Source organism: Ralstonia sp. NFACC01 (genome assembly GCF_900115545.1).
GTDB lineage: Bacteria > Pseudomonadota > Gammaproteobacteria > Burkholderiales > Burkholderiaceae > Ralstonia > Ralstonia mojiangensis.
The window spans coordinates 1-114678 of sequence record NZ_FOWV01000002.1; the positions used below are offsets into that span (position 1 = coordinate 1).

A 114678-nucleotide genomic window follows, 5' to 3' on the forward strand; every position below is an offset into this window, starting at 1 on the left:
CGCCCGCACCAGCAGGTTCTGATTCACTCCGATCAGGGGTGCCAGTTCACCGGCCACACCTGGCAAAGCTTCCTGCGCGAGCACAACCTGCTGTGCAGCATGAGCCGGCGCGGCAACTGCCACGACAACGCAGTGGCGGAGAGCTTCTTCCAGTTGCTCAAACGCGAGCGGGTGCGCCGGCAGATCTATGCCACCCGGCAGGAGGCCAAGTCCGATGTCTTCAACTACATCGAGATGTTTTACAACCCAACACGGCGACATTCGAGCGCCAACGGTCTATCACCGGTAGAGTTCGAACAACGCCATTCCCAACAGCTCGCGGGTGTCTAGGAAAGTCGGGGCGATTCACGGAGGTGGAAAACTGACACCCAAGGAAGCCAGCCAGCCCGTAGGCTGCTCCGCCCGGCCCGCCATAAAACAGGCGTGCGTAAGCGTCTCGGACAAAATGCTGTCCGCCTTGGGTCAATGTCGGGTTTCCACGCCCGGCTGCCGTTGGTCCGGCAGCGGAGGGATTATAGCGACGGGCCCGGCAGCCGAGGTCTGATTTGTCTTTGTCGGGGCCCGGCGCCACACAGCCCACCCCCAAACCCTCGCGCCTCACTCCCAGACACCCAAGCTCGCCCCTCAGACACCCAAGCGCCAACCCCAAAGCCCCACGCTCGACCCTCAAACACTCGATCTCGCCCCCCCGAGCGTCGAGCCTCACCGTCAAACAGTCGCTCTCCACAGTCCGCACCTCGCGCTCGGCTCTTCGAGCTTCAAATTTTCGACTTCGGAGAGCCGCGTTCCAGCCTCAAACAGTCGATCGCCACGGTTGAAGGCTCGTGCTCGACAGTTTGATCCTGGCGCACGACTCTCGGAGGTCGAAATTTTTGAGCGAAAACCGTGGCGTTCCACTGTTTGAGTACCGTGGGTAGACCTCCGACTGTGGAACACGAGTCTTTGAGGCCCAAACGCCGCGCTCAAACGTCCACGCTCGGTTATGTATCGGTTGTCATCCGCTCCTGCGCCATCATCGATTGCAGTGCGTGCTGCAATTGATCGAGCGTGTAAGGCTTGCGAAGTGCCGTCCACTTGAAGGCAAAGGTGTCGTGGTTCGGAATGGGGTTTCCAGAAGCGAAGACCACCCGTAGCTGCCGATCCAATTCAGACGCCCGCTGCGCGAGTTCAATGCCGGACATGTCAGGCATGACGATGTCCGTAAACAGAATGTCGACGGAGCCTGCGCGCAGGGCCGCGAGCGCCTGCGCGCCGCTGGCCGCCTGCTGGGGCGTGATCCCGATCAGCGTCAACAGCTCGCATACCGCGCCACGCAATGAAGCGTCGTCCTCCACCACGAGAATGCGCAAGCGCGCCGGCTCCCATACCGCGCCCGCTTCGAGGTCGAGCCGCTTGACGTCTTCCTCGGCTGCCGTCGCGTCCAACCCATCATTTCCGAGCACCTGGCAAATCTTGAATGCAAGCTGCTGGCGGCTGTAAGGCTTGCTCAGTAACTCGACACCCGGATCGAGCCGCCCGCCATGGACGATGGCGTTCTGCGTGTAGCCAGACGTGTACAACACCTTCAGCGTGGGCAGCATCTGAACCGCCCTGCGCACCATCTCTGGACTGCGCAGTGCCCCTGGCATGACCACGTCGGTAAAGAGCATGTCGATGTGCACGCCACTCTCGACCACGGCCAATGCCTGCTCTGCGTTGTTGGCCTTGAGCACGGCATAGCCGAGGCCGCCCAACAGATCGACCACGGTTTCGCGAACTTTTGCATCGTCTTCCACGACGAGGATCGTCTCATTGCCGTGCTTGAGCCCGCTGGCCTTGGAGCGTGCAGGCTCGACCGCCGTGCCGGTGGAGCGGGGCAGATAGACCCGCACGGTCGTGCCCTCCTCAACTTCGCTGTAGAGCCGGATATGGCCGCCGCTCTGCTTGACGAAACCGTATGCCATGCTGAGCCCGAGCCCCGTGCCCTCACCCTCGCGCTTGGTGCTGAAGAACGGGTCGAACGCCTGCTCCATCACGTCGGGGCTCATGCCCGTGCCCGTATCCGTGACGGCGAGCATGACGTACTGCCCGGCCGACACGTCGGGGACCGACATCACATATTCGTCGTCGAGCGTGGCATTGGACAGTTCCAGGGTGAGCTTGCCGCCCTCCGGCATCGCATCCCGGCCGTTGATCGCCAGATTCAGGATGACGTTTTCCAGCTGATGCGGATCGACCGCGATATTCCAGAGGCCGCCCGCAACCACAGATTCGATCTCGACCGCTTCGCCCAGTGCCCGCCGCAGCAAGTCGTCCATGGCGCGCAGTTGCCGGGCAGGGTTGATCACGACAGGCGCGAGCGGTTGCTGACGGCCGAAGGCAAGCAACTGGGCGGCGAGCTTGGCGCCACGATCAACGGCATCGATGGCGTTACTGAGCCGCTCGGCGCTCCAGCCATCACGGCCATGCCGGCTCTCGAGCAGTTCGAGATTGCCCCGCAGGACTTGCAGCACGTTGTTGAAGTCATGGGCAACGCCGCCCGTGAGTTTGCCCAGCGCTTCCATCTTTTGGGCCTGGAACAGCGCCCTTTGCGTTTGCTCGAGCTGCTCGTTGGTGTGCCGCCGTTCCGTGATGTCGCGGGTGACCTTCGCAAACCCGACCAGCTCGCCATCTTCGTAGATGGCATCGATGATGACGTGCGCGAAGAAGCGGCTTCCGTCACGCCGCACGCGCCAGCCTTCTGCCTCGAAGCGCCCGTCGCGCCGGGCGGTCTCCAGGCCGCGGAACGGTACGCCCGCCGCGACATCCTCTGGCGTATAAAAGCGCGAAAAGTGCGAACCGATGATCTCGGCCTCGGTATAGCCCTTGATGCGCCGCGCCCCCGCATTCCAGCTTGTGATGTGCCCGTCGGTCGACAGCATGAAGATGGCGTAGTCCGTTACGCCCTGAACAAGTAGGCGGAAGTTGCGTTCGCTCTTCAGCACCGCGTCGTGAGCGGCCTTCTTGTCGCTGACGTCCCTGATCACGGTCCCGAACCCGATCAATGCGTTGTGGCTGTCACGCAGTGCCGTCATGGCGACATTCGCCCAGAACGGCGCACCGTCCTTGCGCATGCGCCATCCCTCCTCGACATGCCGCCCTGTCTCGGCGGCGGCATGCAGCGCGGCCTCGGGCGCACCGGAGGCTCGGCCCTCGGGCGGATACAAAAGTGCGAGTGGCTGGCCAATAATTTCGTCAGCCCGATAACCCTGCATGAATTCGCCGCCCGGATTCCACGTCGAGACAATGCCCTCGATCGATAGTGCAAAGATGGAGTAATCCAAGGTCGATTTGGCCCACAGCTGAAGCCATGCAGAGCCAAATTCTGAGGACGAAGAGGCGGCGGCGTTCATTCAGGTACCAGGTAAGCGGACAGCGCCGCAAGGAGCGCCAGGCGCAGCAATGTGCCCAGGGCTGCCCCTCACGCACCGGCGCGGTCAGCGGTTGCGGGGCGGAGAGCATCTCCACACCCGGCTAGCAACTGGAACGCAGTTTGCATACCTTGTAGCGGTAAAACGGGCAACGACCCTTCCCACCATGTGGGCAATGGCCTCATTGCACCCAATCGCCCGTCTCAACATGGCTTTCGCAACCATTGAGGAAAACCATGACGCTATCCGACTTTATCCAGGCAAACCTCGCCGGCATCGTCGACGACTGGACGGAATACGCGCGCACGGTCAGCAGCGGCCGCGCCGGTCTTTCCGAATCTCAGTTGCGCAATTCGATCCGTGACCTTCTCGGCCGGATTGCCGCAGACATGCGCGAACGGCAGACGCCCGAGCAGCAGCTGGCCAGATCGCGAGGCGAGCGGGCGCCTTCGAACTCCGGCTTCAATGAGGCGGCCCACGAACATGCCGACGACCGCCTCTCGCACGGTTTCGACATCAACGATGTGGTGGCGGAATACCGCGCCCTGCGCGCCAGCGTGCTGCATCGGTGGCAGCAGTTTGCACAATCGGACCCTTCGGCGTTCCAGGAGATGATCCGCTTCAACGAAGCCATCGACCAGATGCTCGCAGAGTCGGTGCGACAGCACGCGCAGCGCACGGAGCGCACGCGCGACCTGTTTGCCGGCGTGCTGGCGCATGACCTGCGCTCCCCCCTCGGCGCGATCCTGGCCTCTGCCGAAACGCTGCTGCATGACGACGGGCTGTCGTCGCGCAGCGTACGCGCGGTCGCATTCATACAGCGAGGTGCGATGCGCGTGCAACAGATGATCGACGATCTGCTCGTCTTCACCCGCACGCGGCTTGGCGACTTTCTGCCGACGACGTTCAGCCCCCAGGATATGGGGCGGCTGTGCAGCGATGCCATTGACGAAGTGTGCGCGTCTTACCCCGAAGCGCAGATCGATCTGCGCCTTGCGGGCGAACTTCGTGGCACCTGGGACGGCAGCCGCATCGGCCAGTTGCTGGTCAATCTATTGGCCAACGCGGTGCGATACGGGTCGGGGCGGGTCACCCTGGAAGCAGCCGGACGCGACGGGCAGATGACGATTGCCGTTTCCAACGAGGGCAACCCCATTCCGCCCTCCGCTTTCCCAACACTGTTCGATCCGCTCACCCGCGCCAAACAGCCCGACCACAGCGGGAGCGCCGCCGGCATTGGGCTTGGCCTGTATATCTGCCGCTGCATTGTGCAGGCGCATCACGGGACGATTGATGTGCAATCGTCGGAACACGGCACGACGTTCACTGTGCGGATTCCTCTTTCGGCGACGGCTTGACTGTTGCCGCTCGCCCAGCATGAAAAAAAAGGGCCGGCACCCTGAGGTACCGGCCACTTCTCTTCTTTCTTCCTTCTTGCGAATCGCAGCGTCGATCAGCCCGCCTGACGCAGCGCAGCGGCTTCCTCCCCACGCTTGCCCATCAGCAACTGCACCACCACCGCAACGATGATGTTGAAGGCCAGTGCCGCCAGGCCCGTGTAGATGGTGTACTTGTCACCGCCAATCACAAAGGTGTGCACGGGCTTGATGCCGTCGGAGAACGCCAGCCAGCTGCCGGCAATCATGCCCGCTGCCCAACCGGCCAGCAGCGCGGGTGCGCGGAAGCGGTTCGAGATGTTGAACAACCCGAACACGACCGACGGGAACGTCTGCACGATCCACACGCCGCCCAGCAGCTGCAGGTCCAGCGCGAACTTGGTCGGCAGGAACAGGATGAACACCAGAGCGCCCGCCTTGACGATGAGCGAAATCACCTTGGCGACCTTTTCCTCACCGGCATGCGTGAGGTCCGGGGCCACGTAAGGCTTCCAGAAGTTGCGCGTGAACAGGTTGGCCGCGCCAATCGACATGACGGCCGCCGGCACCAGTGCACCAATAGCGATGGCCGAGAACGCAAAGCCCGTGAACCAGCTCGGGAACAGTGCGTTGAACAGCGCGGGCACGACGTCGTTGTTGTTCGTGACCTTGATGCCTGCCGCATAAGCCATGAAACCCAGCAGCGCAATCAAGCCCAGCAGCACCGTATAGGCGGGCAGGAAGACAGCGTTCTTGCGGATAGTGTCTGCACTGCGCGCGGCAAAGATGCCCGTGAGCGTGTGCGGATACATGAACGCCGCCAGTGCCGAGCCAATTGCCAGCGTGGCGAACGGCAGGAACTGCGCAGGCTTGAGCGTGAGGCCCGTGGCGCCGCCCTTCAGGGCAAACGCATCATGCGCGGTGGCAAACACCGCACCGTAGCCGCCCAGCTTGGCCGGCACCAGCACCACCGCCACCAGCACCACGATGTAGATCATGATGTCTTTGACGAAGGCGATGAGCGCAGGCGCCCGCAAGCCGGCGGAATACGTGTACAGCGCCAGGATGACGAACGCGGCCGCCAGCGGCAGCTCGCCCGTCAAACCCAGCGCCTTGATCACGACTTCCATGCCGATGAGCTGCAGGGCGATGTAGGGCATTGTCGCCACCACGCCCGTGAGCGCCACCGCAAACTCCAGGGAGCGCGAGCCGTAGCGGCCATACACGGCATCGGCCGCCGTGACGTGACCGTTGGCATGCGCCACCTTCCACAGCTTGGGCATGATCAGGAAGACGATCGGGTACACCAGGATCGTGTACGGCAGCGCGAAGAAGCCATACGCGCCCACGGCATACACGAGTGCCGGCACGGCGATCACGGTGTAGGCGGTGTAGAAATCGCCACCCACCAGGAACCACGTGATCCAGGTGCCGAAGTTGCGGCCGCCCAGGCCCCACTCTTCAATGTGGGCGCCCTTGTCGGAGTTGCCCCGCTGCCAGCGCGAGGCGATGAAACCCAGCACCGTGACAAGCGCGAAGAAGAAGATGAAGACCGCCAGCGCAGTCCAGTTGATTTGTCCGCCCATCATTCTTCTCCTTTGCTCTGACCGTTCTTGAAGACGATCCAGATCAGCAGCGAGGTGATCGGCACCCACAGGAACTGGTACCAGTAGAAGAACGGAAAGCCGAAGAGCGCAGGCATTTCCTGGTTGTAGAACGGCACCCACAGCAGGCCGATGAAAGGCAGCGCGAGCAAGAACTTCATGGGTTGTCTCCTAGTTCGGGGACTTCGGATGTTGTTTTGAACAGGTGAGGTGCCACGCCCGATGCGCGGCCAGACGGATGTCTGAGGGAATGCTTTCCGCCTTTGTTGTTATCCGGCGCACTCTGATCGCGCGCCCCCGGGAAAGCCATCCGCACCTGTACGCAGCAGCCACACGTAGTACTACGTAGTAAGCGTAGGCTTTTCGCATGAAATAACCAATCGCTAAGGTGGGTGCGGGTTTCCTAGGGTTTTCACGAATTCCTGTCATGACAGACAAACGAAAAACGCGTGAGCAAAACTCGCAAGCCACCACGGTGCCGCATGGCACCAAGCACAACGGGGAGCCGCAGTGGCTCCCCGTTGATTGTTGTGACGCAGCATAAGCCCTGGCGTGCCCAGGGTTTCTGCACGGTGCAGCGCTGCCGCGTTGCGGCCGGCTTACCAGTTCCAGCGCATGCCGAGCTTGCCGTCGTAGCCGTGCCGGCGGCGGCCGTCCGAGTACTTCAAGCTGAAACCCTCGGCGCTGAACCGACACATAAAGCCCCGAATTCTTGCCGGCCGACGCGCCCCGAAATTCGATCAATGCAAATGCCTGCTCATGCAGTGGTGCGCGTGCCGATGGGCTCCTGGCGGCGAACATATCCGGTCAGATCGACAATTAAAAACGGAATTTGATTGAATCAACTTCCCAATTCAGTTCAATCCAACAAAGTCTTTTTCATTTGGTTTTTTAGCTTCTTTTTTTACTTGAAAGGCACCGCCATTGAAATTCCTCTTTCAAGAGGAAATCGTTTGCCATCAACCCGAAAATGGCGCAGCCATCAGGAAAAACCCGCACACCGGTTGATACTCAAGCACCCGTTTCTTTAGAGCAAATCCTCAAAAACGTGTTGTGTTTTAAATTTGTTTTCAATCTGATCAAAGAAAATCTTGTAAGGTGATTCTGTCTTATGCATTCACATCCCACTTAGCCCGGCAATCCCCTCGCCGGGTATTTTTTTGCGATGCGTCAGATGGCCTTGCCTGTTCCAATCCGGCGTAAAAGCGGCAGGGCATTGCAGCGCGCTCAGTGGCGCTCAGCGCCATGCCGCCACGCCACGGCGGCGCATGCGAGCTGTACCGCGCCACCGCACAACATGGCCACGCGCAACCCCGATGCGCCGCTGCCGCACACGGCATACACCGCCCCCAGAATTGCCACGCCCAACGTCGCCCCGGTCATGCGCGCCACGTTGACAAGCGCCGATGCCGTGCCGGAACGCTCCGGCCCCACGGCGCCTACCGCCGCGCCCATCAGCGGGCCGGTGGCAAAGCCCATGCCGAGCCCCGTGAGCGCCAGCCCGATGGCTGCCGGCACCACCGATGCGACACCTGCAAACGCCCCCACCGTGAGCAGCCCCAGCGCGATGATGCCCACCCCGCCCGCCGTGGCCAGCCGCACGCCGTGGCGGCGCGCCACCGTGCCCGACAGGGGCGACACCGCCATGAAGACCAGCGCCATCGGCATCAGCGCAATGCCTGCACCAATGACGTTGAAGCGCCCGGTGCTTTGCCACATGAGCGGCAGCAAAAAGAGTGCGCCGTACATGCCGAACGTCATGCCCGCCGTGGCGACAATGGCGCCGCGAAACTCCCGCACGCGAAAGAGGTCCAGCGGCACCAGCGCCTCCCCGCCGTGGCGCGCCTCAACGCGGATGAACCACGCCAGCGCGAAGATCGCCACGGCCAGCACGGTTGCCGCCACAACGGGCGCCTGATGCGCTTCGATAGCGGCAAAGGCCAGGCCACCCAGCGTGATGGCGCCCAATACCTGGGCCAGCGCATCGAAACGGCGATGCGCGGCGTCGGACGATTCCGGTACCACGCGCACGGCCAACGCCATGATGGCCACGCTCACCGGCACCACCACCCAGAACACGGCGCGCCAGCCGAAGTGCGTAACCAGCACGCCGCCCGCCGTCGGCCCAATCGCCATGGCCAAGCCGTTGCATGCGGCCCAGACGCCCAGTGCATGCGCACGTTCGCCCGGGTCGCGCCACACCACCCGCAGGATCGCCAGCGATGCCGGCAGCAGCAACGACGCACCTACACCTGCCATCGCACGCGCCCCGATCAGCCATCCGATCGACGGCGCCAGCGCGCACAGCACCGATGCCACCGAGAAGACCGCCGCACCCGACACAAATGCCCGCCGCCGGCCATACAAGTCGGCCAGCAGGCCGCCGCTGAGCAGCAATGCGGCATAGGCGAGGTTGTAAGCGTCGATCACCCACTGCAGCGGGCCAACCTCCGCGTGGAAGAACTGACCAATCGGGCGCACCGCCAGGTTGACAACGGCGGTGTCGATCTGTGCGACCAACACAGCCATCGACAGCACGCACAGCACCAGGCGCTTATGTGTCGCGGTGTTGGCATGCGCGTGTTGCATCGTGATTCCATCCATCTTGGAGCCTCTGGTTTTTGGCTTTAGCAAGCGATGGCCCCAGCGTAGTGCCGGCACCCTTGGCAACGCTTCGATGCGTGTCGAAGCATCGCGGCGCGCAGCTCCCTAGAATGGCCACATGACAAGGAGTCGGACATGTCGCATCCGAACAGCTTTTCCGGCACGGCCTTCCTGATTGCAGACCCGGCACGGGCGGCCATGCTGACGGCGTTGCTTGATGGGCGCGCGCTGCCCGCGGGGGAGTTGGCGCATGCCGCGGGCGTCACCGCGCAGACGGCCAGCACGCATCTGGCCAAGTTGCTCGACGGTGGCTTGGTGGTGGTGGAAACCGAGGGACGGCACAAGTACTTTCGGCTGGCCGGGGCACATGTAGCGCAAGCGCTGGAACACCTGGCGGCCATCACGCCCGCAGCGGCCGTGCGACGCGCCACACCCAGCCCGAAGGCGCGAGAGCTTGGCTTCTGCCGCTGCTGCTATGACCACCTTGCCGGGCAGGTGGGCGTGGCCGTCACGCACGCGCTGCAATCACGCGGCTATCTGCTGCCGATGCCAGACAAGCAATACGAGATCACGCCCGCCGGCATCACCTGGTTTGGCGACGTGGGGCTTGATGTGTGCGCCATTCGCCCGACGCGACGCGGGCTGGCGCGGCAATGCCTGGATTGGACGGAGCGCACGCATCACTTGGCGGGGCCGCTGGGGGTGCAGTTCCTGCGTCGCCTATGCGATGTCGGCTGGATGCTGCGCGCACGCGATTCGCGCGCCGTGCTGGTCACGCCCAAGGGCTGGCAGGAATTGCATCAGCGCCTGGGCGTGGATGAAGCGACGGTGCGCAGCGAGGCCGAACACCGTCACGCATAACGCCGTCGATCAGTGCCCTGCAAAGGCGAGCACTTCCGGCAGGCGGGCAAGCAGCGCATCGCGCGAGCGGATGCCGCCCGAGGTCGGCTCCACCTTGTCGTCCTGGATCAGGTTGGCAAATACGTAAGTCTTGTCGCCCTTCTTGGCCCAGCCGACAAACCAGCCATAAGCGTGCGCCTGATCCCACGTGCCATCAGGTGATGTATTGCCCGGCGCCGGGCCGGCCGTGCCCGTCTTGCCCTGCACGGCCCAGCCGCCCGGCACCTGCCAGGTCTGCACGGTACGGTCGACCATCTCGTAGGTGCGCGCCGACACCGGCAACTGCCGGTTGACGATCCTGCGCATAAAGCCGACCTGCTCCTCTGGCGAGATCTTCAGCGACGAGGTGATCCACGAGCGATCCATGCCGTTGTTCTTGCCCGGGTCACCGCTCACGTCCATGTTGCCGTAGCCCAGCTTGCGCACGTATGCCTGGAAGGTCTGCGCGCCCATCGCATGCGTAATGCGCTGCGAATACCAGACCACCGAATATTTGAGCCACAGCGCCGGGTCGATGGGCTGGTGCCAGGCTTCGCCGCCCCAGTCGGGGTCACCACGCTTGAAGTGCTCGACCGGGGTGTGCTCGTCTTTGAGGAAGCCGTGGTCAAAACCCATGACCGCGAGTGCGAGCTTGAAGGTGGAGGCGGGAGTCACGCGCTCGTTGCACTTGCCTTCGTGCAAGACGGCCTTGCCGGTGGCGGCGTCGGCCACGATCGTGCAGATCGGGTGCTCGGCGTGGGCAAAGGTGGCAAGCGCGGCCAGCAGGGCGCCGGTGGCGGCGTGGCGGAGTTTCATCATCGATCAACCTCAGTTTGGGGGGAATGCAAATAGCTGCGTGGCAGCGTAGCAGCGAGGTTGCCGTCCTGCTGACCACCACACGCGTAACAGCTGTAACGCTGGCGGAACTGGCAATCAGAAAAGAAGGGCTTGCAAATTTTTTGGCGGTCGGTAAAATGCGCCGCTCACCTAGCCCAGGTGGCGGAATTGGTAGACGCACTAGTTTCAGGTACTAGCGGGTAACTCCGTGGAGGTTCGAGTCCTCTCCTGGGCACCAAGACACAGTCCCAAGCAGTTCAGGGGCGACAAAAAACCCGCGTGGCGATGAGCCTCGCGGGTTTTTTGTTGTCCGGGCCGAGACGAGATTCAAACCGTCCTGGATCGCCTCACATTGCTCTGGTGACGTCCGGCGCCGCCGATTCCATGCAAGGCAGAGCACACGGCTCGGATCGTTGCCGGCTCCTGGAAGGGGTACGAACGCGCCGTATCGGAATCTGGCGGTCGAATGCGCCCGCTGCATCAACGGCTTTGCAGCGGCAAGACGAGCCGAAAACACGTGCCACGGCCAACTTCGCTGCGCACGTCGATCTGGCCACCATGCTTGCGCACGATGCCGTAAGAGACGGACAGGCCGAGCCCCGTCCCTAGGCCAACGGGCTTGGTGGTGAAGAACGGGTCGAAGATGCGGCTGAGATGCTCGGGCCGGATACCGCCCCCGGTATCTTCCACCTCCACCCAGACGTTGTCCGCGTCGTAGCCAGTTCGCAGCGTGATGCGTCCGTGGTCCTGAATGGCTTGTCCGGCATTGACCAGCAGGTTCATGAACACCTGGCTCAGTTGGGCGGGCCTGCACTCGATGTCTGGGATTCCGCCATATTCGCGCACCAGCTCCACCTTGTACTTCAGCTCATTCCAGACGATCTTGATTGTTGTTTCCAGACACGTTTCAAGATTGGCGGGTTGCGGCTGCGCTTCTTCTACATGGGAGAAATCCTTGAGACCCTGCACGATTGTCTTGACCCGCTGCAGCCCCTCCTGGGATTCCGCCAACAGCCCCGGCACATCTTCGCGCACGTACTCGAGATCAGCCGCCAGCTTGACCTGCGCAAGCGCAGCCCGCGTGGCGGGCGCCAACTCTGCCTCGTGGGATTCGTAGGCTGACAGCGCGTCGAGCAATCCTCCAACGTATCGCTGCAAGCTGCCCAGATTGGCTTTGACAAACGAGACGGGATTGTTGATCTCATGGGCCACGCCGGCAGCGAGCTGGCCGATCGACGCCATCTTTTCCGATTGCAGCAGCTGCCCCTGCGTCTGGGCCAGTTCGTGCAGCAGCTGCTCCTGGCGCGCACGCTCGGCCTGCAGTGCCTCGTGGGCCAGGGCAAGCTGCCATCGGTCACGCTGGAATTGTTCGACCGCGCGCGCCATCTGACCGATCTCATCGTCGCCATCGACGGGTACCGCACTGGGCGCCCCGTCCGAACGTCCTTCGCGCAAGCTGCGGCTGACCTGCAGCAAGCGCTGAAGCACATGGCGCCCGAGCAACCCGTAAGCCGCCAGGCAGGCAAACACCACGCTGGTGGCGAGCAGCGCTGTCACCCAGCGCTGATTGCGCTCGGAAACCACCGCCAACGCCTGCATCGCCTGCTGAAACGCCCGCGTGTGCTGCTCCGACACCTGCTGTGCCGAAACCACCATGGCGCCGGCTTGCATGTAAAGCGCATCCAAGGACCGGCGCCCGGCAAGGTTGCGTTCAGATGCCGGCGCCTGTGCAGCCGCGCCGGCAGTTCCGGCATGCTGCAGCTCGCTTTCCCACCACTGCGCGACGATATTGACGACGTTGCGAAACAGCTGAGTTGACTGATGCAGATCGAGCACTTCAATATCGTCGTCGGTTGCAGCAAGCCGTTCGGACAACTGCTCGAACGCCTCAAGGTTGCGCAAGATCTCGGCATAGTGCCGGCGCAGGGCTTCCACCGACGAGGTCTTTTCCAACTGCGCCGATTCGCGCTCAATCAACAACGTGCGCTGAACGAGTTCCTGCGCCTCGCGCAATTGCATGAGCTGCTCGCTGGCGAGCCTGCGGGTAGCTTCCGCCGAGGTGCGCAGCGCATAGACCGCCGTGATGCCGCCTGCCGAGATCAGCAGCGCCAGCATGGCGACGACCAACATGAATTGACGCCCGAGCGATCTGGGCCACAGACCGTACCGCGGCGTGCGCGCACAGCGAATAGCAGCGGCTGCGCTGAGCATTCAACGGCCCCATATCCGGCGATACACGGCCCGGTAGCCGTTGTCCGGGTCGTATTGCCCGAATGGTCCACCATCGAAAGCGACGTTCTTGACCGTCACAAGGTGCACGGGGGCCACATACCCGGTGACCACATGATGGGCCAGCAGCCGATTCACCTCGTCCACCAGTTGCCAGCCTTGCAGGTTCAACGGCTCGGCCACCGTACTCGTCTGAAACGCTCCAGCCTGGATGCGCAGGAACGCCGCGGCGCTGCCGTCGCCGGCAGACAGCATGTGGATGCCGTCGGGCTTGCCGGCGCGGGTCAGCTCGGCGGCGGCGTAATCGAAGTAGATGTCGTTGATGGCCAGCGCATGCGTCCACACGCGGCCATACCGCTCCAGCAGACGTCGCATGACGGCGGGCATGGCCTGCCCACTGCCCGAGATAGGTACGTCCTCGACGGCCAGCAAGCGGCAGCCCTTGCATGCGCTGATCACCTCAGCCATCGCCGCAGCCTTTGCGCTGGCGATCTGGAAATTGGAGTCGGTAAAGATGACCACGTTGGCGTGGCCCGCCGATTCCACTACAGCCGCCATGGCCGTGAGCCGGGCAACTGCCATCGGGTCGGTGGAAACATTGATGGCGATCGGGCTGTCCGTGATGGCGCCGGCCGTTGCGGCAACGTGCCAGCCGACCACGGGCCTGCCCTGCCGCACGAAGGGCACCAGTTCTGACTGCATCTCATGCGCGTCACCCCCGACGAGCACGACGCCGTCCGGTTGCAGCGCCCAGGCCGATGCCATCGCACGCTTGCGGCCCTCCGGCGTCCCGCCGGCGTCATAGACGCGGATCTTCCAGCCGATGGCCCCAGCGGCCTCCTTGATGCCTTTCGCAACACCAAGAATGCCGCCGTTGCGCAAGTCTTCACTCACGACGGCCAGCGTGATGCCGACCTGCGCACGAGGACCTGCCTGGGGCCCATCCCAAGGGGCCCCGTGTTCGCTGGCGCGCGCGACGATCTGCTGCATGCGTGCGTCGTCGGCGATGCCGCCGGAGGCCATCGCCTGGCCTGCCATCGCTCCCCACCCGAATGCGCACAGCAGGTATGCCAGCATTCGCTTGCCGCTGCTTGGGACCATCGCCGCCTCCCGAAGGTCATCCTTCACGCTGCTGGTGGCACGTCTGCCGCATCCGTGGGATTGGGCACAGGCGCATAGACAAGAATCGCGAACGGCACATCCTCATGGGTTTCGAAGCGCCTGATCTGCAAGACCTGATGCGCACTGACGATGCTGTCCCGCGTAATGAGCAGCACGCCGCGTCGTGTGAGCAGATCGTCGGCCAACCGCATGCCCTCCCGCAGTTCGGCCGCAGAGATCTGCCGCACAGGCATCACCTCGCCCTGCTGTCTGAGCACAGCCACGAAGCGCACAACCACGTCGGGGTCATAGCGCAGGCCCGATTGCGCCTTGACCATCTCCATGGCTTGATCGCCCGAAACGTGGTCCTTGATGATCTCGCCCGTCAGAAGCCCCTCGAAATCGCGTGCGACAGCCACGATGCGTGCGCCGATCGGGATCGCCGTTCCGGCCAATCGGTCGGGAGTACCGCGGCCATTGAAGCGTTCGTACTGGTGCCGGATGATTTGCGCCACATGCTCGAGCTGCGGCACGGGTGTGAGCACCATCTGAGCACGCAGCGGATGCTGATAGAACTGCTGTGCCTGTTCAGCGGAAAGCCTGTCGAGCGACGTATTCAGCAGGGCATCGGGCAGCGACAATTTGCCAATGCCGTGCAGCAGGCCGGCGTGGAAGATGTCCTGCACCTGGAGCCCCGTCAACCCGCATTCAATGGCAATGCGGCGCGCCAGATCGGCCACGCGCAGCGACTGGCGCGCCATGGCACCACAGCGCATCTCGATCATGCTGGCGCATACCTTGACCATATTCGTGAAGTTCGCTTTCTGGTCCCGCTGAGCACCTTCCAGGAACATCACGGTCTGGCGAATTTCTTCGGTGCGCGCCAGCACCTGGGTTTCCAGCCCGGCATTCAATTGCTGCAGCGTTTCGTTCTGCCGCTGCGTCAACTCGCTCAGGCGGCGCGCCTCGCATGCAAGCGTGCGCTGCTCGATCGCGTGCTTGACGGTGAGCAACAGGTCCTGGTCATCCCACGGCTTGTTAAGGTAGCGATAGACGCCACCCTCGTTGATGGCACGCACAGCCGAATCGACTTCGGAGTAGCCGGTCAGCAGGATCCGCATGATGTCCGGATAACGCTCACGAGCACGTGCCAGGAACTCGGCGCCGTTCATGCCGGGCATGCGCATGTCGGAAATGACCAGATCCACCGGATATACCGACAGCATGTCGAGCGCCGCCGCACCGCTCTCGGCGGTAATCACGCGGTAGCCCGTGGGCCGCAACAGCCGGCGCAGCGACGAGAGCACGCCTGGCTCATCGTCCACCAGCAGGATCAACGGCGTGGCGTCCGCAGACGTTGCAGAAGCGGGCGCGCTTTCTGGCTGCGCGGCGGCTTTGATGTCGGGCGCGCTCGCTTGCGCGGTGTCTTCGTCGTAAACAAGCATGGCTGGCGTCTCACGGTTCGATGGCTGGCGGGGCGCGTCTCAAAGCGCCTGCAGGAATTGCTCCAGCGCGTGCTTCATTTTTCGGATGGCGGTTTCAGGTAGCAGCATCACCAACTGGGCCACAAAGCCGCCGCGCTCGAGGGTGAAGCGCACTTCCAGCAACAGCGCCACATCCCAACGATTGAACTGTTCGCCCGACAAGGCTTGCTGCAGCACCGCAGCCGGAACGAAGCTTGGCCGCGAGAACGACAGATTGCGGCCGAGCTGCTCGAAGACGCTGCGCACACAAGCACCCACGAGCAAGTTGGCGATATCGGACAGGGCTTCGCTTTCGCTGTTTACGTCGGCGTCGCCGTAGCCCATCAGCTCTTCGAGTTCTTCGCGGCCGTCCTTGCCGAACAGCACGATCGCCTCGCCCGAAATATCGGACTGAAACGCCTGCCGCACCGGCGAGGGCGCGTCGCCGGCCATGTCGCGGCCCAGCAGCTCCACCTTCAGTTGTGCCGCGTTGACAAGCTTGATGCCCGGCACCGAGAGCGTCACAAAGGCGCCCAGCAGTTCAGCCAGTGCCGCCCCCGCTTTACCCATCCCGATATTGGCGATTTCCTGCAGAGCGTCGCGCTGGTCTTCATTCAGTGTCAGGTCATTCATAGAGACCGTACCCCCGCAGGATCGGAACAATGCGCTCAGCCGATACGGGCTTCGGAATGAAGCCGATGGCGCCGAGATCCTTGACGCGCTCGACGGCACCCGACTGGATGTCGGCGGACACCACGATGACGAAGGCGTCGTCGCCGGCCTTGCGGATGTGTTCGAGCACCTGGAAGCCGTCCATGTCCGGCATGGTCAGATCAAGAAAAACGACCGTGCCCTTACCGGCACGAAACAGCTCCAGCGCCTGCGCACCGTTGGATGCCTGCGTAACCTCGACATCCCAGTCATCAGGCAATGCGTTGATCAGAAGCTTGCGCGCCAACGATGAATCGTCGGCAACGAGCACGGGTAGCGCCATGATGTTGTCCCCCTTCAGGCGTAAAGCGTGAGGCTTGCGTTATATAGCCAGCGCGGTAGCGGCCAGCGGTTGTTGTTCGACAGGCGGAGCTTCGGGCCTGCATCGTGGCAACGTCACGCGGAAGGTCGTGCCCACACCCACCGTGCTCGACACGTCGATGCGTCCGCCATGCGCTCTGACAATGCCGTAGGTGAGCGACAGCCCCAGCCCGGTGCCCTTGCCGACCGGCTTGGTGGTGAAGAACGGGTCGAAGATGCGCTTCAGGTTTTCGGGCGCGATGCCGCTGCCGGCGTCTGCTACCTCAAACCAGATCGATGCAGCGTCGGTTGCGTCAGTTCCGGTGCGGACGGTGATGGTGCCGCGCCCGCCGCCCTGGGTGCTTTTGCCCGCATACGACTGCGCCGCGTTGACCACCAGGTTCAGCACCACCTGATTGATCTGCGACGGGATGCAGGTCACGGCCGGCAGTTCGCTGTACTCGCGCACGAGGTCAGCCTGGTATTTGATCTCGTTGTGGACGATATTGAGCGTCGACTCGATGCAGCGGTGAATGTCCACCTGATCCCACTGGTGGGCACTGTCGACGCGTGAGAAATCGCGCAAGTCCACCACAATGTCGCGCACGCGGGTCAGGCCTTCCTGCGATTCGGCCACCAGCGCGGGAGCGTCTTCGGCCAGAAACTCGATGTCGGCCGCCTGCGCAAGCGCCAAGAGCTGTGCGTCGAGTGACGGTGCATGCTGGCCAATCAGCTGATCCAGGCTGCGTGCGTAATCGAGCAGCGTGCTCATATAGCGCTGCAAGCTGTTCAGGTTCGAGAGCACGAACCCCACGGGGTTATTGATCTCGTGCGCAATACCGGCGGCGAGCTGGCCAATGGCGGCGAGCTTTTCCGACTGCAGCAGTTGTTGATGCGCCTGGGCCAGCTCTTCGTTCAGCGCGGAGAGTTGGGCGTTACGCACAGTGAGTTCCTGAAGCGCATCGGTTACGGTTTTTTCGCGCTTCTTCAGCTCGCCATAGGCAAGGCATACGTCCGTCGCATCGAGCAACGTAATCCCCACCGCGATGACCACACCATTTCCATCTTCGATCGGAATAAAGCTGCAGTTCTGCTGCATCCATTCAATCGTGTCGGTAATGGGCCGCGTATGACGAAAACGGAACAAATACGGGCGGTGCTCCCAAGATGTGTACGCAGAGACACCCAGAACGAATACGCTTTCGATTTTCTTGCGCAGCCATTTTTCCGGCAGTTCCGGAAACAGTGCGAACATGTCCTTGCCGATCACATCCTCGCCGGAAAAACCGCTGTGATATTGCATGAAGCGGTTCCACGACAGGATCTGCATCTGGCGATCCACGGAAAACACGCCGCAACTCACCAATTGTGCAATGGCATCAGATAACTGGGGTTGGGTAATGTCTGCCATGTTTGGCATGCTTCCTGCGAGGCAATAGTGTTCGCTATCAGCCACTTGGATTCCGTGGTCGTCTCTCTGTTTATCGGCCGGATTTTGCCCAGGCAGATGCGTACAAATCCCTATTAACCCTTGAATATCTGGATCGTCGGCAGCCTGCGCAAAATAATCTAGAGTTAAGTGCGAGACACTTGTCGCGTGTGGTATTACCGCTGTCCCGACATACTGCTCCTTGGCGCTCCACTGATGCAGAAAATGGGTAGACGGTCACTCGCCGGAAAAATGATCCGGCTAAGGAGAGAGAGGAATTGGAGCACCTTCTCACCAGTAGCCTCATTGAGGCCGACCTTGAAGCGACTGCGCACATTGCGCAAATTCTGCGCGCCGTCCGGACGCATTTGGGAATGCCTTTCGCATTTGTCTCTGAGTTCGTCGAGTCAAAACGTGTCTTCCGGTATGTCGATAGCAGTGCTGAGCGGCCGCCCTTCAGCGTCGGCGATTCCGGACCGCTGGCTGACAGCTATTGCACTCGGGTGATTGACGGTCGCTTACCGCCACTGATCCAAGACGCAGCCAAACTTGCAGCCGCGCGCGAGTTGCCCATGACCGCCGCATTTCCCATCGGCGCACACATCAGCGTGCCGATTCAATTGGCCGACGGATCCGTGTTCGGCACGTTCTGCTGCTTCAGTGACCGACCCGACTACTCTCTGAACTCCCGCGACCTGGAACTCATGACCGCATTCTCTGGGGTGATCGCGCGCCAGATCGAACGACACAAAGCGGCAACACAGCAGGTGAGCGAAAAACTGTCGCGCGTGAAGCGCACGATCGAACATGACCAACTCTCGATCTACTTTCAGCCGATACGGTCTTTAGTGGACGGACACCTGGTCGGACTTGAGGCCTTGTCCCGGTTTCCCGGTGGGCAGCAACGGCCACCGTATCGCTGGTTTGCAGATGCCTGGGAAGTCGGCCTTGGCGTTGAACTCGAAATGCTTGCCATCAAAAAAGGCCTGCGCGCATTGCACTCGATTGCCGGCGCCTATCTGGCTGTCAACGTGTCTCCTGCCACGGTACTCAGCGGCAAGCTGGAAACATTGCTGCCCGATGTCCCGCCTCATCGCGTGGTACTGGAAATCACGGAGCACGCCCTGGTCGACGACTACCCCAGCCTGCAGGAAGCACTTCTTCCGCTGCGTCGCCACTTGATCCGTATCGCGATCGATGACGCAGGTTCCGGCTATTCCACGATGAACCACATCATTGCGCTCAAACCGGACCTCATCAAACTCGACGCATACCTGACGACCAATCTGGAAGACGACCCGATCAAGCGCGCGCTGCTCAAGGCCATGGTGACGTTCGCCAACGAAATACGATGCGATCTCGTCGCCGAAGGTATCGAGACAGAGCCCCAGAAAACGATGCTGGCCGACCTGGGCGTGCGCAACGGGCAAGGCTATCTCTTGGGGCGGCCAAGCCCACTCGAAGCCGTTTCGATAAACACCACGGTGTAGTCGGGGCTCGCCGGGCACGCGGTCTTCACCATTGCGTTCCGACGCATGCGTGCCGCCTAGGCCGGCTTCAGCTTTGACTGAGCAACGCGGTTGCGACCCGTTGCCTTCGCGTCGTACAGGGCTGCATCTGCCGCACGGATGACGGCCGACACATCGACATCCTGTTCCGGCGTCCATGCGGCCGCGCCGATGCTGGCAGTCACGCGGCCATACTCGCTGGCCTTGTGCTCGATGGCGAGGTTGGAGATAGCCGCGCGTATTTTTTCTGCGATGGAGGCAGCGCCTTCTGGCGACGTGTCCGGCAAGACCACAACGAACTCCTCACCGCCATACCGCGCGGCACTGTCGGTCGGCTGGCGAATATTGTCGCCAATGCACTTCGCGACCGCCGCCAAGGCATCATCGCCAGCCTGATGCCCGTAGGTATCGTTGTACATCTTGAACCGATCGATATCGACGAAGAGCAAGGACAGAACGCTGCGCGTCCGCTTGGCGCGACGCCACTCTTGATCGAGGATTTCGCCAAGGGTGCGGCGGTTGTTCAGCCCCGTCAGCCCATCGGTGCGTGCCAGCATTGCCAGCTCCGACTCCGCGCGCATGCGCCGCCGCAACTGTGCCCCGAAGGCGAAGGACAGCGCGATGAAGCCAAGTGCCAGCGCGGCCATCAGCAAGGCGATGATCAGCGCGCGACGCTTCCAGGCCGCGTAGATGTCGGCATGTGCTTCCGCCACCATGATGATGAGCGGCAGGTTGGGCAGGTTCTTGAAGTAATACAGCCGCTCGACGCCATCGAGTGTCGATGTGTCCGAAAAACTGCCCTCCGGCGCCGATAGGAACTGCTTGAACGTACTAGCGTTGCGGATATTGCGCCCAATGACCTTCACATCGTAGGGCTGCCGCATGACCATCGTGCCGTCTCGTGCAATCAACGCGACTGATCCGTGCGGCCCCAGGGATAGCGCGGCAAACAGCTTGTGAAAATATTCGAGCTGGAGCGCGATCAGCACAACGCCGGCAAACGAGCCGTCCGGCCGCGACAGCCGCCGACTGAGCGGAATGCTTGGCGCCCCATCCCGCAAGCGGGACGCGTAGGGATCGCCAACGTACAGCCCGACGTTCGGATTGTCGCGATGGACTTTGAAGTACTCGCGATCAGAGAAGTTGGCTTTGCGCGGCACGTCGCCAGCGGAATCAATGACGATATTGCCCTCGGTATCCAGCACCAGCATCGAGCCCAGATACGTTGCGGTTGCGGCACGGTCGAACAAGGCAAAGCCACGCAACCTGGGCGACGCGCTCATCACTTCAGGATCGTTCACGCCGTCGACGACGGCCTGGAGCGACAGCGTATAGAGTTCGAAATTTCTTTCGATGTCACGCTCCGCCAGCAAAGCGAGGTTACGCGAGGTCTCGGCGGCGCGGGCCATCGCGTCCAGCCGGCTCTGATACAGCACCACCGCACAGATCACCACCATCGACATCGCGATGACAACCCCCGCAGCCACGATTGCATGGGGTGTCGTCACCTTGCGGTGATCCCAATAGGGGAAAAGCCAGCGAAGTCGATTGGTCTTGTGATTGCTCTTCACCGTGATCGCCATATTCGTGTGCTCTTGTCAGAAAGACCGCGAAACGCCCGAATAGATCAACGCCACCCTCATCGTGGCCGGCCTGCCGCAGCGATGGCCGCAGCAAACCCGTCAAGAACAGTCTAGAAGATCGACGATGCTTCGTGCCTGACAGCCGATTCAAACGCCTGATCTCAACATCGCCCCTAGGCGATATGGCTGAGACGTTGACGTCTCAAGGTTCCAGAAGCCGGACCGATAAACCCCGGGAGAACATAAAGACGAACGGGGTTTCCACATGAAAGTTTTCGATCTGATTGGCGCAGCGTGTGTCGCCCTCATGCTTTCGGGATGCGGTGGCGGCGACGGCGCATCCGACTCGGGCGCCGCTGTGCAGACGAACACCCCCACGACGTCCACCAAGACCGCCGCGGCCGCGCCCAAGGTGCTGCTGGGCTACGCATTGGGCAGCACAACGTCGATGGCATCGGCCATGAGTGCGGCCACGCCCGTCACTGCCATCTCGGTGGATGTGATCCGCGCCGATGCAAACGGTAGTTTGAACGGCACGCTCCCAACAGCACTGCTCTCCGGTAACCAAGCGGCGGGCAAGCTTTCATACGCGTGTATCACGAATTTCGGCACCGATTTCGATCCGGTCATTGCGCACGGCGCGCTCGTCACCAATCGCGCGACGACGTTGCAGAACATCGTTACGCTGGCCAAGACGCAGAACCTGGCCGGTATCAACCTCGACTTCGAGGGCCTGTACACCACCGATCGCGACGCCTACACCAGCTTCGTCGCCGATCTGGCGGCGCAACTGCATGCCAACCATTCCACGCTGATGCTCAGCCTGCCGGCCAAGAGCGCAGACGTGATCGGCAACACGTGGACGTGGCCCTACGACTACGCCGCCCTCGGCCAGAGCGCCGACTTCATCCAGGTGATGACCTACGACGAGCACATCCCCAGTGGCCAGCCCGGCCCGGTGGCTGGCAGCGACTGGATGCTCGCAGCGCTGCAGTACGCCGCGAGCCTCGTGCCGTCGACCAAGTTGCTGCTGGGCCTACCGGCCTACGGCTACGACTGGAATCGCACGCGGAACACCGGCACCTCGGTCGCCTTCAAAGACATCCCCACGTTGATTGCCACGACCGGCGCTACGGCCCAATGGGACGCCGCTACGCAGTCCGCTCATTTCAACTACACCGCCACCGATGGGAGCGCGCACGAGGTCTGGTACGAGACCGCGCAAGGCTTGCAGACCAAGGCCGCCATGGCCAACACGCTGAACCTGGCCGGCGTATCGATGTGGGTGCTGGGTGCGGAAGACACGAGCTTCTGGGGTGCCATCACCGCTGCAATCCACTAGGCGACCGGGCACCGGGCGTAAATCGAAACGCCCGCATCACGAAATCCACCGGCTGCCCGTTCTGCGGCGGCTTGCCCCGAAACAGCCACAGGTTCAACTGGAGGCGCGCGTCGCCCGCATCGGGCACGCCCGCGGTGCGAGACCAGTGCTGCAACACCGCGCCGTCGGCCGCCGTAGCGCTGAACTCGGCCAGGCCGTGCTCCCAGCGGATGCGATACGTCACGTGCCCCTGGTTGACCTCGAAGCGGCGCAGCGTGTCTGGCGTACCGGACGGCTGCACGACAAACTGCGCGTTATTCGGCTCGTCTGGCCGCGCCCAGTACGACAGCTCCACATCCAGCTCGCGGTGCGCCTGTTCCGGTGCGCTGCTATAGGTGAAGAAACCGAAGACGGCCTGGCGGTCCATGCCGAATGGATCGGTTTCCACTTCAAGCTCGTAGGTGCCGTAGCCCAGCGGGCGCGAGAGCGTGACTTCGGCGCTGTGCCAGCCCTGTCCTGCCTTGACGATGGCCATGCGCAAACGCCCTTGCGCATCAACGTGCACCGCATCCGGCCCGTCCGAGAACACGTTTGGACCGGGCCCGCTCAACTGGCCGCCGGATGAACGTACCACCCATTGCTGACCAGAGAACGTGATCTCCCGCGCCGTTGCTACCGTGCATGCACACGTCAGGCTCGCGAGCAGACAAACCAGTCGACGGAACATGGCGCGCCTCACAGCAAAAGCGGCTTGCGCCCGAAGAAGACGACGCGGCTGGTGCTCGAAGCCGGATCGGTGAAGTTCACCTCGACCAGCTTGCCTTTCAGGTCGTAACGGAACAGCGGATGTTTTGCATATTCCTCGGCATCGTAAGTGGCGGCCACCTTGCCGACCTGCTTGCACAGGAAGATCTGCAGGATGCAGTCATAGACCGGCTCGCCCGCCTTGGCGCGTTCCATGTTTTCGTACGGCACGAAGGCCACCGACACCGGCTGTGTGAGCGCCTTGTAGTACGGCGAGCGCATAGCCACCGCGAGGATGCGCTCCGACTCCTTAATGCCCGCGCGCAGCACGCCCAGGTTCCCCTGTGCCGAATCGATTTCGGCCTTGAGCTGCATACGCGAGAAGATCATCTGCTGCGTCTGCGCCAGCGTGGTCATGGTTTGCAGGTCGTCCGCCGCGCCGCCCAGCGTGGACATCACCGCGCGGCTCTGCGTGGAGTTCACGCCCACCTGCATCGCGGCGATCTTGGAGTCCGTCAAAGCATTTGCCGACGATTGCAGCGTCACCATGCGCGCGGCCGCGTCTTCCTTGGAGATGAGGCCCGCGCGCATCTCTGCATCGGTCGAAGCCATCATGCCTTTGAGCTGCGCGTGCGCGCGCTCGCTGTCGGCAATGTCACCCGACTTGAGGCTGACCAGCCGGCTGAGGTTTTTCGACACATGCGACATGTTCTGAATCTGGCGCTGTTGCGCCTCGGTGGTGCGCGCGATCAGCGCGTCGAGCGCTTGCAACCCCTCTTGCTTGACGGCGAGCTGCGCGGTGAGGTCCACCAAATCTGTGCGTTGCTTGTCGAGCTGCGCGCGCAGTTGCGCCACCTGCGGCTGATACGACAGCACGCGCTCCTGCGCGGGCGAGATCACGAGCGGCGCGCCCCAGTTGTTGCTCTGCAGGTAGAAGAAGAGCAGCGCGATGTAGCCAAAGATACCGCCAATGATGGCGATCAGCACAAAGAAGGACGCTAACCGATAGACGACGAGCATCTTCGACTGAAAGTAGTTGGAGAAGGCGGCAATCATGGAGGTGCCCCGCAGGTTGATGAGTTCGAAATCAGTTGGTCGGATTGGCCTTGAGCCACGTGCCGATGTCCTGGATGCGCGCGTTGCTGGCGGCCAGCTCGGCCGAGGTGGTCAGACTCTCCACCGACATGTTGCGCAGCAGGCGGCGCGCGGCATTGGTGTCCACGCCTTGGGCGCGTTCGATCATCGTTTGGATGGCCGAGTTGCGTTGCGCCAAGCTGCCTTGACGCAGGGTTTCGGCGCTCAGCGCGCCTTCGAGCGACTGCCTCATGCGCAGGACTTGCTGATATGCACCGTCGCGCTGTTCGCCGACGAGCTTGGCAGTCAGTTCGCCCACCCGGTCCGACGCCCGCACGGAGGCGTCATAGCCGAAGCTGCGCGACGCAGTGAGCCCGATGAACGGCGACTGTGAACCCGATGTGAAATCGTGGCGCATGCCCGCCAGGATGGTGACGTCCCAGCCGAGCGTGGCGCTCGCGCGCGAAGCCAGTTGAGCAGCGCGCGCCTGGGCGGTGGCGTTCTGACTCACGAGTTCGCTCAGCGGGCGTTGAGCGGGGTCGGCGGCCGTGGACAGTTCGGCCTGACGTTGGCGCAGTGCGGCCAGATCCATCGCAATGCCGTCGCGCAGGCGCAGCGCCGCCGTGAGATCGGCCAGCGTGGCGTCATTGCTCGCTAGCAGGGCCTGCTCGGTAACGAGGTTGCGCTCGGCGGCCTGCAGCGCGTGCTCCAAACCCAGTTTCCGCTCCGCCAACGAATGCAGCTCGATCTTGGCGGGCACGCCTTCCACCGACTCCTTGAGCGCCAGACCTGAGCGATAGGCCTCGCACTCGGCCGCCGCGCGTTCCTGGACCAGACCCGCGCGCCGGGCCTGCGACAGGCTCTTGCTCACACCCGCCGACACGACCTTGTTGGAGATGGACGGATTGCCCACATTGACAAAAGCGTACGGTGCGTCGAGCACCTTCGATTCCGCGTCGGCCTGCACGCCCGACAGCTCGCAGAACAGATCGGCCTCGCCCGCCACCGCAAGCATCGGCAAAGCCGCGCACGTAAGAAACACTGCGCCCGTCCAGCGCATAGAACGACGAACCATGTCTGAGCTCCCCCGGCCGTCTCCGCGTATTCATCTTGTGGACCCGGCACGTTCGATTTGTTTTTTTGTGTGTGTCAGCCTTGTTGTGGCTGCATGCCTTCAAGTTCAGCGCCGTCCTCTGCGGTGCCTGCGGATTCCTCCGGTTTCTTGGATACGCGCGTACCCCAGCTGCTTGAGTCCATCGTGAAGATGGCCATCATTGCGCACGTGACTGTGCCCGCCAGCGCCCATGCCGCAATGAACGGCAACAGCGGCAGCGGCCCGCCCTTCACGGCCTGATCGGGCGCGCAACGCTTGGCCCAGAAATGCACGCCAAACAGGAACGGCGCGAACACCGTGTACGTGAACACCTGGTGCGACACGATCCACTCAAGCGCGTTGCCCGACGCGATGGCGAAGATGAATGTGAACAGCATCAAGTAGTTCACCGTCTCTGGCAGGATCAGGTTCATGGCCGAGAGCGGATGGACATTGCGCGCGTGCCGGCCCAACGTGCGCAACGTGAGCAGGTAGTCCTGCGTGCCGCTGCGGCGCCAGCGCCACTGCTGCGTGAAGAACTTGCGGAAAGTGGTCGGTACCTCGGTCCAGCAAATAGCGTCGAGGTTCACCGCAGTCTGATAGCCGCGCAGCATCAGCAGGTGCGTCATATAGCGGTCTTCACCCGCAGAGAACTTGGCGCCGAGGAAGTTGCACGTCTTCACGTCTTCTTCGATCTCGAAAAACGCATCGCGGCGGATAGCAAACAGGCAACCGCTGATGCACGTGACATTGCGCAGGCGGTTCTGGAACATCTTCATCACCTTGTAGGCGTAGAAGTACACCGTGGCCTGCGTCTTGGTGACGAGGTTCTCGTTCACGTTGCTCACGCGCACGTGCCCGCCCACGGCCGCGATCTTGTCCGAAGCAAACGACGCTACCAGTTCGCACACCGCATCGGGATGGAAGGTGCAATCGCTGTCGATGCAGATGAAGATATCTGCGCTGGTGGCAATGTTGGCCGCCCGGTTCAAGGCTTCGTACTTGCCCTTGTTCACGGGCTGGCGATACGCGGCGATCCTGACCGCACCCGAGAAGTCGTGCTGCGCTTTCTGGATCCATTCCCAGCTGTCGTCGGTGGAATGGTCATCCACCGCAACGATCTCCAGCAACTCTGCCGGATAGTTCGACTCGCTGATGCTCTTGATCGTGTCATACGCGTGCGGGCCTTCATTGAAGCAAGGCAGCAGCACCGACACGCGGCGCTGCACGGTGTAGTCCTTCGCAAGGAAGGTCTCCTTGCGCCAGACAATCACGCACAACAGCGGGATCACGTACAGCAGGGCAGACAGCACCCAGCCGAGCGAAAGCGTCAGCAACAGATAAGCGTCCATGAAGAAGCCAGGGCGATAGAGAAAACGGAGGAACAGAAGAAACGAAAGCGGCGAGGATCAGGCCTGCGCGAAGCTCAAGGCCGCCAAAGCACAGCCCGGTCCGGGCAGGTATCCCGATCCAGCACCGCCTTGAGATCGCTCACCACGAATGGCGAGCCCGGTCTGGCGAGCGACTCCACCAGTGCCCAGCCGCCCTCGCGGTACTCCGAGTGCGGCACGGCCAGCACGATGGCGTCGGCGGACTTGGCATCGGCCAGCTTCGTGAGGCGGAAGCCGTACTCGTGCGCCACTTCGTTGCTGTCCGCAAACGGGTCAATCACCTGTGTACGGATGCCCAGCGCGCCAAGCTTCTTCACGATGTCGGCCACCTTGGAGTTGCGGATGTCCGGCACGTCTTCCTTGAACGTGGTGCCCAGGATGGTGACGAGCGTGTGCGGCCCGAGCAGATGGCACTGCGTCATGCGACGCATGAGCTGGTCGACCACGAACTGCGACATGCTGTCGTTCGTCTCGCGCGCGGCCAGGATGAGGCTTGCGTTGAAGCCGCACGACGCCGCCTTGTGCGTGAGGTAATACGGATCAACCGAGATGCAGTGCCCGCCCACCAGCCCGGGGCGGAAGTCCAGGAAGTTCCACTTGCTGCGCGCAGCGGCCAGGACGTCGTGCGTATCCACACCAAGCGCGGCCAGCAGTTGCGACACCTCGTTCATCAGCGCGATGTTCACGTCGCGCTGCGTGTTCTCCAGCACCTTGGCAGCCTCGGCCACCTTGATGCTTTTGGCGGGATGCACCTGCGTGACGGCGCCGTACAGGCTCACAAGCGCCTGGAGGGTTTCGGGCGTGTCGCCAGCCACGATCTTGGTCATCGTGGTCAACGTGTGCACGCGGTCGCCCGGGTTGATGCGTTCGGGCGAATAGCCGACGTGGAAATCCTTCAGATGCTTCAGGCCGCTGTGGCGCTCTAGCAGTGGGATGCAGATCTCTTCGGTCACGCCGGGGTAGACGGTGCTTTCGTACACCACGACCGCGCCGCGCTTCATGTTCTTGCCCACCGAGACGGACGCTTGCATGACCGGGTTCAGATCAGGCACGCGGGCCTGGTCCACAGGCGTGGGCACCGTCACGACAATCACGTCGGCCTGACCGAGCACAGTGGCGTCCGTCGTGAAGCGCGCGCCCGATTCAAGGAGCTCGTTGCTGGTCAGTTCGTTGGTGCGATCACGGCCTTCGCCCAGTTCAGCGACGCGCGTGGCGTCAATGTCGAGGCCAGACACGGCAAAGTGCTTCGAGAACGCCACGGCCAGCGGCGCACCCACATAGCCGAGACCCACCACCGCAATCTTGACTGTGGCCGGCTCGACTGCCGGCGCGACCGGATCGGGCCAACGCGGCGCTGGCTTGATGAATAGATTTTCTGCACACGTCGACTTGCCACTCAGTGACATCGCCCACTCCCCTCGTTGAACCAGACCGGCTACCCGTGGGCCGATCCGTTGTGATGGCTCACTCAGACGCAGTTCCGGCGGCGGCTGGTGACCATTTTTATGGGGTCATTTCTGCAAAGTGCGTGCCATGCGCGGTTGCAACATCACCTAAATCAGATGAAAACGTTGCCGTACAAGGCGATGCGGGCGACACAAAGTGTCAGAATCGTCAGGGGAAAGCGGCCCCAACGACACTCAGAAACGTTTCGCGTTACGTAACATGCGCACATTCCCATCATGCGCATGGCGGCGATAATCACGAAATTTGCATAATATGGCACCTCATTGCCAGCGTGCATTGACACAAGCACGAACGTGCATCTGTAGCGCAAATGCGCTACACGGTCAGTTGTCCGGGACTCGTACAATCGGTCCATCATGCAATCCGTCCGTACCGGCTCCGAGCCGCAACCCATCCACGTCGCCATCGTCGAGGACGACCCCGGCTTTAGCGACGCGCTCAGCCGCGCCGTGCAGGCCGCGCCTGACATGCGGGTGGCCGGCATCGCCATGTCGCGCGCTGACGGCCTGGCCCTGCTGCAAGGTCCGCCCGCTGATGTGCTGCTGGTCGACCTCGGCCTGCCCGATGGTTCCGGCATTGACGTGATTCGCGCGGCGGCGCAGTTGTGGCCGAGCTGCAGCATCATGGTCAGCACCAACTTTGGTGACGAGACGCACGTCATGCGCTCGATCGAGGCCGGCGCGGCGGGCTATCTGCTCAAAGACAGTTCGCCTGCCCGGATGGCCGAAGAAATCCGCAGCCTGGCAAGCGGCGGCAGCCCGATCAGCCCGATCATCGCGCGGCAGATTCTGGCGCGCTTCCAGCAAGGTTCAGCCGGCACCGCCACGCGCTCAGAACCTGAACCGGCCGCACCCAATTCGCCAGCACCGCTGCTTTCGGCACGCGAGAAGGAAGTCCTGGACTACATCACCAAGGGCTTCACGACACAGGAAATCGCCAAGCTGATGGAGCTATCGCACTTCACGGTGCGAAGCTTCGTGCGGCGCATCTATAGCAAGCTGAAGGTGACCTCCAAGGCGGAAGCCATCTATGAAGCGAGGAATCTCGGACTGCTGTCCGAGTAGCGCATCGCCCCGGGGCCGAGGGGCCAGCGCGTGGTGTTGCCCCTCGTGAGCGGGGGTTCCCAAGCAGCGTCGAAACGCATGTCATATTGGCCCGCCCACTTCTTCGAGCGTTGCCCCACGCGCGTTGCATGAGCACCCGTCCTGCGCCCCTCTTTGCCAAAGCGATGTTTGTCTTTTCACTGGCGTTGCTGGTGATTGTTGGCATGTTCTACGCAGAAGCTGGCAGCGAGCCTTCGTCGGCCGACAGCCTGCACCTGACGCAGGCCGATTGGCAGACGACGGATGGGTCAGGCTTCCAGGCACCGCCGCCAACGTTCGACAGCGCATCGCTACCCAACGTCTGGCAGCACGCCGCGCTGCCGTATGCGCCCGCGATTGCGCTGCTGCGCCAGGCCGGCGCGAAGGCGCAGTCCCGTGCCGTACATACGACGTGGCTCAGGATCGCCGTACCCGCGTCGCCCGTGCAATCGGGGCCGCTGGCGCTGTACGGCGTGCGCATCAAGACCGACGGCACGATCGCGGTGTACGTCAACGGCCGGCTGGTGCATCGGGCGCAGGAACGCGGGCCGCTATGGAACAGCACGCGTACGCCGCTGTGGGTCGCGCTGGACGAGCCGGGCGACGACGAGCCCGTGCGTGAGATTCTGCTGCGCCTGGAACACACCCAAGGCACGCAGGTGGCCGTCTCGTCGCTGTGGCTCGGCCCGATCGACGCGTTGAAGGGCCGCTACAACATCCGCCAGTGGCTGCAGCAGGAATTGCCCGCCGTGTTGAGTGCAGCGTTCCTCGCCATCGGCATCTTCGCGTTGTTCGTCTGGTTTCGGCGCGGCCACGAAACCGCCTATCTGCTGTTCTTCAACCTGGCTGTCACCTCGTTCCTGCGCGGACTGCATTTCTACGTGGCGCAGCCGATTGCCAACGACTGGTTTGCCTGGCTGACGGTCAATTCGCTGCTGTGGCTTGTGCTGGTGGTGCACTTCTTCCTGCGCCAACTGCATGGGCGACCGCTCGTGTGGTTCACGCGCACGCTGGTCATGGCGACTGTCGCGATTGGCGTGCTGACGCTGCCCATGCTGGCCGTGCTGCCCAACACGCCCAAGGTCACGCCGTTGATCTACCCGATTGCCGCGCTCATGGGCGCCGCCGTTGGCGTGGTGGGTGCCGCCAACGCCCGGCGCCGTTCCAACGAAGGCGTGCTGGTGGCCATTGGTGTTGGCATCTGCACCTTGCTTGGCGTGACGGACTGGCTGCTGCAGAACAATTTCAGCAGCCCGGAAGGCTGGTATTTCGGCGCGTACACCAACGCCATCACGTTCGGCATTTTCGGCACGCTGATGTATCGGCGCTACGTCAACGCCATCGACGAAGTCGAACAGGCCAACGCCAACCTTGCACAGCGCCTGAAAGCGCGCGAGGCCGAACTTGAGCTCAGCCACCAGCAACTGCGCGAGGCCGAACGGCAGCGCGCCATCAGCAAGGAACGCCAGCGCCTGATGCAGGACATGCACGACGGGCTGGGCGCATCGCTCATCAGCGCAATCCGCTCGGTGGAGCGCGGTGCCGTGAGCGAGGTGGATATCTCGCACATCCTGAAAGGCTGCCTGGACGATCTGAAGCTGACCATTGATTCGATGGAACCGGTCGAGGCGGACTTGCTGCTGTTGCTCGCCACGCTACGCTTTCGCCTGGAACCGCGCCTGGATGGCACGGGCATCGCCCTGTTGTGGGAGGTGCAAAAACTGCCGACGCTGCCATGGCTCGATCCATCCAGCGCGCTGCATATCCTGCGCATCGTGCAGGAGTGCATTGCGAACATCCTGCACCACACGCGCGCCAGCGAGATCCGCGTGGGTACCGCAGCAGACCCGGACGGCGTGCGCGTCGTCATCGAAGACAACGGCCAGGGGTTCGACGTGGAAACTGCCCTGCGCGACGGCAAGGGGCATGGCCTGCGCAATCAGCAGCGCCGCGCGCAGGCGTTGGATGGGGCTGTCGATTGGGCCTCGGGGCCCCGCGGGACGCGCTTTACGCTGTGGCTACCGCTGGCGCGCAGCGCGTAACGCCCCCGGCCCATGGCTGTCTGGCGCGCACCGCTGTTCCCGCTATGCAGTGCGCGCCGCAGCTCTCCCCCGTTTTGATCGGTGCTCTTTTCTTTTTTTTTGGAACCGTCGCAGCATAGCGACGCGGGCTGGATTCGTCTGTGGAACAAATGCGCTACATGGCCCCACATCAAGCCGCAACGGCTTCCTGCATCCCAAGTAATGCCAACGCCTGTGCAACACAGTCTTCGGCCGGTTGCACGCCGGTATCCAGCGTCAACCGGGGATGTAACGGCGGCTCGTAAGGATCGTCGATACCGGTGAGGTTGGCGATCGTTCCGGCTCTCGCCTTGCGATACAAACCCTTCGGGTCACGCGCCTCACACACGGACAGCGGTGTCGCGACATACACCTCAAAGAAGCGCGATGCGCCCACGATCTGTCGAGCGCGCTCCCTGTCTTCACGGTACGGCGAGATCAGGGCAGCAATGGCCCAGGTGCCGGTGTTGTTCATCTGTGCGCACCACTGCGCCACACGTCGCGCGTTTTCGCTGCGATCTGTCCGGGAGAAACCGAGATCGGAGCAGAGCTGTTGACGCAAGGCGCTGCCATCGAGCACCCGGCACGGCAAGCCGCGCGCCGTCAGCGCCTCCGCCACGGCCAACGCCAAGGTGGTCTTACCGGCCGCGCTCAGCCCGGTAAACCAGAGTGTGGAAGGTGAGGGTTGCATGTCATGTGGTCGGCCGCTGTCGCCTCGCGCTGCTGCGACAGATTCAACTGCCTGTTGCATCCGAGTATACGAAGGCAGTGCAGTGCGGCTCTGTAGAACAAATGTGCTACAGCGCGCCACGGGGTAGCGTGTTTACAATTCCGACACCTTGTCGCTGTTGGCACGGGTTCCGATTCGCTCCCCGGCCATATCGGAACCATCAAGCGCGGCTCGGGCTTGGGCGTCCTCAGCCGCGCAAGAAGCATTTGGTAGATTGGATTCAAGCAAAAGGCCCGCAGGAACACGCTGCGGGCCTTTTGCTTTTCGGCATGCCGGGTGTGTGGCTCACCAGCCGTGGAACCGCGCCCACGTCTGCACCGTGCCCCGCGACGGCACCGCTTGGTATTCCGGGAACTGGGCACCCGTCGCGCACGCGTGGTTGGGCAGTACACGCAGCTTCGTGCCGACCGGAAATCGCGCCACCAAGTCGTCGCGTACCGAGCCATCGCTGGCCGCCAGAATGCCGTGCTCCTGGTTCGCGCCAATCAGCATGAGCCCGTCGAGCGGCGTGCCGTCCAGCGCGCACGGCTGCCCATAGCCGAAGTCATGCGACTGCTTGGCGGTGCCGCGGTCACGGCTCATCGCCATCCATCCGGCGTCGACAATCACCCAGCCTTTGTCGGGCTGATGGCCAATCACGGTAGTCAGCACGCTCAGCGCGATCTCGTCCATCGCGCATACGCCCACGTTGTGCATGACCAGATCGAAGAATACGTAGACCCCCGCGCGCACCTCCGTCACGCCTTCGAGGTGCTCGGTGGCCAACGCGGTGGGCGTGGAGCCAATGCTCACGGCCGCGCACGGCACACCGGCATCACGCAGGCGCTGCGCGGCGCGCACGCAACCGGCACGCTCCTGCTCGGCCAATGCGGCCAGCGCGGCGCGGTCGTTCAGGTCGTAGCTGGAGCCAGCGTGCGTCATCACGCCGCCCACGTCGATGCCGCCGTCTTTCAGGATGCGGCCGACCTCCAGCAGCGCATCCTGCTCGGATGTGATGCCGGAGCGGTGCCCATCGGTATCGACTTCGATCCACACTTCACAGCGCTCGCCGTGTGCGCGGGCGTAGTCGACCACCGCGCGAGCAGCCTCGGCGTTGTCGACCACGAGCTTCAGATCGCAGCCCCGCTTGCGCAGCGCCATCGCACGCGGCAGCTTGGTGGCGACAATGCCCACCGCGTACAGGATGTCCTTGATGCCGGCGGCAAAGAAGGCCTCGGCCTCCTTCAACGTCGATACGGTGATGCCTTGTGCGCCGGCCGCCAGCTGGGCGCGCACCACGTCGAGGCACTTGGTGGTCTTCACATGCGGGCGGAATTTCACGCCCAGCGCGTTCATGCGGTGCTGCATGCGGGCGATGTTGTGCTGCATGCGCGGCAAGTCGATCAACGCCGCAGGCGTGTCGAGGGTTTCCAGGGTGTGCATCTCAGGGGTCATGGTTGCATCCTCATGCGGCAAAACGGCGGGCCCAGGGCAGCAGATCTTCGAGCGTGGGCGAGGTGATTTCCGGCAACCGGGCGCCCTCCACCGGCGCCAGGCCGATGCGGTTGTGCCAGTAAGTGCGCAGACCGACGGCCGCCGTGCCGAACATGTCGTAGCTGGAACCCGCAACAAATGCCGCGTCAGCCGCATCCACGCCAAGTTGTTCAAGTGCCATGCGATAGGGCTTCGGATCGGGCTTGTACACGCCAGCCTGCTCGGCCGTGACAACGACATCCCACGTGACGGGCAACAGCGCTGCGGCTTGCCGGCCCAGCCGTTCCGAACAGTTGGTGACAACGGCCAGCTTGCAGTGCGGCTGGAGCTGGGCCAGCGCTTGCGCAGCGCCGCTCCAAGGTGCCAGGTACAACCAGTTGGCTTCCAGCGCTTCAGGGGCGGAGGCCGGCAAGCCGACGTTCTGCGCGGCCTGCCGAACCATCGTTTCATAAGGAACGTACGTGCCGCAGCCGTACGTGAGCCGCAGATACTCGGCGCGCCACGTGCGGCCTGCCTGTTCGGAGCCAGCGGCGCGGTTCCACAGCGACCACGAATCGAGCAGCGCGGTCAGCAGATCGAACAGGACGGCTTTGGGATAGCGGGTATCGGGAGAAACCGTGGAAGTATTCACGCTTGTCACCTGCAAATCGGTAGAGATCGATGCAGCCGATTGTAGGTACCGCGCACCGGCTTTCGGTAAAGCCGATTTGAATCAAAGATTCAGTGAAGCTGCATCATGCGCGCCAAGGCGGCTGCGGCTTAAAACGATTCTGCAGCGCCTGCATGAAATGACGCGTACGTTGAGGCAACCCGGCGCGGTTGTGCGTAAGCGCGATCACGTTGGCGTCGGGCGCTTTCCAGCCGGGCAGGAGGCGCACCAGCCGGCCCGCGCGCAAATCATCGGCCACATCCCATTCGGAGCGCAGGATCACGCCACGCCCTTCGCATGCCCAGTGGCGAATGACATCGCCGTCGTTGCAGATCAGCTGGCTCGGCACGCGCACGCTGCGGCTCGTGCGACCTTTGCTGAAGTGCCAGAGCGACACGTCTTCCTTGTTCTCGCGCAGCACGATGCAAGGCAGCGCGGCAAGGTCATCGGGCGTTTCCGGCGTGCCGAAGCGCTTCACCAACGCGGGGGAAGCGCAGACAAAGCGTGCATTCGGCGCAATCGCATGGCCGACCAGGTTCGACACCTGCAGCGCGCCGATATGCACCACCACATCAAAGCGGTCCGCCGCCTCGACAAGGGGCGCGTCGGACAGCGCCAATTCAATGTCGACATCAGGATGCTGCTGCTGAAAATCGGCGATGACGGGCGCCACGTAGCGCCGCCCAAACCCGAGCGGCGCATTCACCTTGAGCGTGCCAACCAGGCCGCCACGGCGCGTGTGCAAATCCTCCGACAGTGCATCGAGCTGGCGGATCAGCTCTGCTCCACGCTCGCACAGCAGCGCGCCCTCTTGCGTAAACCGCAGGCTGCGTGCCGTGCGATCGACCAGCCGTGTGCCCAGCTTCTTCTCCAGCTGCTGCAGCCGCTGCGACACGGCGGATGGCGTCAGATCCAACGCCCGTGCAGTCGCCACCAGGCTGCCGTTGTCCTGGATGGCGAGCAGGAAGCGCAGGTCGGCGGAATCCGTCATGGGTTACTTGCCGACAAAGCGGTCCGTTGCGGCCAGCAGTTGATCGAGAATGCCCGGTTCCGACCACGCATGGCCGGCGCCTTCGATCAGGTGGAAGTCCGAATCCGGCCACGCCTGATGCAACGCATACGCATAGCGCGCGGGGCACGGCATGTCGTAGCGGCCATGCACGATCACGCCGGGAATGCCCGCCAGCCTGTGCGCCTCGCGCAGCAACTGGCCCTCTTCCAGCCAGCACTGATGCGTGAAGTAGTGATTCTCCAGCCGCGCGAAGGCCAGCGCGAAATGGTCGTCGGCGTGCTTGGCGCTATTGCTCGGGTCGGGCAGCAGCGTGATGGTCTCGCCTTCCCACACGCTCCAGGCGCGGGCGGCTTCGATCTGCCTGGCGGTGTCGTTGCCGGTCAGCACTTTGCGATAGGCCGCAATCATGTCACCGCGCTCGGCCTCCGGAATGGGCGCCTGGAAACGTGCCCATTTCTCGGGGAACATCTCTGACACGCCGTACTGGTAATACCAGCGCAGCTCGGCTTGCGTGACGGTGTAGATGCCACGCAGCACCAGTTCGCTCACGTACTGCGGATACTTCTGCGCGTAAGCGAGCGCCAACGTCGAGCCCCACGAGCCGCCGAAGACGAGCCAACGTTCCGCACCGGCAATTGCGCGCAGGCGTTCGATATCGGCCACAAGGTGCCACGTCGTGTTGGCCTCCAGGCCCGCGTGCGGCGTGGACCGCCCGCAGCCGCGCTGGTCGAACAGCATCACGTCGTAGCGTGCCGGATCGAACACGCGGCGGTGGTCTGCCGAAACACCACCGCCCGGCCCGCCGTGCAGGAACACCGCCGGCTTGGCACCGGGCGTGCCGACGCGCTCGTAGTAGATCGTGTGGCCATCGCCCACATCGAGCATGCCGGTTTCATACGGTTCGATTGGGGGATACAGCGTGCGCAGTGCAGGCATGGTCGGTCCTGTCGAAAGGTTGCCGGAAGAATGGGCTGATTCTACAGACGGGTTTCCGCTTGCACATATTTTTAAACGACGTATAAAATTGCACGTCGTTTAATAATAGCGAGCCCACCATGTCGTCCAGTCCGCCCCCGATCGAAGCCGGCCGCCGCGAACGCAAGCGCACCCAGACGCTGGACCACCTGGCGGCCACGGCCTTTTCCCTGTTCGAGCAGCACGGTTACGACGCCGTGACGATGGAGCAGATTGCCGCGCAGGCCGATGTGTCCAAGGGCACGCTGTACAACCACTTTCCAGTCAAGGAAGCGCTGCTGGCGCACCAGTTCCACGCCGAGCTGGCGGCTGGCGGCGCCCAATTGCGTGCGCAGATCGAGGCACAGCCGGATTTCGCCTCCCGCCTGGCGGTGCTGCTTTCCGCCTCGGCCAATTGGTGCAACGTGCGCCGACCCTATCTGGCCGCGTATTTCCGCTACCGCTTTGCCAGCGCCGACCTGGCCGCCCGCAACCGCGACGGCGACAAGCGCAGCGGGCTCGAAGCGGTGTTCATGATGCTCATCGACGCGGCGCAGCGCTCAGGCGAACTCGACACCCGGCTTGATGCCGAGCACCTCGCTGGGCTCTTCGAGTACTTGTATCTCGGCGCGCTCATGCGCTGGCTGGCACATCCCGAAACAGACCTGCACGCGGGCTTCTCCGCCGTCATCGACCTGTTCCTGCACGGCATGGCCCGCAAGGAGGCGTGATGAATCCGCTCGTGCTCGATTGGCCAGCTGCGGCGCAGGCCGGTGCCGCAGTGGCGGGTGGCAAGGGTTGGCAACTTGGCCGCATGGCGAGACTCGGCGTGCCGGTGCCCGATGGTTTCGTGCTGGCCGCAGAGGCCAGCCTCAGCCGGAAGCACGGAGATGCGGTACCCGATACGGTGCTGGCTGCCATCGCGCAAGCGCTGGCCGCGCGCGGCTGGCAGAACACGCCGTTGGCCGTGCGCTCGTCCGCGCCGCAGGAAGATTCCGCGCAACGCTCGTTCGCGGGCATTCACGAGACGCGCCTGAACGTGATTGGCGTGCAGGCGCTGGCGGACGCGGTACGCGCCGTGTGGGACTCGGCGCACGCACCGCAAGCGTTGGCATACCGGGAGCGCTTTGGCATCGACACTGCCGACCTGGCGATGGCCGTGGTCATCATGCCGATGCTGCCGGCGGTGGCCGCAGGCATCGCGTTCACGGGTGACCCGCTGACGGGCCGCGACGACCACATCGTCATCAACGCGCACTGGGGCCTGGGCGAAGCGCTGGTGGGCGGCCACGCCGATGGCGACGTCGACCGGCTGGAAGTTGCGCCGCAAGACGACACGCTGCATGTGGTCGAACGCCAGATCGGCACGAAGCGCCGCATGACGCGCGCGCTGGCCGAAGGCAGCACCGCACTCGTTGATACCACCACGGCAGACGCCCGCCGCGCCGTGCTGGACGACGCCAAACTCATCGCCCTTGCCACGGTGGCGCGCGACGCGGCACGCGCGCTGAACTTTGCGAAGGCGCGCTATGACATCGAATGGGTCTGGGACGGGCAGCGCTTCTGGATCGTGCAGGCTCGCCCGATCACCACGGCAGCCCGCCAGACTTACGCCGCCCTGCAAACCCAGCCGACGTTCTGGACGCGGGGCAACACGCGCGAGGTGTTTCCCGCGCCGCTGTCGCCCATCGACTGGGTGCTCTACGGCCACGCGGCCAACCGCATGCTGACGCTGGCGTACTCGCTGGCAGGCTACGCGCTGTTGCCAGGGCTGGAGCGTGCCAGTCTGCTTGGCGGCCATGTGTACCTCGATGTCTCGTTGATGCAGTGGGAGGCGTTTGACGCATTCGGCATTGCGCCGGAGGCCATCAATCGCATGCTGGGCGGCACGCAGCCTGAGATTGCGCTGACGCGCGCCACATGGCCGCAGCGGCTGGCACGCGGTGTGCGGCTCGTGCGCTATCTGTGCAGTGCCGGGGCCGCACGCCGCCATGCACAGAGCGATCTGAATCGCGCCCGCAAGCAAGCCGCGCAATGGTGTGAAGACGCGTGGCCGGAATCGACCGCGGAGCTGGCCACCTGCGTGCGTGAACGCTTCAACGTCGCGCGCCGCGCCGACGGCCTGTTCTTCCTGCAAGGCTCGGCGGGCGGCTCCGTTTCGGGACTGGTCGACGTGATCGAAAAACAGTGCCCCGGCGAGGGCCACGCCTTGGCCGCCGCGCTCATGGCCGGCGCTGAACCCAGCGTTACCGCGCAGCAAAGCTACGAATTAATGGCCCTGGCGCAAACGGCCGCCGCCGATGCCGAAGCCCTCGCCTGGCTTCGCGCCGACAACCGCATCGGCACGCAATGGGCGCAGCAGTTGCCGGCGCACAGCGCGTTCCGCCAGCACTTCTGCACATTTCTGGAGCGCTACGGGCACCGCGCCATTGAAGAGAGCTACTTCCGCCGCCCGCGCTGGCGCGAGCAACCCGACTATTTGCTCGATCTCGTCGTCGGCCTGATCGGCAGCGACGCGCAAGCTGTGCGGCAACGGCAGTTGGCGGCCTCTGAGCGTGCGTGGGCGCGCCTGCCGTTCTGGCTGCGCCCGATTGTGCGGGGGATGCTCAAGAGTGCCGTGCGCGATAGCAACCAGCGCGAAGCCGCGCGCAGCGCGCTGGTGGCGTATCTGGAAGCACTGCGCATCGGTCTGCTAAAGCTGGCTGACAGGCTTGTCGGCGAAGAAGGACTCGATGTGCCCGAAGACATTTTCAACCTGACGTTGGACGAATGCGTGGCCGCCGCCACCGGCGCGTTACCGCTGCGCTTCGCCGCCCGGCGCGCGCGTGAACGCCGCCGGCAACTGCGCGAGTGGGCCGTCTTGCAAGTGCCGGACATCGTCACCGAGCATGGCGAAGCGCCGGTCGCCTCCACCATGCCCATCGCCCTCACCGGAGATACCTGGAGCGGCACTGCCGTGGGCGCAGGCTCGGCACAGGGCCGAGCAAGGCTGGTCGATCATGCTGTTGCCGGCACGGCGCTGCACGCTGGCGATATCCTCGTCGCCCCCAGCACCGACCCCGCCTGGACGCCGCTGTTTCTGAAGGCCGGCGGGCTCGTCATGGAAACCGGCGGCTATCTCTCGCACGGTGCCATCGTGGCGCGGGAGTTCGGGATTCCGGCCGTGGTGAACCTCCCCGGCATCCGGGCCCAGTTGAAAGATGGCGAGACGATCTGTGTGGACGGCAACGCCGGCACGGTCAGTAGGGTGATGAATTAGGCGCCCATATGTGGCGATGACGCGACACGGGCAAATGCGGTTTGCTGCGCTGCAATATTCGGACTAACATTCGGGTATTCCCTACTAGGGTTATCCCTAACTCAGTCCTCAAAAGGAATCGCCATGAACACCGTCGCTCTCAAAGCCGCCCCCGCCTCGCGTTTCGCCCGTTTCTGGCAAATCGTGCGCCGTGAAGCCAGCCGTGCCGTTGCGTTGCACGTGGAAAGCTGCGGCATGATGGCCGAGCTGTATCGCCGTTCGGGCCACTAAGCCGAACCTTCCCGGTGTGACGCTGCGGGCTCAGATCAGGTCTCGCTCCACTGCCGCATCAGGTTGTGATACACGCCGATGAGCGTGCGGCGTGCTGTGGCATCCGCGTCGGTCTGGTTGAGCGTCTGGATGGCGTTGTCCAGGTCGAACAGCATGGCGCGCTGCGCGTCATCGCGAATCAGGCTCTGGATCCAGAAGAAGCTCGCCACGCGCACACCGCGCGTGATGGGCGTCACCTGATGCAGGCTCGTTGCCGGATAGATCACCAAGTCACCGGCATTGAGCTTGACGCTGTGCATGCCATAGGTGTCTTCAATCTGCAGTTCGCCGCCGTCGTAGCTGGCGGGGTCTGACAGGAACAGCGTGGCCGAGATGTCGGTACGCAGCTTTGTGCCGTTGTGCGGATGGATACGCACGCTGCCATCGACATGCGCGCCGAAGGTCATGCCCTCGCCGTAGCGGTTGAACATCGGCGGGTACACCACGTTCGGCAACGCCGCACTGATGAAGCGCGGGTGCCGCTCCAGCACGCTCAGGATGAGCTGCTGGCACTGCAGGGCCACTTCCGCGCTCTCATCGATTTGCTGGTTGACCTTGACCGGCGCGCCCGAATACCCGGCTGACACGCGGCCATCAACCCAGGCATCGCCTGCGCTATCGAGCAGATCGCGTAGCGCAGCCACCTGCGCGGCGTTGAAGACGTTGGGAATGCAGACGAGCATGGCGCTGGAAGGAAACGGGGATGCAGCCGAGGGCCCATCCCCCATCCATTACATCCGATACACCACCGACAGCATCGCCGCACGGCCGGTGCCCGGCACAGCGCGACCGCCATCGGACGGAATCAGCGCATCGTAATACGTCTTGTTGAACACGTTGAACAGGTTCAGACGGACGTCGTATTTCGGCTGGTGGTAGGCCAGCATCGCATCCCAGCGCACGAAGCCGCCCACCTGCACCGTGTCGGTGTTGTTGGCGTAGCGCTGCGACATGTAGAACGCGCCTGCGCCCACTTCCCAGTTCGGCATGAAGGTGTAGCTCGTCCACACCGTCGCGGCGTGCTTGGGCGTGTTGGCCGGCGTCATGCCCTGCGTGCCCGCAGCAATGCCGTTGACGATCTGCGCATCCAGGTACGTATAGCCTGCAAAGATCTGCAGCTTGTCGGTCACGTGGCCGGTGGCACCCAGGCGCGCACCGCGCACGCGGATCTTGCCCGCCGAGGTGTACGTCGTGCTGTCGATCTGTGTGCGGGCGTTGTCCTTGGTGATCTGGAACAGCGCCGAGCTGACCGACAGATCGCCGTTGAGCAGATCCCACTTGCCGCCGGCCTCATACGACTTGTTCTTCTCCGGGTCCAGACCCTGCTGGCCCGTGGTGCCCACGAGTTGTTCCAATGACGGGTTGAACGACGTGCCATACGACACGTAGTACGACTGCCAGTCCGTCGGTTGCCAGATACCGCCCAGGCGCGTGCTGACAAAGTTCACGGTCTGCTGCGCGTACGGCAGCGCGGTGATCTTGGCCGACGCCGGCGTATTCGCCGAATTCAGCGAGTTGGAAATGCTCGCCACGTAGCGGTCATAGCGCAGGCCGGCGACTGCCTTCCATTGCTTGGTGAATTCAATCGAATCGTTGAAGTACGCCGCCACCGTGTTGGCCGAGCCGCCCTGCAGGTTGCCCAGGCTCGACGGTGTGCTGGCCGGCGATGTGGTGTAGCTGGGGCTGACCAGCGGCTCGCACGAGACAAAACCGCTCGTCATGCTCGACTGCGCCAGCGGCGTGCCGTTGCACGAGCCGTTGCGGTAATAGTTCTGGTTGTCGTAACCGTCGTGGCCGAATTCGGTGCCGACCAGCAGCGTGTGCTTGACCGAACCCGTATCGAACTTGGCCGTCAACTCGGTCTGGTTGAACAGAGAGTAATCACGGATGCGGCGGTCATGGCTTTGCAAACGCACCGATAGCGCCGAGAGCGGCAGATTGCTGTTAGTCAGCGCCGTGAACACACCCGACGAATTGACCGTACCCACCGCGTTGGGCGCTGTCTCGCGCGCGTCGGTCTGCACGTAATTGAACTGTGTCTGGTTGCGCAGCCGCAGATTGGGCGAGAACTTGTGATCGATATTCGCCGAGAACGACGCCACGTCTTGCGTGGTGCGGTCGTCGGTGTAGCCGTAGTACGTCTTGGGGCTGACGTTGACCGGGTGCCCGTTGAGGTTCGGCAGGCCGTAATCGGGCATGTCGCGGTTGTGCTGCAGCAGCGCGGACAGCGTCACCTCGGTCGGTGTGCCAATGCCGAAACGCCACGACGGCGCGATGCCGAAATCCTGCGCGGTCATCTCGTCGCGCGTGCTCGTCTTGCCGTTCTGCGCCATCGCGGCGATGCGGAAGGCAGAAGTGTCGGACGTCGGCGTGTTGACGTCGGCGGTGGCACGCACGAGGCCGTTGGTGGTGACCGAACCGGTGATTTCCGTGGCGGCCTTCAGCTTCGGCTTCTTCGTCACCTGGTTGATGACGCCGCCTGTCGAACCGCGGCCGAACAGCATCGACGACGGGCCCATCAACACTTCCACCGAATCGAGGGCGAACAGGTCACGGTAGTACTGGCCGCGATCCCGGAAGCCGTCGAGGTAGATGTCGGTGCGCGCAGAGAAACCGTTCAGGTTGATGTTGTTGCCGATCTGCCCACCTTCGGCCGCACCGATGGTGATGCCGGGCACGTTGCGCAACGCATCGGCCAGCGAGCTGCCGCCTTGCGCATCGGTCAGCGCCTTGGGCACGACCGTCACCGATTGCGGCACATCGCGCAGGTTCTCGGGCAGCTTGGAAATGGAGCTTTTTGCGGCGTTGTAGTCGTCGCGCGGGGCGGCGCCCTTCACAACGGCTTCCGGCAACGTGGCGGTGGCGGGTGCCTGCGCAAGCGTGGTCTGCTGGGCAAGGGCGACGGTGGGCGTGGCAAACAGGGCCAACAGGGCGCTGGCGACGGGCGTGCGGCGGTTCATTGCGTGGTTTCTCCGGCGGCGCTCTTCTATTGAGTGCCAGCCGGTACGGAACGCCCTCCTGCGCCCGTGCCGCCGTGCACGAGAGCGCACTACGTATTGCGGACGCAAATATAAATGATAACGATTCGCAACAGCAACAAATTGTCGCAGTATTTCTTGAAAGTTCCCCAGAGCGCACACTTTAAGGCGATCTATAGATCGCTTTTTCTTCTATTTAGCTGACAAGGCAAGCTTGTCACCACCAAATATTTCTAGGCGACACTCTGGAGCCGGCAAAGCGTACCTATTTCTGCGTGCTGTCTGATGGCGATGGAAGGTGCCGCGCGTCGTCGCCGGCATCCTGACGATTGCGCGCCAGCGCACGCGCATATACCGACGGCGCGCCCGCCGCATGTGCCGTCACATAGCCGGTAATGCACGCCAACATGAGCGGCAGCACCACCTGATACGACAGCGTCATCTCGAAGATCATCAGGATCGACATGAGCGGCGCATGCGTGGTGGCCGCCAGCAGCGCGCCCATGCCGACCACCGCATAGCTGACTGGTACTGGCGCCGCATCTGGCAGCAGCGCGTGCATGCCCGTGCCGTACAGCAAACCCAGCGCAGCACCACAGAACAGCGTGGGGGTGAACACACCACCCACGGCGCCCGAGCCCGCGCTCGACGCCGTCGCCACCACTTTGCAGATCAGCACCAGCGCCACGGTCTGCCACAGCCACGGCTCATGCAGGAAGCCATTGACCACGCTGTAGCCGTTACCCCAGACCTCGGGCACGCCCGTGGACAGCGCACCGACAATCAACCCACCTGCGGCCAATCGCAGCGTGAGCGGCAGCTTGGTACGTGCAAACGCATCGCGCGCGCGGTCGATCAAACCGAGCAGCAGCGGCCCCACCATCCCCGCGGCCAGACCCAGGCCCAGATACGTCAGCACTTCCCAGCCGGAAACGAAATCGAAGTGCGGCATCTCGTAGACCGCCCCGTACCCGAAGAATTGGCGCACTACGATGTCAGCTGTCACAGCCGCCACCAGCAGCGGCCCGAGCGTTGCCGTGGTGATGACGCCAAACACGATTTCGCAGACGAACACGGCGCCCGAGATAGGCGCGTTATAAGCGGAGGTGATGCCTGCGGCCGCACCGCACGCGACCAGTAGACGCAATTGCTCGATCGGCACGGGCGTCCAGCGCCGCAACACGCGGCCGACAAGCGAGCCGCACATTGCCGCCAATTGCACCATCGGCCCTTCGCGCCCGATCGACGCGCCACTGGCCACCGAGCACAACGACGACGCACTGCGTACCAAGCTCTGCCGCGCGCTGAGCACGCCATCGCCCACGGCAATGGCTTCCATATAGTCTTCCGAGCCCTTTCGAGGGATCCACTTCAGGCCCACCTGCAAGGTGATGCCTGCCAGCAGTCCACCCACGGTCGGCACCAGCAGTCGCGCCCACCACGGCAGCGCGCGCGCCGTGGCCACCAGGCCCTGGTCCGTACCCGAGAGCCAACATTGCAGATGACGCAGGCACTCGCGAAACAGGATCGTCGAGAGGGCGCCCGCGCAGCCGATCACTCCGGCGATCACAAACACCAGATGCTCGCGACCGAACGGCAGCCGGGCAATCGCGCGGCGCCACCATGGCTGGTGCGGCACATCAGGTTGAGGCGGCGGCGTGTCGGTCATGTCGATTCGCGCAAGGACAGATCGACATGATAGCGGCGGCGCCGCGCCAGTTTTAGGTCGATGCCGCGACCACGGCCTCTGGCAACCATGCCTGCGGTGTGTCAGCGCTGCGGCGATTCGGGCCCCAGGCAATGACGCGCACCTGTACGAGGTTTTCGATCACGAAAGGGTCGCGCGCAACGATGGCGTCGATTTCTTCGCGGGATTCGCCACGCGCGAGGATGCCACCGCCCTCCCGCGGGAAAAACGGTCCTGACATCAGAAAGTGGCCGCTCGCATAGTGGGCGTCCAGATGCGCGCGGTGCGCAGGCAGCACACGATCGAGAGCTTCCAGCGGTGCGGTGTAGTTGAAAAGAATCAGGTACAGCATGCGATGGCTCCTTGTGGGGTGAGGTAAAACCTTCGAAACGCGAGACCCGGCAGCGTGAAGCAACGACGATGAGTGTCCCGCAGAAATGGGTACGCTTTGCACGTAAACCCTTCGGCGCGCAGGGTTCTCAAGGGCGCAAGAGCAGTGCGCCCGAGGTCTGTCCGGCTTCGAGCGCGGTGTGGGCGGCAGCCGCATCTTCCAACGCATAGGTGCCGCCCAGCGGCACGCGCACGCCATCGAGCATGCGCTGCAATGCCGCCTGCGCTCCTGCCCGGTAGTTCGACAGATCGGCCATGTAGCGGAATACGCCTGGCCGCGCCAGCGCAATCGAGCGCGACGGTCCAAGCGCTGCAAGATCGACGACGTTCGTTTGAGTGTTACCGACATCGCCCGCCTGACCGATGCTGGCCACCATGCCGAATGGCCGCGTCACTGCCAACGACGTCTGCAGCATGGCGCCGCCAATGCCATCGACCACATAGTCGACGCCTTCTCCGCCAGTGAGCTGCAGCACGGCCTCGCGCACGTCCTGCTGGCGATGCAGCACAACGTGGTCTGCGCCATGGCCAAGCGCGACGGCGGCCTTGGCCTCGCTGCCAACCGTGCCGATCACGCGTGCACCCTGGCGCTTGGCCCACTGCACCAGCAATACGCCCAGGCCGCCGGCTGCCGCGTGCACGAGCACCGTTTCGCCGGCGCGCACCTGCCGTACCCGCGTCAGCAGCATGTGTGCGGTGATGCCGCGGACCAACGTGGCCGCAACGGTTTCGTCATCCAGCGCATCCGGCAAGGCAATTGCCCGTTCGGCCGGAATGTTGCGATGGCTGGTGTACCCACCGGGCGCGCCATCCACCAGGCCGGCCCAGGCCACGCGCTGGCCAACCACAAAGCCGCGCACATCCGTACCCAATGCTTCCACCACGCCGACACCCTCCACCCCGAGCACCGCCGGGAATGCCGGCACCGGATACAACCCAGCACGGTGATACACGTCGACAAAGTTCACGCCGACGGCGGTGTGCCGCACCGTCAACGCATTCGGGCCGGGGGGCGCCAACATCAGGCTGGCGGGCCGCAAACCCAATGCTGGTCCGGGTTCGCGCAGTTGGATCACCTTGGCGTGCATGGCAAAAGTCCTCGCAGAAATGGGTACGCTTTTCGGTTTGGGCGATGACGGGTACTGCGTTCGTCACGTTGTGAAACAAGCGTAATCCGTTCAGAATCACACGGGAATTCACAAAAACTGATCAGCTTCTGTGCAAAAACGCCCAGATCGGCCAAAAAACGTGCGTGCCCTGGGGCGTGCGGCGGCGGCCGAACCTTCTTCTTCCTTGCAGTGGGATGACGTGCGCTACTTTCTCGTGCTGGCACGCGAGGGCAGCTTGTCGGCCGCTGCGCGACGGCTGGCGGTGGAACACACCACGGTGGCGCGGCGCGCAGACGCACTGGAGCAATCGTTGGGCGTGCGCCTGTTCGACCGCCTGCCGCGCGGCTGGCGCCTGACCGCCGAAGGCAACGCGCTGGCCGAGCGCGCTGAACGCATGGAGCAGGAAGCCGCGGGTTTTGCACGTGCAGCAGCGGGGGCGGGAAGCTTGCGTGGGACGGTGCGTATCTCTGCGCCGCCCACGGTGGCCAGCCACATCATTGCGCCAAACCTGGCGACATTGCGCCGGCAATGGCCCGGCATCGATCTCGTGCTGCTGGGCGAAAAGCGCAACGCCAACCTGATGGCGCACGAAGCTGATCTGGCGGTGCGCTTGTCGCGCCCGACGTCATCTGCGTTGGCGACGCGCCCGCTGGGCGACCTCGGCTACGGCCTGTACGCCACCGCAGAAGTGCTCGCCCGCCCCGAATCCGAATGGGAATTCATCGGCTACGACGAAAACCTGCGTCACGTCCCACAGCAGCGCTGGCTGGACAACTACGCAGGCGACCGTCGCGTGGTCTTACGCTGCAGCGATCTGGCAGCGATGCATCAGGCGGCGTTGGCCGGACTGGGTGTCGCGGCGCTGCCTCACCTACTTGGCGCGCCCGCAGAAACGGGTACGCTTTTGCGTCGATTGCCCGTCGACGACCCCGCGCTGCATCGAGAAATCTGGCTGGTGATCCACCCCGACGTTCGACGATCACCGCGCGTGCGGGCCGTGGCCGACGCATTGATCGCCTTGTTCGAGGCACAGCGACACGTCTTGGCGGGGATTTGAACGTACGCAGAAACGGGTACGCTTTTGGATGAAAATGAACCGCAAACCCAATGGATATGCGGTTCTTACACCTCGGCAATATTGCATGCCGAGGCGTGTTCTAAACACTCAGCCGCCAAGGTAGGCTTCGAGCACGCGCGGATTGCCCAGCAGATTTTTGCCGCTATCAGCCAACACGATCTCGCCAGTTTCCAACACGTAGCCGTGCTGCGCGATCTTCAACGCCTGGCGCACGTTCTGCTCGACCAGGAAAATCGTCAGGCCCTCGGCATTGATGGTGCGCAGGATGCGGAAGATCTCCTGGACGATGATCGGCGCAAGGCCCATCGAGGGTTCATCCAGCAGCAGCACGCGCGGGCGAGCCATCAACGCGCGGCCGATCGCCAGCATCTGCTGCTCGCCGCCCGAGAGGTTGCCCGCCAGACCATCGATACGTTCCTTCAGGCGCGGGAACAGGTGGAACACGCGCTCCAGGTCGGAGGCGATCTGGCCCTTGTCCTTGCGCGTATAGGCGCCCAGCTCCAGGTTTTCGCGCACCGTCATCGTGGTGAGCGTGGCGCGCCCTTCAGCCACCTGCACGATGCCGCGCTCCACACGCTTGTGGGCAGACAACAGCGTGACGTCGTCGCCCTCGAACAGGATCTGGCCGCGCACATCACCCTGCGACTTCGGAATCAGCCCCGACAGCGCCAGCAGCGTGGTCGATTTGCCCGCGCCGTTTGCGCCAACCAGCGAGGTGATCTCACCGGCCTTGAGCGCAAAGTCGATGCCCTTGACGGCTGCGATGTGCCCGTACGACACATCCAGCCCTTTGACTTCCAGCAAGGTGGTCATGCCGTCTCCTTCTGCGCGGCATCGCCGTTCGTTTCATCGTCATCATCGCGGCCCAGGTACGCCTCGATGACCTGTGGATCGTTGCGGATCGCTTCGGGCGGCCCTTCGGCAATGATGCGGCCGAAGTTGAGCACCGCGATGCGCTCGCACAAGCCCATCACAAAGCGCATGTCGTGCTCGATCATGAAGATCGTGTAGCCGCGCGCCTTGATGTTTTCGATTTCGGTCATCAGGTCGACCTTCTCGCCCGTGTTCATGCCGGCGACGGGCTCGTCGAGCAGCAGCAGTTTGGGCTCGGTCGCCAGCGCGCGCGCCAGTTCGAGCTTGCGCTGGTCGCCGTATGAGAGGTTGTCGGCAATGTCATGCGCCTTGTGGTCGAGCTTGACCCACGAGAGCAGCTCGAGCGCACGGTCGCGCGCGCGGCGCTCGGCGGCGCGGTACTTGGGCAGCGACAGCAGCAGGCCCGGCGCACCGTAGTCGAGATGTCGGTGCATGCCCACCACGACGTTTTCCAGCAGCGTCATCTCCTTGAAGATGCGGATGTTCTGGAACGTGCGCGCAATGCCCATCTGCGTGATCTGGTGGGGCTTCTTGCCGACCAGGTTCTCGCCATTGAACGTGAGCGAGCCACCGGTGGGTGCCAGCAGACCCGTGATCAGATTGAACACCGTCGTCTTGCCGGCGCCGTTCGGGCCGATCAAGCCAAAGATGCTGCCCTGCGGCACTTCAATGTTGACGTCCTGCAAAACCGACAGGCCGCCAAAGCGCTTTGAAATGGAAGTGAGTTTCAGCATGGCGGCCTCAGTGCGATTCATTGGAAGCAGCCGGCGTGGTGCCCGTACCCGGCATGGTGCCGCCGCGCTTGATGCCGAACCAGCGCGCGAAACGCGCCGGATCCCAGATGCCCTTGGGCAGGAACAGCACGATCACCATCAGGATCACGCCGTTGACGACCAGGCGGAAATCCTTGAACGCACGCAGCAGCTCGGGCAGCAGCGACAGGATCAGGCTGCCGAGCACCGGGCCCGTCAGGCCATTCGTGCCGCCCAGAATCGTCATCGTGAGAATTTCCACACCGCGGTCGAAGCCGAATTCGTTGGGGCCGATGAAGAACGTCAGGTGTGCATTGAGTGCGCCCGCGAGTCCGGCGATGGCCGCACCGAGCGTGAACGCCAGCAGCTTGGTACCGGCCACGTTGATGCCCATGAGGCCTGCGGCGGTTTCGTCTTCCTTGATGGCCTCGAATGCGCGGCCCACCTTCGACCGACGCATGCGCGCCAGCACGAACAGCGTGGCCAACACGGCCAGCGCCACATGCCACCACTCGGTCAGTTGCGGAATGCCGTTCAGGCCCAGCGCGCCGCCGGTCCAGTTCTCGGTGTTCAGGATCAGCACGCGCACGACTTCGCCAAAACCAAGCGTGGCCATGGCCAGATACACGCCGGAAAGACGCAGCGTCGGCCGGCCAATGACAACGGCCACCACGGCCGGTGCCACCATGCCGCCCAGCAGCGCGACCGAAAACGGCATATCGGCGTTCATCGTCAGCAGCGCGGAGGTATACGCGCCGATGCCCATGAAAGCCGCATTCGCCATCGCCAGCAGGCCGCACGACAGCGTGAGATAAATGGACAGCGCCAGCAACGCGTTGATGCCGAGCGTGAGCACCAGGTTGCTGTAGACCGACCAGAAGTTGTCGAACCATTCCATGTCGTCGGTCTCCTTATGCCTTGCGTTCGAGCACCTTGCCGAACAGCCCTTGCGGCCGCACCAGCAGGATCAGGAACAGCAGACCGAACGCCACCGCGTCGCGCATGGTCGAGCCGATGTAGGCCACCGACAGCACCTCGGCAAAGCCGAGGAACAGCCCACCGAGCATCGCGCCGCGAATATCACCCAGGCCGCCCAGGATGATGACCGCGATGCCCTTGTGCAGCATCGGCTGGCCCATCAGCGGGAACACGGCGTTGGAGTACAGGCCGATCAGCACGCCCGACAACCCACCCAGCGCCGCGGCTGCAAACGAGGTCAGCAGGAACAGCCCTTCGACGTTGATACCGAGCAGCGCCGCCGCCTTGGGCGACTCCGCAATCGCGCGCAGTGCGCGGCCGAGCTGCGTGCGCTTGAGCAGCAGCATGAGCGCCGCCATCAGCGCGAAGGACAGCACGATGATGCTCAGCTCCAACGGCGTGAGGTGAATGCCCCCCAGGTCCAGCGACGCATCGGACACGAGGCCTGCCGGGAAGCGCAGGTTCTCCGCCCCAAACACGCCCTGCATAGCGTTATTGATAGCGATGCCCGCACCGATGGTCCCGATCATCGGAATCAGGTGGGGCGCATTGCGGCGGCGCAGCGGGCGCAGCAGCAGCACATCGATGACGAGACCGGCCACGCCGCTCACGACGAAGCCGACGGCCAGCGCCGCCCACAGCGGCAGTTCGAAGTGGAGGACGACCTGCAGCGCCGCATAGGCGCCCAGCATGAAGACCGCGCCGTGCGACAGGTTGATCACGCCCAGGATGCCGAAAACCAGCGTGAATCCCAGGGCGAACAACGCATACACGCAGCCGAGCGACAGCGCATTGACGAGTTGCTGTTCCAGCATGATGAATCAGAGTGAGGTGCGGCCGAACGTGACCAAAGCAGTCACCAAAGCAGCCACAAAAAAAGCGATGGGGCGTAGGTTTAGCTACGCCCCGCGTTTCGGTTTCAACGAGAACCGAAGGTTACTTCTCGATCGTGTACTTGCCGTTCTTGGTTACGCTCACGATCGGCGTCTGCACGGCGTCGTAGCCGGCCGGCTTACCACGTGCCGTCACCTGACGGAAGGCAAACGCACCGGTCGCGCCGGTGTGCTTGACTGCCGGCAGTGCATCGCGGATCGCCTTGCGGTCGGCTTCGAGGTTGCCGCTGAACTTGACCGTCTTCAGCGCCTTGCTCGCGATGTACATGGCGTCGTACGCCTGCGCCGCAAACTGGTCCGGCGCTGCCTTGTACTTGGCGGTGTAGGCGGTGATGAACTTGCTGTTCTCGGCCGTGTGGTTCTCGATCGACCACGGGCTGCCCACCCACAGGTTGTCGGACTTGTCCTTGGCCAGGTCGAACACCTTGACCGAGTTCATCCCATTGCCGCCGATGATCGGCACGTTCAGGCCAAGCTGGCGCGCCTGCACCATGATCGGACCACCTTCGGCAATCAGCGCCGACAGCACGATCGCGTCCGGGTTCGTCGCCTTGATCTTGGTGAGCTGGGCCTTGAAGTCGACATCGCCCTTGGCGAAGGTCTCGGTGGTCGTCACCGGAATCTTCAGGTCTTCGAGCGCCTTCTTGAAGTTGTCGTAGCCGCTCTTGGTGAAGACGTCGTCGTTGCCGTAGAGCACGGCCACCTTCTTCACGCCGGCCTTCTTCACAACGGTCTGGATCGTGGCCGGCAGCACGTCGGCTTCGGTCACGGAATTGCGGAAGACGAAATCGCCGATGCTGGTGATGCCGTCTGCGGTGTTGGAGGTACCAAAGGCAACCGTCTTGGACGCCTGTGCGATCGGATCGGCCGCCTGTGCCGAGTTGGACAGCGTGGGGCCGAACACCATCGCCACCTTGTCTTGGAAGATCAGCTTCTTGAAGACGTTGATGGCCTCCTCCTTCTTGCCCTGCTCGTCTTCGATCACCAGCGCGATCTTGCTGCCGTTGATGCCGCCCGCAGCGTTGATCTCATCAGCAGCCAGCTGGAAGCCGTTGCGGATGGCCACGCCGTACTGGGCTGCGCCGCCCGACAGCGCTTCGGCCACACCGATCTTGATGTCCTGGGCCGCAGTTGCCGCGCCCGTTGCGATTGCCGCCCCCGCAGCCACTGCCGTCAACAGCAGCCGTTTGATCATTTTTTGCATGCGAACCTGCTCCTTGTTTGTCCGTCGCGATTGCTTGAATGCGATTCGTCTCGAAGATGCGCTGGCCCAACACCGTCGCTCCCCCGCATGCGCCCTGCATCGCGTCCGGACGCTCGCCTGCCGGGTTTCGCGCCACAAAGACAAACAACGTTGGCGAAACGGCGGAAGACCTGCCGGGCGAGCGATGCCGGATCGGGCATGCGTGCGCCGGGAGTGCGTCGGAGTGTGAAGCGAAGGCGCCATGGGTACAGCGCTCTTGTGCGACGCGCCGGGGTGGCCGGCACGTGCAGTCAGTCGCCGGACTTTACCGGAAAGCGCACGACCGTGCGATAGGGGATTGTCCGCCGCCCGGCCTGGGGGACGGCTATTGCGGCGCAATATTGCCTGCGCGATACCGTCAAATCGACGTGGAGCGTACCCGTTTCTGCGTGACTTGCGGCACCGCGAAATTAGCCTGTCGAGAGCTCGTCGGCGCTCACAAACAACCCCTTGCCACGCGATTTGGCTTCGTACAGCGCCTCGTCGGCGGCTTCGAAGACGACGCTCTGCGCCAGCGTGCGCGCGTCGAAGGTCGCGATACCGATGCTCGCGCCAACCTGCACCATCGCCTCACGCAAGCGAAACGGCTTGTTGCAGACGGCAAGAATATTGGCGGCGACCGTCTTCGCGTCGTCCGGGTGCGACAGGTGCTCCAGGATGACGGCGAACTCGTCGCCGCCAAAACGCGCCACGCCGTCGTACGGGCGCACGGCGCGCGCCAGGCGCTGCGCGAAAGTGCGCAGCAACGCATCGCCAACGGCGTGCCCGTGCGTGTCGTTGACCACCTTGAAGTGGTCGAGATCAATCAGCAGGAGCGCTCCGGTGGATCCGTTCACACGCGCCTGGTCCAGCGCCGCCAGCAGGCGCTCTTCAAAGCCGGCCCGGTTGGCCAGGCCGGTGAGGTGATCGGTGGTGGTCAACGCGCGCAGGCGCAGCTCCTGCTTCTTGCGCTCCGTGATATCGAGCGTGACCGAATGCACGCCCGTCACGCGGCCTTGCGCATCGAACTGCGGAAGGTAGCTGACCTCTTCGCACCGGTACAGATCGCGGCCGCGGAGTTCGCGCTCGAAGACCATCGTCTCGCCACCCAGCGCACGCCGCAACGCATCGCGAAGGCTGCTGTAAGCATCGTCACCCACGACTTCACGCAGGGTCTGTCCGAGCATGCTCGCGGCCGATCGCCCATACGCTTTCTCGTAAGCGGCATTCAGGAAGCGGAAGCGCTCGTCGATGTCGATGAAGGCCACCAGCGCGGGCAGCGCGTCGGTCACGGTCTGCAGCGTTTCGCGGCTGCGCTGCAGCGCTTCCTTGGCGGCCCTGTCCTGCGTGATGTCGCGCATGACCGACGAAAAGTACTCCATACGCCCGGCTGGATCGCGGTGCGCGATGATCATGTGGTTGATCGGCACGACCTGACCTTCAGCACCTCGCGCGGTGGTTTCGCCAATCCATACCCCATCGCGCGCGGCCGCAGGCACGGCCACCTCGCGCAGCCAGCCCATCGTCTCGGGTGGGTAGAAATCCGCAACGGTCAGGCCTTGGAGATTAGCATCCAGCGCAATGCCGGCAAACCGGCGGCCGGCCGGATTCATGTAGGTGATGTTGCCCTGTACGTCGCTCTGCGCAACGAAGTCGGTGGTGGAGTCGAGAATCTTGGTCAGCACGCGCGAAGCCTGTTGCGCCCGCGCCCGTATGGTGATGTCTTCCATGACACCAACGTGGCCGACCACCTCGTCGTCTACCCGCACCGGCGCCGTCGTGACCACCAGCAATCGCTCGCCGATGCCGGGCACGATCACACGCTGCTCGGCGTTGTAGCCGGCGCCTCGCGCGACCGCATCGCGCCAGCCGGCCATGGTGGCATCGCGGTCGTCCGGATGCAGGCGCGCGAGCCATACATCGGCCAGCGCCTCTTCATGCGTGGCACCAAGCAGGCGGCGGTACGCCTCGTTGGTATAGACGGTCCGGCCATCCGCATCCGAGCGAAACAGCCCGAGCGGCGAAGCATCGTTCACGGCTTCCAGCTCGGCACGCTGGCGCATGACCTCGCCCATCAGCCTATGGAACGCTGTCGATACGGCATCGATTTCCGCGGAAGCACCGTCCAACTGGAGCGGCGGCGCGTTGCGCAAGTCCGTGGCCGATAACTGCGTCATGGCGGCATGCAAGCGGCCAAGCGGGCGCAACAGCCACAGCATCGCCGCCCACACCGATACGCCAATCAGCGCCGCCAGCACCAGGAGCGACCAGCGAAAACGCTGACGCATGAGGAATAGCTGGCGGTTTGCCTCGGCGCCGGGCAGCACGGCAGCAAGCGTCCAGCCCGCCGCGATGATGTCTTGCGTGGTGACCACGTCGCCGCCAGGCTCAGGCAGCGCATCCGGGTCCGCGCGGAAGGCCGCAGCCGCCACAGGATCGGCATCCAGCGGCGCAAGCGTCTTGTCGGCCTCGGGGTGCACGATATAGATAGGGTTGTCGCCTCGCGTGATCAGGTAGACGTGGCCGGTCTGGCCCACGCGCGTGTCGCGCAGGTCGCCCAGAAAGTTCGGCTTGAGGAGGTACAGCGACGCGCCGATCAGCCCGACGAGATTGCCGTCCGGATCGTGCACAGGCGCGGCCATGATGACGATGGGCTCTCCGCCCACGCGGTTGCGAAGCGGCGCGGAGATGGTCGGCTGATCGACGACCATGACCTGCTTGAAGTAATCCCGATCTGAAATATCGATGCCGACCACCCCCTCGCGGTGCGGCGAAGTGGCCGTCACCTTACCCTCGGCCGAGGCCAGGAACACGCCGTCGAACAGGCCGCTGACCGGCTGGATGGATCGGTAGAACGCCGCTTCCTGCGCGGGGCTGTCGAACCGCACGGTGCGCATCTGCTGCGCGGTGCGCTCGAGCACACCCAGGTAGGTGTCCAGCCGCTGCTTGAGATCTTCCGCCGACTCCTTGACCAGGGCCGTCTGTTGCACCTTGATCTGCGCCATCACCTCGCGGCGGATCGGCTCGCGCTGCGACCAGCCGAACAGGCTCACCACCGTCACGCTGATGACGGTCGCCATGATGGCCGCCTGCGACTTCAGGGTCAGTTTCATCGGACCGTCGGCTGGCACCGGCGCCCCTCGCGACCGGTGTCTTGTTGTGATGGGAGGGCAAACACCATAGTGCTATGCCCGCCGGTCAATGTCGAGTCGCCGCGGTGTCTAACGGCGGCTGCAGACGTACGCGGCGGAGCGCGCAGCGAGCGTACCGGAGCGGATGCGCATCCAGTGCGCGCCGGCGGCGGTATCGGTATCGAGCGTGGCGCCGTCGGGGCCGCGCACCACATAGTCGACCAGGCGGATGCGTTGGCGATGGCAGTCGATCTCCTGGCGCGAGAGGATCACGGTGCCGGGCCGGTAGCGGGCCCCATGGGCGCGGCGTTCGCTGCGCCTGAGCACCGTGCGCGCCAGAAAGGTCTTGTGGCCGGTACGGTTGGAGCGCAGCGACGTGCGATCGATGGAAGCCACGACGGATGTCGTCGTCAGGTATTCGTGCCAGCGTCCAGCCTGGGCAGGCACCGCCATGCCAAAGGCGCCCACGCCGACACCGCATATCCAGATCCACCGCCACATCATGCGTTTCACGACCGTCCGTCCTGCCATATCAAGAAGCCAAGAAGCGGCACTGCTGCCGCAGGCACATATTGTAACAATCGGTCCGCAAGACTCGCGCCCGCGCCCTCAGGTAGCATGCGGCCACCTTCATTGCCTCAGCTGCGCCATCCGCCATGCCCACCGTCGCCGTGTCTGCCCTCGTTGCCCATGCCGTCGCCGCTTTGCTTATCGCAAGCGTGCCGGTCGTGGCGTGGTTCTGGTTGCGGCGGCGCTTTGACCTGGCGTGGCGCGACATCGGCGTGGGCGCGGCGGTGTTTGTCGTGTTTGCGCTGATACTGGAACGCACGCTGCACCTGTATCTGCTGCAGCTCAACCCGATCACCGCGCGCTGGCTGCGCATGCCCGTGCTGTTTGTCATCTACGGCGCGCTGATGGCCGGTTTGTTCGAGGAAAGCGGCCGCTGGCTTGGCCTGCGTTTTCTCGTGCGCAAGCCGGGGGGTGCCGCCACACCTGTGGCCTACGCGCTCGGTCACGCGGGCATCGAAGCGTGGCTGGTCGGTGCGGCATCGCAGGCGCAGATGGTGATGTTCGGCATTGCCGCCAACCGCGGCGAGCTGGAATCGCGCCTCGCGGCCAGCGGCGCCGATGCCATGGTCGGGACCATCCACGCCATGCTGGCGCAGCTCTCGCCGTGGCTCGCGCTCGGTGCGATCAGCGAGCGCATTGCCGCGATGCTGATCCAGTTCACGCTCACGCTGGTGGTGTGGCACGCCGTGCGGCAGCGGCGGTTTGTGATTGTCGTGCTGGCGGTGCTGCTGCACGCGCTGGCGGACGTGCCCGCTGCGCTGTACCAGGTACGTGTGCTGCCCTTGGCAGTGACCGAAGCAATCTATGCCGTGGCGGCCGTGCTGCTGGCAGCAACGTGCTGGCCCCCGCAAGGCGGCCGCAAGATCGGCGAATCCTCGCTGCGCTAACTGCTGCGGAAGCGGTCCGGCTCGATCCCGTGCCGGTTGAGCTTGTCGTACAGCGTCTTGCGCGGCACGGCCAGCAGATCGGCCGCACGGGCAACGTTGCCCTCCGTCGCGCGCAGCGCTTCCTCGATGGTGGTGCGTTCGACCGCCATCATCCGGCCCGCCAGGGAATGCTGGCTCGCTTCTGAAACCACGAGGCCGTCGTCCAGGCCGAGGCAAAAGCGCTCGGCCACGTTCTTCAGCTCGCGCACGTTGCCAGGCCAGTCGTGGTGTTGCCAGCGCATCATGTCCTGCGCAGACCAGTCGGGCGCCGCACGCTCGTAGCGCACCGCGGCCTGCTGCAGAAAGTGGGCCATCAGCAGCGGAATGTCTTCGGCACGCTGGCGCAACGCCGGTAGCGCAATCGACACGACATTCAGGCGGTAATACAAGTCCGCGCGGAACTGCCCGTGATCGGATGCATCCTTCAGGTCGACCTTGGCGGCGGCCACCACACGGCAATTGACCGGCACGCTCGCGTTGCTGCCCAGCCGTTCGATGCTGCGTTCCTGCAGCGCGCGCAGCAGCTTGGCCTGCAGCGACAGCGGCATCGATTCGATTTCATCCAGAAAAAGCGTGCCGCCATCCGCATATTCCATCTTGCCGATGCGGCGGCGGTTAGCCCCCGTAAATGCGCCCGCCTCGTGGCCGAACATCTCGCTCTCGAACACGGATTCCGGCAGCGCCGCGCAGTTGAGCGCGACGAACGGCCCGCGACGTCGGCTGCCTTCGTGAATGGCACGCGCGAGCACTTCCTTTCCCGAGCCGGTCTCGCCCGTGACGAGGATGTCCGCATCGGTCGGTGCCAGTGCGGTGACGAGCCGGCGCACGTTCTGCATGACGGCGCTCTGGCCGATCAACGGGTACGCCTGCCGGCCCTGCAGCGCTTCGCGCAGACGCAGGTTTTCGGACGTGAGCCGGCGTTTTTCCAACGCGCGCCGCACCACATCGACGAGGCGCTCGGAGTGGAACGGCTTCTCCATGAAGTCGTAGGCGCCGGCGCGCATGGCAGCCACCGCCATCGTCACATCGCCATGACCGGTGATGAGGATGACGGGCAACTGGCGGTCGTGCTGCAGCATCTCTCGCAGCACAGCAATGCCGTCGCGGCCGGGCAGGCGCACGTCTGTGACGACCACGGCGGGCGTTTGCGCGGCGAGTGCGGCCAGCGCGCTTTCCGCATCGGCAAAGGATTGCACGGGCACATCCGCCAGCGTGAGCGCTTGCTCGCAGCCCAGGCGCACCACGTCATCGTCTTCGATCAGGAAGACGGGCGCGTGGTCGATGGGGGAAGGGTCCGGCGTACCGTGTTCAGTCATGTCGGTTTCACAACGCGTTCGAGCTCGATGATGAATTCTGCGCCACCCGCATCGTCAGCCGCATTGCGACCTTCGAGCCGGCCGCCAAAGTCTTCGATGATCGCCAGCGAAATCGCCAAGCCGAGCCCCAGGCCCTGGCCATCGTCCTTGGTGGTGAAGAACGGCTCAAACAGGCGCGGCAGCACGTCGGCGGGAATGCCCGGGCCGAAGTCGCGCACGGTGATGCGTACCCATTTCTCGATGGGCTGGACGCTCACGCGCACGATCGCCGATTCGGCTGCGGGCGCCTCGGCGGTGGCGTCAATGGCGTTGCGGATGAGGTTGACGAGCACCTGCTCGAGCCGCACGGCATTGGCCCAGACCGCAAGATCCGTCGGCAGCGGGTCCGCCATTACCGTTACGCCGGCCTGGCGGCGACGCGTCTCAACCAGCATCAGCGCCTGGCGGATGGCCTCGTCCACCGAGACGGCCGCGCGTGCCGCATCGCCCTTGCGCGAGAACGCCTTGATGTGCGAAACGATACGCCCCATGCGCTCGGCAAGCTGGCTGATGTGCGTGAGGTTGCCGCGCACTTCGTCGATGCGGCCGCGCTCGGCAAGCTGGTTGGCGTTGTCGGATAACGTGGTCAGCGCGGTGAGCGGCTGGTTGAGTTCGTGCGTGATGCCGGCGGCCATCTGGCCGAGCACGGCGAGCTTGCCGGCCTGCACGGCGGCATCGCGCGTTTCGCGCAGGATGCGTTGCGCGGCATCGAGCGCTTCGACCTTGCCGGCCAGCGCGGTGTTGGCGGAGGTCAGCTCCGCAGTGCGCTGGGCGATGCGCGCTTCCAGATCACGCTGGATCTCGCGCAGCGCGGCGCGCGCGCGGTGCTGCTCTTCACGCCGGCGCGTACGCAAACGCAAAGCAACGAGTACGGCGAAGATCAGCGCCATCGCAAACGCGGCGCTTGCACCGGCCACCAGCGCGGTGCGCTGCTCGTCGCGCGGGTCGATCAACACGGCGACTTGCCAGCCGAGCAGGCCCACCGGGCGGTACTGGACGCGCAGTGTCGACACCGATTTTCCGGGCAATGCCACGCGCACGGTCTGCGGGGGATGGTCCGCAGAAAAGGGTACGCTCGCAGCTTGCCCATCGCTCATCCCGAGCGGCGTGAGGATGTGTGGGGCGTACTGGCGCGTCGCGTCGAGTGCGGCGCGCTGGTCCGCGCTCAAGGTGCCGAGCGTGCGGTATTTCCACTCGGGTACGGACGACAGGAAGATCACGCCGTGCCGATCCACCAGCAGCACCGTATCGCCGCTGCGCGACAACGTGGCCTCGAACGCATCGAGGTTGACCTTCACGACCACCACGCCGATCGGCTTGTTGTCTTCGCGCACGGGAGCGGCGACGAAATAGCCCGTCTCGCCCGTGGTGTTGCCGACGCCGTAAAAGCGACCGAGCCCTTCGCGCATGGCCTCGACAAAGTACGGGCGGAATGCGTAGTTCTGGCCGACGAACGAGGTCGGCAGATCCCAGTTGCTGGCCGCAATCGTGAGGCCGGTCGTATTGATCAGATGAGCGGCGGCCAAGTCGGTGGCCGCCTGGACTTCTTTCAGATAGGCGTTGGCCGCGCGACGCATGACGGCGTCGCCAGCCTGGGGATTCTCTTGCAGCGCGACGTGCAGCACATGCTCCAGCGCCGCCAGCCTCGGCAATGACTCATAGCGCGCCAGCGTGCTGCGTAGGTTCTGCGCATAGAAAGTGGTGCGCTGGCCGGCCTCTTCAGCACGCGTGGCGACGTAGCGCTGCAGGGCGACGGCGTACGCGCCCCACCCCGCTGCTGCGCAGCACGCCGCCATGGCCAGCGCGACGGCCACGCGCCAGCCACGCCCGCGTGCGGGTTGGGCAAGGTCGGCATGGCCGTCGGTTGGCGACATGGGTTCAATGTTCGATGCGGGAATGCTCGCGAGTATCGCGCATGAACACGTACACCAACAGCGACAGGAAGATCGTGCCCGTCACATACCAGTAGAACAGCGATTCGTGGCCCGCCTGCTTCAGCCACAGCGCAATGTACTCGGCCGTGCCGCCAAAGATCGACACCGTGAGCGCATACGGCAGACCCACGCCCAGGGCGCGGACCTCCGCGGGGAACAGTTCCGCCTTCACCACCGCGTTGATCGACGTGTAGCCCGAGACAATCACCAGCGCGGCCATGATCAGGAAGAAGGCCGTCCACACGTTGGTGGTCTGGCTGATGCCGGTCATGATGGGCACGGTGAACAGCGTACCCAGCACGCCGAACGCAATCAGGATCGGACGGCGGCCAATGCGGTCGGACAACCCGCCCACGATCGGCTGCAGCATCGCGAACAGCAGCAGCGTGGCGCCGGACACCAGCGTCGCCGTGTCCTTTGACAATCCCACCGTGTTGGCCAGGAACTTCTGCATGTAGATCGAGTACGTGTAGAACGCCACCGTACCGCCCATCGTCAGTCCCACGACCGTTGCAACGGCGCGCGGATGCTTGGCCAGTTCCGACAGCGTGCCGCGCTTCTTGTTTGCCTTAGCGGCAGTAAAGGACTGCGTTTCCTCCATGTGCGAGCGCATGGCCATTGCCACCAGCGCACACAGCGCGCCGATGAAGAACGGAACGCGCCAGCCCCACGCCTCAAGCTGTGCCGGCGACAGCACGAACTGCTGCAGCACGATCAGCAGCGCCAGCGCCGTCAGTTGGCCGGCGATGAGCGTGACGTACTGGAAGCTTGAATAGAAGCCGCGGTTTTCCTTGTTGGCGACTTCGCTCAGGTACGTGGCCGAGGTGCCGTATTCCCCACCGACTGACAGGCCCTGCAGCAGACGGGCCAGCACCAGCATCACCGGTGCCGCAACGCCGATGGTCGCGTAGCTGGGCGTGAGCGCAATGATGAGCGAGCCCGCGCACATGAGCACCACCGAGAAGAACAGTGCGCGCTTGCGGCCGTAGCGATCGGCGTAGATGCCCATCAGCCAGCCGCCCACCGGACGCGCCAGGAAGCCCACCGCAAACACCGCCGCCGTATTGAGCAGCTGCGCGGTCTGGTCGCCCTTGGGGAAGAAAGACTTGGCAAAGTACAGCGCGAACGCCGAGTAGACATACCAGTCGTACCACTCGACCAGATTGCCAACCGAACCGGAGAAGATGGAACGCAGACGACGGCGTACGTCTGCGGGAGTGTCTTTGGTGGGGGCCTGCGCGGGCGAAAAATCGCCCGTGACCGCACCAGCCTGAGGCTGCGTCATGGTGTCTCCTTGGAGCGTTGGCGGCGGCCTTTGCTGGTGACATGTCGCACATAGAACTGCATGTGCGACGTCCGAGCGGTCCGCCGGTTTATGGGTGGTCGCTCTTATTCAAGAAGCATTCCATGCGAAAAGCAGACGCGCAGATCCGCCGCAAAAGCCCGTGGCGCAAGGCTTTGCAGGAAATCGACGGAACGGTGGACGACGGGAGGAGTGTGCGGTTTCTCAGAATCGACCGCGGCGAACTGTGCGGAAACCCGCACGATCGATTCTGAGAAAGGGAGAGGCGAAGCTCAGGCGGCCACGCTCAGCGGAATGGTGTCGCGGACCAACGAATCCAGTTCGGCGGACACCTCTTCATGCGTTGCGGACAGGCCTAGACGGTCATGCAGATACGCTTCAAAGTCAGCGCGCACTTCCGGATGGCGCAGCGCAAACTCGACCGTCGCCTGCAGGTAACCGAACTTGCTGCCGCAATCGAAACGCTGACCACGGTAGCGATAAGCCAGGATCTGCTCTTCAGCGAGCAGGCTCTGGATGGCGTCGGTCAATTGCAACTCGCCGCCTGCGCCCGGCTTCAGATTGCGCAGATGATCGAAGATGCGCGGCGTCAGGATGTAGCGGCCGACCACGCCCAGATTGGACGGCGCATCCTTGGGCGCCGGCTTTTCGACAATGGCATCGAGCTTGACCAGACGGTCATCCCATTCGCGGCCGGCGACCACGCCGTACGAACGCGAGGCTTCTGGCGCAATCGTCTCCACGCCCACGATGGAGCAACGATAGTGATCGTAAAGCTCCGTCATCTGCTGCATGACGGGCGGCTGGTTGTCCAGCAAGTCGTCCGCCAGGATCACGGCGAAGGGCTCATCGCGTACCAGTTTCTGCGCACAAAGCACGGCGTGGCCGAGACCCAGGGTCTCGGGCTGGCGGACATAAAAGCACTCGACGCCGGACGGTTTGATGGACTGCACCATCTCCAGCAATGCGTGCTTGTTCTTGGCGGCCAGCTCAGTTTCCAGTTCGTAGGCCTTGTCGAAATGGTCTTCGATAGCGCGCTTGGCGCGGCCCGTAATGAAGATCATCTCCGTAATACCCGCAGCGGCAGCCTCTTCCACCGCATATTGGATCAGCGGCTTATCGACGATCGGGAGCATCTCTTTCGGGCTCGCCTTGGTGGCGGGTAGAAAACGTGTACCGAGTCCTGCCACGGGAAACACGGCCTTGGTGATCTTCTCGTTCATGACAACTCCATTGGTGAGACGTAGCGTCATGAGCAAGTCATATGCCAGCGCAAGCCCAATGCCTCAACCCTTTGATGGAGCAACCATTTGGCGTGCCGCCGGCAATATCGCGGGCCCCGCATCGGCGCCATTCCTACAACCCGTTGCAACTCCGTCGCACCAACTTTCAGCGCCGAAAGTCGAAAAGCGTACCCAATTCTGCGTGCCGGTTTGTGCTCAATTTGCCGTCGGCCGGACCAATAAGCACCCGCCGACAAGACATTAGAAATCAGGAAGATGGCTTGACCCAGCCGCGCGAGACGGGCGCGTTGCGCTCCGGCGTGCGGCGGTAGGCATCAATCTGCGCGTTCAATTGCGCGACTTCGGCCTCCAGGGTGCGGATACGCTGGCGCAATTGATCGGCTTCGTTTTGCGTCTGCTGGCGCACCGCATCGTTCTGCAAACGCAGAAAGCGCTCCGTACCCGCCAGCGCGCTGGCCGCCCCTTCCAAGCGCGTCACGGTCTCCATGGTCTGCTCCAGGCGCTCAAGGGTCGCATCGGTCAACTTGGGCGGCACGGCAGGCGCGGTGGCAAGCGCCTCGCCAAGACGGCGCTCCAAGTCGGCCATGGCAGCCTGCAATTGCCGATTGCGGGCAGCTTCGTGCTCCAGAGCGCGCTCGGCCACCTCGGCGCGAATGCGCGCTTCCATCCATTCGGCGCCTGCACCGGGCGCGCCAATGGCGCGCGAGGCGATGCGGTTTCGCTCATCACGTGCCGAAAGCGTACCCGTTTCTGCGTGAGCCAACGGGATCGGCCACGTCTCAATCGCGTCCGCGGCGACACCGTTTGCAACCGGTCCGCGCCCCTGCGCGCGGTCTACCGCCTTCTGCAACGTCGTATTGCTCGGACGTCGGCGCACTCCCGCCTCTGCCAACCACTGTACGTAGCGCCGAACGCCGTAAATACGACGTGTCACGGCCTGAACGGCTTCGATCACCTCATCCAAGAACACCGCGTTGTCGTGCGGGAAGGCGATATCCAGCCTCCGGATCGCTTCAACGATCCGCTGCTGCTGCTCAGCCGAGAAATAGAGACCAGGGCGTGCCATAAGGGCTATCAGGTGTACTTGCAGTGTACATCAAGGGTTAAAAACCTCAAATACCTTATTAAATGCTACATTATTTATTTATTGCTTAACTGTAGTTGCAGTCCAGTTCTGGATCGTCGGCTTGGCCTGCCGACATCAAATCTGCTCATTTCGGCGCACGTTGGGTGGTGCCGCGCGCGGCTCTGCGTGGCGTCTCCGAACCTGTCAGCCGACGCAGAAACGGGTACGGTCCACGCACTGACAAGCTTTTGAGCCGTCGAAAATTGAGGCAAAAAAAAGCGCCCCATTGGGCGCTTTCCGATGAGCAAAGCTGTGGCGGAACTACAGTAAAGCGACGTCCAGGCCGAAACGGCTCTTCAGTGCCTCAACCAACGATTCCCGGGCGCCACGATCCCCTAGCTTCACATCGAGCATCACGCGGCCGGAATCCCATTCCTTAATTGTGCCGAGAAGATCACCTTCAGCACTTCGAATCTTGTACTGGCGGCTGACTTCCTTGACCTTTCGGGTGCGCCCTTCCTGAGCCACTTTGCGGATCTGCTCCACATCGCGGCTGGAGAGTCCCTCTTCCAGTACGCGATGCACCAGCTCACGCGTGCGGTCTTCGCCGGCGCTCTTGAAGTACAGCGTCAACTCATATCCGGTCGCGATACCGATGCCAGCTGGTCGCTCCTTCATTACTTCCAGCACCGATTCCGGCAGCTTCAACAGTGCCAACGTCTTATTGACCGTTCCTGCGGAGACGCCGGTAATCTCACAAATATCTTCTTCTTTTTTAACTTTTCCTTCATCTAGTAACTGCCGCCAGGCGATAGCGTTGTCCAGCACAGATTGCCCGGAACGCTGCTCGTTCAAGACGAAGGACAGCCGGTAGAAATCGATGTCTGACAGGCCGTCTTCGATGAAGCAGTCCATCTCGACCTTCCCCGCAGCGGCCAAGGCGCGCTTACGGTAATGGCCATCGATCAGAACATACCAGCCTGGCCGCGCCGGATCTGGCGCCGCCAACCCTGGTGTCTGCTGACCGTGCGTAGCGATGGATGCCGCCCGTTCCTGAACGATCTGCGGATCGTAGATGCGACGGGCGTTGAGCGGATTTTCTTGCAGCCGTTCAAGCGGAACCTTGATCACCCGGCGTTCGGAAGTATTCGCAGGTGAGGGACTTTCAGCGCTGAAAGCGGGATCTGGGGCGGCTTGCCCGAGCAGACCGCGGGGGTGAGAGGTAATCGCTTTTTCTGCCAATGCAAAGCGATCGACCGGTGTCGTTTTGGTCTTTTCTGCGGCAATGCCGGCCAGCATGCCGTCTTTGAGCGATTTCAACTTCGCGCTCATACACGTTCCTCCTGCAACAACTGCAACACCTCGTCGATCAAGGTGTCGACTTCACTCACGGCTTCTCGGGCACCGTACACCCCGTGCACCGTCGCCCCGATCGCTTGGCACTCCCGAAATGCGGAGCGCGAACCGATCATGGATTCCATCAAAGGGATATCACCATCATCACCAAGAATTTCAATTGCTTGCTTCGCGAGCGAGACGCGCCGCTGAACCATGTTCGCCAGCACGCGAATACGCAGCGTTTCGTTGGTGACTTGTGCCTGCTGCGCAAGCGCTTTGGCAGCCACGGCAGCCCACAAATCAGGCGGCGACGGCACAACGGGGATCAACGCAATATCGGAGATAAGAAGTGCACTTGACGATGACGGCGAGTGAACCGCCGGCGGACAATCGACCACGATGTAATCGTAATCCGCCACAAACTTACGGACCTCTCGATGCATGGCGCCACCAGAGGGGGCTAGGCCGATCACCGAAGCCGGAAAGGGCTTGTCTTCCGGCGCTTGAGCGGCCCAGCGTGTGGCCGTTCCTTGCTCGTCCATATCGACAAGCAGCGTCTTACTCCCTCGCAAACCAAGGGTTCCGGCGATGTGCATGCTGACCGTGGTCTTGCCGCATCCGCCTTTCTGATTGAATACCGTTACGATCTTGGCGCTCACTGGGCCTCCACTTTCAGCGCTGAAAGTCAGCAGCGCTCATCTTAGGGAAGACCGCAAGAAAACACAAGATCGATAAAATTCAATTTATACAAATCGCATCGTTGAGACGGGTGGGCGATGCGTAGAACAAGCGATTTTCAATTCACCTAAATTGAGATGTAAATGCGGTCTTTAGCGCATAACTTCATGCGTTCGACCCTGCATTTACGGGCTTCCTAGGTGTTTACCAGCGAGATGCATAAAAGCGACATTTCGGAAAAATGCCGCCCATCGACACTGTGGCTCAAACTGGTTATGATGCTTAGACAGTCGTCTGAAGACTTTGTCTACGCAAGATTCGGAATCAGCCGGTTCTTCGTGCGATGTCCGGATCGGCTGGACGACGTGTTTTTTGTTTTTTAAAGGAATTTTTGCATGGCCACGGGTACTGTCAAATGGTTTAACGAAACCAAAGGCTTCGGCTTCATCACTCCGGACGGCGGCGGCGCAGATCTGTTCGCGCACTTCTCCGAAATTCAGGGTTCGGGCTTTAAGACCCTGAAGGACGGCCAGAAGGTCACCTTCGAGGTGAAGCAAGGCCCGAAGGGTCTGCAAGCCTCGGCGATCAAGCCGGAATAAGTTTCGGGCTGATCGCCTGAGATGAAAAAGGGGAGCTTCTGCTCCCCTTTCTTTTTGTCTGCCGCTTCCGCTGTGCTTCAGGCCAACTTCCGTACGCTGGTGCGCGACGGCTGCAGAATCAACGCCTTGGATGAATCAGCATCCACCTTCGCGTCCGGATAAACAACCAGCACGTCCTTCAGCGCCTTGCGGAACAACGCCCGAAATTTCCGCTCGCTTTCGGTCTCGGTGCCGAATTGCATCTGCAGCGCTTCCCAAGGGATCTCTGTACGCTTCTGGATCGTAAAGAAGCGGTATGTCAGCCACGAATACACATCCAGCGCAAACGGCGACTGTTTGAGCGCCTTCAACGCACGCATATCCACCGGCACAGGCCGATTCACAAGCTCGTTGAAGAATGGCTCAGACAGCACCACGAAGCTCTCGAACATCGAGCCCTGACCCGGCTGCATCGGATCCCACCAGGTCGATAGCTGATCGGCCAGCAAGTAGCCGATGCGATCGATCGACAGCGGTTCCTGATTCTGATTCTGGCTGCTGGGCGCCGACTTGTTCTGCACGATGGCAATCGTGGCAGAGAAGAGCCGAATCATCTGCTGGCGCACCAGCGTCATGGTGCCCCGCTTGCCGCCCGTGGCCATCGGGATGCCCAGGTTGTACATGAACTCGGACAACGAGTTGCCCAGGGAAATGCGCCGATCTTCCACTGTGCCCTGGAATTCGCCGCGCTTCTTTTTGGCCATGATCTCCTTGCCGATCCAGGCCAGCATCAGGCGCGGATACGAGCCATAGGGATAGCCAAAGGAGACGGTCTCGGAGACGATGCGCTGCCGGCCGTTGCTCGCCCGCTCGGAACGCTGTTGCGTGAAGTAGCCGGGCTGGATCATCAGCGAGATGTTACCGCTCGAGCGCGTCCAGACCGGCGGTGCACCTTTGGGAGCCCGATAGGGCAGGGTGACCTGCACGCTGGCACGACTGAGAAAGCCGACTTCGCCGCTCTGCCAGGCGTCTTCGCGCTCCATCGCCTGCGCTTCGTCGAACAGGCGCTGAAACTTCTCTGGCGCGGCAATGACTTGCCCTCCCGAGGGGACGATGATGCGGCCGGGCGAATTGTCGTCCGGTTTCCCATTGGGTGTGAGGCGTTTGGTGACCATGGTGGGCAAGAATTGTTCAGAGCCTTTGTACTAAAACGCCTTCGCCTTGTCACGCAGAATTGGGTACGTTTTCTGATTTTTACTCGTTGTCGCGGGAAGGGCATCGGTGGGCAACCGTTAAGGTTGTCCACGGAAGACCTTTCCTCACTACAAGCTATATATACCTTCTACGTTTACTACAGGTAAACCGTATACGCGGCCCGCAAAGCCTTGCTAGCATTGGGTTCAGTGGGGTAAACCGAACCAGATTCTGCGAGGGTGCGAACCAGATTCTGCGCAATGGCGTACCCGCTTCTGCGCGAAACCGTACCCGCTTCTGCGCATTGGGCGTACCGGAATCTGCGGGGACAACATCATGTTATCCACAGTGTTATCCACAGAAAACAGGGGGCTGGCCCGGCCGTTTCGATGTGTTTCCGCAAGTGCGTACCCGTTTCTGCGGCCGATCTTGCGATTTTGGGGGCTCGTGCAGCCAGTCGGCCACCGAAGCGTACCTGTTTCTGCGTGAATAAGGGCAAATTCCGCGTGTACCTGCGTACCCAAATCTGCGTGTGCGACGAAGCTCGTGATTTTCTTGTCCCAACTCTTGCGCCATTCCAACGAGAGCGAGTGCACGCTTCGAGCCGTCGGACTTGGCGCCATGCGTACCTGTTTCTGCGTGACGGTTCGCCAGCTGCGTACGGCTGGCATTTCAACTGGCCTTCGCACCGGACTGACGAATTCTGAACTTTCATCGCTGAAACCAACACGAGAGGATGCTGTTTGCCGGGGGCCTCGTGGCTCCGCGTTCTGATCCCCGTACCTGTTTCTGCGGGTAAAAAGCCTTATTGGCCAAGGGCTTGGCGAGGCGGCCTGCAGATAAAGCGTACCCGTTTCTGCGGAGCATCGCGCAGAAACGGGTACGGCCGATCCAAAGAGGTTTCCGCAGAAACGGGTTCGCTGTGAGTCGCGGCGTGGCGCCGTCATGCGCAGAAACAGGTACGGTACGCACTTCAATGGCGCGCAGAAACGGGTACGCCTTTGCGCTTCATCAGGCGCCCCTGCTCCTGCAGAAGCTTGTACCCATTTCTGCGAAGGCAAGCGCAGAAATGGGTACGCCAATCGCTAAGCACGCCGCATGGCTCCGGGTTTTCGCAGAAACGGGTACGGTTTGTTGGCCGGGCCCGGCCTCCCGTTGCCGAGGCGATGCGTCTTGCCGGGCGAGTGCACACGCCCGGCGTTTCGGGCATCATGCGCATCCCGCGCGCCGGCCTGGCACTTGGCCGGCGCGTTTTCCATCATTCGATTCGCATGAACAGTATTTCGACCGTGCCGCCTTGGGGCGCCGGAAGCTTGCTAACAGTAGCCTCGCCCCGTGGTGGGCGTGCATCGGGGGAGCCACGCGCAAGACAGCGCCGGCCGGCGATGACACTTCACAACAAGAGGAGACAACCTGAATGACCTGGCTCGCGCGCACCTTCAAGCTCGAGGAACACCAGACCAACGTTCGCACGGAAGTGCTCGCGGGGCTGACGACGTTCCTCACGATGGCGTACATCATCTTCGTCAACCCGAACATCCTGGCTGACGCAGGCATGCCGCACGACGCGGTGTTTGTCGCCACCTGCATTGCCGCGGCGATCGGCACGATCATCATGGGGATGTATGCGAACTACCCGATCGCGATGGCGCCGGGCATGGGGTTGAACGCCTACTTTGCGTACGCGGTGGTCAAGGGCATGGGTTTTACGTGGCAGGCGGCACTGGGCGCGGTGTTCATTTCCGGCTGCCTGTTCTTGCTGGTGAGCGTGTTCCGCATCCGCGAGATGATCGTGAACGGCATTCCGCATTCGATTCGCGTGGCGATCACCGCGGGTATCGGCTTGTTCCTGGGCATCGTGTCGTTGCGCGGGGCCGGGCTGATCGTCGGGAATCCGGCGACGCTTGTGACGCTGGGCGACGTGCACCAGCCTTCGGTCATCCTGGCGGTGATCGGCTTCTTCTTGATCGTGGCACTGGACCACCTGCGCGTGAAAGGCGCCATCCTGATCGGCATTCTGGCCGTGACGGCGGCGAGCTTCTTCTTTGCGGGCAACACCTTCCACGGCGTGGTGTCGATGCCGCCGTCGCTCGCGCCTACGCTGATGCAGCTCGACATCATGGGCGCGCTTTCGGTGGGCATTCTGAACGTGGTGCTGGTGTTCTTCCTGGTGGAGCTGTTTGACGCAACCGGCACTCTGATGGGCGTGGCCAACCGCGCGGGCCTGCTCAAGCAGGGCAAGATGGACCGCCTGAACAAGGCGCTGCTGGCCGACAGCACGGCCATCATGGCTGGCTCACTGCTGGGCACCTCGTCGACCACCGCCTATATCGAAAGCGCTTCGGGTGTGCAGGCCGGCGGCCGTACCGGGCTGACGGCGCTGACGGTGGCGGTGCTATTCCTGCTGTGTCTGTTCTTCTCGCCGCTGGCTGGCGTGGTGCCGGCCTACGCGACGGCGCCCGCGCTGCTGTATGTGTCGTGCCTGATGTTGCGCGAACTGGTGGACCTGAACTGGGAAGACACCACCGAAGCGGTGCCGGCCGTGCTGACGGCGTTGATGATGCCGTTCACGTATTCGATCGCCAACGGCGTCGCGTTCGGCTTCATCACGTACTCGGGGCTGAAGCTGTTCACGGGGCGCATGCGCGAGGTGCCAATCATCGTGTGGATCATCTCGGCGGTGTTCCTGTTCCGCTTCTTCTATCTGTCGGGCGGTCACTGAACGCAAGGGTCTTCAGGCAACACACAATGAACGCGGACTCTCGGGTCCGCGTTTTTTTTGGGAGCATTTGCGCCAAAGCGTACCCGTTTCTGCGTGCGATTTCAGGGCCGAACGTACCCGTTTCTGCGTGCCACTGTCGACGATTCAGTGGCTGAGCGTACCCAATTCTGCGGACGACGTAAGCGACAACTGTCACGCGAATCGTGCCGACAATTGCTTTCGACAATGCGTGAATGTGGTATCCGCGCAGGCGGTGCGTACCCGTTTCTGCGCAATGTATGGAGGATTGTCAGGCGGACGGCAGGGCCAGTTTGCGGGCTGCGTCGGCAATGCTGGCGGCCAGGTCGGCTTCACGTGCGCGTACGGCGATGCTCGGCAGGGCGGCCAGGCCAAGCGCATGGGCGACGTTTGCTGCGGCCTCACCTGCGGCAAGCCGCTCGCGTAAGTGAGCGCCGCGCACGCCGCGCAACGAGGCATTCGCCAGGCGGACGGCCGCATCGGCGTGGCCCGTGGCGCGAGCGTACTCAGCGGCTTCGCCGAGCATGGCCTTGACGATGAGCAGCAGTTGCGAACGCGAGGCGATGCCCTTGCGCTCGCCAAAGTCGCGACGCAGGGCAGGCGAGTCGATGATGGTGCCGTCCGCGCGTCGCGGCGAGCGCTTGCGCACCGACAGCAGCAGCGGCGTGGCTTCGTTCGGTAGCGGCAACGGTGACAGGCCAAAGGCCGCACGGTATTCGCGCAGCGCAGACATCAACGCATCGCATGGCAGCCAGCGCTGTGAGCGGCCTGTGCCGATCGCCAACAGCCAGACCGACGCCGGCAGCAGTGCGTCGGATGTTGCGTGCTCGGCCGGCACGGCGTGCAGCGCCACGTCGCCCATGCGTGCAGACACCAGCTCCGATACACGCATGCCCGCCTGTGCGAGCAGCACGGCGAGGAAGTGGTCGCGCGCCTGACGCAAGCGCGCTTCACGGCCCAAGGCGACACGGGCGCGAACGGCATCGATCATCAATGCCATGTCGGACGCGCCGAGTGCAGTGCCCGGTTCGGGTGTTGCGACGTACCTGGCTGCAGGCGCGCTTGGCGCCGGCACGGTAATGACCATCGCATCGTCATCGAGAAACGGGTTCACGCGCAGATAGCCCGCACGCTGCAGCCAGCCGCAGAGGTTCGCCGCGATGATGCCGCTCTGCCGTGTGGAGCGCGCCGAGAGCGGGCCCCGCAACGGCGTCCAGTTGGCATCGTCGCGTTCAATGCCGCGCGCACTGATCGCCCAAGCGGGCGGTTCTTGCAAAAAGCGCAGATAGGCTGACGCGTCCTCGCGCGCCCAGCTTGCGATCGGCTTACCGAATGTGCGCGCGTACCAGCACACGCGCTCGGCTTCCACGCGGTACTGCGACAGCGTGGAAGCGCTCACCGCGCGGGCGCCAGACGCCCGCGCAGCGAGCCACGCCTGCACGCGTTCGCGCTCTTGCGCGAAAGCCTGCAGATCGGCCTGGGAAGCGGCGTTATCGGGAAGGGGCACGGCATCGGCCGGGCGCGGTTCGAGCATGCGGAGCGGGTGTGGCGCACGAAGACAAAACAGATCGCGCAAGTATAGCGACCCGTATTCAAGCCCAGGCCGCGAGACCGGATTGGAGTGGTCATTCAACCGCTGTGGGCACGCGCCATGCTCAATGCGGGAACGTCGCTTCGTGTGTCGGACGCTTCCGACAAAACGATCGGAACCGGTTCGATAGGCGCGCCTGGATGTGCGCGGCTATCGTCGGCTCCACAAGTCGGCAACAACGTACACGGGCATGCGATGTATGCAGCCCGTTCATGACAGGACTCTCCCTCCGAGGTGGAAGAATGAAGATACAGATCAGGAAGATCGTCGCCGTGCTGGCGCTGGGTTCGTTGGGTGTGCTTGCCGGATGCGGCGGCGGTGACGACGACATCGGGCAGATCATCGGCACCAGCTCGCCGCAATACCGCACGGTGCACGCCAACCCGTTCATCGGCAACGTTGACTTTGGTGTGAACGGCACCACAAAGATCACCAATGTCGGTTTCAAGAACGTCAGCAACTATTTCGGAATTGACGCGACGGCGAGCACGGCCACGGTGTCGAACACGGGCAGCAGCACGCCGCTGGCCTCGACCAGCTTCACGCCCGCAAACGGCCACCGCTACACCGCACTCGCCATTGTGGGTGCCAACGGATCAGCGACGAGCCTGGCGCTCATCGATGATCCGTATAACAAGTCCATCCTCTCAGACAAGGCGCGCGTGCGCACCTTCAACGCTTCGTACAACGCCCCCAACATCGACGTCTACGTGACCGCGCCGAATGTGGATCTTTCGGCCATTGCGCCGACCATGAGCGGTGCAGCGTATGGCGGTGCTGCACCGGCCAGCACGCAGGATTCGATCTACGTCGATGGCGGCACGTACCAAGTGCGGGTGGCGACGGCGGGGACGAAAAACATCATCTTCACGTCGCAGCCGTTCAGCTTGGCCAACAACGCCGACTGGCTGATCACCACGCTGCCGGCCGGCGGCGTCGGTGCCGTGACGCCCAACGCCATTCGCGTGCTCGTGGCCCAGGCCAACGGCGCTTCGCAAACGGCGTCTGAATTGCCCTCGCAGTAACTTCGCTCCACGCCCTATGATGCGGTGCTGCGGCACCGCATTTTTTTCGGCCACCTCGGGAATGAAAACTGCTAACGAAGGGCGCAATGAGTGAATCCGTAACGGGCTGGTCCGCACCGGTGCGCGCCGCGCGCGAGGCGCGTACCGCACTGGCCGCAAGGAAGCAGGTTGATGTGTTCTGGGTAGACGATCCGTTGACGGGAACACGTCTGCACGTAAGCGCCGGGGCGCAGACGTGGGGCGTGCAGCCCGATTCCTTGTGCGGCGTCCGTGACCGCTGGCTTGTCCATGTGCATCCGGATGATCATCGCGCCCTGCGTGCCGCCTGGGAGGGCTTGGCGCGCGGGCAGGAGTTCGTGCTCGAGTACCGCTGGCTCGGTGTCGACCACGGCGAAGCTCGCGAATATCGCGTTCGAGAACGTGGCTACCTTATGCCCAGCCTCGACGGTGCATCCCCTCATGCCGTGGGCGTGATCGAAGACGTGACCCAGGGCCAGCAGACCCTGGCAGCGCTCACCGAGTCGGAGTTCCAGTTGCAATGGCTGACCGAAAGCGTGCCGTTTCCGCTGGTGCAGATCGACCCTGAGCACCGCGTGCGCTTTGCCAACCGCGCTTACGCACAACGCTTTGGCTTGCGGTCTGAAGACGTTCTGGGCCGGCATCTGCGCGAACTGATGGGCGAGGCGGCGTATGCGCGCGTCCTGTCACGCCTGAACGACGCATTCGCTGGGCAGCGCATCGAGTTTGAAATGGATTTGCAGTATCCGGCCGATGTTGGCCGCCGCTTTGTGCACGCTGCGTATTCGCCGCAGCATGGGCCAGACGGTAGCGTACAGGCGCTCGTTTGCGTGGTGGAAGACATCACCGAGCGCAAGGAGGCTGAACACGAGCGCTTTCGCCATCAGCGCGAATTCGTCACGCTGGTGGAGAACGCGCCCGACGTGATTGCGCGGCTTGATCGCGAACTGCGTTGCGTGTATGTCAACCGCGCCGTAACCGAAGCCTTTGGCGTGACGCCTGCCGTGATGATCGGCCAGACGCTGGCGGCATCGTCCCTTTCCGCCGAGGTCACGCGCCCACTGGAGGACGCCGCACGCCGCGCGTTCGTCCTGGGCGCCGAACAGACACTTGCGTTGCATCTGGCCGTGCAGGAGGGGCGCCCGCGCATTGCGCATTACAACGCGCGCGTCATTCCGGAAGCAGATCGGAATGGCACGATGGAATCTGCGCTGCTCATCATCTACGACGTGACAGAGCGCACCGAGGCTGAGCGCGAACGCGATGCGCTGTTGCTGCGCGAACAGGCCGCGCGCGCGCAGGCGGAGGCCGCAGCGCTTGCGCGCGATGAGTTCCTGGCGGTGGTGTCGCACGAACTGCGCTCGCCGCTCAACGGTATCCAGAATTGGGCGTATGTACTGGAGAGCCAGATCGCGGGGGGCGCGCCGCTCATGCAGCGGGCGCTGGCGGGCATCAAGACCGGCGTCGAGCAACAGGTGCGCTTGATCGAAGACCTGCTGGATGCCACGCGCGTGATGAGCGGCAAGCTGCGGCTGACACGCGAACCATTCGTGCTGCGCGCGGCGCTGGAGAGCGCGCTCAACAGCGTGCACGCGCTGGCCGCCGAGCGCCACATCACCCTGCACACCTCCATCGAACTGGACGATCACGAGATTGACGGCGATGCCGATCGTGTCGAGCAGATCGTGTGGAACCTCCTGACCAATGCCATCAAGTTCACGCAGGAAGGTGGCGAGGTGTGGTTGTCGGCCGATCTGCTGGGCGAGGTGGCGCGCATTGTGGTGCGCGATAACGGCCGCGGGATTGCACCGGCGTTCTTGCCGTATCTGTTTGATCCATTCCGGCAGGCTGACGGCGCGCATACGCGGCGCACAGGCGGTCTCGGTCTAGGTCTGGCCCTGGTCAAACGGTTGACCGAGTTGCACGGCGGACGCGTGTATGCGCGCAGCGAGGGCGTCCAGCAAGGCGCCACGTTTACCGTGTATTTGCCGCTGCATGCCGGCGCCGATCTGATCGCGCCGCTGGCTGAAGACCCTGAACGCACTGGGCCCTTGCCGTCGCTGGCGGGTCTGCGCGTCCTGCTGGTCGACGATCAGGAAGATGCGCGCGATGCGCTGGCAACACTGCTGACGCAGGTCGGTGCCGAAGTCGGCAGCGTGGGCTCGGGGCACGAGACCATGGCGTTGCTCGACGTGTGGAGCGCACGGGGCGAGGCAGGCCGCCCGCAAGCGGTGGTGTGCGACATCGCGCTGCCCGATGAAGACGGTTACGCGATCCTGCAGAGAATTCGTGCGTGGGAACACGAACACCTGCCCGCCGGCGCTGCGCCGATGGCGGCCATTGCACTGACCGCATTTGCGCAGCCGCACGATCGCGCTCGGGCGCTGGCTACGGGTTTTCAGGAACACCTGATCAAGCCGGTGTCCCCGTACGATTTGGTGCGCACGTTGCGCATGCTTGCCATGCCTGTTTCCGCAAAGCCATAGCGCCTCGGCACAACTTTTGCGCAGAGAACGGTGAACCACATTCTCTGCCATGCCCGCCGAACTCAATCCATCCCCCACGCAGCCGGAACCCTTGCACGGCAGTCTGCTCGACGGGCTACGGCAACCGGCTTGGCGTGTGGCCATGGTGCTGGTGGCCATTGGCGGCACATTGGTCTTCTTGCAATGGGCGCGGGGGTTTCTGGTGCCGTTCACCCTTGGCGTGGTGCTGGCGTTTGCGCTGAACCCGGTGGTCGTGTGGCTGCGGCACTGCTATGTGCCGCGCACCATTGCGGCAGCCATCGTGGTGCTCGGCCTGTGGATTGCCGGTGCGGTGCTGGTCTTCGGGATGCAAGACGGCGTCTCGGCCATGGCAGACCGGTTGCCCGTGGCGGCGGAACGCATGGCCGAAGCCATCGACGGTATGCGTGGGCATATGGGCGGCGCGTTCGACAAGATGCGCGATGTGACTGTCGCACTCGAACATGCCGCCGAAGGAGTGCAGGGCAAGCCGGCGCCGGCACTTGCCAAACGGCCGCCCGCGGTCGCGGCTCCTGCCGCGCAGCCGGTGCTGCCGCTGCGCGAGTTTCTATGGATGGGTTCCGCCAACCTCTTCGCGCTTGCGGGCCAACTCGTCGTGGTCTCGTTTCTCGTCTATTTCCTGCTCGCTTCAGGCCAGGCACTTAAACGCAAATGGGTGCGCGCGGTGGGCAACACGTTGAGCGAGAAGAAGCGCGCGGTGCGCATGATGGCGGTCATCGGCACGCAGATTCAGTATTCGCTGCTGGTGCTGTTTGCAACCAACATCGTGCTGGGCGTACTCACCACGGTGGCCTTCGTGCTGCTCGGCATGGAAGACGCAGCAGTCTGGGGGCTGGCGACGGCCGTGCTGCACTTCGTGCCGTATCTCGGTTCGGTGGTGATTGCCGTGGCCAGCGGCATCGGTGCGTACCTACAGATGGGCGCGTGGTCGGATGCGCTTGTCGTGGCAGGTGTCACGCTGCTGCTGGCCACCCTGGTCGGCACGCTGCTCGTGACGTGGCTGCAGAGCCGGGCATCCAAGCTCGATCCGTGCGTGGTCTACATCGGCCTGCTGCTGTGGGGCTGGCTGTGGGGCTTGTGGGGCTTGCTCCTTGGAACGTCGATCACGGCAATGATCAAGGTTGTATGTGATCACGTCGATCGATTGCGCCCGCTCGGTACGCTGCTTGGCACCACGGACGCGCCGGCAGGTGTGTCGCAGCGCTTGCTCGACCGACTGCGCGGCCGTCCCACACGGCGTCCGGAACGCGTACGTCTCCCGCGTTGATCGCTTTCGGATCACCTTGCGCAGCAAGCGTTACAAGCGCGCATGTAACCCTTACGCAACGATCACGTCGCGACGCGGGTGGATCCATTGGTATGTTGCCTTGTCTGCGTCGCGGTGTTGTGCAGGAGTGGTGCAGGTCTTGTCGATTGTGCGGAGCATGCGGGCGTTGTTGGCACGTCGGTTGCGGTGCGCAAGGCAACTAGATCACGTCCGCAGGAGGGCGCCATGAACCGACTACGCCCCACCTTACGTGGCCCGCATCAGCGCGGCGAACGACCGGCAGGGACTACGCCGCCGCGTGCGCCAGACACGGGTCGAAACGCTGAAAACATCGACAAAATGCTCGGCAAGCCGGAGTCGGGATCGCAAGAGCGGCTGCCTCACGAGCGCGATCAGAACCTTGAAGAGCAACGTTCCGAACCGCGAAGCAATGTCGAGCAGGCCGCACGCGACATCGAAAGCGGGCAGCTTGACACCGATCTGCACAACACCCCCGGCGTAGAACGCGTCGTGCGAGAACGCCATGCGGCCAACCGTAACGACAGCGATCGCCAGGTCGCCAATCGCAGCGCAGACGATCTTGCTCACAAGCGAGGCCAGACGGGCGGTCCTTCGCACAGCCGCGATAAGCACAAAGACTGATCGACCCATGCGCATCGCTTATGTGACTGAAACCTGGCCGCCCGAACTCAACGGCGTATCGCTCACTGCCGCGCGCACCGTGGCGTTTCTGCAGGCGCGCGGGCATGACGTGATGCTGGCGCGGCCGCGTCAGAGGGCCATCGACGCTGGCAAGCCTGCGTTGGCGGAAGACACGCTGCGGGTTCCTGGCGTGCCAATTCCGCTGTATCCGGATTTGCGCATGGGATTGCCTGCACGGCGGCGCCTGCTTCGCGCATGGGGCGCGTATCGGCCCGACCTCGTGCATGTCGCCACGGAAGGACCGCTCGGCTGGTCGGCCATTCGGGCTGCGCGGCAACTTGGCGTGCCCGTGACTTCGGATTTCAGAACGCGCTTTGACGAGTATGGCCGCCACTACGCGTGGGAAGGCGCCGTAACCCTGGTGCGTGCCTATCTGCGCGCCTTTCACAATCGCACAGATCGCACCTTCGTCCCCACGCGCGAACTGCAGCGGCAGTTGAGCGACCTCGACTTCGAACGCCTCACGGTCAGTACGCGCGGCGTGGACGCACACAGGTTCACGCCGCAAGCCCGCAGTCACGCATTGCGTGCGCAATGGGGGGCTGGCGCTGACACGCCGGTCGTGCTCACAGTCGGGCGTCTTGCGTTGGAAAAGAACCTGGGTGTTGCGCTGGATGCGTTTGATGCCGTACGCGAGCGCGTGCCCGAGGCGCGCCTCGTCATGGTGGGCGATGGTCCGCAACGCAGCGCGCTGCGCCGTCGCTGTCCCGATGCCATCTTTGCAGGCACGCAGCATGGCGAGGCATTGGCCGCGCACTATGCATCGGCAGATGTGTTTCTCTTTCCAAGCGTGACCGAGACCTTCGGCAACGTGGTGGTCGAGGCGATGGCCAGTGGCTTGCCCGTGGTGGCGTTCGATACCGCCGCGGCCGGCATGCACGTGCGTAGCCACGAGAACGGTTGGCTCGCGCCCGTCGGCGATGCCGCGTCGTTCACGCAGGCTGCCGTCACACTTGCCACGGATGCCGGCTTGCGCCAACGCTTGGGTCAAGCGGCGCGGTTGACCGCACAGGCTCTGGATTGGCCGCGCGTGCTCGAACGCTTTGAAGCGGCGCTCATCGCTGTGCACGACGCTGCCGCCAACGGGGAGGCCTACCATGGCGACCCACGCGTGGCCTGATTGGAAGCGCTGGCGCGAGCGCGATCGGCAGCTCGCCGTGGCACTCAATCACGTGGCGGGCGACGCGTCGGCCATGCGCTTTTATCGTGGTGTCAGTCGCCTTGGCGACGGCATGCTTTGGTATGCGTTGATGGCGGCGTTGCCCGTGGTAGGCGGTGACACCGGCTGGGAATGCGCCAAGCAGATGGGGCTCACGGGGCTGCTGTCGCTGGTCATCTACATCCTGCTCAAGCGCGGCGTGTGCCGGCCTCGGCCTTACCTCTCTTGCGAAGAGATCCACCTGTGCGGGCGAGTGCTCGATCAGTTCAGCTTTCCGTCGGGCCACACGCTGCACGCGGTGTCGTTCAGCATCGTGATGGCCGCGTATTACCCGCGCATGGCGCTGGCGCTCGTGCCGTTTACGCTCATGGTGGCCGTCTCTCGCGTCGTGCTTGGCCTGCACTATCCGAGCGACGTGCTGGCAGGTGCCGGGCTCGGCATGCTGATCGGTGGATTGTCGGTGTGGTTGTTCTAGCGCTTGCGCTCAGTACGACGTTTGTGCGTGCCCGGCGACGGTGGTTTCCGGGCCGCCCATCCACGCCTGGGCCAGCACCTGCGCAAAGCCGTTCTTCGTGACGGGCGTGCGCGTCGCCAGGCATGCAGCGAGCAATTCCTGCCAATGGCGAATGACGTCGGGATGCGCCGCGTCGGCCGGATGCAGGCCCAGACGCAACAGCGGTGTCTCGGCGTGCCGCTGCGCCAGCCAGCGCAGGTAGTACCGTGACACCAGCCGGCGCGCCGGCGAACGCACGCTGTACGTCAGGCAGGGCGCCTTGAGCGGGCGCCGAGGGTGCAGCAGGTAGAAGCGTTGCAGCGTGGTCGTATAGCGCAGGGGCAGGCCGTCCAGCGCCTCCCAGGTTGCCGGGTTCATCAGCCACGCCGGGGCGACAAAGCCATGCAACGGCCAGCCGTTGGCGGCAAACCATGCAGCTCCAGCTTCAATGCGCGCGCGCGCCGCCGCCAGCGGAATGGCAGAGAATTCGCCTTCGCCGGCGGTATAGCGCGTGCGGATCAGTTGGTTGATCACCCCGCCGGGGGGCTGGTCGTCCAGGTGCGCGTAGCCGTGCAGGACAAGCTCATCGCCTTCGGTCAGGCACTCGCTCATCACGCGGCAGAAGCGCTCGCTACTGCGTGCGGTCGGGCCGCGATAGAAGTTCGGAATGACCAGCAGCGACTTGGGTACGCGCGCCACCTCATCCAACGCAGAGAGCAACACCTTGCACGCAGGCCAGGTGGCGGGCGTGACGTCGTGCATGGCAAGAACGAGATAGCGCGACATGATGAACAGAATCGATCAGGGCTACCGGCCGCGCGAAGCACGCACGGGCTCGCGAGCCGGTTGTGGAGTTGTCTGCGCAGCGGCGCTGGTTTGCCGGCCGAGCAGCGCGCGGTAGCGTTGCAGAAGTTGCGGCAGGACTGCCTGCCAGTCGTACTGCATCGCATGGCGGCGCGCCGCGTGCGCCAGTGCGACCGGATCGCGTTGGCGCAGCGCCTGGAGTGCCTGCGCGAAATCGTCAGCGCGGCAGCGCGGCACGGCATAGCCGACACGCTCGTTCACCAACTCGCTTAAACCGCCGGCCGCGCAGGTGACGACCGGCACGCCGCTGGCCATCGCTTCCAATGCGACGAGGCCGAATGTTTCCTGATCGCCCGCATGCACAAACACATCGGCACTTGCCATGGCTGCGGCCAGGTGCTGCGTGTCGCCTTCATATGCGAGTGCGCGTACGTGCTTGCCACGTGGCGGTGTCGGGCCCGAACCAATGGTGACGAGCACGCTGCCGTCGTCCAGCTTGTCCACCGCGTCGCACAGCACGTGCAGATTCTTCTCAGGCGCATAGCGGCCGACGTACAGCAGCACGCGTGCATCGCGCGGCAGGTCGAGTTGTTCGCGCCAGCGCAGCGAGCGCCGCGCAGGATGGAACAAGCGCGTGTCTACGCCCAACGGCTGCAGTTCTATGCGTTGCACACCCAGGTCGGCCACTTTCTGCGCGATGTAACGGCTGGGCACAAACACCGTATCGAAGTGCGGATACAGCTTGCGGGCGTACGCGGCAGCGGCCAGTTCGGCAGGCGGGCCGCCCAGGCGGCGGAAGAACGCGGGCAGATCGGAGTGATAGAACGCCGCCACCGGCACCTGCAGCTGCGCGCCGGCATGCACCGCCGCCCATGACAGCCGGTACGGGTCACCCGCTTCAATCAGATCCGGCGACAGCGCACACAGCGCCCGCATGGCTGGCCCGGTCCGCAAGGGAATGCGATAACCATGCGACAGCGGCAGCGGCACGCCCGGCACTACGGCGATCTCATTGGTAGCGTCGTCCGCTGTGCCGGGCACGACCAACGTGTGCCGCCAGTGCGTGGAGCGCAGGAAGTCGTGCTTGGCGCGCAGGTAGCGTTTGACGCCACCGCTTTCCGCCGCCCAGAACATCGTCACGTCAGCCAGATGCAAGGACGCGGTCGTCGCATCGCCGTCATCGCGGTGCGGGTAGTGATCGGTGGGCAGCTTGCGCACGGGGCTCCTGTCGGTAGCGGGCGCGTCAGACCTGGCGCCGCATTTCCGCCGGCGCAATGCGCATCAGCCCGCGATACTTGGCCACTGTGCGGCGCGCAACGATCACGCCCTGCTCGGCGAGCATCTTGGCGAGCGACACATCGGAGAGCGGTGCGTCCGAATCTTCAGCTTCGATCATCTCCTTGAGCAACGCCCGCACCGACGCGGCCGAGCACGCGCCGCCGGTGTCGGTTGCCAGTTGGCGCGAGAAGAAATACTTGAACTCGAAGATGCCGCGCGGCGTGGCCATGTACTTGTTGCCCGTGGCGCGCGAGATGGTCGATTCGTGCAGGCCGAGTTCTTCGGCCACGTCACGCAGCACCAGCGGCTTCATGGCCACCTCGCCGTATTCCAGGAAGTGCTTCTGGTGCGCGACGATCGCCTCAGCCACGCGCTGGATGGTGGCGAAGCGCTGCTGCGCGTTGCGGATCAGCCAGCGGGCTTCCTGCAGTTGGTGCGCCAGCGGCGTGCGATTGTGGCCGCGCGTCTGGGCAAACAACTCCGCGTAGACCTTGTTGACGCGCGCGCACGGTGCCACCGCAGGGTTGGTCACGGCAACCCACTTGCCCTTGATCTTGGCGACGATCACGTCGGGCACGATGTAGCCCGCATGCGCTTGCGAGAAGCGCAGCCCCGGGCGCGGGTCCAGCATGCGGATCAGTGCGCAGGCATCGCGCAACTCCTCTTCGGTACACCCCAGCGCGCGACGCATCTGCGTGAGTTCGCGTTTGGCCAAGCGCGGCAGGTGGCTACGCACGATGTCTTGCGCGATCTCCTGGATACGTTCTTCGGCTTCGGTGTCAGCGGGGCGCGCTTCAATCTGCAGGCGCAGGCACTCCGCCAGATCACGCGCCGCGACGCCCGGCGGATCCAGGCTTTGCACGAGCGCCAGCGCAATCTGCATTTCCTTCTCGGTCGGCGGCGGCTCCACTGGCGCCAGCGGAATCAACTCGGAGAGCAGCTGGCGCAGGTAACCGTCGTCATCCAGCGCTTCAATCAGCGTCTGTGCGAGGAGGCAGTCGCGGTCTGACAGGCGATAGCTGCGCAACTCCTGATGCAGATGTTCGCGCAGGCTCGGCGTGGAGTGCACCCATTCGCCGATGTCACTGTCTTCACCATCGCCATGGTGGGCGCCACCGTGGCTGTAGTAGGTGCTGAAGTCGGTGGGGAAATCTTCCGATGCGGCCAGCGTCGGATCAGTCTCGATGGCGCTCGTGGTGGTTTCCAGCGGAGCGTCGTCTGCAGGCGTGTGGTCGGCCGCGGCGCCGTCCCGATCGGCAGCAGGAATGGCTATGTCGCCGGTGCGTGCAGCATCGGGCTGCGCACCCGCTTCTTGCTCGACCTCTTCCAGGAACGGATTGCTTGCGAGCGCTTCTTGCATTTCCTGCGCAAATTCGGTTGCAGACAACTGCAGCAGCTTGACGGATTGCTGCAGTCGCGGCGTTAGCGCGAGATGCTGCTTCGCACGCATTTCCAGAGCGGCCTTGACCATTCGCCTTGCCTCCTTTGGTGAGTGGGCGTCGACAATTACGTCGACCGGTCACCGCATCGATGCAAAGGATATGCCATGTCAAAAAAGCTAGCCGCCACAAGGCTTTACGGGCGGCTGGCACGCCGTTTCTACATGGTCATGTCGTTTTTATATGCCCATTGTTGCCGGCACATGACAGCGCCGACGGTGGTTGCGGGCTGCGTGCGCGGTGCAGATGGGTGGCACCGCAGGTACATGCGTTGCTGCGACGGAGGCGGGAGACGCGCCGCAGTGCGCTTCCATTGCCTTCTTTTCGAAGCATCACATTCCAGGAGAAACCACATGCGAACACGTTTCCTGACCGCTGCGCTCGCCAGCGTCATCTTCGGGCTTAGCATCGGCACGGCCGTCGCCCAGACGACGACCGCGCCGGTCGACAACCAGGAATCTAGCAACCCGACCAAGGCGCCGGGCAAGCGCACCGATCCGCCATCTTCAACTGCCGACCGCACGGCCAATACATCGATGCCAGGCAGCCAGGCGACACCGGCCGCGGGGAGTGACAGCGATACCAACAAGCCGATGCACAAGAAGCATCGTCATCACAAGAAATCGAAGTCGGACGCAACCGTGCCAGGCGGCACCAATAGCGCGGGCGACATGTCGCACTCGGGCGTGCAGGCCGGCGGCAACGATGCTGCAACGACCACCGGGAATTCGTACCCCGGCAGCTCGAAGCAAGGCCAGTAACGTTGAAAGGGAAGGGCTCGCCATGCCGATGACATTGACCACCGCCGTTCGCACGGGGCCGCGCGCCCGCGCGGAAACCGAACCCGCACCCCGTCGGCCGACACCGGAACCACAGGAGCGCCGCCGCCATGAGCATCCCGGCGAACGCGCGCACGCGCATCCGCGCTAGAACGTCAGCGCGGATGCAGCGGGGTATGGCAGGGTCGGAAGCGTCGAGCTTCGGGAAGCAGCGTCGTCAGGCCGCCATGGCGGCGGCCGCGGTGCTTTGGTAGAGGTCGAGGCGGTTGTACAGCGTCTTCAGGCTGACACCAAGCGTCTTGGCGGCCTGGCGCTTGTCGCCATGAAAATGCTCCAGCGTGGCCAGGATCATTGCGCGTTGCGCATCCGCCAGCGTCACGCCCACCGACAGGCTGAGCACACCTTCCTTGACGGTTGGGCGCGCAGGGCCGCGTGCGGGCGCCAGCGGTGCGGCCAGTTCGACGGTTTTCTCGCCGAGGATGTAGCCGCGCTGCACGGCGTTGCGCAACTCGCGCACATTGCCGGGCCACGGCTGGCCTCGTAGTGCCGCCAGGGCCTGGCGCGAGAACACCTTGTCGGTCTGGTGCGCAGCGTTGAACTGGGCAAGGAAGTGCAAGGCCAGCTCTTCGATGTCGTCTTCGCGATCGCGCAGCGGCGGTACCTGCAGCGGCACCACGGCCAGGCGATACATCAGATCTTCGCGGAAGGCGCCTTCACTCACCGCTTCCAGCAGGTTGCGGTTGGTGGCCGCGATGATGCGTGCGCGCGTCTGGATGGGCTCAGTGCCGCCCACCCGCATGAATACGCCGGTCTCCAGTACGCGCAGCAGCTTGACCTGCATCTCGACCGGCATCTCGGTAATTTCATCGAGGAAGATCGTGCCGCCGCAGGCATGTTCGAAATAGCCGATATGCCGCTGGGCCGCCCCAGTAAAGCTGCCCTTCTCGTGGCCGAACAGTTCCGACTCGATCAGGTTGGGCGAGATGGCGCCGCAGTTCACCGCGATGAAGGCCTGGTCTGCGCGCGGGCTCATGTCATGCACCGTGCGCGCGATCAACTCCTTGCCCGTACCCGATTCGCCCATGATGAGCACGGTGGCCAGCGTGCCCGACACCTTGCCGATCTGATCGTACAGCGCGCGCATCACGGGCGAGCGGCCGTAGAGGTGACCGAAATCCGGCTCGGCGATCGATTGGGTGGGGGATGTTTCGGCGTCGGACGGCACGCGCTCGGCGTCGTCAAAGTCGGCCAGGGCAGGGGGATAGCTCAGGCGCCCGGCGGTCACGGCACGTTCGTCGGCGAAGGCTTCGCTCAAGGACATGGCTCCCTCGTGGTTGATCGCGACGGGGACGTCCTGACGAGCGACTGCATCTTCAGCGATGCAGTCTCCGGAAGGCTGGGTACGTCGTCATCCCGTCACATTGTGTTGAAAAGTTGAGCCATTATCAGGGCCGCCGAAGCGCGTTGTATGTCGGGCATGCGCTGACGTTTCTTCCATCCTGTCGGCGAAACGCTGACAAGAAACGGGCCTGAGACGCAGATGCCGCGCGGCTTTCACATTTTCATGCGGCGAGAAGTGTCCATTTCGGCCCGAGGGTGGCGCCGCGCGGACCATCTCAACTATGCTGACTGCTACGCAGTTCCGGCACGGCCGCCGGAGTGATGTATTCGATCCATTTCTTGCACGTGTGCGTGTAAAAATTACCGGCGCCCCGCGCCGATGTGGGTTTTGAAGCGCGATTGCGTAGGTTGTATTGGATGGAATACTTTTTGCACCTGCCGCCGGTTCTGCAGCCAGGCGCACCGTCGCGCCCTGCATGACCGCCGGCACATGCCGGCTCATCCAACCACATTGAGATGCCACATATCCTGATTGTCGAAGACGATGCCAACGCGCGCGCTGCTCTGGGTGAGCTGGTGGGTGCCGAGGGCTTCACCACCGCGCTGGCCGGGTCCCTGCGCGATGCGCGCATTCAGATGTCGCGTCACAGCCCCGATGCCGTGCTGATCGATCTTGTCCTGCCTGACGGCAACGGCATGGATCTGATGGAAGACATCGCGCCGCACTCCGGCACCGAGATCATCGTCATGACGGGCCACGCCAGCGTGGAAACCGCCGTCGAGGCGCTGCGCATGGGCGCGGCCGACTACCTCGTCAAGCCGGTCAACTTCCAACGTTTGAAATCGGTCCTGGCGCGGATTCCACGCCCGGGCGATCTCAAAGCCGAGATCGGCAATCTGCGGGGCGAGCTGCGGCGCCTGGGCCTTTTCGGCCAGATGCTCGGCAACTCGACGGTGATGCAGACGTTGTATGACCAGGTCAGCCGCGTGGCGCCCACCGAGGCGACTGTGCTGCTGATTGGCGAATCCGGCACCGGCAAGGAACTGGCCGCGCAGACCATCCACGACCTCAGCCTGCGTCGCAAGCAGCCGTTTCTGCCGGTCAACTGCGGTGCCATTTCGCCCAACCTGATCGAGTCGGAAATGTTCGGCCACGAGCGCGGCAGCTTTACCGGCGCCGACCGCCAGCACAAGGGCTATTTCGAACGTGCCAATGGCGGCACGCTGTTCCTCGATGAAATTACCGAGATGCCGATCGAGCTGCAGGTGAAACTGCTGCGTGTGCTGGAAACCGGCGTGTTCATGCGCGTGGGCACCAACCGCGAGATCGACTCCGATGTGCGCGTGATTGCCGCTACCAACCGCGACCCTGAAGAGGCCGTTGCCGACGGCAAGCTGCGCGCCGACCTGTATCACCGCCTGAACGTGTTCCCGCTGCAATTGCCGCCGCTGCGCGAGCGCGGCAAGGATGTCGAGCTGCTTGCTCAACATTTCCTCGACCAGCTCAACGCGCAGAGCAATACCAAGAAGGCATTCCTGCCGCCGGCCATGGAAACGCTGCGCGGCTATCACTGGCCGGGCAATGTGCGCGAACTGCGCAATTACGTGCAGCGCGCGTACATCCTGTCGGACGACGCCGGCATCGATACGGCCAATGTGCCGCTGCAGGTGTCGAGCACGCAGGTCTCGTCCGGTTCCACGCTGACGATTTCGGTCGGCACCTCACTGGCGAGCGCCGACAAGAAGATCATTCTTGCCACGCTGGAGCAGTGCGGTGGGGTGAAGAAGCGCGCGGCTGAACTGCTCGGTATCAGCCTCAAGACGCTTTACAACCGGCTGGAGGAATACGGCAACAGCAACGCCGACGACAGCGGCGATGGCAACAGCGCTGGCTCCGGCCGCGCACATGCCACCGAGGCATAACCAGATTTCCTGGCGCGGTACGCGGCTTGCTGGACCAGTGGGGCATCCGCCCCATGGCGGCAAGCTCACTCAACTGCACAGGAGGTCACCATGCTGCGTTATGCAGTCGTCTTTTTCATCATCGCCCTGATTGCGGCCGTGCTCGGGTTTGGCGGCATCGCTGCCGGTGCAGCGAGCATCGCCAAGATCCTCTTCATGATTTTCGTGGTGCTGTTTGTGGTCAGCCTCATCTGGGGTCTGGTCGCCGGCAGAGGATGACGCCGGGATGATGCGCACAGCTTTCAACCCGGCTCTCACGATGCCACGCAACTCTAGGAGCGCTGATTGATGGAACCGTCTCAAACCAACCCGTTTCCCAAATCCGATGCCAACGGCAACCTCATCCGCGGCGACGTGGCGCAAGCCGCCGAGCGTGTGAAGGCGACCACGGCACAGGCTATCGACCGCACTGCCGACGCAGCGGCCACCGCACTTGACGAGGCCGCTGCCAAGCGCGATCAATGGCGTGCCTCGCAGCAACGCTTGATGAGCGATGCGGCGGACTGCATGCGATCGCACCCGCTTGCGACGATCGGCCTGGCATTCGGCGCGGGCTTTCTCATCAGCCGGCTGCTGGGTAGCGGTAACGACTGAGGGCGCAAGCCCTCAAGATTCCTCGCAGCCACGGCCGCGCTTGCGTGCGTGCCGTGTGCTGACTAGGCTCAAGGTCGAGGCCGGCACTGCGCTGGCCGCATCGCCTTGCAAGGAACCTCCATGCGCCCGGTTGCCTGCTTCGACCGCGACCTGCTCAAGCGCTCCGCCCAGGTGCTGATGGGGGCGGTGCGGCAATGGTCTGCACATCGCGCCGCGAGCAAGGGCGCGGCGTTGTCGTTCTATACGTTGTTCTCAATGGCGCCAGTGTTGGTGCTGGTCATTTCCATTGCCGGCTTGTTCTTCGGCGAACAGGCCGCGCGCGGCGAAATCTTTGGGCAGATCCAGGGTCTGGTGGGCGCGCAGGGTGCCTCCGCAGTGGAAGCGGTGCTCGCCGCTACCCGGCGCTCGGGCAGCGGCCTTTTCGCTGCAGCCACGGCCGTCGCGCTGTTGCTGGTGGGCGCCACCACGGCCTTCTCCGAACTCAAGGACAGCTTGGACGAACTGTGGGAAGTGCCGCCGCGCCAGCAGGCAGGGCTGTGGGGCCTGTTGCGTTCGCGTCTGCTGTCGTTCAGCCTGATCCTGGTGCTGGCGTTTCTGCTGCTGGTGTCGCTCACCATCAACGCAGCGCTGGCGGTGGTGGAGCGCTTCTGGGGGGCGTTGTGGGCGGGCTCCACCTCGGGCATCGCGTTGCTGGTGGCGCAGGTGTTGTCGTCGGCGTTTTCATTTGCGGTCGTATCGCTGCTGTTCGGCACCATTTTCAAAATGCTGCCGGAAACGCGTGTGGCTTGGCGCGACGTTGCCCTCGGGGCCGTCGTAACGGCGCTGCTTTTCACGCTGGGCAAACACCTCATCGGCCTGTATCTGGGCAACAGCGCCGTGGCGTCGTCTTACGGGGCGGCGGGTTCGGTGGTGGCGCTGATGCTGTGGATCTACTACTCCGCCCAGATCTTCTTCTTCGGCGCGCTGGTCACGCGGCAATACGCGCTGCGATTCGGCAGTCGCCAGTACGAAGCCTCGGGTCAAGCCGGTGCGGCCGCGCAGGCTGCGTTGCTCAACCCGACGCTGGCGGCAAATCTCTCCAGTGGTGGGGCCGGCGGCAACGCAAACGCGGCGCGCGGCAGCCGCTAAGCCCCAAGACGCCGGCTCAATCCCGCGTCAACTGTTCCAACAGCATGCCTGCCACGAACGCCAGACCGATCGTAATGACCGGATGCTGACGCACGGAACCGCTTGCCTGCTCTGACACATTCGCGTGCAGGTTCTTCAACTGTTCGGTGCGTTTATCGAACTGTGTGAGCGCCGTGGAAAGAACGCTCGCCAGCCGGTCGATGCCTTCTGCCGTGGCATCTTTGACGCGCTGGGCAGTGTGATCGATCTGCGGATGGAGCGTGGTGATGGTCGCACCGTTGGCGCCATTTGTGCCGTTGGTGCCATTGCTGCTGCCGGGCGGCTTGGGGGTCAATTCGGTCATGTCGGCCTCCTGAACTGATGCATGTCAGCCAATTCATAAGCAACCGCCATGCCCCACCGTTGCGTGCCACCCAAAAGAAAAGGGCCACGACTGTGGCCCTCGACACGGTGAGGAACTGCGTGGCTAGCCGACCGTCACCACGGTCTTGCGCACAGCCCAGATTTCAGCTTGCAGGGCGAGTGCGGCGAGTGCCTGCAGGCTGTCCTGCGGCAAAGCCTTGATCCGTTTGCGGCGATTGGCGGCACGCTGCTGACGCGCCGCGCGCACGCTTTGCTCGTCGAGCTGCCACGCCTTGCGGGTGGTCTCGATGATGCGTTGCACTGCCGGATCGACAGGGATTCGACTACGCACGATGTTGGACTCCTTGCTTCTTTGCTTCTTTCAATGTCGCGGCGTACCCAAAGGCGGGTTTCGCGACGGACTCCACAATACGGGAGCTTCATGACAACTTCGATAACACCGACTCCGAAAGGGTTGTCAGTGCATTCCCACAACGGGTTGGTCTCCTCCGTCCGGGGGACGGTTCCTAGGGAGTTTCCCCCGCTTGCGGCTCGGATCAGTTGATCCTAAGCAAGGGCGCCGATCGCGTACAATCTCGGCTGCCCCGGATTGACAACTCCGTTCGGGCAGTCCATCGGCCGCCGGGATGACCCCGCCAGCCAGCGCCCACGCCATGGGCGCATTCATCACTTCTCCCTTTCGGTTTTTGCCCGTGAGTACGCTGCAGCAGGAGATCCGGCGCCGCCGGACGTTCGCCATCATTGCCCACCCGGATGCGGGTAAAACCACGCTCACCGAGAAACTGCTGTGGTTCGGCGGCGCCATTCAGATGGCCGGCGCCGTGCGTGCGCGCAAGGCCAACCGCCACGCCACCTCCGACTGGATGGAGATGGAAAAGCAGCGCGGCATCTCCGTCACGTCGTCGGTGATGCAGTTTCCGTACCGGAATGAGGGCGGCGACTACATCGTCAACCTGCTCGACACCCCGGGCCACGAAGACTTCTCGGAAGACACGTACCGCACGCTGACGGCCGTCGACTCTGCCGTGATGGTGATCGACTCCGTCAACGGCGTGGAAGCGCAGACCATCAAGCTGCTCAACGTCTGCCGCCTGCGCAGCACGCCCATTCTCACGTTCATCAACAAGCTCGACCGAGAAGGCCGCGCGCCCATCGAGCTGCTCGATGAAATCGAAAGCGTGCTGCAGATCCAGTGCGCGCCGATGACGTGGCCGATCGGCATGGGCAAGTCGTTCAAGGGCGTGTATCACCTCGTGAACGATACTGTCCAGCTGTTCGACCCGAATGCCGACAGCGAGAAGGGTGCCACCGCCGGCCTGATTCAAGGTCTGGACAACCCCGAGCTGGACCGCGTCCTGGGCTCGCAGGCGGAAGAACTGCGCATCGACATCGAACTCGTGCGTGGCGCATCGCACACGTTCGACAAAGAGGCCTTCCTGGCCGGCAAGCAGTGCCCGGTGTATTTCGGTTCGGCGGTGAACAACTTCGGCGTGCAGTCGCTGCTCGATGCGCTGGTTGACCAGTCGCCCGAGCCGCTGGCACGCCCCACCGAAACGCGCGAAGTCAAGCCGATGGAAGAGAAGTTCACCGGCTTCGTCTTCAAGATCCAGGCCAACATGGACCCGAAGCACCGTGACCGCATTGCCTTCGTGCGCGTGTGCTCGGGGCGCTTCGAGCGCGGCATGAAGCTGCTGCAGGTGTCGACCGGCAAGACGGTCGCCATCAACAACGCCATCACGTTCATGGCGCAGGATCGCAACACCACGGAAGAGGCATTTGCCGGCGACATCATCGGCGTGCCCAACCACGGCACGATCCGGCTAGGTGATGCCTTCACGGAAGGCGAGGCGCTCAAGTTCACGGGCATCCCGTCGTTTGCGCCGGAGTTCTTCCGCCGCGCGCGCTTGAACAACCCGCTTCGCCTGAAGCAGTTGCAGAAGGGTTTGCAGCAACTGGCCGAAGAAGGCGCCACGCAGATGTTCCGCCCGCTGGCATCGAACGATCTGGTGCTGGGCGCCGTCGGTATCCTGCAGTTCGACGTGGTGGCGCACCGCCTTGAGCACGAATACGGCGTCGATGCCATCTTCGAACCGCACGAATGTTCCACGGCCCGCTGGCTGCGCGGCAAGCAGGAAGATATCGACAAGCTGATCGACAAGGCTGGCCACAACGTGGCCCTGGATGGTGCGGGTGACTACGTGTACCTGGCGCCGAGCCAGGTGAACCTGCGTCTCACGCAGGAGCGTTTTCCGGATATCCAGTTCATGGAAACGCGGGAAATCGTCTAAGCGGCAAGCAGCAAAAGGAACGGGGCCATGTGCCCCGTTTTTTATTGACCTGTTCGGCGCGCCACCGGGCAAACCGCTTCAAGCTGGCGGGCACCGGTGTCGGCGTTTCGCGGTGAGAATTGCAGGAGCTGCTGCGTCTGCGGGTCTGCGCCGGCCACTTTGACCGTGATCGGCTTGCCTGTATGGAACAACGCGTAGAAGCGCGCCCGCGACTTCACGTCACCCCCGGCATACGCTTCCATGTCGGACACCTCAATGCGCGCGGGGATCGTCAAACGGAGGGGGCCGGAAGCCAATTGGATGCGGACGGCCTTTCCGTTTTGCTCCGGTTGCGCGTTCGTGAATACCGCCACGTGGAGCCGCTTGTCGTCGCAGTTGGCGTAAAAGCTCAGGCCTTCGGTTTCGTAGCCGCCGTAAGTCAATGACTGTGCGACGTAGGACCAGCTTGCGAGTTCTTCTTCGGCGGTTTCCGTGGTGGCAGCCAACGCGGAAGTGGTCAACAAGGTGGCGATGGCAGCAATGGACAGGACGCGCAATTCGGAGCCTCTCACGAGCGATGAAATCCGGCGCGCAACGATGCCGAAATGCCGCTGAAAAGTCCATGCAGCAGACAATTCAAAGGCCGTCCCCGCGGCGTTGTCGCTGTATCCGCACCCGTACCGCATCCAGTCCGCTGCCTGCATCCAGCACCGCATCGTCCGCAAACACACCTTTCGCCAGACGTGCCAGCGTGCCGCCGCCCGGCACCTCCACCGCCATGCGTGCGCCGCGTTCCAATGCATGCTGAAGCGTGTCATGCCACAACACCGGCCGCGCCATGTTCCACGCCAGGTCTTCAACGATGAGGTTCGCGCGGAAGAGCGCACGGGCGCGACTGCTGCTGACGTAGGTGAGTTGCGGCGTGTGGGCCGTGACCTTTGCGGCGGCGGTCGCCAACTCGCCGGCCTGTGCGTTAAGTAGCGGGCAGTGCGACGGCACTGCCATGCACAGCCGCGTTGCCGTTGATGCGCCCGCGCTTTGCGCGCGCGTCATGACTTGCGTGAGCGCCGCATCGCTGCCCGCCACGACAATCTGCCGTTCCGCATTCAGGTTGGCGACATAGGCTGGCGTGGCCGCCGAGTTGACCTGCGCAACGATGGCAGCGACCTCCGGTTCAGTCAGTCCGGCCGTGACGGCCATGCCGTAGCCGCTCGGATATGCGTCTTCCATCAGTTGGCCCCGCAGGCGAACCAAGCGCAGTGCATCGGAGAAATCAAGCACACCCGCTACGACCGCTGCAGGCCACGCGCCGATCGACAGGCCGGCCACCATGTCGGGCGCGGCGCCCTGACGTGCCAACGTACGCGCCACCGCAACACCGGCAATTAGCAGGCAGAGTTGGACGGCCACGGTCGACCGCAGCGCCTCTGCCGCATCCAGCGTGAGCGGATCCGTACCGAGCACGTCGCCCGCTTCGGCCAGGGTCTGCACGACGGCCGGATCGACAGGCAACGCGTGCAGCATGCCCACGCGCTGACTCCCCTGGCCAGGAAACATGAAGAGCACGCTCATGCGAGTTCGCTCCACGGGTCTGCCACGAGGTGGGGGCCGTGATCGGTCTTGAGCAAGGTCTGGCGGGGCGAGGTCAGCCAGTCGCGCCACGCGAATCCACCGCGCCCGGTGTCGATCTGCAGGTCGACGCGGCATTCGGTTTCGGCCAGTACGTGCAGGAGCTGATCGCGCTGCGCGGCTGACGGTGCGTGCGGCATGCGCACAACGAGGTCGAGATCGCTGTCCGCATGCAACACCGGCAAACCGCTGGCGAGCGCAAAGCCGGCGCCGCCCGTCGGCCCCCACCCCCAGCCGAGTGCATTGAGTCCGGGCGCCAGCGCGCGCAAAGTGCGCAGCGCAGCGAACGGTGCGTCGTGGGCGATGGAGACGGCTTGCGCTGCCAACCCCTCGGGCGAGACCACGCGCGTGACGCTGTTTGCGGCTACCGTCGCTGCGCAGCGTTCATGCCGCGCGCCGCCGCGCAGGCCGACCGGCACGGAACCATCGGTGCTGCGCGGGGCGCGTCGCACCACGACAGGCGCCCCTTGCCGGTATGCCGTGATGGCCCAGTCCGGCAAGGGTGCGCCATCCGCCGCCATGGGTGTCTCAGACACCCAAAGCAGATCGTGCGCGCGCAGTTGCGTCTGTGTCATCGCAGCAATGCCTGCGTGGCCAGGAACAGGATCGATGGTCCGAGCAGGCACCCGAGGCCCGTATGGAACGTCGCCACCAGGGAGCCGTACGGCACCAAGCGCCGATCCGTGGCGGCCAGACCCGCCGATACCCCGCTGACCGTACCCGCCAACCCGCCGAACACCATGGCAGCGCGCGGGTTGTTCAAGCCCAGCGCCTTGGCCGCGAACGGCGTGCCGACCATCACCAGGATCGCCTTGACGAGGCCTGTCGCAATCGACAGCGCCATCACATCGGAGGTGGCACCGAGCGCCGCACCGGTCACCGGCCCGACGATGTACGTGACGGCACCCGCGCCGATGGTGGTAACGCTCACCGCATCGGTGTAACCGAAGGCATAGGCAACGCAGGCGCCGACGATGAACGGCAGCACCGTTCCCAGCAGCAGCGAGATGGCGCCGATCATGCCCGCCTTGCGGGCCTCGGTCACCTGCACTTCAAAGGCCGTGGCAACGATGGCGAAGTCGCGCAGCATTGCCCCGCCCATCAGGCCGATCCCCCCAAACAGCTTCAGGTCAGCCAGGCCGCGTTCGCCACCGGTCTGGATGCCGCCCCAATAGGCGAGCACCAGCCCGATCATGATGGCGATGGCCGAGCCGTGCACGCGCCCGAACGTCAGCTTCTTGGACACCCACATCGACAGGCCCATGACGATGCCGACCAGCGCGAACGCCGCGACCAGTCCGTTGTGCTGCAGAACTTTCTCTAGCATTGACAGCATGGTGGGGCTCCTTAGGCGCGGGCTTGTTCGGATTCAGGCAGTGGGGGCAGGGGGCGCCGGTCTTCCGCGTTGCCTGTGCGGTTGATGAGGGCAATGCAGACACCGCACACGAGCACCGCGCCGATGGCGCCCAGCAGTGCGACAGGGCCACCGCGCAGTGCCGTGACGACGTTCTGTGTGGCAGCCATCGCCACCACCACGGGGATGTACATCGCGCCCCAGAACGAGACGCCCGCCTCTGTGGCGGCAGGCATGAGCCCGTGCCTGTGCAGATAGAGCCGCGCGAAGATGAGCAGCAGCATGGCGATGCCCACGCCGCCCACATTGGCCTTCACGCCGATGGCCTGGCCGAGCAGGTCGCCCAGGAAGAGGCCGGCGATATGACATAGCGCCAGCAGGGTTGTACCGTAGATGATCACGTCTTTGTCTCCTGAAGGAACGGCGATGGGTCGCCTGTTGTGGTGTTTGGTGATCGAGGGTTGAGGACTTTGTTTTGCTTTGCTGGTGCATCCTTTGTTTCATCCCCCGCCGGGGCTGAGTCACTTTCTTTGTCTTGCCAAAGAAAGTAGGCAAAGAAAGGCGCGCTCGAGATGGCGAAAGACTCCTTGAATTTCTGTCGCAGGGAGGGAGAGGAGGCAAACTCGCTTCGCTCAAACAGCCTCCTCTCTTCTTCCTCCCTGCAACACAAATTCAAGGCGCCATCTAGGGCAGGTACGGCCAAACCATCTGGGCGCATGTGCTCGCGCCGCGATGTGCCTCCTATTTGTTATGCGCTTTCTGGCTGCGTGTTCCATTGCTCGCGCAGGCGTTTGCGTACCTCTGAGGACGCGCTGCGCAGCGGTGCGCCCAGGCGGCCTTCCAGCCCGCGCGAAGGGTCGGCTGCGATATTGACCAGCGCCGCTGCAAGCGCCGTCTGCACGGTATCGATGTCACTTGCATCTGGCGCGTCGGCGGACTTCACCTTCAGCAGTTTCCACAGCAACCCGAGCGATGCGAAGCTGGCAATGTCGTACGCCATGGGCGGAATCTCTTGCGCGAGGCGTTCCAGGTCGGCAACGGAGCGCAGCGTTACGCGCGCGGCAGCGGCCTTGCCCATCGCGTGCACCATCACGTCGGCATCGTCCAGGGCGAGTAGGCGGTTGGCCTGGTAGCCGTGCGCCAGCAAGGCGCCCGACATGGCACGACCGACGATAAGACCGATTACGGGGTGGCCGGCCAATCGGGCGGCCGCGTAGGCATCCGCCGCCGCAGCCAGTGCGAGGTGGATGCCGTAGGCCTCTTCCCGGCGCCCGTAGGCCTGGCTTGCTACATCGATGACGGCGACGATGGCGCGCTTCTTTTCCTGCCCCGCATCCGCAGTCATGGCATCGCGCACGGCACGCGCGAGCTGCCAGCCTTCGATGAGGCTGACTTCACCGTTGCGTGCGCGGGGGAAGCGGTTCTGGGCATCGGGCACCACGGCGATGTAGCGCGCGGGCTGACCTGCCAGCACGGCATCGACGACTTGCAGCGTGCTGCCGTAGCCCGCCACCGGCGTGCCGCCGGCAAGCGCGCGCATCCAGGTCGCGCCGCGCGTGGAAAGTTCGTTCTGGCTCATGCGGCGTCCTTTGCGTAGTGCGTGCGCACATCTTCGGCCGTGGCTTGGCGCGATGTGTCGACGGCGTTGAGACGTTCGAGGTAGTGATCGATCTGCTCGCTGCGCTGGTGCTTTGGCGCGCCGGCACGCAGCCACTCGATCACCTGCGCGCGGATCGTGACGGAATCGTCTTCAATGCAGACATCGGCCAGGCCGGTGGCGGCGCGTTGCTCTCCACCGGTGAGGCTCCAGATGAAAGGGCGATCGCGCGAGTCGTATTCTTCAATGCCGGCTTCCTGCTCGATCACCTGCGGGCCGTTCAGGCCGAGGCGTGCCTCACGTGTCATCAGCAGGTAGCTGCACAGGCCCGCGGCGATGCTCATGCCGCCAAAGCAGCCGACCACGCCCGCCGTGATGCCGATCACCGGCCCATACTCGCGCAGCGCACGGATGCCCGCGTGGATTTCAGCAATGGCGGCCAGGCCCAGGTTGGCTTCCTGCAGCCGCACGCCGCCGGTTTCGAAGACGATGACGGCGCGTGTGGGAATGCCGTTGCGATTGTCTTCTGCCGCCAGTTCCAGCGCGCCCGCAATCTTGGCGCCGGACACTTCGCCCATGCTGCCGCCCTGGAATGCGCCTTCAATGGCAAGCACCACGGCGGGCTGCCCGCCCAGCGTGCCGCGTGCCACCACCACGCCGTCGTCGGCCTGCGTGACGATGCCCTGGCGCGGCAGCCACGGCGAGGTCAATTGCTCGAACGGATCGAGCAGCTCGCGGAAGCTGCCGGGGTCGAGCAGGGCAATGGCGCGTCGGCGCGCATCGCGTTCGATAAAGCTGTCGCGTTCAATCGGATTGCGTGACATGGCTTCTCCTCAAGATTGCGCGAGTGCTTCGAGCGCCTGCTCAAGCCGCAACCGCACCACGGCCGGTGTCGCGCCGAAATCGTTGATGATGATCTTGGCCGCCGGCCACGCGTGCGAGCCGAACACACGTGCAAGCTGCGCCTGCCATGTCGCGCTCATGCCATTGACGGACGTGGTGATGGCCACGTCGATCTGCCCGGCGCTGCCCGGGGTCAGCAGCACTTCAAGGTCGCCCGAGCCGACTACGCCGGCATACGCACGGCGCCCCGCGGGTGCACCGCCGGTGAACTGAAAATCAAGATGCTCCATGTTCGGTTTCCTGATGAGCGGATTCGATGTCGGACGCTGCGTGCGCGTTTGCGGGCAAGCGGTCAAGGAAGAGCGCGGCGGCCAGCAAGTCGGCTGCGCCGCCGGGCGACACGTGCAGCGCCAGCATGTCTTGTTCAAGCGTGCGGAAAGCGCGGCGGCCTTGTGCTGTTGCCAAGCCGCCTCCTGCACGCACGGTGGCGGCGCCCGTTTGCACGACGTGCAGTGCCTTGGCGCCGCCGCGCGCGAGCACACAGGTGTCGTCCAGCGCGGCCATGACGGCAAGCAATGCATCCACGCGTGCGTGGTCTTCGCGAATGCCGGCCGCACGCGCCTCGCGCAGCGCCGGCAGCGCCACCTTGATCACGTGCGGGAAGCCGGCACAGGCCTGGCCCTTGGCACCGCCGACGCCGTAATCGTTGCAGGCGCGCTCGCCTTTGTGGCCAGTCGAGACGGGGGCAAAGCGATCGGGAATGTTCGCCAGGCGCGCGGCGCGGCCCGCAACAGCGGCCGCGTTTAACGCATGTGGCGCCTGGCTCGCAGCCGTGACCAGCAGGCCGAGCGCCCAGATGGCGCCGCGGTGCGTGTTGATGCCACCTGTGGCATCGAGCATGGCCGCTTCACCTTCGCGCCCCAGGCGGCCGATGCGCTCGCGCAGGGCAAGTTGCGCACCGGCCTGCATTTCGATTTGCGCGCCGGCCAGCGCCATGGCTTCAAACGCTGGGCGCAGCGTCTGCGCGGAATGCACCATCAGCGTCCAGTCCAGATCGTGATGTGCGCCGTTGCCACGCACATCCACAAGACCGGGCTTGGGCGACAGCGTCACCTCGTCGATGAGGGCGGACTCGACCAGCGCGGCTAACCGCTTCGCACGCGCTTTCTGGCTGGCCGGCAGAGGCCGTTGCAATGTCTTCTCCATTACCAGCTCCGGAAGCGTGCGGGCGGCTCGTACAGCCCGCCGGACCATTCGACCAGGTCGGCGATGCTCTTGGCGGCGAGCAATTCACGGCTGGCATCGCTGCGGCGCACGTCGAGGTCTTCGGGCAGGGCGATCAGGCCGTCGCGGCGCATCTGCGCGGTCTTGGACGTGTCGTGGCGCAGTCCAATCGACGTGACGCCCGCCACGACGGCAATCATGGCGCGCCGCTCTTCCAGCGAGCGGGCCTTGTAGAGATACGCAATGCCGTCTTCGGTCAGCAGGTGCGTGACGTCGTCGCCGTAGATCATGATGGGCGCGAGCGGCATGCCGCTTTGCTTGGCCACGGCCACCGCGTCGAGCGTATCGACGAAGGTCGGTTTGCCGCCTTCCTGGAACGTCTCGACCATTTGCACGACGAGCTTCTTGCCGCGCTCGAGCATCGTCACGGGTTCGGTCATGTCCAGCCACGCCGGCGTGGCGTGACGGCGGCCGCGCGGGTCGTGACCCATGTTGGGCGCGCCGCCAAAACCGGCCAGCCGCCCGCGCGTGACGGTGGACGAATGCCCGTCGCCATCCACCTGCAGCGTCGCGCCAATGAACAGGTCCACCGCATACTGGCCGGCCAGCTGGCACAGCATGCGGTTCGAGCGCAGCGAGCCGTCACGCCCGGTGAAGAACACATCGGGGCGCGCGGCCACGTAGCGTTCCATGCCCAGCTCGGTGCCGAAGCAGTGCACGCTTTCCACCCAGCCGGATTCGATGGCCGGGATCAACGTCGGATGCGGGTTCAGCGTCCAGTTGCGGCAGATTTTGCCCTTGAGGCCCAGGCGTTCGCCGTACGTGGGCAGGATCAGCTCGATGGCGGCGGTGTTGAAGCCGATGCCGTGGTTGAGCGACTGCACGTTGTGCCGCTGGTAGATGCCGCGAATGGCCATCATTGCCATCAGCACATGCACGGGCTTGATGAGGCGCGGGTCGCGCGTGAAGAGCGGCTCGATGTAGAACGGCTTGTCGGCCTGCACGATAAAGTCGACCCACGAGCCCGGAATGTCCACACGCGGCAGGTCGGCCGGGTCATCGACGATCTCGTTCACCTGCACGATCACGATGCCATCGGAAAACGCGGTGGGCTCCACCAGCGCGGGCGTGTCTTCGGTGCTCGGTCCGGTGTAGATGTTGCCGTCGCGGTCGGCCTTGAAACCGGCCACCAGCGATACGTTCGGAATCAGGTCCACCACCAGTCGTGCATACAGCTCGATGTAGGTGTGGATGGCGCCGACTTCCAGCAGCCCGTCTGCCAGCAACTGGCTGATGCGCAGGCTCTGCGGCCCGGCAAACGAGAAATCGAGCTTGTGCGCGATGCCGGCTTCGAAAATGTCGAGGTGTTCGGCCCGGCTCACGCTCGGCATGATCATGTGCAGATCGTGCAGGCGCTCGGGGTTCACCTTGGCCAGCGAGCGCGAGAGGAAATCCGCCTGCTTCTGGTTGTTACCTTCCAGCACGACGCGATCGCCCGGGGCGAGCAGCGCTTCGAGCGCGGCGACGATATCGCTGGTGGGAATGACCTTGCCGTTGGCAATGCGCCGGGCTGCAGTCAGGCGGCGTTCTTTCTCGTCGCGCCGGCGGCGCCATTGGGGCGGGATGGGTGCGTTGGCCCCGTTTGCCGATTGGGTGGGCATCGGTTGCATTGGGTGGCGTCTCCAGCCTTGATTGATTTGATGCCCTGTACCGTAGGCTGTAAAAAGGTGCACTTCAATCAACCTAGGCGCGGCTTCATTAACTTGAAGTTAATGAAACAATGGCCAATTCTGATAGCAGCGCGCCGCCAGAACGCGCCCGGAGGAACCCCTGCCATGGCAATCGATGAAGACATCACCCTGAAGAAGCTCGAGGTCTTCCAGTCGTTCATGACGCTGGGCAACATGGCCCGCGTGTCGGAAGCGCTCGGGCAAAGCACCGTGAGCGTGCACCGCGCGCTGCATTCGCTGGAAGAAGGGCTGCGCTGCCCGCTGTTCAAGCGCGACGGCCGGAAGCTGATTCCGCTGTCGACCGCCTATGTGTTTGCGGAACATGTGGAGCGCATCCTGGCTGAGTGTGAAGCTGGTGTGCGCCGCACGCGCGAAGCGGCCGGGTTTTCGTCAACGACGCTGAAGATCGGCGGGCTCTATTCGATGACGGTCGGCACGTTGCCGCGCATCTTTGCGGGCCTGAAGACGCGCCGCTCCGCGCTCGACATTGAACTCACGCTGGGCTCGAACCGCAGCCTGCTTGCCAAGCTGGAAGACGGCCAGCTCGACGCCATCGTCATCGCGCTGGGCGAGCCGCTGCGCAATCCCGATCTGCTGACCGTGCCGATGTTCGACGATGAGATTCTGTTTGCTGCACCGCTCGCCTCGCCGTATGCGTCGTCCGCGGAGATCGACTTGCAAACCGTGCGCAGCGAAAAGTTTGTCGCACTCGGCGACGATTTTGCGACGTACCACGACTTCATGGCCGCCTTCGACAAGGCCGGCTTTGCGCCGCAGATTGCCCTGCGCGTGGGCGACATCTTCTCGCTCATGAACCTCGTGAGCGGTGGCATCGGCTACGCGCTGCTGCCGCGCCGCGTGGCCGATTTCAGCCCCAAGGTGCAACTGATTCCCCTGGCCGCGCGCTATGCGATCAGCCAGCACATCGTGCTGGTGATGCAGCGCAATCGCGAGCGCGATCCGAACCTGCTGGCGTTATCGGCGGAGTGTCGGTTGCTGGGGGGCGAGGTAGCGCGGGTGTAAGGGTGGGCGAGCCCAGGCAAGCCGTGGCACCGATGCTGCAACATCGGCACGCAGACCTCATACGCCTGGGTCGCCCATGAAGTCAGCGTGGTTGGTCCGGATGTTCTGACGCAGGCGTCGCGCATGTATCGCACGTGTTGCCCGCGGCGTTGCGGCTGAACACTGCGCGCAGGAATTCACGCGCAGACAGCACGCCTTTCTGATATTCGCTAAGCGCGTCGCCAGCCGGTGAGTTGGTGGCGTGGGAGATCGAGCAGGTCACGGCATTCCTCTTCATGTGATGAACGGAACCGCGCCCAACCCTTGGGAGGGGTGGGCGAGCACAGGCAGGTTTGGAACACCGAGACATAACGATCGGCACGGCCGAAGCCGTACAAGCCTGGCTCGCCCAGGAAGGAGACGAAGCCAAGCCATAGCGGTTGAGGACAAGCACCTATGCTCGGCGCTTGCCCGTTATGCCCGAGGGTTCCAAGCCTCGATCGCTTTCTCTATGGCACGGAAAACGATGGCGCAGAGTGTACCGATGGCTGCTTCGTCTGAGCAGGGGCGAAACTATAAATCAGAATTGGCGTATGACCAGCCGAGGCCCGTCACACTTGGAAGCGTTGGAATCGAACGGGACAGGCGATAGGTCTTTTCGCGTGATGAATTGGACCGCTGGTCAACGGTTTAGCGCTGTCAGACATCTACGCTCACAGACCGCTCGACAGTAGCCATCCCGCCAGCCATCAACCGCGAAATCCTACCTTCCTCAATGTCGAGAATGACTTTGATCACACTTGGAGATGGGGGCTGCATCAATTGCCCTTGTTCTATTGTCATCGCCCGGTTCTTGACGCCCATCTTCTCGTATAGAAAGCAAGCCAAGGGGCCTGCTGCTGTTCCGGTTGCAGACTCTTCATCAATTCCGAATCTTGGCGCGAACATTCGCGTTCCCGCTTGGCGACCAGCAGTCCTCGTCGATGTCGAAAAGAGGTAATAACCGATCAGGTTGAGCTCCTCGCTGATCGCCTCGATAGCCCGTTGATTTGGGCGGACCGCAGCGACGGAGCGTTCGTCGGGCAATGCAAGAATAAGGAAGCTATTGCCCGTGTTGACCACCATCGGGTCTGCAGTGCGATAGATTTCCGCAGGCTCCACCCCGATCGATCTTGAAATTCTTGAGGCGAGATCGGATTCCCGCTTGATGGGGTGATACACGGGCGGCTGCTGCTCCATCAAGATGATGTCACCGTCAACGAGAATGGTCCTGCAGCCATCAATCGTTTCTTTCGACAGCGTCCCATTGCCGACCCTGCCGAGTCTCCTAAGCAGCGAGAAGGTGGCAATCGTTGCGTGCCCGCAATGGGCAATCTGGCGCGTTGGCGTGAAGAACTCCAGTTTGATCGTCGCTATGCTCGACTTCGACACGAAGGCTGTTTCTGACAACCCGACTTGCCGCGCAACCTCCAGCTTCTGGCTCACGTCAAGTGCATCAGCATCAATCACAACACCTGCCGGGTTCCCCCCGCTTTCTCTATCAGTCAACGAATTAACGATCTGCACATCGATTTGCATTGATTCTCCACACGCTCCAAGCACGCAATATCTGCCGAAATATCGTGCGGATTGTCGACCATCTGAGAGTAGGCGTCGAGCATCGAAAGCAGACCGATTGCCGCTATCCGCAGCTACTGCCGCAGGCCAAACAATCCCTGCCAGAACGACTCGAACGCGCTTGAGTGCCGCTGGGGCGCAGTCGCTTCATCGGGTTGGATCGTCGCTTCACTGTCGGGCGGTTCGGTGGCGGCCACGCTGTCGCGCCGTGCTTCCTGCATGGCCCACACGCTGTCGGCAATGCGCGCGGCGAGTTCTGCATTGCAGTCCCGACCCAGCAGCACGCCGAACAGGACGTCGCGATTGTGGCCCTCGTCGGCAAAGCGCATTGCGATGGCGACCATCTTTTCGTAATGCTCCTGCGCGAGGCGTTCGCGCTCGCGTTGCGCCTCTCGTTCCTGTGCTTCCTGCGCATCACGCTCGGCTTGCCAGCGCTGCATTTCCTGCGCGAAGACCTCGTCATAAACGCGGCGCTGTTCAGCGTCGGAGAGGATGGCGTAGGCTTCGCGAATTTCCTGGAACGCCGCATAGGCCTCGGCTTCGCGGCCAGGGTTGCGGTCGGGATGCCACTTCATCGTGGCGCGGCGGTAAGCGCGCTTGATTTCGTCCAGGGTCGCGTCCGGCTGCACGCCGAGTGTCGCGTAGATGGTCGTCATGTGCGGTGTGGCTGCTGCCGGGGGGAAGGTCATCCTAGCATGGGGGTGTGTGCGTGCTGACCGGCCACCCGCCTGCGTTACAACATGCTGTCGAACCCGGTTGCATCAACGCATTCTCACGTATATAGTTAGCCAAATGGATAACAATGGAATTGCGCTAGACGCGGTATTTCACGCGCTTTCTGACCCAACGCGCAGGGCAGTTATTCAGCGGCTCGGCGAAGGGCCCGCGACGGTGAGTGAACTGGCAGAGCCATTTGACATGGCGCTGCCGTCGTTCATGAAGCACATGCGGGTGCTGGAAGGCGTCGGGCTGGTCCGCTCGGAAAAGAGCGGCCGAATCCGGACGTGCATGCTCGAGCGCAAGAAGCTGGCCGCAGCCGAGCGCTGGTTTGAGCAACAGCACGCGATCTGGGCGAGCAGGTACCGCAATCTGGACAACCTCTTAGAGAAACTCCAAGGAGAAAACAATGAAGGCTGATCTTCGGTTTGATTTCCTCATCGACATGCAAAAGAGCAGCCTCACCGTGAGGCGAGAGTTCGCGGCAAAGCGCCAGCTTGTGTGGGATTGCCATACGAAGCGCGAACTGCTCGATCAGTGGTTTGCGCCCAAGCCGCTCGCCACCAAGACCAAGCATATGGAATTCAAGGAAGGCGGCTACTGGCACTACGCCATGATCACGCCCGATGGACAGTCGTTCTGGAGCCGTCTGGACTATCAGAAGATCAACCCGATCGATGGCTATGCGGCCCTTGATGCTTTTTCTGATGAAGCCGGCGCCGTGAATCCGGATATGCCCCGCGCCCGCTGGGATGTCACCTTTGCCGATGCGGACGAACGCACCCTCGTCACGACTGTGGTGCTGTACAACTCGCCGGAAGACGTGCAAAAAGTCATCGACATGGGGATGAAGGACGGCATGACCTCCACCATGGAGCGGCTCGACGAACTGCTGCTGACCCTGGCTGTGCCGGACGCGCTGGCTTAAGGCGGCACTCGCAGATGAAAACGCCCCGACTTGTTCGGGGCGTTTTGCGTTGGCCTCGGGCGGTGCGCTTCAGGTGACGGTCAATGTTCCATTCATCGTCTCGTGGCCCGAGCCGCAGAAGATGTCGCACAGGAAATCAAACGTGCCGGTCTTGTCGGGTGTGAGCGCCAGCCGCACGGTCTGCCCAGGGCACGAACGCCGCAGGGGCGCACATTGCCTAGCGCGCCTGAATCTGCACCGCAGTCCCAAGCTTGCCGGACACCACCGGTGCAATCACAAGATACCGGCGCGTGTTGCCAGCGTCCGCGTTGCCAGGCGTGACCACCTGCCGAATCTGCCCGATCGAGTTGACGATGGCGCCACCGGCCGGGTTGGTCATGAAGCTCGCCAGGGTCTCAAGCGGGCCGCTGCCATCCGCATTCTGTGACAAGGCAATCGCATAGGGCTGCTTCGGCTGCAATCCGGTCACCGATGCCTGGAACACCTGGACGAGCCCCTGATCGAACAGCGCCACGCTGGTGGGGGCCGCCGATGCGTCGGACTTGTCTGCGGTGGCCGGCACGAGTGCGAGATGGCTGACCTGCCCCGCTGTGCCAAGCGGTTGCAGGTTCTCCGTGCCGTTGCCATCAGGCACAGCGTTCGGCACGTACGTCAGCGCCTGCGGTGCCTGCCCAATCGGAACAGTCGATACCACCTTGTTCGTCAGTGTGTCGATGACGGCCAGTGCGTCGTCATTCTCCAGGCCGACATAGATGCGGGTGCCGTCACCGGACGGCCATAGACCGTGCGGAAGCTTGCCGATGGGAATCGTCGCGACCCGTTCGAAATTGTCGGTCCGGAATACCTTGACCTGGTTCGTGCCGCCAATCGTCACATAGGCAAACGTGCCCTTGGCGTTATGCGCGAAGTTGACGTGGTTGGTGATGGGCCCGGCCTCGAACGACGTGATCGCATTGAACGGCGGGCGGGCGTTGAATACCTGCACCTTGCCGATGTCCTTCAATGTGAACCACACCTGCTTGCCATCCGGCGTGGCGGCAATGTTGGGACAGAACGGCGATTCCTGTTTGATGTGTCCCACGATCTTGTGATCGGCCGTCGAGATCACGACCGTTTCCGGATTGAACGATGAGCACACGTAGCCGTACTTGCCGTCCGGCGAGAAGATCGTCATGCCGGGGCCCGCCGGTACGGTAACGCGCGCATTCTCTGCATAGGTATTGGCATCGAGCACGGCGATGTAGTTTTCGCCGCGCACGGTCACCCAGACCTCGCTGCCATCCGGCGTGTAGAACGCTTCGTGAGGCGAGCGGCCAACATACGTGGTGTGTTTGACGGCGTTGGTCTGCGTATCGATGAACGTGACTGAGTTGGAGCCGATGGAGACCACCGCCAAGGTCCGGTGATCTGGCGAGAAGCCCATGCCGTGCACCAGCACCTGTCCGCGATAGAGCGGGCTGAAGTTGCCGGGCGCAGGATCGCCCAGCTTGATCACACCCAGGAGCGTGTTGCTGGCGGGGTCCGTGACGGACACCGTGTTCGAGAATTGCTCGGCCGCGTAGACGCGATCCCTGTGGCTGATGGGAATGTCAGGCGAGGCAAGGGATGCGGGTGCCTGCCCGGCGCTGGCGCTCGCGGCGCACGTGATGGCCGCTGCGGCAAGCGCCGTGGCAACAAACAGTCGGTTCTTCATCGGTCTTTCTGTTGGGGGGTGGTGGTGTGGGCGTGATGCGCCGCATGGGATGCGGGCGCAGTCGTTGCGGAGGCCGGGCGGAACTGCGTGGGGACCGGTGCCGACGGGGGCGGCGGCTGGCCAAGCGCCAAGCGCATCGCTGCAATCTCTTGCTGTTGCGCGACGACGATTTCCTGCGCGATGCGGCGCAGTTGTTCGTTCTGGCCGTAGCGCAGGTAGGCCACGGCCATGTCGATGGCGCCCTGGTGATGTGGCGTCATCATCGCGACGAAATCCTGGTCGATGTTGCCGCTGGGCTTCGGGGCCATGCCGTCCATCATCTTTGTCATGGCGACATCGTTTTCGGCGAGGAAGGCCTGCTCGCGATTGGCCTGTGGCGGTGCTTCCTGCGCAACTGCAGCGTGCGCTCCGATGCCTGACATGAGTGTGAACACAGCAAACAGCAACGTGCGTAGGCGACGCTGCGAACGTGACGACATATGGGTCCTCCAGAGTGCGGGTCGATGGCGTGCTAGCGGAGTAAACACCGTAGGCCGACGGTTTATTCCCGCGCGTCGTAAAGAATGTGTATGCCGCTGCAAGCACGTCATGCGTGCATCCTGTCAATGAAAACGCCCCGAACAGGTCGGGGCGTTTCACTTCGCTTTCTTCTTTGCTCTTTGCGCTTCAGGTGACGGTCAACGTTCCATTCATCGTCTCGTGGCCCGAGCCGCAGAAGATGTCGCACAGGAAATCGAACGTGCCCGTCTTGTCGGGCGTAAGCGCCAGCCGCACGGTCTGCCCCGGCACCACGTCGGCACGCACGTTGAAGTCCGGAATGGCAAAGCCCATCAGGATGTCTTGCCCAGTCAACTCGAACACCACGGGCACGCCGCGCTTGAGCGTGATCTTGTCTGGCGTGAAGGTGAACTTGCGCGCGTGCACGCGAATGACCGTGGGGCCCTCGCCGTGCGCAACACAGGCGAGGGCCGCACCCGCCGCGAGCACGGTGAACTGACGCAGCGCCAGTCGGCGCTTGGGGTTGTGTGCAATGAGAGGGCGCATGTCAGGTGGTCTCCGGCGTCTTGGCGGCAGTGGCTTCGCTGTTGGGTTGGATCGGTTGTTCGGCCAGCGCCCAGGTGGTGGCGTCCTGCTTGCCGTGCTCGGTGATGCTGCGCCAGCCCAGGCCGCGATAGGGCGCTGCGGCATCCCACGGGACCGGGTTGCGTTTTGCCTGCGATCCCGGTGCGGGGGGCGCGGGCAGCGGGAACATCAGCGAGCGCGCCGAGTGGTGGGCAATGTGCCCGGTCATGTGGTGGTGTTCCTGGTGGATGTGGCCGTAGAACACCGTCACGTTCGGGTGCGGCATCAGCAAGTCGATGACCTGCTGGCCATCGCGCGTGGCCCAGTCCCATTGCGGGTACAGATCGAACAGCGGCCGATGCGTGAACACGACGATGGGCGTGTGCTCGGGCACGGAACGCACATCCGCCGCCAGCCACGCGAGCTGTGCCTCCCCCACGCGCGCGGACGGGTCCGACACGTTGTCGATGGCGATGAAGTGCACGCCCTTGTGATCGAATGAATAATGCGTGCGGCCGAAGAGTTCGATATAGGCCTCGCCGTTGTCGAGCGAGGCATCGTGCTCGCCCGGCATGTAATGCACCACCGGCACCTTGATCTTGGCGGCAATGTCGCGAAACTCGGCCAGGCGCTTGCGGCGCTCGGCAGGGTCGTCGCTGATGTGGCTGAGGTCGCCCGTGAAGATGACAAAGTCCGGCGCGGGCGACAACGCATTCACCGCCGCAATCGCCTTGGGCAGCGTGCCTTGCGAATCCGGATTGGGCGCGCCCTTGAAGCCCCAGTGGGTGTCGGATAACTGCACGAAGTAGAAATCGTCCTGCTTGGTGCCGGCGGCGCGCGTGGTGGCCGCCATCGCATGCCAGCCGGGCAGGCCGGATGCGTACACCAGACCGCCGACCGCGGCCAGTTGCAGGAACTGGCGTCGTCCGGGTTGCTTGCTCATGGGTGTCCCCTGCAATAGATGACCGAGTTGGGTAGCGGCCCAGCGCGATGGAAATGAAGGAAGCGCCGGTCCTGCCTGTCATACCGGCTGGGGTGCCCGCGTATTCCATAAGATTCGCGTTTTCACAAAATTTCTTCGGGGCGGGAATAAACTGGATTGCACCCCGGTATACGGAGGTCAACCGCCTCCAGGCCGCCATGCCCGACCTGCCAGACCCCACGCTCGATCTGCCCACCGACGCCCAGCGCTTTGCGCAGGCGGTGCTGCCGCATGTCGACGCCGCTTACAACCTGGCGCGCTGGCTCTCGGGCGACGCACAAGACGCCGACGACATCGTTCAGGAAGCCTGCCTGCGCGCGTTCCGGCTGTTTGGCGGGTTTCGCGGCGGGGACGGCCGCCCATGGCTGCTGGCCATCGTGCGCAACACGTGGTTCTCGGAATGCGCGCGCCGCAAACAGGCACCGGCCCAGCCGTGGGATGACGATGCAGCAGCAGGCCAGGCGAACGACGACAGCGCCAGCTATGGCGTCGACCCCGCTGCGCTGCTCGCCCGCATCGACGATGTGCGCCGCGTGCATGTCGCGCTGGCGCAGTTGCCGGTGCCGTATCGCGAGGTGCTCGTGCTGCGCGAGCTGGAAGACCTGCCGTACCGCGACATTGCCGCCGTGGTGGACGCGCCCGTCGGCACGGTCATGTCGCGGCTGGCACGTGCGCGGCAGCAGCTCGCACGTCTGCTTACGGAAGACAACGCACCGCTGCGCACAAATGTGACACCCATCCGGGCGTCGGGCGGTCTGGGAAACAGCACCAAGGAGTTCCGCCATGAACTGTGACGACATCCGCGCGTTGCTGGCTGCCCGCGCCGATGGCGAACTCGGAGTAGCCGACAGCCTGCGCATGGAAACGCATCTGGCCACGTGTGCCGCATGTACCGACATTGCGGCGCGCCACGATGGCGTGGTACGTGCGCTGCGGCAGGGGCTGCGTGCGCCGGCGCTCTACAGGAAGGCGCCGCCTGGTTTGAGCGAGCGTGTATTGCAGGCCGTGCAGGGGGAGGCTGGCGTGCGCCCCGAATCGCCCCGCCCGCGCGCGCCGCGCCAGTCGGAATCGCCATGGCAGCGCTTGGCTAATTGGTTGATCACGCCATCGCGGGGGCTCGGCTTGGGATTGGGCGCTGGCGCGCTCGCGGCCGTGGCACTCGGTGTGGGCGTGCTGGTGGGCCGGCCCGATACGGCTGCGCTCACCGCGCACGACATCACCGCCAGCCACGTGCGGGCGCTGCTGGGCGCGCGGGAGACCGATGTGCTGTCGTCCGATCGGCACACGGTCAAGCCGTGGTTCAACGGCCGCATCGACTATGCGCCGCCCGTTACCGACCTTGCAGCACGCGGGTTCCCCCTCATCGGCGGCCGGTTGGACTACATCGACGGCCGCCCGGTGGCGGTGCTGGTCTACCGCTCAGCGCAGCATCCGGTGGACCTGTACGTACGCCCCGAGGCCGGCAGCGACACCGAACCCGCGCTGCGCACCGAGCGCGGCTACCAGTTGATGGCCTGGCGCAGCGCCGGCATGGGCTACTGGGCCATCACCGATGCGTCTGCCGACGTGGTGCAAGCGTTTGCGCGGGCAGTGCGCGGCCGCTGAGGGCTCCGGCGGGGAGGGCCCCGAGTGCTCGCCTGTGCTCAATCGGCGGCGCGTCACCCTTGACCAGGCAGGGGCTTACCCTTGTATTGACGCGGAATCACACAGGTTTCGGTTCCGGTGACCGATACGTTCCTTTACCATTCCAAACACTTCTGTGTGGCGCGCTCTGGGCCGCTTTCACGTCTTTTTCGCCACGGCTTTCTTGTCGGTTTCTTCTAGGTTTCAACCATGGTCTCTGCGACGCCCCGCATCAGCAACGCAACCCTGTCAGGCATGCTTCGCGGCGGCCGCTTTTCACTCGGCAACCGCATCGTCTTGAGCTTCGGTGTGCTGTTCATTTTGATGGTCATCATGGCGGCGGTGTCGTACACGCGGCTTCGCGCGATTGACGAAGAGGCCATGAGCCTGGAGCGCGATTCGGTACCGGGTTTGTATTTGTCCACATCGCTGCGCGCAGCGACGCGCAATAGCCAGGCGATGCTCGAACGTGCATTGTTTGTCGATACCGATGCAGATGTCGTGCGGCGCGACCTGGATCGCGCGGCCAAAAGCGTGCGAGAGCTGGATCAATACTCGGCCGCCTACGAGGCCACCATCTTCCGTGAGGATGACCGCCAGCGGTTCCGCACGTATCGCGCCGCCATCGACAAATACCTGGCCATGTTCAACGACGCTGTGCAACAGGCAGCCAAATCCCGGCCGGCTGCGCAGGCTGTGGCGCAACATGCCATACCTGCCTGGGAAGAGGCCGTGAACCTTGCCGAACAGCTCGTGACGGATAACCGCGCGGTAGCCGACCAATCGGCGCAGCAGATTCGCAGCTCGGTACAGAGCACCGAGATCACGCTGGCCGTAGCGCTGGGTGTGGTGCTGCTGGCCGCGGTGGTGTTGGGCTATGCGCTGTTCAAGGCAATTACGGTGCCGATGGCCCGTGTGGTGGGTGCCCACGACGACATGCGCACCGGTAACCTGTCGGGCCGGCTCGATCTGCGCCGCAATGATGAGTTCGGCACGCTGGAAGAAGGTTTCAACCGCATGGCCGAAGAGCTGGCGAGCCTGGTGTCGCAGGCGCAGAAGTCCTCCCTGCAGGTGACGACGTCCGTGGCCGAGATTGCCGCCACTTCCAAGGAGCAGCAGGCCACCGCCGCCGAGACCGCCGCGACCACCACCGAGATCGGCGCAACGTCGCGCGAGATCTTTGCCACCTCGCGCGACCTGCTGCGCACGATGAACGAGGTATCGAGCGTGGCCGAGCAATCCGCCACGCTGGCCGGCGCCAGCCAGAGCGGCCTGAACCGCATGGAAGACACCATGCGCGGCGTGATGGAAGCTGCAGGTTCGGTCAACGCCAAGCTGGCCATCCTCAACGAGAAGGCGACCAACATCAACCAGGTGGTGTCGACCATCACCAAGGTGGCCGACCAGACGAACCTGCTGTCGCTCAACGCGGCCATCGAGGCGGAGAAGGCTGGCGAATACGGCCGCGGGTTTGCGGTGGTGGCCACGGAAATCCGCCGACTGGCTGACCAGACGGCAGTCGCCACCTACGACATCGAGCAGACGGTCAAGGAAATCCAATCGGCCGTCTCCGCTGGCGTGATGGGCATGGACAAGTTCTCGGAAGAGGTGCGGCGCGGTATGCGTGACGTGCAGCAGGTCGGCACGCAGCTCTCCCAGATCATTACCGAGGTGCAGACGCTGGCGCCCCGCTTCCAGATGGTGAACGAAGGCATGCAGACGCAGGCGACGGGTGCCGAGCAGATTACGCAGGCGCTGTCGCAGTTGTCCGAAGCTGCACAGCAGACGGCGGAATCGCTGCGCCAGTCGTCGCAGGCGATTGACGACCTGACGCTGGTGGCCAACCAGCTTCGTACCGGCGTGTCGCGCTTCAAGATCGAAGCCTGACCCGCAGCGCATCCGCATTGACGTGTTTTTGCCGTAGCGAGAATCGCCATGCTTTACCTCCTGTTCCAGCTCGATGGCGACCGCTATGCGCTCAACGTGGCGCAGATTGCTGAAGTGCTGCCCTTGGCCGCCACCAAGTCGATTCCGGGTGCGCCTGCGTGGGTGGCGGGCGTGATCGAACGGCATGGCGCACCTGTGCCGGTGATCGACGTGCCGCAGCTTGCCTTGGGCCGCCCTGCGCGGCCGTTGCGTTCCACGCGTCTGGTGCTGGTGCGCTATGAATCCGGTTCCCGCGGCGACGAAGCACCGCTGCTCGGCCTGATGCTCGAACACGCAACGCACACGCGACGTATCGACGATGCGCACTTTGCCGACAGCGGTGTCGCCACGCCCAATGCACGCTGGCTCGGCCCCGTGGCAAGCCTGGGCGATGGCCTCGTGCAGCGGGTCGATACCGAGGCGATGCTCGACGCGCAAGTGCGTGCATTGCTGTTTCCGGCTACCGTTGGCTGATCGTCATGGTGGCCGTCGATCCCCGCTTTGGAGCCTGGCTCTCGCACGAGACGGGCATTGATGCGCCGTCGCTCGGCACGAACGCGCTGGAGCGCGCCGTGCTGGACCGCACGCGCGCAATGCTGGCCGGGCGCGGCATGCCGACGACGCTGGACGCGGCGGCGCTCGACGCGTACTGGCTGCGCCTGAACACCGCACCCGAAGAACGGCAGTCGCTGATCGAAGCGCTGGTGGTGCCCGAGACTTGGTTTTTCCGAGACCGCGAAGCCTTCGTCACGCTGGCGCGCGTGGTGGGCGAAAAACTTGCGCGCGAGCCGATGCGGGTACTGCGCATCCTTAGTGCGCCATGCTCGACGGGCGAAGAGCCGTACTCTGCGGCGATGGCGTTACTCGATGCCGGCATCGATCCCGCTCGGTTCACCATCGACGCCATCGATATCAGCGCGCGCGCCATTGAGCAGGCACGGCGCGCGGTGTATGGGCGCAATGCCTTCCGGGGCCATCCGCTGACCTTCCGCGATCGGCATTTCACCGAGGCCGACGGCATCTGGCAGTTGAGCGATACCGTGCGCGGACTGGTGCGCTTTGCGCAAGCCAACCTGGCTGACGCACCGGCGGACGACACATGTTACGACTTCATCTTCTGCCGCAACGTGCTGATCTACTTCCACCGCGACGCGCAGGACCAGGCGATTCGCCGGCTCGATTCACAACTGGCGGAAGACGGCATGATCTTCGTCGGCCCTGCTGAAACGGGCCTGATGATGCGTCACGCGATGAGTTCAGCGCGGATTCCGTTGGCGTTTGCATTTCAACGCACGGCCGCAAGTGAGACGGGTGCGCGGGCGCCGTTGCCGTTCCGTTTGCCGCTGCCGACCGAGCATGCGGCTTCCGTGGTGGGATTGCCCGGCGTGGCGTTACCGTCGGTGCCGGTGCGCCCCGTGGCGGCGCGCCTGCAGACCCCGCCCCGGCCCAACCCAGCGCCCACTTTTGCGGTGCGGCCCTTGTCGCCCGTCATTCCCGAGATGGAAGCCATGCTGCGCGAGCGGCCCACGGTGGCCGACGCACGGCGGCTGGCCGACGCCGGCAATCTTGACGAAGCCGAGCGCGTGGCGCTGGAGATCGCCAACCTGCGCGCACCCGAAGCCGATACGTTTTACCTGCTCGGCCTGATTGCCGATGCACGCGGGCGCCACGCGGATGCAGGCGACTTTTACCGCAAGGCGCTGTACCTGGAACCCGCGCACTACGAAGCGCTAACCCACCTTGCCGCGCTGCTCGACGTGGCCGGCGATACCGTGGCCGCACGCCAGCTGATGCTGCGTGCGGAGCGCGCGCTGGCACGCCAGGGCAAGACACCATCCGCATCATCCGAATCCGAAACACCGGAGCACACACGAGGAACGCATGGCGCACGCCGTCCATGACCACGCGGGCGTTACCACGCTCGTTGATGACTGCTGGAACCGCATCGGCACGCGCGGCGATCAATCCTGCCCGCGCCTGGCCGAGTATTCGCGCTGCCTGAATTGCCCAATCTTTGAAGACGGGGCCGCCGCGCTGCTGGATCGGGCGCTGACCGATGCCGACCTGGAAGCTGCCGCGCGGGCGCATCGCACGGCTGCTCCGCTGCGTACCCCGGAGCACGCGGGGACGGAGTTGGCCGCGCTCGTATTCCGTATCGCTGACGAATGGCTCGCACTGCCGGCCACCGCGTTGCGGCAGATCGACACGCCGCGCGCCATCCACACGTTGCCGCATCGGCGTAACCGGGTGGTGCTGGGGCTGGTCAACATCCGCGGGGCGCTTACGGTGGCGGTATCACTGGGCGAGCTGCTGGGCCTGGATCATGCGGGCAGCAAACACGCCGGGCGCAATGGTTATGCGCGGCTCTTGGTGGCTGCACACCGTGACGAATCGGCCGTCTTTCCGGTGGACGAGGTGGAAGGCGTGCTGCGCTTTCCAGCCACCGCGCTGCTGCCGATGCCGTCCACACTCACGCACGCCACCACGGCCCACGCACGTGGCGTGCTGGCGTGGCGCGATGCCACCATTGGCCTGCTCGACACCGATCGCGTGTTCGACTCGATTGCCCGGAGTCTGCGATGAGCGTGGATGACGATCTGGGCCGCCAATCCTTGCTGGCGCTGTTCCATGAGGAAGCGCAGACGCAGACGCGTGTGCTGTCGACTGGCCTGCTGACGCTGGAGCGCGCACCCGCCGATGCCGCCGCGCTGGAAGCCTGCATGCGCGCCGCGCATTCGCTCAAGGGCGCCGCGCGCATCGTCGGCCTGCAGGACGGCGTTGACGTCGCACACCGCATGGAGGAGTGGTTCGTGGCTGCACAGCGCGCCACGCTCGTGCTGACCGCCGCGCATATCGACGTGCTGTTGCGTGGCACGGATCTGTTGCTGCGCGTCGGCCAGCCCGGCACCGCAGGCCAGCTGCCGCGCGCCGAAGTAGAGGCCGTGCTGGCTGCGTTTTCTGCGCCGGAGCGTGCCGCCGCTGCGCCTGTCGCTGCAACGTTTGCCAATCCTGACGCGGCTGCCGAAGATGCCACGATGAAGGCGGCGTTGGCGCTGTTGAACGCCGAGGTGGCCGCCTTGTCGACTGCGCCCGTACCAGCGCCAGAGCCGGCTGCACCCGCACCGCATCGTGCGCCCATCGGCAACACGCGCGATCCGCACCGCATGCTGCGCGTGCGTGCCGATAACCTCGACCGTCTGCTCAGCCTGTCGGGCGAATCGCTGGTCGAATCACGCTGGCTCAAACCGTTCGGTGAATCGATGCTGCGCGTCAAACGCAGCCACCGCGCGGCCACGCTGGCGCTCGACGCACTCTACGAAACGCTGGTCGAACGGCTCGACCAGCATGCTGACGCCGACATGCACGCAGCACTCAACGACGTGCGCCAGATGCTCGGCCACATGCAGCAGACGCTGGGCGAGCACATCGACGACCTTGACCGCTTCGACCGTCGCAGCACCCACCTTGCACAGCAGTTGTACGACGAGGCATTGCAATGCCGCATGCGGCCGTTTGGCGACGCGACGCACGCCTATCCGCGCGTGGTGCGCGATCTGGCACGCTCGCTGGGCAAGCAGGTGCGCTTCAACATCGTCGGCGAGGCCACGCAGGTTGACCGCGACATCCTCGATATGCTCGACGCCCCGCTGGGCCACCTCCTGCGCAATGCCGTCGACCATGGCGTGGAAACGCCCGAAGCCCGCGAGACGCAGGGCAAGGCGTCTGAAGCCACCATCACCCTGGAAGCGCGTCACAGTGCCGGCAAGCTGCTGATTACCGTGGCAGATGATGGCGCCGGCATTGATCTGGAAGCCGTGCGTGCTGCGGTGGTACGGCGCGGTCTGTCCGACGCCGACACCGCCAGCCGTCTGTCGGATCACGAGTTGCTCGACTTCCTGCTGCTGCCGGGTTTTTCGATGCGCGAACACGTGACGGATGTGTCCGGCCGCGGTGTCGGGCTCGATGCTGTGCACGAGGTGGTCAAGGCGGTGCGCGGCACCGTTCGCATCCACAACGAGCCGGGGCGCGGCACGCGCTTCATGCTGCAGTTGCCGCTCACGCTGTCCGTCATCCGCAGCCTGCTGGTGGACGTGGGCGGCGAGGCCTATGCGTTTCCGCTGGCCTACGTGCGACGCACACTCGAGCTGGCCCGCCCCGAGATCGACATGCTCGAAGGGCAGCAGCATTTCAGCTTCGAAGGTCGTCCGGTGGGTTTGGTGACAGCGCATCAGTTGCTCGGCACGCAGCCGCCGGGCGAGGCGCGCGACAGCGTGCCGGTGGTCGTGATTGGGGAGGGCGCCGAAACTTACGGTATTGCCGTCGACCGCTTCCTGGGCGAGCGCATGCTGGTGGTGCAGCCGCTGGATG

Annotated in this window: 102 protein-coding genes, 1 tRNA gene and 1 pseudogene (1 of these 104 only partly in view); 38 read left to right on the forward strand and 66 right to left on the reverse strand. The window is 63.8% G+C overall.

Going from position 1 to position 114678, the window contains the following annotated elements; all coding sequences use genetic code 11:
* A partial coding sequence (locus tag BM136_RS04670) for an IS3 family transposase (protein WP_139219346.1) occupies window positions 1–330 on the forward strand: 330 nt, incomplete at its 5' end.
* Window positions 331–980: 650 nt separating this feature from the next.
* Here BM136_RS04670 and BM136_RS04675 read toward each other — a convergent pair.
* Window positions 981–3371 (reverse strand): hybrid sensor histidine kinase/response regulator, encoded by a 2391-nt coding sequence (locus BM136_RS04675; RefSeq protein ID WP_092970763.1) that lies wholly within the window; start codon window positions 3369–3371, stop codon window positions 981–983.
* A gap of 254 nt (window positions 3372–3625) precedes the next feature.
* Here BM136_RS04675 and BM136_RS04680 point away from each other — a divergent pair, with 254 nt between their 5' ends.
* Window positions 3626–4747 carry a sensor histidine kinase gene (locus BM136_RS04680; protein ID WP_092970765.1) on the forward strand — a complete coding sequence of 374 codons (1122 nt, stop codon included), beginning with the start codon at window positions 3626–3628 and terminating at the stop codon, window positions 4745–4747.
* Window positions 4748–4842: 95 nt separating this feature from the next.
* On the opposite strand, the gene mctP is transcribed toward BM136_RS04680, so the two are convergent.
* From mctP to BM136_RS04695, 3 genes are all read right to left on the reverse strand, one after another.
* Window positions 4843–6351: a monocarboxylate uptake permease MctP gene (mctP, locus tag BM136_RS04685; protein ID WP_092970767.1), complete on the reverse strand. Its 1509-nt coding sequence runs from the start codon at window positions 6349–6351 to the stop codon at window positions 4843–4845.
* Window positions 6351–6530: a DUF3311 domain-containing protein gene (locus BM136_RS04690; protein ID WP_024978098.1), complete on the reverse strand. Its 180-nt coding sequence runs from the start codon at window positions 6528–6530 to the stop codon at window positions 6351–6353. Before BM136_RS04690 ends, mctP begins: the two co-directional genes overlap by 1 nt.
* A gap of 1066 nt (window positions 6531–7596) precedes the next feature.
* Entirely contained in the window at window positions 7597–8958 is a 1362-nt protein-coding gene (locus BM136_RS04695) for an MFS transporter (RefSeq protein WP_254775613.1), read from the reverse strand.
* Between the two features lie 150 nt (window positions 8959–9108).
* Between BM136_RS04695 and BM136_RS04700 the strand changes: the two genes are divergently transcribed.
* A complete protein-coding gene (locus BM136_RS04700; RefSeq protein ID WP_092970771.1) occupies window positions 9109–9834 on the forward strand; it encodes an ArsR/SmtB family transcription factor in 726 nt (241 codons plus the stop codon).
* 9 nt (window positions 9835–9843) lie between these two features.
* On the opposite strand, the gene blaOXA is transcribed toward BM136_RS04700, so the two are convergent.
* The gene (gene blaOXA, locus BM136_RS04705) at window positions 9844–10671 is read right to left on the reverse strand and encodes an OXA-22 family class D beta-lactamase (RefSeq protein WP_092970773.1); all 828 of its coding nucleotides are present in this window, start codon (window positions 10669–10671) and stop codon (window positions 9844–9846) included.
* A 171-nt stretch (window positions 10672–10842) separates the two neighbouring features.
* Here blaOXA and BM136_RS04710 point away from each other — a divergent pair.
* Window positions 10843–10927: transfer RNA gene (locus BM136_RS04710), tRNA-Leu, on the forward strand.
* A gap of 242 nt (window positions 10928–11169) precedes the next feature.
* Here BM136_RS04710 and BM136_RS04715 read toward each other — a convergent pair.
* The 6 genes from BM136_RS04715 to BM136_RS04740 form a co-directional block, all read right to left on the reverse strand.
* Entirely contained in the window at window positions 11170–12819 is a 1650-nt protein-coding gene (locus BM136_RS04715; protein WP_175537078.1) for an ATP-binding protein, read from the reverse strand.
* An 81-nt stretch (window positions 12820–12900) separates the two neighbouring features.
* The gene (locus BM136_RS04720) at window positions 12901–13908 is read right to left on the reverse strand and encodes a substrate-binding domain-containing protein (RefSeq protein ID WP_254775638.1); all 1008 of its coding nucleotides are present in this window, start codon (window positions 13906–13908) and stop codon (window positions 12901–12903) included.
* 134 nt (window positions 13909–14042) lie between these two features.
* Window positions 14043–15464 carry a response regulator c-di-GMP phosphodiesterase, NosR family gene (locus tag BM136_RS04725; protein WP_092970775.1) on the reverse strand — a complete coding sequence of 474 codons (1422 nt, stop codon included), beginning with the start codon at window positions 15462–15464 and terminating at the stop codon, window positions 14043–14045.
* Between the two features lie 39 nt (window positions 15465–15503).
* Entirely contained in the window at window positions 15504–16115 is a 612-nt protein-coding gene (locus BM136_RS04730) for a chemotaxis protein CheC (protein WP_092970776.1), read from the reverse strand.
* Window positions 16108–16476: a response regulator gene (locus tag BM136_RS04735; protein WP_092970777.1), complete on the reverse strand. Its 369-nt coding sequence runs from the start codon at window positions 16474–16476 to the stop codon at window positions 16108–16110. Before BM136_RS04735 ends, BM136_RS04730 begins: the two co-directional genes overlap by 8 nt.
* A 39-nt stretch (window positions 16477–16515) precedes the next feature.
* Complete coding sequence (locus BM136_RS04740; protein WP_092970778.1) at window positions 16516–17904, reverse strand: ATP-binding protein; 1389 nt, start codon at window positions 17902–17904, stop codon at window positions 16516–16518.
* A 296-nt stretch (window positions 17905–18200) separates the two neighbouring features.
* On the opposite strand from BM136_RS04740, the gene BM136_RS04745 reads away from it, so the two are divergent.
* A complete protein-coding gene (locus BM136_RS04745) occupies window positions 18201–19412 on the forward strand; it encodes a sensor domain-containing phosphodiesterase (protein WP_092970779.1) in 1212 nt (403 codons plus the stop codon).
* Window positions 19413–19468: 56 nt separating this feature from the next.
* On the opposite strand, the gene BM136_RS04750 is transcribed toward BM136_RS04745, so the two are convergent.
* Window positions 19469–20893 (reverse strand): sensor domain-containing diguanylate cyclase, encoded by a 1425-nt coding sequence (locus BM136_RS04750; protein ID WP_254775639.1) that lies wholly within the window; start codon window positions 20891–20893, stop codon window positions 19469–19471.
* 385 nt (window positions 20894–21278) lie between these two features.
* Between BM136_RS04750 and BM136_RS04755 the strand changes: the two genes are divergently transcribed.
* Window positions 21279–22355, forward strand: coding sequence for a glycosyl hydrolase family 18 protein (locus BM136_RS04755; protein WP_092970781.1), 1077 nt, complete (start codon window positions 21279–21281; stop codon window positions 22353–22355).
* On the opposite strand, the gene BM136_RS04760 is transcribed toward BM136_RS04755, so the two are convergent.
* The 5 genes from BM136_RS04760 to BM136_RS04780 form a co-directional block, all read right to left on the reverse strand.
* Window positions 22336–23061, reverse strand: a complete 726-nt coding sequence (locus BM136_RS04760; RefSeq protein ID WP_139219348.1) for a glycoside hydrolase family 16 protein — start codon at window positions 23059–23061, stop codon at window positions 22336–22338. The genes BM136_RS04755 and BM136_RS04760 overlap by 20 nt on opposite strands.
* An 8-nt stretch (window positions 23062–23069) precedes the next feature.
* Entirely contained in the window at window positions 23070–24134 is a 1065-nt protein-coding gene (locus tag BM136_RS04765; protein WP_092970783.1) for a hypothetical protein, read from the reverse strand.
* A 31-nt stretch (window positions 24135–24165) separates the two neighbouring features.
* Window positions 24166–25227: a hypothetical protein gene (locus tag BM136_RS04770; RefSeq protein ID WP_139219349.1), complete on the reverse strand. Its 1062-nt coding sequence runs from the start codon at window positions 25225–25227 to the stop codon at window positions 24166–24168.
* A gap of 74 nt (window positions 25228–25301) precedes the next feature.
* A complete protein-coding gene (locus BM136_RS04775; RefSeq protein WP_092970785.1) occupies window positions 25302–26597 on the reverse strand; it encodes a glycosyltransferase family 2 protein in 1296 nt (431 codons plus the stop codon).
* A 74-nt stretch (window positions 26598–26671) separates the two neighbouring features.
* A complete protein-coding gene (locus BM136_RS04780; RefSeq protein ID WP_092970786.1) occupies window positions 26672–28042 on the reverse strand; it encodes a nucleotide sugar dehydrogenase in 1371 nt (456 codons plus the stop codon).
* A gap of 417 nt (window positions 28043–28459) precedes the next feature.
* Between BM136_RS04780 and BM136_RS04790 the strand changes: the two genes are divergently transcribed.
* Together BM136_RS04790 and BM136_RS04795 are read left to right on the forward strand one after the other, a co-directional pair.
* Window positions 28460–29167: a response regulator transcription factor gene (locus BM136_RS04790; protein ID WP_092970788.1), complete on the forward strand. Its 708-nt coding sequence runs from the start codon at window positions 28460–28462 to the stop codon at window positions 29165–29167.
* A gap of 128 nt (window positions 29168–29295) precedes the next feature.
* The gene (locus BM136_RS04795) at window positions 29296–31227 is read left to right on the forward strand and encodes a sensor histidine kinase (protein ID WP_092970789.1); all 1932 of its coding nucleotides are present in this window, start codon (window positions 29296–29298) and stop codon (window positions 31225–31227) included.
* Window positions 31228–31396: 169 nt separating this feature from the next.
* Here the strand turns inward: BM136_RS04795 and cysC are convergent, their stop codons facing one another.
* The 5 genes from cysC to pip all read right to left on the reverse strand — a co-directional run bounded on the left by cysC (window position 31397) and on the right by pip (window position 36045).
* A complete protein-coding gene (gene cysC, locus BM136_RS04800) occupies window positions 31397–31936 on the reverse strand; it encodes an adenylyl-sulfate kinase (RefSeq protein WP_092970790.1) in 540 nt (179 codons plus the stop codon).
* Between the two features lie 324 nt (window positions 31937–32260).
* The gene (locus BM136_RS04805) at window positions 32261–33409 is read right to left on the reverse strand and encodes a DSD1 family PLP-dependent enzyme (protein ID WP_092970791.1); all 1149 of its coding nucleotides are present in this window, start codon (window positions 33407–33409) and stop codon (window positions 32261–32263) included.
* 10 nt (window positions 33410–33419) lie between these two features.
* A complete protein-coding gene (locus BM136_RS04810; RefSeq protein WP_092971325.1) occupies window positions 33420–34088 on the reverse strand; it encodes an HAD-IA family hydrolase in 669 nt (222 codons plus the stop codon).
* 94 nt (window positions 34089–34182) lie between these two features.
* On the reverse strand, window positions 34183–35088 hold the full coding sequence (locus BM136_RS04815; protein WP_092970792.1) for a LysR family transcriptional regulator: 906 nt from the start codon (window positions 35086–35088) through the stop codon (window positions 34183–34185).
* Between the two features lie 3 nt (window positions 35089–35091).
* Window positions 35092–36045, reverse strand: coding sequence for a prolyl aminopeptidase (gene pip, locus BM136_RS04820; RefSeq protein WP_092970793.1), 954 nt, complete (start codon window positions 36043–36045; stop codon window positions 35092–35094).
* Between the two features lie 119 nt (window positions 36046–36164).
* Here pip and BM136_RS04825 point away from each other — a divergent pair, with 119 nt between their 5' ends.
* From BM136_RS04825 to BM136_RS25335, 3 genes are all read left to right on the forward strand, one after another.
* A complete protein-coding gene (locus tag BM136_RS04825; RefSeq protein ID WP_092970794.1) occupies window positions 36165–36794 on the forward strand; it encodes a TetR/AcrR family transcriptional regulator in 630 nt (209 codons plus the stop codon).
* A complete protein-coding gene (locus BM136_RS04830; RefSeq protein ID WP_092970795.1) occupies window positions 36794–39322 on the forward strand; it encodes a PEP/pyruvate-binding domain-containing protein in 2529 nt (842 codons plus the stop codon). Before BM136_RS04825 ends, BM136_RS04830 begins: the two co-directional genes overlap by 1 nt.
* 123 nt (window positions 39323–39445) lie before the next feature.
* Window positions 39446–39592: a hypothetical protein gene (locus tag BM136_RS25335; RefSeq protein WP_175537079.1), complete on the forward strand. Its 147-nt coding sequence runs from the start codon at window positions 39446–39448 to the stop codon at window positions 39590–39592.
* Window positions 39593–39627: 35 nt separating this feature from the next.
* On the opposite strand, the gene BM136_RS04835 is transcribed toward BM136_RS25335, so the two are convergent.
* The 5 genes from BM136_RS04835 to BM136_RS04855 all read right to left on the reverse strand — a co-directional run bounded on the left by BM136_RS04835 (window position 39628) and on the right by BM136_RS04855 (window position 45774).
* Window positions 39628–40314, reverse strand: coding sequence for a Fe2+-dependent dioxygenase (locus tag BM136_RS04835; protein ID WP_092970796.1), 687 nt, complete (start codon window positions 40312–40314; stop codon window positions 39628–39630).
* A gap of 48 nt (window positions 40315–40362) precedes the next feature.
* A complete protein-coding gene (locus BM136_RS04840) occupies window positions 40363–42591 on the reverse strand; it encodes a TonB-dependent receptor (protein ID WP_092970797.1) in 2229 nt (742 codons plus the stop codon).
* 283 nt (window positions 42592–42874) lie between these two features.
* On the reverse strand, window positions 42875–44278 hold the full coding sequence (locus BM136_RS04845) for a ClcB-like voltage-gated chloride channel protein (protein ID WP_092970798.1): 1404 nt from the start codon (window positions 44276–44278) through the stop codon (window positions 42875–42877).
* Between the two features lie 52 nt (window positions 44279–44330).
* The gene (locus tag BM136_RS04850; RefSeq protein WP_092970799.1) at window positions 44331–44648 is read right to left on the reverse strand and encodes a YciI family protein; all 318 of its coding nucleotides are present in this window, start codon (window positions 44646–44648) and stop codon (window positions 44331–44333) included.
* A gap of 127 nt (window positions 44649–44775) precedes the next feature.
* Window positions 44776–45774: a quinone oxidoreductase family protein gene (locus BM136_RS04855; protein ID WP_092970800.1), complete on the reverse strand. Its 999-nt coding sequence runs from the start codon at window positions 45772–45774 to the stop codon at window positions 44776–44778.
* 205 nt (window positions 45775–45979) lie between these two features.
* On the opposite strand from BM136_RS04855, the gene BM136_RS04860 reads away from it, so the two are divergent.
* Window positions 45980–46852 (forward strand): LysR family transcriptional regulator, encoded by an 873-nt coding sequence (locus tag BM136_RS04860; RefSeq protein WP_175537100.1) that lies wholly within the window; start codon window positions 45980–45982, stop codon window positions 46850–46852.
* A 108-nt stretch (window positions 46853–46960) separates the two neighbouring features.
* Here the strand turns inward: BM136_RS04860 and BM136_RS04865 are convergent, their stop codons facing one another.
* The 7 genes from BM136_RS04865 to BM136_RS04895 all read right to left on the reverse strand — a co-directional run bounded on the left by BM136_RS04865 (window position 46961) and on the right by BM136_RS04895 (window position 55253).
* Window positions 46961–47686, reverse strand: a complete 726-nt coding sequence (locus BM136_RS04865) for an ABC transporter ATP-binding protein (protein WP_092970802.1) — start codon at window positions 47684–47686, stop codon at window positions 46961–46963.
* Complete coding sequence (locus tag BM136_RS04870; RefSeq protein WP_092970803.1) at window positions 47683–48480, reverse strand: ABC transporter ATP-binding protein; 798 nt, start codon at window positions 48478–48480, stop codon at window positions 47683–47685. The genes BM136_RS04865 and BM136_RS04870 overlap by 4 nt, the downstream gene beginning before the upstream one ends.
* Before the next feature lie 7 nt (window positions 48481–48487).
* Window positions 48488–49396 (reverse strand): branched-chain amino acid ABC transporter permease, encoded by a 909-nt coding sequence (locus tag BM136_RS04875; protein ID WP_092970804.1) that lies wholly within the window; start codon window positions 49394–49396, stop codon window positions 48488–48490.
* A 13-nt stretch (window positions 49397–49409) separates the two neighbouring features.
* Window positions 49410–50291, reverse strand: a complete 882-nt coding sequence (locus BM136_RS04880) for a branched-chain amino acid ABC transporter permease (protein WP_092970805.1) — start codon at window positions 50289–50291, stop codon at window positions 49410–49412.
* A 121-nt stretch (window positions 50292–50412) separates the two neighbouring features.
* The gene (locus BM136_RS04885) at window positions 50413–51573 is read right to left on the reverse strand and encodes an ABC transporter substrate-binding protein (RefSeq protein ID WP_092970806.1); all 1161 of its coding nucleotides are present in this window, start codon (window positions 51571–51573) and stop codon (window positions 50413–50415) included.
* Between the two features lie 449 nt (window positions 51574–52022).
* Window positions 52023–54704: a diguanylate cyclase domain-containing protein gene (locus BM136_RS04890; RefSeq protein ID WP_092970807.1), complete on the reverse strand. Its 2682-nt coding sequence runs from the start codon at window positions 54702–54704 to the stop codon at window positions 52023–52025.
* A 108-nt stretch (window positions 54705–54812) separates the two neighbouring features.
* Window positions 54813–55253 carry a surface-adhesin E family protein gene (locus BM136_RS04895; RefSeq protein ID WP_092970808.1) on the reverse strand — a complete coding sequence of 147 codons (441 nt, stop codon included), beginning with the start codon at window positions 55251–55253 and terminating at the stop codon, window positions 54813–54815.
* 125 nt (window positions 55254–55378) lie between these two features.
* On the opposite strand from BM136_RS04895, the gene BM136_RS04900 reads away from it, so the two are divergent.
* Window positions 55379–56179, forward strand: a complete 801-nt coding sequence (locus BM136_RS04900) for a YhfC family intramembrane metalloprotease (protein WP_092970809.1) — start codon at window positions 55379–55381, stop codon at window positions 56177–56179.
* Here BM136_RS04900 and BM136_RS04905 read toward each other — a convergent pair.
* From BM136_RS04905 to BM136_RS04915, 3 genes are read right to left on the reverse strand one after another with little or no spacing between them, the layout of a single operon-like run.
* Window positions 56176–57534, reverse strand: a complete 1359-nt coding sequence (locus tag BM136_RS04905) for a sigma-54-dependent transcriptional regulator (protein WP_092970810.1) — start codon at window positions 57532–57534, stop codon at window positions 56176–56178. The genes BM136_RS04900 and BM136_RS04905 overlap by 4 nt on opposite strands.
* Window positions 57531–59447 carry a sensor histidine kinase gene (locus tag BM136_RS04910; protein ID WP_092970811.1) on the reverse strand — a complete coding sequence of 639 codons (1917 nt, stop codon included), beginning with the start codon at window positions 59445–59447 and terminating at the stop codon, window positions 57531–57533. Before BM136_RS04910 ends, BM136_RS04905 begins: the two co-directional genes overlap by 4 nt.
* Window positions 59448–59451: 4 nt before the next feature.
* A complete protein-coding gene (locus tag BM136_RS04915; protein WP_092970812.1) occupies window positions 59452–60792 on the reverse strand; it encodes an MFS transporter in 1341 nt (446 codons plus the stop codon).
* 122 nt (window positions 60793–60914) lie between these two features.
* Here BM136_RS04915 and BM136_RS25340 point away from each other — a divergent pair, with 122 nt between their 5' ends.
* Window positions 60915–61064 carry a hypothetical protein gene (locus tag BM136_RS25340; RefSeq protein ID WP_175537080.1) on the forward strand — a complete coding sequence of 50 codons (150 nt, stop codon included), beginning with the start codon at window positions 60915–60917 and terminating at the stop codon, window positions 61062–61064.
* A gap of 18 nt (window positions 61065–61082) precedes the next feature.
* On the opposite strand, the gene galU is transcribed toward BM136_RS25340, so the two are convergent.
* The 4 genes from galU to BM136_RS04935 form a co-directional block, all read right to left on the reverse strand.
* Entirely contained in the window at window positions 61083–62033 is a 951-nt protein-coding gene (gene galU, locus BM136_RS04920) for a UTP--glucose-1-phosphate uridylyltransferase GalU (RefSeq protein WP_092970813.1), read from the reverse strand.
* Between the two features lie 268 nt (window positions 62034–62301).
* Complete coding sequence (locus BM136_RS04925; protein ID WP_092970814.1) at window positions 62302–63120, reverse strand: histidine phosphatase family protein; 819 nt, start codon at window positions 63118–63120, stop codon at window positions 62302–62304.
* 321 nt (window positions 63121–63441) lie between these two features.
* Window positions 63442–64452 (reverse strand): ParB/RepB/Spo0J family partition protein, encoded by a 1011-nt coding sequence (locus tag BM136_RS04930; protein WP_092970815.1) that lies wholly within the window; start codon window positions 64450–64452, stop codon window positions 63442–63444.
* Window positions 64449–65117, reverse strand: a complete 669-nt coding sequence (locus BM136_RS04935) for a ParA family protein (RefSeq protein WP_092970816.1) — start codon at window positions 65115–65117, stop codon at window positions 64449–64451. Before BM136_RS04935 ends, BM136_RS04930 begins: the two co-directional genes overlap by 4 nt.
* Before the next feature lie 414 nt (window positions 65118–65531).
* On the opposite strand from BM136_RS04935, the gene BM136_RS04940 reads away from it, so the two are divergent.
* Window positions 65532–65735, forward strand: a complete 204-nt coding sequence (locus BM136_RS04940; protein WP_004632415.1) for a cold-shock protein — start codon at window positions 65532–65534, stop codon at window positions 65733–65735.
* 77 nt (window positions 65736–65812) lie between these two features.
* On the opposite strand, the gene BM136_RS04945 is transcribed toward BM136_RS04940, so the two are convergent.
* Window positions 65813–66889, reverse strand: coding sequence for a replication protein RepA (locus BM136_RS04945; RefSeq protein ID WP_004632417.1), 1077 nt, complete (start codon window positions 66887–66889; stop codon window positions 65813–65815).
* Window positions 66890–68325: 1436 nt separating this feature from the next.
* Here BM136_RS04945 and BM136_RS04950 point away from each other — a divergent pair.
* Window positions 68326–69630: an NCS2 family permease gene (locus tag BM136_RS04950; protein ID WP_092970817.1), complete on the forward strand. Its 1305-nt coding sequence runs from the start codon at window positions 68326–68328 to the stop codon at window positions 69628–69630.
* Between the two features lie 289 nt (window positions 69631–69919).
* Here the strand turns inward: BM136_RS04950 and BM136_RS04955 are convergent, their stop codons facing one another.
* Entirely contained in the window at window positions 69920–71182 is a 1263-nt protein-coding gene (locus BM136_RS04955) for an integrase (RefSeq protein WP_092970818.1), read from the reverse strand.
* 299 nt (window positions 71183–71481) lie between these two features.
* Here BM136_RS04955 and BM136_RS04960 point away from each other — a divergent pair, with 299 nt between their 5' ends.
* The 6 genes from BM136_RS04960 to BM136_RS04985 all read left to right on the forward strand — a co-directional run bounded on the left by BM136_RS04960 (window position 71482) and on the right by BM136_RS04985 (window position 78410).
* Complete coding sequence (locus BM136_RS04960; protein ID WP_092970819.1) at window positions 71482–72264, forward strand: DUF4397 domain-containing protein; 783 nt, start codon at window positions 71482–71484, stop codon at window positions 72262–72264.
* 86 nt (window positions 72265–72350) lie between these two features.
* On the forward strand, window positions 72351–74768 hold the full coding sequence (locus BM136_RS04965; protein WP_092970820.1) for a hybrid sensor histidine kinase/response regulator: 2418 nt from the start codon (window positions 72351–72353) through the stop codon (window positions 74766–74768).
* 49 nt (window positions 74769–74817) lie between these two features.
* A complete protein-coding gene (locus BM136_RS04970; protein WP_092970821.1) occupies window positions 74818–76074 on the forward strand; it encodes an AI-2E family transporter in 1257 nt (418 codons plus the stop codon).
* A gap of 225 nt (window positions 76075–76299) precedes the next feature.
* Window positions 76300–76716, forward strand: a complete 417-nt coding sequence (locus BM136_RS25740; protein WP_092970822.1) for a hypothetical protein — start codon at window positions 76300–76302, stop codon at window positions 76714–76716.
* A 7-nt stretch (window positions 76717–76723) separates the two neighbouring features.
* A complete protein-coding gene (locus tag BM136_RS04980; RefSeq protein ID WP_092970823.1) occupies window positions 76724–77896 on the forward strand; it encodes a glycosyltransferase family 4 protein in 1173 nt (390 codons plus the stop codon).
* Entirely contained in the window at window positions 77874–78410 is a 537-nt protein-coding gene (locus BM136_RS04985; RefSeq protein WP_024978053.1) for a phosphatase PAP2 family protein, read from the forward strand. The genes BM136_RS04980 and BM136_RS04985 overlap by 23 nt, the downstream gene beginning before the upstream one ends.
* Before the next feature lie 9 nt (window positions 78411–78419).
* On the opposite strand, the gene BM136_RS04990 is transcribed toward BM136_RS04985, so the two are convergent.
* The 3 genes from BM136_RS04990 to BM136_RS05000 are packed head-to-tail and all read right to left on the reverse strand — an operon-like array spanning window position 78420 to window position 81981.
* Window positions 78420–79214, reverse strand: coding sequence for a DUF2334 domain-containing protein (locus BM136_RS04990; RefSeq protein WP_092970824.1), 795 nt, complete (start codon window positions 79212–79214; stop codon window positions 78420–78422).
* A gap of 21 nt (window positions 79215–79235) precedes the next feature.
* On the reverse strand, window positions 79236–80450 hold the full coding sequence (locus tag BM136_RS04995) for a glycosyltransferase family 4 protein (RefSeq protein WP_092970825.1): 1215 nt from the start codon (window positions 80448–80450) through the stop codon (window positions 79236–79238).
* 25 nt (window positions 80451–80475) lie between these two features.
* The gene (locus tag BM136_RS05000) at window positions 80476–81981 is read right to left on the reverse strand and encodes an RNA polymerase factor sigma-54 (protein WP_092970826.1); all 1506 of its coding nucleotides are present in this window, start codon (window positions 81979–81981) and stop codon (window positions 80476–80478) included.
* 321 nt (window positions 81982–82302) lie between these two features.
* Between BM136_RS05000 and BM136_RS05005 the strand changes: the two genes are divergently transcribed.
* Complete coding sequence (locus BM136_RS05005) at window positions 82303–82710, forward strand: hypothetical protein (protein WP_092970827.1); 408 nt, start codon at window positions 82303–82305, stop codon at window positions 82708–82710.
* Window positions 82711–82945: 235 nt separating this feature from the next.
* Here BM136_RS05005 and BM136_RS05010 read toward each other — a convergent pair whose 3' ends face one another.
* Window positions 82946–84049, reverse strand: coding sequence for a sigma-54 interaction domain-containing protein (locus BM136_RS05010; protein ID WP_092970828.1), 1104 nt, complete (start codon window positions 84047–84049; stop codon window positions 82946–82948).
* A 536-nt stretch (window positions 84050–84585) separates the two neighbouring features.
* Between BM136_RS05010 and BM136_RS05015 the strand changes: the two genes are divergently transcribed.
* From BM136_RS05015 to BM136_RS05030, 4 genes are all read left to right on the forward strand, one after another.
* On the forward strand, window positions 84586–85992 hold the full coding sequence (locus tag BM136_RS05015) for a sigma-54-dependent transcriptional regulator (protein WP_092970829.1): 1407 nt from the start codon (window positions 84586–84588) through the stop codon (window positions 85990–85992).
* Window positions 85993–86082: 90 nt separating this feature from the next.
* Window positions 86083–86250, forward strand: coding sequence for a DUF1328 domain-containing protein (locus BM136_RS05020; protein WP_004632450.1), 168 nt, complete (start codon window positions 86083–86085; stop codon window positions 86248–86250).
* A gap of 69 nt (window positions 86251–86319) precedes the next feature.
* On the forward strand, window positions 86320–86625 hold the full coding sequence (locus BM136_RS05025) for a hypothetical protein (RefSeq protein ID WP_045205628.1): 306 nt from the start codon (window positions 86320–86322) through the stop codon (window positions 86623–86625).
* Between the two features lie 120 nt (window positions 86626–86745).
* Entirely contained in the window at window positions 86746–87753 is a 1008-nt protein-coding gene (locus BM136_RS05030) for a YihY/virulence factor BrkB family protein (protein ID WP_092970830.1), read from the forward strand.
* A 16-nt stretch (window positions 87754–87769) separates the two neighbouring features.
* Here BM136_RS05030 and BM136_RS05035 read toward each other — a convergent pair whose 3' ends face one another.
* Both BM136_RS05035 and BM136_RS05040 read right to left on the reverse strand, forming a co-directional pair.
* Entirely contained in the window at window positions 87770–88096 is a 327-nt protein-coding gene (locus BM136_RS05035) for a hypothetical protein (protein WP_092970831.1), read from the reverse strand.
* 123 nt (window positions 88097–88219) lie between these two features.
* Window positions 88220–88447 carry a hypothetical protein gene (locus BM136_RS05040; RefSeq protein ID WP_004632457.1) on the reverse strand — a complete coding sequence of 76 codons (228 nt, stop codon included), beginning with the start codon at window positions 88445–88447 and terminating at the stop codon, window positions 88220–88222.
* A gap of 361 nt (window positions 88448–88808) precedes the next feature.
* Here BM136_RS05040 and BM136_RS05045 point away from each other — a divergent pair, with 361 nt between their 5' ends.
* Window positions 88809–90404 carry a peptide chain release factor 3 gene (locus BM136_RS05045; protein WP_004632461.1) on the forward strand — a complete coding sequence of 532 codons (1596 nt, stop codon included), beginning with the start codon at window positions 88809–88811 and terminating at the stop codon, window positions 90402–90404.
* Between the two features lie 41 nt (window positions 90405–90445).
* On the opposite strand, the gene BM136_RS05050 is transcribed toward BM136_RS05045, so the two are convergent.
* The 10 genes from BM136_RS05050 to mdcA form a co-directional block, all read right to left on the reverse strand.
* Entirely contained in the window at window positions 90446–91087 is a 642-nt protein-coding gene (locus tag BM136_RS05050) for a hypothetical protein (RefSeq protein WP_254775614.1), read from the reverse strand.
* Window positions 91020–91955: a malonate decarboxylase subunit epsilon gene (gene mdcH / locus BM136_RS05055; RefSeq protein ID WP_092970832.1), complete on the reverse strand. Its 936-nt coding sequence runs from the start codon at window positions 91953–91955 to the stop codon at window positions 91020–91022. Before mdcH ends, BM136_RS05050 begins: the two co-directional genes overlap by 68 nt.
* Window positions 91952–92587, reverse strand: a complete 636-nt coding sequence (locus BM136_RS05060; protein WP_092970833.1) for a malonate decarboxylase holo-ACP synthase — start codon at window positions 92585–92587, stop codon at window positions 91952–91954. Before BM136_RS05060 ends, mdcH begins: the two co-directional genes overlap by 4 nt.
* Window positions 92584–93348, reverse strand: coding sequence for a malonate transporter subunit MadM (gene madM / locus BM136_RS05065; protein WP_092970834.1), 765 nt, complete (start codon window positions 93346–93348; stop codon window positions 92584–92586). Before madM ends, BM136_RS05060 begins: the two co-directional genes overlap by 4 nt.
* Before the next feature lie 11 nt (window positions 93349–93359).
* Window positions 93360–93767 carry a malonate transporter subunit MadL gene (gene madL, locus BM136_RS05070; RefSeq protein WP_092970835.1) on the reverse strand — a complete coding sequence of 136 codons (408 nt, stop codon included), beginning with the start codon at window positions 93765–93767 and terminating at the stop codon, window positions 93360–93362.
* 347 nt (window positions 93768–94114) lie between these two features.
* Window positions 94115–94945 (reverse strand): biotin-independent malonate decarboxylase subunit gamma, encoded by an 831-nt coding sequence (gene mdcE / locus BM136_RS05075; RefSeq protein WP_092970836.1) that lies wholly within the window; start codon window positions 94943–94945, stop codon window positions 94115–94117.
* Entirely contained in the window at window positions 94942–95787 is an 846-nt protein-coding gene (locus BM136_RS05080) for a biotin-independent malonate decarboxylase subunit beta (RefSeq protein ID WP_092970837.1), read from the reverse strand. Before BM136_RS05080 ends, mdcE begins: the two co-directional genes overlap by 4 nt.
* 9 nt (window positions 95788–95796) lie before the next feature.
* Window positions 95797–96096: a malonate decarboxylase subunit delta gene (locus BM136_RS05085; protein WP_092970838.1), complete on the reverse strand. Its 300-nt coding sequence runs from the start codon at window positions 96094–96096 to the stop codon at window positions 95797–95799.
* Window positions 96083–97012: a triphosphoribosyl-dephospho-CoA synthase gene (locus BM136_RS05090; RefSeq protein WP_092970839.1), complete on the reverse strand. Its 930-nt coding sequence runs from the start codon at window positions 97010–97012 to the stop codon at window positions 96083–96085. The genes BM136_RS05085 and BM136_RS05090 overlap by 14 nt, the downstream gene beginning before the upstream one ends.
* Complete coding sequence (gene mdcA / locus BM136_RS05095) at window positions 97012–98700, reverse strand: malonate decarboxylase subunit alpha (protein ID WP_092970840.1); 1689 nt, start codon at window positions 98698–98700, stop codon at window positions 97012–97014. The genes BM136_RS05090 and mdcA overlap by 1 nt, the downstream gene beginning before the upstream one ends.
* Before the next feature lie 165 nt (window positions 98701–98865).
* Here mdcA and BM136_RS05100 point away from each other — a divergent pair, with 165 nt between their 5' ends.
* Window positions 98866–99783 (forward strand): LysR substrate-binding domain-containing protein, encoded by a 918-nt coding sequence (locus BM136_RS05100; protein WP_092970841.1) that lies wholly within the window; start codon window positions 98866–98868, stop codon window positions 99781–99783.
* A gap of 678 nt (window positions 99784–100461) precedes the next feature.
* Here BM136_RS05100 and BM136_RS05110 read toward each other — a convergent pair.
* Window positions 100462–101340, reverse strand: a complete 879-nt coding sequence (locus BM136_RS05110) for a PhzF family phenazine biosynthesis protein (protein ID WP_092970843.1) — start codon at window positions 101338–101340, stop codon at window positions 100462–100464.
* A 113-nt stretch (window positions 101341–101453) separates the two neighbouring features.
* Window positions 101454–102035, reverse strand: coding sequence for a J domain-containing protein (locus BM136_RS05115; RefSeq protein ID WP_175537082.1), 582 nt, complete (start codon window positions 102033–102035; stop codon window positions 101454–101456).
* A 136-nt stretch (window positions 102036–102171) separates the two neighbouring features.
* Here BM136_RS05115 and BM136_RS05120 point away from each other — a divergent pair, with 136 nt between their 5' ends.
* The gene (locus BM136_RS05120; protein WP_092970845.1) at window positions 102172–102516 is read left to right on the forward strand and encodes an ArsR/SmtB family transcription factor; all 345 of its coding nucleotides are present in this window, start codon (window positions 102172–102174) and stop codon (window positions 102514–102516) included.
* A complete protein-coding gene (locus tag BM136_RS05125) occupies window positions 102506–103024 on the forward strand; it encodes an SRPBCC family protein (RefSeq protein WP_092970846.1) in 519 nt (172 codons plus the stop codon). The genes BM136_RS05120 and BM136_RS05125 overlap by 11 nt, the downstream gene beginning before the upstream one ends.
* Before the next feature lie 69 nt (window positions 103025–103093).
* On the opposite strand, the pseudogene BM136_RS25570 reads toward BM136_RS05125, so the two are convergent.
* The 5 genes and pseudogenes from BM136_RS25570 to BM136_RS05150 form a co-directional block, all read right to left on the reverse strand.
* Window positions 103094–103213 (reverse strand): annotated as a pseudogene (locus BM136_RS25570) (cytochrome c oxidase subunit II); the annotation flags it as partial.
* A 28-nt stretch (window positions 103214–103241) separates the two neighbouring features.
* Window positions 103242–104717, reverse strand: coding sequence for a YncE family protein (locus BM136_RS05135; RefSeq protein ID WP_092970848.1), 1476 nt, complete (start codon window positions 104715–104717; stop codon window positions 103242–103244).
* Window positions 104714–105196 carry a DUF305 domain-containing protein gene (locus tag BM136_RS05140; protein ID WP_092970849.1) on the reverse strand — a complete coding sequence of 161 codons (483 nt, stop codon included), beginning with the start codon at window positions 105194–105196 and terminating at the stop codon, window positions 104714–104716. Before BM136_RS05140 ends, BM136_RS05135 begins: the two co-directional genes overlap by 4 nt.
* Before the next feature lie 187 nt (window positions 105197–105383).
* Window positions 105384–105761 carry a cupredoxin domain-containing protein gene (locus tag BM136_RS05145; RefSeq protein WP_092970850.1) on the reverse strand — a complete coding sequence of 126 codons (378 nt, stop codon included), beginning with the start codon at window positions 105759–105761 and terminating at the stop codon, window positions 105384–105386.
* A gap of 1 nt (window position 105762) precedes the next feature.
* A complete protein-coding gene (locus BM136_RS05150; RefSeq protein WP_092970851.1) occupies window positions 105763–106722 on the reverse strand; it encodes a metallophosphoesterase family protein in 960 nt (319 codons plus the stop codon).
* 197 nt (window positions 106723–106919) lie between these two features.
* Between BM136_RS05150 and BM136_RS05155 the strand changes: the two genes are divergently transcribed.
* The 7 genes from BM136_RS05155 to BM136_RS05185 form a co-directional block, all read left to right on the forward strand.
* Window positions 106920–107555 (forward strand): RNA polymerase sigma factor, encoded by a 636-nt coding sequence (locus tag BM136_RS05155; protein WP_092970852.1) that lies wholly within the window; start codon window positions 106920–106922, stop codon window positions 107553–107555.
* The gene (locus BM136_RS05160) at window positions 107545–108366 is read left to right on the forward strand and encodes an anti-sigma factor family protein (RefSeq protein WP_092970853.1); all 822 of its coding nucleotides are present in this window, start codon (window positions 107545–107547) and stop codon (window positions 108364–108366) included. Before BM136_RS05155 ends, BM136_RS05160 begins: the two co-directional genes overlap by 11 nt.
* Window positions 108367–108594: 228 nt before the next feature.
* Window positions 108595–110271 carry a methyl-accepting chemotaxis protein gene (locus tag BM136_RS05165; protein WP_092970854.1) on the forward strand — a complete coding sequence of 559 codons (1677 nt, stop codon included), beginning with the start codon at window positions 108595–108597 and terminating at the stop codon, window positions 110269–110271.
* 48 nt (window positions 110272–110319) lie between these two features.
* Window positions 110320–110784, forward strand: coding sequence for a chemotaxis protein CheW (locus tag BM136_RS05170; protein WP_092970855.1), 465 nt, complete (start codon window positions 110320–110322; stop codon window positions 110782–110784).
* Window positions 110785–110789: 5 nt separating this feature from the next.
* A complete protein-coding gene (locus tag BM136_RS05175) occupies window positions 110790–112211 on the forward strand; it encodes a CheR family methyltransferase (protein WP_092970856.1) in 1422 nt (473 codons plus the stop codon).
* On the forward strand, window positions 112192–112893 hold the full coding sequence (locus BM136_RS05180; RefSeq protein WP_092970857.1) for a chemotaxis protein CheW: 702 nt from the start codon (window positions 112192–112194) through the stop codon (window positions 112891–112893). The genes BM136_RS05175 and BM136_RS05180 overlap by 20 nt, the downstream gene beginning before the upstream one ends.
* Window positions 112890–114678, forward strand: partial view of a hybrid sensor histidine kinase/response regulator gene (locus BM136_RS05185; protein ID WP_092970858.1) — the 5' portion only. 542 nt of this gene lie beyond the right edge of the window; 1789 of the gene's 2331 nt are visible here — the first part of the coding sequence; its start codon is at window positions 112890–112892; its stop codon lies beyond the right edge, outside the window. The genes BM136_RS05180 and BM136_RS05185 overlap by 4 nt, the downstream gene beginning before the upstream one ends.

Excerpts from the sequence above, each read along its gene's own strand:
- BM136_RS04675 (WP_092970763.1), bottom strand. The coding sequence starts at position 3,371 with ATGAACGCCGCCGCCTCTTCGTCCTCAGAATTTGGCTCTGCATGGCTT.
- BM136_RS04680 (WP_092970765.1), top strand. The coding sequence starts at position 3,626 with ATGACGCTATCCGACTTTATCCAGGCAAACCTCGCCGGCATCGTCGAC.
- mctP (WP_092970767.1), bottom strand. The coding sequence starts at position 6,351 with ATGGGCGGACAAATCAACTGGACTGCGCTGGCGGTCTTCATCTTCTTC.
- BM136_RS04690 (WP_024978098.1), bottom strand. The coding sequence starts at position 6,530 with ATGAAGTTCTTGCTCGCGCTGCCTTTCATCGGCCTGCTGTGGGTGCCG.
- BM136_RS04695 (WP_254775613.1), bottom strand. The coding sequence starts at position 8,958 with ATGCAACACGCGCATGCCAACACCGCGACACATAAGCGCCTGGTGCTG.
- BM136_RS04700 (WP_092970771.1), top strand. The coding sequence starts at position 9,109 with ATGTCGCATCCGAACAGCTTTTCCGGCACGGCCTTCCTGATTGCAGAC.
- blaOXA (WP_092970773.1), bottom strand. The coding sequence starts at position 10,671 with ATGATGAAACTCCGCCACGCCGCCACCGGCGCCCTGCTGGCCGCGCTT.
- BM136_RS04715 (WP_175537078.1), bottom strand. The coding sequence starts at position 12,819 with ATGTTGGTCGTCGCCATGCTGGCGCTGCTGATCTCGGCAGGCGGCATC.
- BM136_RS04720 (WP_254775638.1), bottom strand. The coding sequence starts at position 13,908 with ATGCAGCAGATCGTCGCGCGCGCCAGCGAACACGGGGCCCCTTGGGAT.
- BM136_RS04725 (WP_092970775.1), bottom strand. The coding sequence starts at position 15,464 with ATGCTTGTTTACGACGAAGACACCGCGCAAGCGAGCGCGCCCGACATC.
- BM136_RS04730 (WP_092970776.1), bottom strand. The coding sequence starts at position 16,115 with ATGAATGACCTGACACTGAATGAAGACCAGCGCGACGCTCTGCAGGAA.
- BM136_RS04735 (WP_092970777.1), bottom strand. The coding sequence starts at position 16,476 with ATGGCGCTACCCGTGCTCGTTGCCGACGATTCATCGTTGGCGCGCAAG.
- BM136_RS04740 (WP_092970778.1), bottom strand. The coding sequence starts at position 17,904 with ATGGCAGACATTACCCAACCCCAGTTATCTGATGCCATTGCACAATTG.
- BM136_RS04750 (WP_254775639.1), bottom strand. The coding sequence starts at position 20,893 with ATGTCGATGGTGGTGATCTGTGCGGTGGTGCTGTATCAGAGCCGGCTG.
- BM136_RS04755 (WP_092970781.1), top strand. The coding sequence starts at position 21,279 with ATGAAAGTTTTCGATCTGATTGGCGCAGCGTGTGTCGCCCTCATGCTT.
- BM136_RS04760 (WP_139219348.1), bottom strand. The coding sequence starts at position 23,061 with ATGTTCCGTCGACTGGTTTGTCTGCTCGCGAGCCTGACGTGTGCATGC.
- BM136_RS04765 (WP_092970783.1), bottom strand. The coding sequence starts at position 24,134 with ATGATTGCCGCCTTCTCCAACTACTTTCAGTCGAAGATGCTCGTCGTC.
- BM136_RS04770 (WP_139219349.1), bottom strand. The coding sequence starts at position 25,227 with ATGGTTCGTCGTTCTATGCGCTGGACGGGCGCAGTGTTTCTTACGTGC.
- BM136_RS04775 (WP_092970785.1), bottom strand. The coding sequence starts at position 26,597 with ATGGACGCTTATCTGTTGCTGACGCTTTCGCTCGGCTGGGTGCTGTCT.
- BM136_RS04780 (WP_092970786.1), bottom strand. The coding sequence starts at position 28,042 with ATGTCACTGAGTGGCAAGTCGACGTGTGCAGAAAATCTATTCATCAAG.
- BM136_RS04790 (WP_092970788.1), top strand. The coding sequence starts at position 28,460 with ATGCAATCCGTCCGTACCGGCTCCGAGCCGCAACCCATCCACGTCGCC.
- BM136_RS04795 (WP_092970789.1), top strand. The coding sequence starts at position 29,296 with ATGAGCACCCGTCCTGCGCCCCTCTTTGCCAAAGCGATGTTTGTCTTT.
- cysC (WP_092970790.1), bottom strand. The coding sequence starts at position 31,936 with ATGCAACCCTCACCTTCCACACTCTGGTTTACCGGGCTGAGCGCGGCC.
- BM136_RS04805 (WP_092970791.1), bottom strand. The coding sequence starts at position 33,409 with ATGACCCCTGAGATGCACACCCTGGAAACCCTCGACACGCCTGCGGCG.
- BM136_RS04815 (WP_092970792.1), bottom strand. The coding sequence starts at position 35,088 with ATGACGGATTCCGCCGACCTGCGCTTCCTGCTCGCCATCCAGGACAAC.
- pip (WP_092970793.1), bottom strand. The coding sequence starts at position 36,045 with ATGCCTGCACTGCGCACGCTGTATCCCCCAATCGAACCGTATGAAACC.
- BM136_RS04825 (WP_092970794.1), top strand. The coding sequence starts at position 36,165 with ATGTCGTCCAGTCCGCCCCCGATCGAAGCCGGCCGCCGCGAACGCAAG.
- BM136_RS04830 (WP_092970795.1), top strand. The coding sequence starts at position 36,794 with ATGAATCCGCTCGTGCTCGATTGGCCAGCTGCGGCGCAGGCCGGTGCC.
- BM136_RS25335 (WP_175537079.1), top strand. The coding sequence starts at position 39,446 with ATGAACACCGTCGCTCTCAAAGCCGCCCCCGCCTCGCGTTTCGCCCGT.
- BM136_RS04835 (WP_092970796.1), bottom strand. The coding sequence starts at position 40,314 with ATGCTCGTCTGCATTCCCAACGTCTTCAACGCCGCGCAGGTGGCTGCG.
- BM136_RS04840 (WP_092970797.1), bottom strand. The coding sequence starts at position 42,591 with ATGAACCGCCGCACGCCCGTCGCCAGCGCCCTGTTGGCCCTGTTTGCC.
- BM136_RS04845 (WP_092970798.1), bottom strand. The coding sequence starts at position 44,278 with ATGACCGACACGCCGCCGCCTCAACCTGATGTGCCGCACCAGCCATGG.
- BM136_RS04850 (WP_092970799.1), bottom strand. The coding sequence starts at position 44,648 with ATGCTGTACCTGATTCTTTTCAACTACACCGCACCGCTGGAAGCTCTC.
- BM136_RS04855 (WP_092970800.1), bottom strand. The coding sequence starts at position 45,774 with ATGCACGCCAAGGTGATCCAACTGCGCGAACCCGGACCAGCATTGGGT.
- BM136_RS04865 (WP_092970802.1), bottom strand. The coding sequence starts at position 47,686 with ATGACCACCTTGCTGGAAGTCAAAGGGCTGGATGTGTCGTACGGGCAC.
- BM136_RS04870 (WP_092970803.1), bottom strand. The coding sequence starts at position 48,480 with ATGCTGAAACTCACTTCCATTTCAAAGCGCTTTGGCGGCCTGTCGGTT.
- BM136_RS04875 (WP_092970804.1), bottom strand. The coding sequence starts at position 49,396 with ATGGAATGGTTCGACAACTTCTGGTCGGTCTACAGCAACCTGGTGCTC.
- BM136_RS04880 (WP_092970805.1), bottom strand. The coding sequence starts at position 50,291 with ATGCTGGAACAGCAACTCGTCAATGCGCTGTCGCTCGGCTGCGTGTAT.
- BM136_RS04885 (WP_092970806.1), bottom strand. The coding sequence starts at position 51,573 with ATGCAAAAAATGATCAAACGGCTGCTGTTGACGGCAGTGGCTGCGGGG.
- BM136_RS04890 (WP_092970807.1), bottom strand. The coding sequence starts at position 54,704 with ATGAAACTGACCCTGAAGTCGCAGGCGGCCATCATGGCGACCGTCATC.
- BM136_RS04895 (WP_092970808.1), bottom strand. The coding sequence starts at position 55,253 with ATGGCAGGACGGACGGTCGTGAAACGCATGATGTGGCGGTGGATCTGG.
- BM136_RS04900 (WP_092970809.1), top strand. The coding sequence starts at position 55,379 with ATGCCCACCGTCGCCGTGTCTGCCCTCGTTGCCCATGCCGTCGCCGCT.
- BM136_RS04905 (WP_092970810.1), bottom strand. The coding sequence starts at position 57,534 with ATGACTGAACACGGTACGCCGGACCCTTCCCCCATCGACCACGCGCCC.
- BM136_RS04910 (WP_092970811.1), bottom strand. The coding sequence starts at position 59,447 with ATGTCGCCAACCGACGGCCATGCCGACCTTGCCCAACCCGCACGCGGG.
- BM136_RS04915 (WP_092970812.1), bottom strand. The coding sequence starts at position 60,792 with ATGACGCAGCCTCAGGCTGGTGCGGTCACGGGCGATTTTTCGCCCGCG.
- BM136_RS25340 (WP_175537080.1), top strand. The coding sequence starts at position 60,915 with ATGCGAAAAGCAGACGCGCAGATCCGCCGCAAAAGCCCGTGGCGCAAG.
- galU (WP_092970813.1), bottom strand. The coding sequence starts at position 62,033 with ATGAACGAGAAGATCACCAAGGCCGTGTTTCCCGTGGCAGGACTCGGT.
- BM136_RS04925 (WP_092970814.1), bottom strand. The coding sequence starts at position 63,120 with ATGGCACGCCCTGGTCTCTATTTCTCGGCTGAGCAGCAGCAGCGGATC.
- BM136_RS04930 (WP_092970815.1), bottom strand. The coding sequence starts at position 64,452 with ATGAGCGCGAAGTTGAAATCGCTCAAAGACGGCATGCTGGCCGGCATT.
- BM136_RS04940 (WP_004632415.1), top strand. The coding sequence starts at position 65,532 with ATGGCCACGGGTACTGTCAAATGGTTTAACGAAACCAAAGGCTTCGGC.
- BM136_RS04945 (WP_004632417.1), bottom strand. The coding sequence starts at position 66,889 with ATGGTCACCAAACGCCTCACACCCAATGGGAAACCGGACGACAATTCG.
- BM136_RS04950 (WP_092970817.1), top strand. The coding sequence starts at position 68,326 with ATGACCTGGCTCGCGCGCACCTTCAAGCTCGAGGAACACCAGACCAAC.
- BM136_RS04955 (WP_092970818.1), bottom strand. The coding sequence starts at position 71,182 with ATGCTCGAACCGCGCCCGGCCGATGCCGTGCCCCTTCCCGATAACGCC.
- BM136_RS04960 (WP_092970819.1), top strand. The coding sequence starts at position 71,482 with ATGAAGATACAGATCAGGAAGATCGTCGCCGTGCTGGCGCTGGGTTCG.
- BM136_RS04965 (WP_092970820.1), top strand. The coding sequence starts at position 72,351 with ATGAGTGAATCCGTAACGGGCTGGTCCGCACCGGTGCGCGCCGCGCGC.
- BM136_RS04970 (WP_092970821.1), top strand. The coding sequence starts at position 74,818 with ATGCCCGCCGAACTCAATCCATCCCCCACGCAGCCGGAACCCTTGCAC.
- BM136_RS25740 (WP_092970822.1), top strand. The coding sequence starts at position 76,300 with ATGAACCGACTACGCCCCACCTTACGTGGCCCGCATCAGCGCGGCGAA.
- BM136_RS04980 (WP_092970823.1), top strand. The coding sequence starts at position 76,724 with ATGCGCATCGCTTATGTGACTGAAACCTGGCCGCCCGAACTCAACGGC.
- BM136_RS04985 (WP_024978053.1), top strand. The coding sequence starts at position 77,874 with ATGGCGACCCACGCGTGGCCTGATTGGAAGCGCTGGCGCGAGCGCGAT.
- BM136_RS04990 (WP_092970824.1), bottom strand. The coding sequence starts at position 79,214 with ATGTCGCGCTATCTCGTTCTTGCCATGCACGACGTCACGCCCGCCACC.
- BM136_RS05000 (WP_092970826.1), bottom strand. The coding sequence starts at position 81,981 with ATGGTCAAGGCCGCTCTGGAAATGCGTGCGAAGCAGCATCTCGCGCTA.
- BM136_RS05005 (WP_092970827.1), top strand. The coding sequence starts at position 82,303 with ATGCGAACACGTTTCCTGACCGCTGCGCTCGCCAGCGTCATCTTCGGG.
- BM136_RS05010 (WP_092970828.1), bottom strand. The coding sequence starts at position 84,049 with ATGTCCTTGAGCGAAGCCTTCGCCGACGAACGTGCCGTGACCGCCGGG.
- BM136_RS05015 (WP_092970829.1), top strand. The coding sequence starts at position 84,586 with ATGCCACATATCCTGATTGTCGAAGACGATGCCAACGCGCGCGCTGCT.
- BM136_RS05020 (WP_004632450.1), top strand. The coding sequence starts at position 86,083 with ATGCTGCGTTATGCAGTCGTCTTTTTCATCATCGCCCTGATTGCGGCC.
- BM136_RS05025 (WP_045205628.1), top strand. The coding sequence starts at position 86,320 with ATGGAACCGTCTCAAACCAACCCGTTTCCCAAATCCGATGCCAACGGC.
- BM136_RS05030 (WP_092970830.1), top strand. The coding sequence starts at position 86,746 with ATGCGCCCGGTTGCCTGCTTCGACCGCGACCTGCTCAAGCGCTCCGCC.
- BM136_RS05035 (WP_092970831.1), bottom strand. The coding sequence starts at position 88,096 with ATGACCGAATTGACCCCCAAGCCGCCCGGCAGCAGCAATGGCACCAAC.
- BM136_RS05050 (WP_254775614.1), bottom strand. The coding sequence starts at position 91,087 with ATGCAGGCAGCGGACTGGATGCGGTACGGGTGCGGATACAGCGACAAC.
- mdcH (WP_092970832.1), bottom strand. The coding sequence starts at position 91,955 with ATGAGCGTGCTCTTCATGTTTCCTGGCCAGGGGAGTCAGCGCGTGGGC.
- BM136_RS05060 (WP_092970833.1), bottom strand. The coding sequence starts at position 92,587 with ATGACACAGACGCAACTGCGCGCGCACGATCTGCTTTGGGTGTCTGAG.
- madM (WP_092970834.1), bottom strand. The coding sequence starts at position 93,348 with ATGCTGTCAATGCTAGAGAAAGTTCTGCAGCACAACGGACTGGTCGCG.
- mdcE (WP_092970836.1), bottom strand. The coding sequence starts at position 94,945 with ATGAGCCAGAACGAACTTTCCACGCGCGGCGCGACCTGGATGCGCGCG.
- BM136_RS05080 (WP_092970837.1), bottom strand. The coding sequence starts at position 95,787 with ATGTCACGCAATCCGATTGAACGCGACAGCTTTATCGAACGCGATGCG.
- BM136_RS05085 (WP_092970838.1), bottom strand. The coding sequence starts at position 96,096 with ATGGAGCATCTTGATTTTCAGTTCACCGGCGGTGCACCCGCGGGGCGC.
- BM136_RS05090 (WP_092970839.1), bottom strand. The coding sequence starts at position 97,012 with ATGGAGAAGACATTGCAACGGCCTCTGCCGGCCAGCCAGAAAGCGCGT.
- mdcA (WP_092970840.1), bottom strand. The coding sequence starts at position 98,700 with ATGCAACCGATGCCCACCCAATCGGCAAACGGGGCCAACGCACCCATC.
- BM136_RS05100 (WP_092970841.1), top strand. The coding sequence starts at position 98,866 with ATGGCAATCGATGAAGACATCACCCTGAAGAAGCTCGAGGTCTTCCAG.
- BM136_RS05110 (WP_092970843.1), bottom strand. The coding sequence starts at position 101,340 with ATGCAAATCGATGTGCAGATCGTTAATTCGTTGACTGATAGAGAAAGC.
- BM136_RS05115 (WP_175537082.1), bottom strand. The coding sequence starts at position 102,035 with ATGACGACCATCTACGCGACACTCGGCGTGCAGCCGGACGCGACCCTG.
- BM136_RS05120 (WP_092970845.1), top strand. The coding sequence starts at position 102,172 with ATGGATAACAATGGAATTGCGCTAGACGCGGTATTTCACGCGCTTTCT.
- BM136_RS05125 (WP_092970846.1), top strand. The coding sequence starts at position 102,506 with ATGAAGGCTGATCTTCGGTTTGATTTCCTCATCGACATGCAAAAGAGC.
- BM136_RS05135 (WP_092970848.1), bottom strand. The coding sequence starts at position 104,717 with ATGAAGAACCGACTGTTTGTTGCCACGGCGCTTGCCGCAGCGGCCATC.
- BM136_RS05140 (WP_092970849.1), bottom strand. The coding sequence starts at position 105,196 with ATGTCGTCACGTTCGCAGCGTCGCCTACGCACGTTGCTGTTTGCTGTG.
- BM136_RS05145 (WP_092970850.1), bottom strand. The coding sequence starts at position 105,761 with ATGCGCCCTCTCATTGCACACAACCCCAAGCGCCGACTGGCGCTGCGT.
- BM136_RS05150 (WP_092970851.1), bottom strand. The coding sequence starts at position 106,722 with ATGAGCAAGCAACCCGGACGACGCCAGTTCCTGCAACTGGCCGCGGTC.
- BM136_RS05155 (WP_092970852.1), top strand. The coding sequence starts at position 106,920 with ATGCCCGACCTGCCAGACCCCACGCTCGATCTGCCCACCGACGCCCAG.
- BM136_RS05160 (WP_092970853.1), top strand. The coding sequence starts at position 107,545 with ATGAACTGTGACGACATCCGCGCGTTGCTGGCTGCCCGCGCCGATGGC.
- BM136_RS05165 (WP_092970854.1), top strand. The coding sequence starts at position 108,595 with ATGGTCTCTGCGACGCCCCGCATCAGCAACGCAACCCTGTCAGGCATG.
- BM136_RS05170 (WP_092970855.1), top strand. The coding sequence starts at position 110,320 with ATGCTTTACCTCCTGTTCCAGCTCGATGGCGACCGCTATGCGCTCAAC.
- BM136_RS05175 (WP_092970856.1), top strand. The coding sequence starts at position 110,790 with ATGGTGGCCGTCGATCCCCGCTTTGGAGCCTGGCTCTCGCACGAGACG.
- BM136_RS05180 (WP_092970857.1), top strand. The coding sequence starts at position 112,192 with ATGGCGCACGCCGTCCATGACCACGCGGGCGTTACCACGCTCGTTGAT.